Source organism: Akkermansiaceae bacterium (genome assembly GCA_017798145.1).
Taxonomy (GTDB): Bacteria; Verrucomicrobiota; Verrucomicrobiia; order Verrucomicrobiales; family Akkermansiaceae; genus Luteolibacter.
Window position 1 is genome coordinate 3,796,001 of the sequence record CP059069.1, and the last position, 115,343, is coordinate 3,911,343.

At 61.3% G+C, this 115,343-nt stretch carries 88 protein-coding genes, 1 tRNA gene and 1 pseudogene (2 of these 90 running past the window's edge); 41 read left to right on the top strand and 49 right to left on the bottom strand.

The genetic code is table 11. The annotated features are described in order from the left end of the window. The 4 genes in view from HZ994_16345 to HZ994_16360 are tightly spaced (at most 24 nt apart) and all read right to left on the bottom strand, a layout consistent with a single transcriptional unit that may run on beyond the window. Positions 1-506, bottom strand: partial view of an ABC transporter ATP-binding protein gene (locus HZ994_16345; GenBank protein ID QTN33816.1) — the 5' portion only. The gene continues 169 nt to the left of window position 1, outside the view; only the first 506 of its 675 coding nucleotides appear in the window; the start codon lies at positions 504-506; the stop codon falls past the left edge of the window. Next, the gene (locus HZ994_16350) at positions 503-1,615 is read right to left on the bottom strand and encodes an ABC transporter permease (GenBank protein QTN33817.1); all 1,113 of its coding nucleotides are present in this window, start codon (positions 1,613-1,615) and stop codon (positions 503-505) included. Before HZ994_16350 ends, HZ994_16345 begins: the two co-directional genes overlap by 4 nt. 12 nt (positions 1,616-1,627) lie before the next feature. After that, positions 1,628-2,566 carry a polyprenyl synthetase family protein gene (locus HZ994_16355; protein QTN33818.1) on the bottom strand — a complete coding sequence of 313 codons (939 nt, stop codon included), beginning with the start codon at positions 2,564-2,566 and terminating at the stop codon, positions 1,628-1,630. Between the two features lie 24 nt (positions 2,567-2,590). After that, positions 2,591-3,139 (bottom strand): YceI family protein, encoded by a 549-nt coding sequence (locus tag HZ994_16360; GenBank protein QTN33819.1) that lies wholly within the window; start codon positions 3,137-3,139, stop codon positions 2,591-2,593. A 117-nt stretch (positions 3,140-3,256) separates the two neighbouring features. Here HZ994_16360 and HZ994_16365 point away from each other — a divergent pair, with 117 nt between their 5' ends. The 4 genes from HZ994_16365 to HZ994_16380 all read left to right on the top strand — a co-directional run bounded on the left by HZ994_16365 (position 3,257) and on the right by HZ994_16380 (position 7,353). Further along, positions 3,257-5,053 carry a putative Ig domain-containing protein gene (locus HZ994_16365; protein ID QTN33820.1) on the top strand — a complete coding sequence of 599 codons (1,797 nt, stop codon included), beginning with the start codon at positions 3,257-3,259 and terminating at the stop codon, positions 5,051-5,053. 92 nt (positions 5,054-5,145) lie between these two features. Further along, on the top strand, positions 5,146-5,826 hold the full coding sequence (locus HZ994_16370) for a response regulator transcription factor (protein QTN33821.1): 681 nt from the start codon (positions 5,146-5,148) through the stop codon (positions 5,824-5,826). Then, positions 5,823-6,851, top strand: coding sequence for a hypothetical protein (locus tag HZ994_16375; protein QTN33822.1), 1,029 nt, complete (start codon positions 5,823-5,825; stop codon positions 6,849-6,851). Before HZ994_16370 ends, HZ994_16375 begins: the two co-directional genes overlap by 4 nt. A gap of 25 nt (positions 6,852-6,876) precedes the next feature. Continuing rightward, on the top strand, positions 6,877-7,353 hold the full coding sequence (locus tag HZ994_16380; GenBank protein ID QTN33823.1) for a hypothetical protein: 477 nt from the start codon (positions 6,877-6,879) through the stop codon (positions 7,351-7,353). Here the strand turns inward: HZ994_16380 and HZ994_16385 are convergent. The 10 genes from HZ994_16385 to HZ994_16430 form a co-directional block, all read right to left on the bottom strand. Beyond that, positions 7,346-8,311: an MBL fold metallo-hydrolase gene (locus HZ994_16385; GenBank protein QTN33824.1), complete on the bottom strand. Its 966-nt coding sequence runs from the start codon at positions 8,309-8,311 to the stop codon at positions 7,346-7,348. The two genes, HZ994_16380 and HZ994_16385, sit on opposite strands and share 8 nt — an antisense overlap. 60 nt (positions 8,312-8,371) lie before the next feature. Next, a complete protein-coding gene (locus tag HZ994_16390; GenBank protein ID QTN33825.1) occupies positions 8,372-9,928 on the bottom strand; it encodes an arylsulfatase in 1,557 nt (518 codons plus the stop codon). A gap of 36 nt (positions 9,929-9,964) precedes the next feature. Beyond that, the gene (locus HZ994_16395) at positions 9,965-11,026 is read right to left on the bottom strand and encodes a 3-deoxy-7-phosphoheptulonate synthase (protein QTN33826.1); all 1,062 of its coding nucleotides are present in this window, start codon (positions 11,024-11,026) and stop codon (positions 9,965-9,967) included. 242 nt (positions 11,027-11,268) lie between these two features. After that, positions 11,269-11,344, bottom strand: a tRNA-Thr gene (locus tag HZ994_16400). Between the two features lie 70 nt (positions 11,345-11,414). Continuing rightward, positions 11,415-12,866, bottom strand: coding sequence for a terpene cyclase/mutase family protein (locus HZ994_16405; GenBank protein QTN33827.1), 1,452 nt, complete (start codon positions 12,864-12,866; stop codon positions 11,415-11,417). Positions 12,867-13,033: 167 nt separating this feature from the next. Beyond that, the gene (locus HZ994_16410; GenBank protein QTN33828.1) at positions 13,034-14,485 is read right to left on the bottom strand and encodes a terpene cyclase/mutase family protein; all 1,452 of its coding nucleotides are present in this window, start codon (positions 14,483-14,485) and stop codon (positions 13,034-13,036) included. Between the two features lie 111 nt (positions 14,486-14,596). Then, positions 14,597-15,070 carry a low molecular weight phosphotyrosine protein phosphatase gene (locus tag HZ994_16415; GenBank protein ID QTN33829.1) on the bottom strand — a complete coding sequence of 158 codons (474 nt, stop codon included), beginning with the start codon at positions 15,068-15,070 and terminating at the stop codon, positions 14,597-14,599. Between the two features lie 5 nt (positions 15,071-15,075). After that, a complete protein-coding gene (locus tag HZ994_16420; protein ID QTN33830.1) occupies positions 15,076-17,064 on the bottom strand; it encodes a BamA/TamA family outer membrane protein in 1,989 nt (662 codons plus the stop codon). After that, complete coding sequence (locus tag HZ994_16425; protein ID QTN33831.1) at positions 17,061-20,537, bottom strand: translocation/assembly module TamB domain-containing protein; 3,477 nt, start codon at positions 20,535-20,537, stop codon at positions 17,061-17,063. Before HZ994_16425 ends, HZ994_16420 begins: the two co-directional genes overlap by 4 nt. A gap of 57 nt (positions 20,538-20,594) precedes the next feature. Continuing rightward, complete coding sequence (locus HZ994_16430) at positions 20,595-21,677, bottom strand: class I SAM-dependent methyltransferase (GenBank protein QTN33832.1); 1,083 nt, start codon at positions 21,675-21,677, stop codon at positions 20,595-20,597. A gap of 99 nt (positions 21,678-21,776) precedes the next feature. Here HZ994_16430 and HZ994_16435 point away from each other — a divergent pair, with 99 nt between their 5' ends. Next, positions 21,777-23,135 (top strand): sulfatase, encoded by a 1,359-nt coding sequence (locus HZ994_16435; protein ID QTN33833.1) that lies wholly within the window; start codon positions 21,777-21,779, stop codon positions 23,133-23,135. 234 nt (positions 23,136-23,369) lie between these two features. Here HZ994_16435 and HZ994_16440 read toward each other — a convergent pair whose 3' ends face one another. Together HZ994_16440 and HZ994_16445 are read right to left on the bottom strand one after the other, a co-directional pair. Beyond that, positions 23,370-25,907, bottom strand: a complete 2,538-nt coding sequence (locus HZ994_16440; protein ID QTN33834.1) for a tetratricopeptide repeat protein — start codon at positions 25,905-25,907, stop codon at positions 23,370-23,372. A gap of 149 nt (positions 25,908-26,056) precedes the next feature. Continuing rightward, entirely contained in the window at positions 26,057-26,527 is a 471-nt protein-coding gene (locus HZ994_16445) for a PEP-CTERM sorting domain-containing protein (GenBank protein QTN34427.1), read from the bottom strand. 631 nt (positions 26,528-27,158) lie between these two features. Between HZ994_16445 and HZ994_16450 the strand changes: the two genes are divergently transcribed. Beyond that, positions 27,159-28,553 carry a VCBS repeat-containing protein gene (locus tag HZ994_16450; protein QTN33835.1) on the top strand — a complete coding sequence of 465 codons (1,395 nt, stop codon included), beginning with the start codon at positions 27,159-27,161 and terminating at the stop codon, positions 28,551-28,553. Positions 28,554-28,674: 121 nt separating this feature from the next. Here HZ994_16450 and HZ994_16455 read toward each other — a convergent pair. From HZ994_16455 to HZ994_16475, 5 genes and pseudogenes are all read right to left on the bottom strand, one after another. Beyond that, positions 28,675-28,854 (bottom strand): annotated as a pseudogene (locus HZ994_16455) (DUF1501 domain-containing protein). Between the two features lie 87 nt (positions 28,855-28,941). Then, the gene (locus HZ994_16460; protein QTN33836.1) at positions 28,942-31,260 is read right to left on the bottom strand and encodes a hypothetical protein; all 2,319 of its coding nucleotides are present in this window, start codon (positions 31,258-31,260) and stop codon (positions 28,942-28,944) included. Beyond that, complete coding sequence (locus HZ994_16465; GenBank protein QTN33837.1) at positions 31,257-32,666, bottom strand: sel1 repeat family protein; 1,410 nt, start codon at positions 32,664-32,666, stop codon at positions 31,257-31,259. Before HZ994_16465 ends, HZ994_16460 begins: the two co-directional genes overlap by 4 nt. A 95-nt stretch (positions 32,667-32,761) precedes the next feature. Then, entirely contained in the window at positions 32,762-34,186 is a 1,425-nt protein-coding gene (locus HZ994_16470) for a DUF1501 domain-containing protein (protein QTN33838.1), read from the bottom strand. Between the two features lie 94 nt (positions 34,187-34,280). Further along, positions 34,281-37,337, bottom strand: a complete 3,057-nt coding sequence (locus HZ994_16475) for a DUF1553 domain-containing protein (protein ID QTN34428.1) — start codon at positions 37,335-37,337, stop codon at positions 34,281-34,283. A 59-nt stretch (positions 37,338-37,396) separates the two neighbouring features. Between HZ994_16475 and HZ994_16480 the strand changes: the two genes are divergently transcribed. Both HZ994_16480 and HZ994_16485 read left to right on the top strand, forming a co-directional pair. Further along, a complete protein-coding gene (locus tag HZ994_16480; GenBank protein ID QTN33839.1) occupies positions 37,397-38,143 on the top strand; it encodes a helix-turn-helix domain-containing protein in 747 nt (248 codons plus the stop codon). An 85-nt stretch (positions 38,144-38,228) separates the two neighbouring features. Continuing rightward, positions 38,229-39,590 (top strand): cytochrome-c peroxidase, encoded by a 1,362-nt coding sequence (locus tag HZ994_16485; GenBank protein ID QTN33840.1) that lies wholly within the window; start codon positions 38,229-38,231, stop codon positions 39,588-39,590. Here HZ994_16485 and HZ994_16490 read toward each other — a convergent pair. Genes HZ994_16490 through HZ994_16500 form a run of 3 tightly spaced genes read right to left on the bottom strand, consistent with a single transcriptional unit; the run spans position 39,569 to position 41,196 of the window. Further along, complete coding sequence (locus HZ994_16490) at positions 39,569-40,057, bottom strand: 2-C-methyl-D-erythritol 2,4-cyclodiphosphate synthase (protein QTN33841.1); 489 nt, start codon at positions 40,055-40,057, stop codon at positions 39,569-39,571. The genes HZ994_16485 and HZ994_16490 overlap by 22 nt on opposite strands. After that, the gene (locus HZ994_16495; protein QTN33842.1) at positions 40,054-40,806 is read right to left on the bottom strand and encodes an inositol monophosphatase; all 753 of its coding nucleotides are present in this window, start codon (positions 40,804-40,806) and stop codon (positions 40,054-40,056) included. The genes HZ994_16490 and HZ994_16495 overlap by 4 nt, the downstream gene beginning before the upstream one ends. Positions 40,807-40,854: 48 nt before the next feature. Further along, the gene (locus HZ994_16500; protein QTN33843.1) at positions 40,855-41,196 is read right to left on the bottom strand and encodes a cupin domain-containing protein; all 342 of its coding nucleotides are present in this window, start codon (positions 41,194-41,196) and stop codon (positions 40,855-40,857) included. A 170-nt stretch (positions 41,197-41,366) separates the two neighbouring features. Between HZ994_16500 and trkA the strand changes: the two genes are divergently transcribed. From trkA to HZ994_16515, 3 genes are read left to right on the top strand one after another with little or no spacing between them, the layout of a single operon-like run. Further along, on the top strand, positions 41,367-42,716 hold the full coding sequence (gene trkA / locus HZ994_16505; GenBank protein ID QTN33844.1) for a Trk system potassium transporter TrkA: 1,350 nt from the start codon (positions 41,367-41,369) through the stop codon (positions 42,714-42,716). Position 42,717: 1 nt separating this feature from the next. Further along, complete coding sequence (locus HZ994_16510) at positions 42,718-44,208, top strand: TrkH family potassium uptake protein (GenBank protein QTN33845.1); 1,491 nt, start codon at positions 42,718-42,720, stop codon at positions 44,206-44,208. 22 nt (positions 44,209-44,230) lie between these two features. Continuing rightward, entirely contained in the window at positions 44,231-45,349 is a 1,119-nt protein-coding gene (locus HZ994_16515; protein QTN33846.1) for an acyltransferase, read from the top strand. A 4-nt stretch (positions 45,350-45,353) separates the two neighbouring features. Here HZ994_16515 and HZ994_16520 read toward each other — a convergent pair whose 3' ends face one another. The 3 genes from HZ994_16520 to HZ994_16530 all read right to left on the bottom strand — a co-directional run bounded on the left by HZ994_16520 (position 45,354) and on the right by HZ994_16530 (position 50,064). Then, positions 45,354-47,891 carry a topoisomerase C-terminal repeat-containing protein gene (locus tag HZ994_16520; GenBank protein ID QTN33847.1) on the bottom strand — a complete coding sequence of 846 codons (2,538 nt, stop codon included), beginning with the start codon at positions 47,889-47,891 and terminating at the stop codon, positions 45,354-45,356. A 191-nt stretch (positions 47,892-48,082) separates the two neighbouring features. Then, the gene (dprA, locus tag HZ994_16525) at positions 48,083-49,183 is read right to left on the bottom strand and encodes a DNA-protecting protein DprA (GenBank protein QTN33848.1); all 1,101 of its coding nucleotides are present in this window, start codon (positions 49,181-49,183) and stop codon (positions 48,083-48,085) included. 5 nt (positions 49,184-49,188) lie between these two features. Continuing rightward, complete coding sequence (locus HZ994_16530; protein ID QTN33849.1) at positions 49,189-50,064, bottom strand: hypothetical protein; 876 nt, start codon at positions 50,062-50,064, stop codon at positions 49,189-49,191. Between the two features lie 141 nt (positions 50,065-50,205). Between HZ994_16530 and lpxB the strand changes: the two genes are divergently transcribed. Beyond that, the gene (lpxB, locus tag HZ994_16535; protein QTN33850.1) at positions 50,206-51,294 is read left to right on the top strand and encodes a lipid-A-disaccharide synthase; all 1,089 of its coding nucleotides are present in this window, start codon (positions 50,206-50,208) and stop codon (positions 51,292-51,294) included. A gap of 90 nt (positions 51,295-51,384) precedes the next feature. On the opposite strand, the gene hflB is transcribed toward lpxB, so the two are convergent. The 3 genes from hflB to HZ994_16550 all read right to left on the bottom strand — a co-directional run bounded on the left by hflB (position 51,385) and on the right by HZ994_16550 (position 56,038). Then, on the bottom strand, positions 51,385-53,754 hold the full coding sequence (gene hflB, locus HZ994_16540; GenBank protein ID QTN33851.1) for an ATP-dependent zinc metalloprotease FtsH: 2,370 nt from the start codon (positions 53,752-53,754) through the stop codon (positions 51,385-51,387). 65 nt (positions 53,755-53,819) lie between these two features. Then, entirely contained in the window at positions 53,820-54,905 is a 1,086-nt protein-coding gene (locus HZ994_16545) for a calcium/sodium antiporter (protein QTN33852.1), read from the bottom strand. Positions 54,906-54,958: 53 nt separating this feature from the next. Further along, positions 54,959-56,038 carry a calcium/sodium antiporter gene (locus HZ994_16550; GenBank protein QTN33853.1) on the bottom strand — a complete coding sequence of 360 codons (1,080 nt, stop codon included), beginning with the start codon at positions 56,036-56,038 and terminating at the stop codon, positions 54,959-54,961. Positions 56,039-56,193: 155 nt separating this feature from the next. Here HZ994_16550 and HZ994_16555 point away from each other — a divergent pair, with 155 nt between their 5' ends. From HZ994_16555 to HZ994_16570, 4 genes are all read left to right on the top strand, one after another. Next, the gene (locus HZ994_16555; protein QTN33854.1) at positions 56,194-56,907 is read left to right on the top strand and encodes a hypothetical protein; all 714 of its coding nucleotides are present in this window, start codon (positions 56,194-56,196) and stop codon (positions 56,905-56,907) included. A gap of 57 nt (positions 56,908-56,964) precedes the next feature. Further along, on the top strand, positions 56,965-59,157 hold the full coding sequence (gene recQ, locus HZ994_16560) for a DNA helicase RecQ (GenBank protein QTN33855.1): 2,193 nt from the start codon (positions 56,965-56,967) through the stop codon (positions 59,155-59,157). Positions 59,158-59,523: 366 nt separating this feature from the next. Continuing rightward, the gene (locus HZ994_16565; protein QTN33856.1) at positions 59,524-59,997 is read left to right on the top strand and encodes a tryptophan-rich sensory protein; all 474 of its coding nucleotides are present in this window, start codon (positions 59,524-59,526) and stop codon (positions 59,995-59,997) included. Positions 59,998-60,071: 74 nt separating this feature from the next. Beyond that, positions 60,072-60,320, top strand: coding sequence for a hypothetical protein (locus tag HZ994_16570; protein ID QTN33857.1), 249 nt, complete (start codon positions 60,072-60,074; stop codon positions 60,318-60,320). Between the two features lie 80 nt (positions 60,321-60,400). Here the strand turns inward: HZ994_16570 and HZ994_16575 are convergent, their stop codons facing one another. The 3 genes from HZ994_16575 to HZ994_16585 are packed head-to-tail and all read right to left on the bottom strand — an operon-like array spanning position 60,401 to position 65,444. After that, positions 60,401-61,642, bottom strand: a complete 1,242-nt coding sequence (locus tag HZ994_16575) for a 1-acyl-sn-glycerol-3-phosphate acyltransferase (protein QTN33858.1) — start codon at positions 61,640-61,642, stop codon at positions 60,401-60,403. Positions 61,643-61,659: 17 nt separating this feature from the next. After that, positions 61,660-64,509 (bottom strand): hypothetical protein, encoded by a 2,850-nt coding sequence (locus tag HZ994_16580; protein ID QTN33859.1) that lies wholly within the window; start codon positions 64,507-64,509, stop codon positions 61,660-61,662. Between the two features lie 50 nt (positions 64,510-64,559). Then, entirely contained in the window at positions 64,560-65,444 is an 885-nt protein-coding gene (locus tag HZ994_16585; GenBank protein QTN33860.1) for a hypothetical protein, read from the bottom strand. Between the two features lie 186 nt (positions 65,445-65,630). On the opposite strand from HZ994_16585, the gene HZ994_16590 reads away from it, so the two are divergent. The 3 genes from HZ994_16590 to HZ994_16600 all read left to right on the top strand — a co-directional run bounded on the left by HZ994_16590 (position 65,631) and on the right by HZ994_16600 (position 69,109). Further along, positions 65,631-66,449: a PEP-CTERM sorting domain-containing protein gene (locus tag HZ994_16590; protein QTN33861.1), complete on the top strand. Its 819-nt coding sequence runs from the start codon at positions 65,631-65,633 to the stop codon at positions 66,447-66,449. Positions 66,450-66,972: 523 nt separating this feature from the next. Further along, on the top strand, positions 66,973-67,731 hold the full coding sequence (locus HZ994_16595) for a PEP-CTERM sorting domain-containing protein (protein ID QTN33862.1): 759 nt from the start codon (positions 66,973-66,975) through the stop codon (positions 67,729-67,731). A gap of 292 nt (positions 67,732-68,023) precedes the next feature. Continuing rightward, positions 68,024-69,109 carry an alpha/beta hydrolase gene (locus tag HZ994_16600; protein ID QTN33863.1) on the top strand — a complete coding sequence of 362 codons (1,086 nt, stop codon included), beginning with the start codon at positions 68,024-68,026 and terminating at the stop codon, positions 69,107-69,109. A gap of 522 nt (positions 69,110-69,631) precedes the next feature. Here the strand turns inward: HZ994_16600 and HZ994_16605 are convergent. After that, entirely contained in the window at positions 69,632-72,232 is a 2,601-nt protein-coding gene (locus HZ994_16605; GenBank protein ID QTN33864.1) for an autotransporter-associated beta strand repeat-containing protein, read from the bottom strand. A gap of 346 nt (positions 72,233-72,578) precedes the next feature. Here HZ994_16605 and HZ994_16610 point away from each other — a divergent pair, with 346 nt between their 5' ends. Both HZ994_16610 and HZ994_16615 read left to right on the top strand, forming a co-directional pair. Then, positions 72,579-73,946, top strand: coding sequence for a hypothetical protein (locus HZ994_16610; protein QTN33865.1), 1,368 nt, complete (start codon positions 72,579-72,581; stop codon positions 73,944-73,946). Next, positions 73,946-74,626 carry a response regulator transcription factor gene (locus HZ994_16615; protein QTN33866.1) on the top strand — a complete coding sequence of 227 codons (681 nt, stop codon included), beginning with the start codon at positions 73,946-73,948 and terminating at the stop codon, positions 74,624-74,626. Before HZ994_16610 ends, HZ994_16615 begins: the two co-directional genes overlap by 1 nt. A gap of 135 nt (positions 74,627-74,761) precedes the next feature. On the opposite strand, the gene HZ994_16620 is transcribed toward HZ994_16615, so the two are convergent. After that, positions 74,762-76,909 (bottom strand): copper-translocating P-type ATPase, encoded by a 2,148-nt coding sequence (locus HZ994_16620; protein ID QTN34429.1) that lies wholly within the window; start codon positions 76,907-76,909, stop codon positions 74,762-74,764. Between the two features lie 301 nt (positions 76,910-77,210). Here HZ994_16620 and HZ994_16625 point away from each other — a divergent pair, with 301 nt between their 5' ends. The 5 genes from HZ994_16625 to HZ994_16645 all read left to right on the top strand — a co-directional run bounded on the left by HZ994_16625 (position 77,211) and on the right by HZ994_16645 (position 80,648). Beyond that, positions 77,211-77,579: a hypothetical protein gene (locus tag HZ994_16625; protein ID QTN33867.1), complete on the top strand. Its 369-nt coding sequence runs from the start codon at positions 77,211-77,213 to the stop codon at positions 77,577-77,579. A gap of 142 nt (positions 77,580-77,721) precedes the next feature. Beyond that, positions 77,722-79,752, top strand: a complete 2,031-nt coding sequence (locus tag HZ994_16630) for a multicopper oxidase domain-containing protein (protein QTN33868.1) — start codon at positions 77,722-77,724, stop codon at positions 79,750-79,752. Between the two features lie 30 nt (positions 79,753-79,782). Next, on the top strand, positions 79,783-80,049 hold the full coding sequence (locus tag HZ994_16635) for a hypothetical protein (GenBank protein QTN33869.1): 267 nt from the start codon (positions 79,783-79,785) through the stop codon (positions 80,047-80,049). Between the two features lies 1 nt (position 80,050). Next, on the top strand, positions 80,051-80,368 hold the full coding sequence (locus tag HZ994_16640) for a YHS domain-containing protein (protein ID QTN33870.1): 318 nt from the start codon (positions 80,051-80,053) through the stop codon (positions 80,366-80,368). 1 nt (position 80,369) lies between these two features. Then, positions 80,370-80,648, top strand: a complete 279-nt coding sequence (locus HZ994_16645) for a hypothetical protein (protein QTN33871.1) — start codon at positions 80,370-80,372, stop codon at positions 80,646-80,648. Between the two features lie 10 nt (positions 80,649-80,658). Here HZ994_16645 and HZ994_16650 read toward each other — a convergent pair whose 3' ends face one another. The 4 genes from HZ994_16650 to HZ994_16665 are packed head-to-tail and all read right to left on the bottom strand — an operon-like array spanning position 80,659 to position 83,433. Then, positions 80,659-81,396 (bottom strand): 1-acyl-sn-glycerol-3-phosphate acyltransferase, encoded by a 738-nt coding sequence (locus tag HZ994_16650; protein ID QTN33872.1) that lies wholly within the window; start codon positions 81,394-81,396, stop codon positions 80,659-80,661. Further along, positions 81,393-82,409, bottom strand: coding sequence for a phosphatidate cytidylyltransferase (locus tag HZ994_16655; GenBank protein QTN33873.1), 1,017 nt, complete (start codon positions 82,407-82,409; stop codon positions 81,393-81,395). Before HZ994_16655 ends, HZ994_16650 begins: the two co-directional genes overlap by 4 nt. After that, entirely contained in the window at positions 82,409-83,092 is a 684-nt protein-coding gene (locus HZ994_16660) for a CDP-alcohol phosphatidyltransferase family protein (protein ID QTN33874.1), read from the bottom strand. Before HZ994_16660 ends, HZ994_16655 begins: the two co-directional genes overlap by 1 nt. Then, positions 83,080-83,433 carry a hypothetical protein gene (locus tag HZ994_16665; protein QTN33875.1) on the bottom strand — a complete coding sequence of 118 codons (354 nt, stop codon included), beginning with the start codon at positions 83,431-83,433 and terminating at the stop codon, positions 83,080-83,082. The genes HZ994_16660 and HZ994_16665 overlap by 13 nt, the downstream gene beginning before the upstream one ends. 139 nt (positions 83,434-83,572) lie before the next feature. Here HZ994_16665 and HZ994_16670 point away from each other — a divergent pair, with 139 nt between their 5' ends. Next, on the top strand, positions 83,573-83,689 hold the full coding sequence (locus tag HZ994_16670) for a DUF2256 domain-containing protein (GenBank protein ID QTN34430.1): 117 nt from the start codon (positions 83,573-83,575) through the stop codon (positions 83,687-83,689). Between the two features lie 45 nt (positions 83,690-83,734). Here HZ994_16670 and HZ994_16675 read toward each other — a convergent pair whose 3' ends face one another. Continuing rightward, on the bottom strand, positions 83,735-84,805 hold the full coding sequence (locus tag HZ994_16675) for a LacI family DNA-binding transcriptional regulator (GenBank protein QTN33876.1): 1,071 nt from the start codon (positions 84,803-84,805) through the stop codon (positions 83,735-83,737). A 166-nt stretch (positions 84,806-84,971) separates the two neighbouring features. Between HZ994_16675 and HZ994_16680 the strand changes: the two genes are divergently transcribed. Beyond that, a complete protein-coding gene (locus tag HZ994_16680; protein ID QTN33877.1) occupies positions 84,972-85,781 on the top strand; it encodes a hypothetical protein in 810 nt (269 codons plus the stop codon). 74 nt (positions 85,782-85,855) lie between these two features. Continuing rightward, complete coding sequence (locus HZ994_16685; GenBank protein QTN33878.1) at positions 85,856-89,242, top strand: sulfatase-like hydrolase/transferase; 3,387 nt, start codon at positions 85,856-85,858, stop codon at positions 89,240-89,242. A gap of 158 nt (positions 89,243-89,400) precedes the next feature. Here the strand turns inward: HZ994_16685 and HZ994_16690 are convergent, their stop codons facing one another. Continuing rightward, a complete protein-coding gene (locus HZ994_16690) occupies positions 89,401-90,159 on the bottom strand; it encodes an EI24 domain-containing protein (protein ID QTN33879.1) in 759 nt (252 codons plus the stop codon). Between the two features lie 431 nt (positions 90,160-90,590). Further along, positions 90,591-91,421 (bottom strand): hypothetical protein, encoded by an 831-nt coding sequence (locus HZ994_16695; GenBank protein QTN33880.1) that lies wholly within the window; start codon positions 91,419-91,421, stop codon positions 90,591-90,593. Positions 91,422-91,549: 128 nt separating this feature from the next. On the opposite strand from HZ994_16695, the gene HZ994_16700 reads away from it, so the two are divergent. Beyond that, a complete protein-coding gene (locus tag HZ994_16700; protein QTN33881.1) occupies positions 91,550-92,620 on the top strand; it encodes a substrate-binding domain-containing protein in 1,071 nt (356 codons plus the stop codon). Positions 92,621-93,197: 577 nt separating this feature from the next. On the opposite strand, the gene HZ994_16705 is transcribed toward HZ994_16700, so the two are convergent. Continuing rightward, positions 93,198-95,375 (bottom strand): excinuclease ABC subunit UvrB, encoded by a 2,178-nt coding sequence (locus HZ994_16705; GenBank protein ID QTN33882.1) that lies wholly within the window; start codon positions 95,373-95,375, stop codon positions 93,198-93,200. Between the two features lie 209 nt (positions 95,376-95,584). On the opposite strand from HZ994_16705, the gene HZ994_16710 reads away from it, so the two are divergent. Next, on the top strand, positions 95,585-97,159 hold the full coding sequence (locus tag HZ994_16710) for a S8 family serine peptidase (GenBank protein QTN33883.1): 1,575 nt from the start codon (positions 95,585-95,587) through the stop codon (positions 97,157-97,159). After that, positions 97,125-97,895, top strand: a complete 771-nt coding sequence (locus tag HZ994_16715; GenBank protein ID QTN33884.1) for a hypothetical protein — start codon at positions 97,125-97,127, stop codon at positions 97,893-97,895. Before HZ994_16710 ends, HZ994_16715 begins: the two co-directional genes overlap by 35 nt. Positions 97,896-97,992: 97 nt before the next feature. On the opposite strand, the gene HZ994_16720 is transcribed toward HZ994_16715, so the two are convergent. Further along, the gene (locus tag HZ994_16720; protein ID QTN33885.1) at positions 97,993-99,495 is read right to left on the bottom strand and encodes a hypothetical protein; all 1,503 of its coding nucleotides are present in this window, start codon (positions 99,493-99,495) and stop codon (positions 97,993-97,995) included. Continuing rightward, positions 99,492-100,358, bottom strand: a complete 867-nt coding sequence (locus tag HZ994_16725; GenBank protein ID QTN33886.1) for a cytochrome c — start codon at positions 100,356-100,358, stop codon at positions 99,492-99,494. Before HZ994_16725 ends, HZ994_16720 begins: the two co-directional genes overlap by 4 nt. Positions 100,359-100,448: 90 nt before the next feature. On the opposite strand from HZ994_16725, the gene HZ994_16730 reads away from it, so the two are divergent. Both HZ994_16730 and HZ994_16735 read left to right on the top strand, forming a co-directional pair. Then, entirely contained in the window at positions 100,449-101,294 is an 846-nt protein-coding gene (locus HZ994_16730) for a hypothetical protein (protein ID QTN33887.1), read from the top strand. 77 nt (positions 101,295-101,371) lie between these two features. Beyond that, positions 101,372-102,796, top strand: coding sequence for a sialate O-acetylesterase (locus HZ994_16735; protein QTN33888.1), 1,425 nt, complete (start codon positions 101,372-101,374; stop codon positions 102,794-102,796). A gap of 83 nt (positions 102,797-102,879) precedes the next feature. Here HZ994_16735 and HZ994_16740 read toward each other — a convergent pair whose 3' ends face one another. From HZ994_16740 to HZ994_16750, 3 genes are all read right to left on the bottom strand, one after another. Continuing rightward, positions 102,880-103,698 carry a hypothetical protein gene (locus HZ994_16740; GenBank protein QTN33889.1) on the bottom strand — a complete coding sequence of 273 codons (819 nt, stop codon included), beginning with the start codon at positions 103,696-103,698 and terminating at the stop codon, positions 102,880-102,882. Between the two features lie 97 nt (positions 103,699-103,795). Further along, positions 103,796-105,004: a hypothetical protein gene (locus HZ994_16745; protein ID QTN33890.1), complete on the bottom strand. Its 1,209-nt coding sequence runs from the start codon at positions 105,002-105,004 to the stop codon at positions 103,796-103,798. Positions 105,005-105,059: 55 nt separating this feature from the next. Then, positions 105,060-105,530 (bottom strand): bifunctional nuclease family protein, encoded by a 471-nt coding sequence (locus HZ994_16750; protein QTN33891.1) that lies wholly within the window; start codon positions 105,528-105,530, stop codon positions 105,060-105,062. 258 nt (positions 105,531-105,788) lie between these two features. Here HZ994_16750 and HZ994_16755 point away from each other — a divergent pair, with 258 nt between their 5' ends. The 5 genes from HZ994_16755 to HZ994_16775 all read left to right on the top strand — a co-directional run bounded on the left by HZ994_16755 (position 105,789) and on the right by HZ994_16775 (position 112,037). After that, the gene (locus HZ994_16755) at positions 105,789-106,397 is read left to right on the top strand and encodes a LemA family protein (protein QTN33892.1); all 609 of its coding nucleotides are present in this window, start codon (positions 105,789-105,791) and stop codon (positions 106,395-106,397) included. 18 nt (positions 106,398-106,415) lie between these two features. After that, positions 106,416-108,320 carry a M48 family metallopeptidase gene (locus HZ994_16760; GenBank protein ID QTN33893.1) on the top strand — a complete coding sequence of 635 codons (1,905 nt, stop codon included), beginning with the start codon at positions 106,416-106,418 and terminating at the stop codon, positions 108,318-108,320. 54 nt (positions 108,321-108,374) lie between these two features. Beyond that, positions 108,375-109,754 (top strand): UTP--glucose-1-phosphate uridylyltransferase, encoded by a 1,380-nt coding sequence (locus tag HZ994_16765; protein ID QTN33894.1) that lies wholly within the window; start codon positions 108,375-108,377, stop codon positions 109,752-109,754. A 3-nt stretch (positions 109,755-109,757) separates the two neighbouring features. Next, a complete protein-coding gene (argH, locus tag HZ994_16770) occupies positions 109,758-111,110 on the top strand; it encodes an argininosuccinate lyase (protein ID QTN33895.1) in 1,353 nt (450 codons plus the stop codon). Positions 111,111-111,368: 258 nt separating this feature from the next. Beyond that, a complete protein-coding gene (locus HZ994_16775; GenBank protein ID QTN33896.1) occupies positions 111,369-112,037 on the top strand; it encodes a PEP-CTERM sorting domain-containing protein in 669 nt (222 codons plus the stop codon). Between the two features lie 588 nt (positions 112,038-112,625). On the opposite strand, the gene HZ994_16780 is transcribed toward HZ994_16775, so the two are convergent. Continuing rightward, positions 112,626-113,345, bottom strand: a complete 720-nt coding sequence (locus tag HZ994_16780; GenBank protein ID QTN33897.1) for a PEP-CTERM sorting domain-containing protein — start codon at positions 113,343-113,345, stop codon at positions 112,626-112,628. Positions 113,346-113,564: 219 nt separating this feature from the next. Between HZ994_16780 and HZ994_16785 the strand changes: the two genes are divergently transcribed. Both HZ994_16785 and HZ994_16790 read left to right on the top strand, forming a co-directional pair. Next, a complete protein-coding gene (locus HZ994_16785; protein ID QTN33898.1) occupies positions 113,565-113,930 on the top strand; it encodes an alginate lyase family protein in 366 nt (121 codons plus the stop codon). Positions 113,931-114,811: 881 nt separating this feature from the next. After that, a protein-coding gene (locus tag HZ994_16790) for a hypothetical protein (GenBank protein QTN33899.1) crosses the window boundary here: on the top strand, positions 114,812-115,343 show its 5' portion. It continues 107 nt past the right edge of the window; the window shows 532 of its 639 coding nt (coding positions 1-532); its start codon is at positions 114,812-114,814; its stop codon lies off the right edge, out of view.

A 115,343-nucleotide genomic window follows, 5' to 3' on the forward strand; every position in this document is an offset into this window, starting at 1 on the left:
GGTTCGTCGCAAAGAAGGATTTCCGGATCGTTCATCAGCGCGCGGCACAAGGCTCCGCGCTGGCGTTCGCCGCCGGATAGCTCCCGCACCCGTTGGCCGAGGCGATGTGCGACGCCGGTCGTCTCCGCGAGCTCGCGCAGGCGTGCCAAGCCCTCCGCGCGTTTCCCGCCCGCCGCGATCACCGGCACCATGCAGTTTTCCGCAAGGGTGAGATCCGGCATGAGATGATGCATCTGGAACACGTAGCCGATCCGGTGGCGCAGCAACCCGATGCGTGTTGCCTCGTCCACCACATCGCGCCCGGCCACACGGACGAGTCCCTTGTCCACCTCCTCCAGCCCGGAGATCACGTTGAGCAAAGTGGATTTCCCGCAGCCGGAGCTGCCACAAAGCGCGACGATCTCACCTTTCCGCACCCGCAAGGTCACGCCCTTGAGCACCTCGATGCGCCCGGCGTCGTAGCTTTTCCAGACGTCCTCGACGATGATTTCGTTCTGTTCACTCATTCGAAACGCAAGGCCTCCGCCGGTTTGAGGTTCGCGGCATACCATGCCGGGTAAAGCGCGCCCGCCAGCGCGGTGACGACCGCGAGCAGGAGCGCGCCGCCCACTTCCATCCAACCGACACGAGGCTCGATGTAGCCTTGGAGCTGAGGCACCGCGCGCGCGCATACAAAGCCACCGACACTCAATCCCCAACCAAGCGCCGTGCCGATGGCGGAGACAAGCAGCGACTCCCCGAAAATCATCCGCGCCACCTGCCCCCGCGAAAACCCGCAGACCCGCGCGATCGCCAGCTCCTTGATGCGCCCGAAGACGGAAAGGATCATCGTGTTCGTCACGCTCAAACCGCCTAACAGGAACGCGCATCCGCCCACCACCCAGGCCGTGGTTTTCATGATCCTGAACTGCGAATAGCTGCGGCTGAACTCCTCGTTCTCCAACGCGGTGAGCCGACCGTGGTTCTGTTCCATCCAATCTTTCACCTCGGAGGATTCATGTCCCTCTGCCAACGCCACGCTGATCACCGAGGAAACGCCTTCCTTGTGGAACGCCCGCTGGCAGGTGCCCAGCGGCATGAACACGCCGCCGTTTTCAAAACCGTTTTCCAGCCTCACCACGCCCGCCACGCGGTAGTTTCCCTGCCCGAGTTCGATGGTGCCGCCCGCCTTGGCGCTGAGGAAATCCGCCGCCCGTTCGCCGAGCACCACGACATCCTCACCTTCGATGAAATCGTCCGCCGATCCGCTGAGCCACTCGCCCTTGCCGATGCGCGGATCGGAAACCTCGATCCCAAAGCACGTCACCACCGGACGCTCCGGCGCGGCGATGATGCTGAAAAGAACCGGACGCGCCTCCTTCACGAACGGCTGCTTCTCCAACTCTACCGCCACCTCCACCGGCACGTTGCTGAAGAACAGATCCGAGACGTTTTTCTCAAACACCACCATCTCCGCATCGCTCTCAAGGATGCGCTCGAACATTTTCACCGCACCGCCCAGTAGGCCCACCACGCTCAGCATCGTCGCCACCCCGAGGGCGATGCCCGCCGCGCCGATCGCCGTGCGTACGCGGTGGCGTCGCAGGTTGGTGAAAATCATTCTCCAGAGACTCATCGCGATGATCCGTCAGCTTGCGGCGCGCACGGCATCGTGCGGCACCATCCCGGCATTCGTCGGCAATGTCACCCGCAGCGGAGCGAGCATCCCCCAGCGTTCCGGAGCTCCCGGCAAAGCCGCTTGCACTCGGTCGCCCATTTGGCGCACCCGCTTGAAGCGCCGCAGCGCCGACTGGAAACCTTCCGCGAGAATCAGGTTGGGGCGTCCCATTTCCTGATCGCGGCCGCCGGTCTTGCCGCTTTCCTCCGGGCTACAAAGGACATCCTTCAGATCGTCCGCCGCCTGATAGGCAAGCCCACGCAGCAGCCCGATCCGGTCAAGCAACTGGATTTCCCGTTCCGTTCCGTTTCCGATGAGGGCGGGAAGCACCAAGGTGAGGCGCAATAGGTCGCCCGTTTTCCGAGCGGCCACTTCGCTCACCTCGCTGGGCGATTGTTCGCCGCGCCAGCCCTGCAGGTCAAAAGCCTGCCCGCCGATCACCCCGCGCGTGCCGAGGCGGGCATCCACCCAGTCGCCGGCGCGCTCGCGACGCTCGGACGATGTCCGGCGGATCCCTTGCCAGATCATCGCGTAACCCCGGTTGATGAGGGCGAGGGCGGCGAGCATCGCCACCGCTTCGCCATGCGCAACGTGCGGACATGTGGCGCCGCGCCGGGTGCGGGCGTCATCCATCGCCGGGAGATCATCGAAGACCAGCGAAGCCGTGTGCAGATACTCGATTCCACAGGCCACCGCTCGCGACGATTCCTCAGGGGCGCCCATGGCGATCCCCAGCTGATAGGCGGTGACCGCGCGCACCATCGATCCCGGCCTCGCGAGGATGTCGCCGAGCGCCGCCGCGAGGCGTGGCTCCACGCGATCCATCGATCCCATGCCGTGGGCGAAGCTACCCGCCATCAGCGCCCTCGCGCATCCCGTGCGCCGTTTCCACCATGATTCCGGTGTCATAGTTTTTTAATGAGTTATGGAATATCAGTTGACCTTGCCGACCACGTGGAAGCGCACCTTGAGCCTGGGATCCACCGTCATCACCGCCATGGTGCGGATGACGGGCAGTTTGAAATTCTCGTAGTCCAGGGAAACCGTGCCGTCGATGGTGACCCAGTCTCTGTCCTTCTTCACCGAATAGGGGAAGGAAACTTCCTGGGGAACGCCGTGGATCTTCAGCGTTCCCATGCCGTGCGTTTTTCCGTCCTTGTCCGTCCAGGATTTCGTGAAACGGAAGGATCCCTTCGGATCGCCGCCGCCCAGCCACTTGAGCATTTGCTTGTCACGGTCGGCGTCGCCTGTTTCCAGATCCTTGAAGCTCCAGCCGAGTTCGAAGCCTTCGGGTTTCATCGACGCAGTGTCACCGGAGACCCTGGCGGTGTATTTTTTAAGCGTCCCGGTGAAGTCATGTCCGGTGGCATGGGCATCCACGTGGATGCGGCTGCGCGAGGAGTCCACATCCAGCGTGGCGGCGTGTCCCGGCGCCGCGCTGAGAATGATTCCTATGAGTGCGAGGTTGGCTTTTGCTTTCATGATTGATTGTTTCAGTGTCACTCCATGAGCGGCATGGACAAGCTCACCATTCTTTAGAAATTTCTTATCCTAAATCACTTCGCACATTCGGGTCGGAGTGTGAATGTCATAGCTAAAATGAAAACCCCAGCCGCATTACACCAAAGCCTCGGGCTTCCGCTGCTTCATGCGGCGTGCCTGCTTCCGCTCCTCACCGGTTCCGCCCGGGCGAGCATCGCCTACGGCAGCATCAACAACTTCGACACGGTGAACGACACCGGAAGCGAATGCCACGGGTTCGAGATCGAGGACTGCCGCAGCACCGACGTCAGCCACACCTACAACTACAACCACTACGGCACGCCGAAAATCTCCCAGGATGACACCATCGTCGGGCATCCGAAATGCGTCATCCGCTGGGAGAGCAGGAAAAACCCGGACGGTTCGTGGGCATCCTACACAGCCATTCCAAGCGGGCCGATCTCTCCAACGAACGGCCACCAGTTCACCGATCCGAACGTCAACTTCGGCGGCGAGCACTTTGGCGTGGGCTACCGCCTGGCGGTAGGCGCGATCCGCTACAACTGGCTCGTTGATGACGGTTCCGGCAATCTCATACGCGGTGGTGCGGTGCAGGTCTCGACGCCGAGTTTCACCTATTACCCGCCCATACCTCCCGCAATTGGAATCCCGGCCGTGCCGGCGCAGGTGCAAGCGGTGATCGAACCGCCGGAACCGCCCGAAGTCCCGGAGGTTCCCGGTTTGGAATTCGGCCCCGCCGTCTGGGTGAAGGAAATCCGCACCACCACCCACAACAGCGAAAAGGTGGAACTGCGCGACCTCATATCCGACGATCCGAACGATCCCGATGATGTGAACTGGCGCAACGGCGAGCCCGATGAGGTCGAGGTGGAATGGCAGATCCTCCAACGCGAGTTCAGCAAGCCGGACGGAGGCAACAACGGGCGACTGGTGGCCGCACCCGAGAATCTCGACAACGGGGACGAGGTGGTCACGCGCCGCTACGAGTTTTACGAATACCTCGGCCCCATCGATGAGAACGGCGAGGCCAAGGCCAGCAGCGTGGGGCCTGATGATATCCACGGCGAGGGGATCAAGACAATCAACGGCGAGGAAGTGGATCTTTCCACCGTCATCGTGGTCGGCGAATACAAGGGCGCACAGATGGCCGCCGTAGATGTGGAGGGAGGTCTCGGCCTGATCGATCACGTCAGCGAAGGGGAAATCGATGTGCCCTACACCGACAGGCGCCTGGTGGTGGAGGGCTCTCTGCCTTTCATGGCCACCATCGAGGGCGCACTGCCGGTCGGCATGGAATTCGACACGCTCACCGGCATACTCTCGGGAACGCCGGAGGGCAGCGGGGAGTTTCCCTTCGTGGTCACGGCAGGCGACGGTGCGAGCCCGCCGGTGAAGAAAAACTACGTCCTGATGATTGCGGAAGCGGGCGCGGCCTTGCCGCCGTCCTATGTGGTCGACACCATGCCGCAACCCGCCGAAGCGGGCAGCACCTCGGGAAGCGGTTCCTTCGCACCCGCCGGCGAAGTCACAGTGCTGGCGACTCCCGCTCCCGGGTACCGGTTCGTGAACTGGACGGACAACGGTGAAGTCGTCGGCACCCGCGGCAGCCTCACATTCACCATGGGTGACGTGAACCGTTCCCTCACCGCCCATTTCGTGATCGCGGATGTGCCCACGCCTCTCACAATCACACCCGCAACGACTCCCGGGGTGGCATTTTCGATGGAGTGGTCGATGCTTCCCACCGGCTGGGTGCTGGAGGAAAGCCCGGACATGTCTCCCGGATCGTGGATCGACTCGACACGCCCGGATGCGCCGCATGACGGCCTGCATCATGTGGAGATGCCGTCACCGGCACCCGCGCAACGTTTTTTCCGCCTCAAAAAACCGTGAGTATCCCGGCGATGCGATTGGCCGGAACCCGGCCATATGAAAATCCCCAAACCGTGCTTCACGGCGGCACGGCATACCGGCAGGATTGCGCCATGCGAATCCTCCTTGCCGAAGACGATGTGCGGCTGCGCAAGCACCTGGTTGCCGCGCTGCGGCATGCGGGGCATGAGGTGGATGAAACGGGCGACGGCCTGGAGGCTTTGCATCTGATGGAAGGGAGCACTCATGATGCCGCCGTGCTGGACATCACCATGCCGGGGATGGACGGCGTGAGCGTGATCCGCGCGGCCCGCGAGCGCGGCAGCCGGGCAACGTTGGTGCTGTCCACCGCGCGCGGCGAGGTGGGCGACAAGGTGGCGGGACTCGATGCCGGTGCCGACGACTACCTGGTGAAACCCTATTCCACCGAAGAACTTCTTGCACGGCTGCGCGCTGCGGATCGCCGCACCAAGCCGGAAAACTCCAATCTCCTGCGCGTCGCCGATCTGGAGATCGATCTGCTTTCCCGCACGGCGATGCGAGGAGGTGAACGCATCGTTCTCACCAACCGCGAGTTCGCGCTGCTTGAAACGCTGGCACAAGCCTCGCCGCGTCCCGTTTCCAAAGCCATGCTCGTCGATCAGGTTTGGGATCATTATTTCGATCCCGGATCCAACGTGGTGAATGTTTACGTAAACTACCTGCGGAAGAAAATCGATCTGCCGGGCTTGAAACCGCTGATCCACACCCTGCGTGGGGTGGGCTTCGCGCTGAGGGAGGAGGAAACGCCGTGAGCTTCCGTTTCCGCATCGCGGCGTGGGTCGTGGTATCATGCACGCTGCTGATCGCGGTGATGATGTTCACGGGATACCGCCAGCTCGAGGAGGAGCTGCGCGAGGGGCGCACGGATCCCACCCATCCGGGAACGGCGGAATGGACGATCCACAACAGCTATGCCGAGGAGGAAATACGCGAGATCCTCGCCGAGATGACGCGCTCATGGCTCTGGACGGGATTACCGGTCATAGCGCTCTCTCTCTTTGCCGGGCTTCTGCTCGCGCGCCGCTCGCTGCGGCCGGTGCATGACATCAACCGACAGCTCACGGACATGCGGCCGGATTCCCTCCACGGCGGCATCAGGATTCCAGAGGCGGATCCGGTCATCGGGGATCTGGCGAACCACCTCAACGGCCTGTTGGAAAAAGCCGGCACCGCCTACCAGGAAATGGCCGAGTTCTCCGCAAGGGTGGCGCACGAGCTGCGCACCCCGCTGATGCTTTTGCGGCTGCGTATCGAGAACGCGCCGCCGGGCATGCCTCCCGCTTTCCAGGAGGAATTGCAGGATGAGCTGGCGCGGCTTTCGCGCTTCGTCGAGCGGGCGTTGCTCGCCTCGAAGGCCGAGCAGGGAGCCTTGCTCGCCGCGCCGTCATCACTCTGCCTCAGCGATCTTGTCCGGGACGTTTCCGAGCAATACCAGCTCCTCGCCGAAGAGCGGAGGCTCGGCATGACCGTGGAAATCAAGCCGGAAATCCGAATCGAAGCGGACGCCGACCTGCTTCGCCAAGCCCTGCACGGCCTGATGGAAAACGCCGTCCGCTATGCGAAATCATCGATCTGCGTTTCCTGCGCCATCCAGGGTGGGAAGGCGGCTCTGGACATCCGCAACGACGTGGATCCGGTCACCATCGCCACCGGAGGTCTCGGGCTGGGTCTGCGCCTCGTCCGCGGCATCTGCAAGGCTTGCAAATGGCGCTTCGGGTGCCAATCGACGGACAAGGATTTCCAAGCCTGCATCCGCTTCGAGGCGCGCGCCGCCTAACACTCTCCACAAACAAACCAACACCATGATCCATCGCATCATCGCAACCGTCGCCGTCACAACGGCACTCGCCCTCGTCCCCGCAAACGCCGATCCATACGCCGCAGGCTCCAAGGTCGAGGCTTTCAGCGCCAAGACCCAGCACGACAAAGAGTTCACCCTCAAGCCGTCTGAAACGCGCTTCCTTCTGGTCACCCACGACATGGAGACAGGGAAAAAAGCCAACGCCGTTCTCACCACGGTGGGGCCGGAAAACCTCTCCGGGAAGAAGGTCGTCTACCTCGCCAACATCCACGGCATGCCGGGCGTGGGGCGGATGTTCGCCCTGCCGAAAATGCGCAAATACTCCCACACGATCATACTCGGCGACGACTCGGCGCTCATCGCGAAATTTCCCGAGGAAAAAAACAAGGTCACCGTTCTGAAGCTTTCGGGTGGCAAGGTGACCTCCGTGAAATACTGGAATCCCGGCGTGGATCCCTTGGAAGATTTCCTCAAATAGGGATGTTGCGGGGGATTTCGATGATTTTCCCCACCACTCCGGATAAGAAACTCTCGGGCGGGATGCGCTTCGCGAGCAGGGCGCTTTCCAGCAGCAGCGGCGGCTCTCCCATCGGTTCGTCCGTGAGCCGGAATGTCCCCCAGTGCATCCCCACCGCACGGCGGCAGCGGGTATCGAGGAAAACCTCCGCCGCCTCGTCCGGATTGAGATGGACGGGGCGCATGATATGCCGCGGCTGATACGCACCGATCGGGATCATGCCGAAATCCACGTCGCCGTATGTTTCGCCTATCCCGCGGAATCCCGCACAATACCCGCTGTCACCCGCATGCCATAGCGACCCTTCCGGGCTGTCGATACGCCAGCCGCACCAATGCGCTTGATCCCTATCGAAAGGGCTGCGTGCCGTGAAATGCTGGGCGGGGGTGGCGGTCGCCTTCACGCCGGAAGTGAGCGGAAGCGACCCGTGCCAGGCGATCTCGTTCACCTCACGGAATCTTTTTTTTCTCAGCCATTTCCCGTGTCCTTCGGAAACCAACAGAGGTGTGCCGGTGCCGAGAGCGCGCAAGGTCGGCAGATCAAGGTGGTCGTAATGGGAGTGCGTGAGCAGCACCGCATCGATGCGCGGCAAGCCGCCGAGAGCGCAGGGTGGGGGGATCAACCTCCGCAAGGACGGAAATGGAAGGGGGGCGCAGTGATTTGAAAAGACCGGATCGATGAGCAGCGAGAGTCCGCAACCCTGGATGAGAAACGAGGCATGCCCCAGCCAAACCGCCCGCCAGCCTGACGGCGGAACTCCGGCGATGGACTCCGGATCGAGCGGAGCCCAGGGAGCGGGCGTATCCGGAGCATCGGGCAGGCGTGCCTGTTCCCGGATACCCAGCCCAAGCTTCCATCGGATCACGTCCCGCAAGCCATGCTTCGGGTGCGGCCAGGGATTGGAAAAGCGCGGGTTCATACTTTGTGCGGAGATGAGGCCAGCATGCGACCTTGCGCATCGAGGCCACATGCGTAGGCATCACTTCTTCCTCTTCGGCGTCTTCCTGCCGGAGTAGTCTGACCATTCGGCGTTGGTCTTCGGCTTGTCCTCGGAGGCAACTGGCTTGGCATCCATGCCCATGGTCTCCTTAGCGATTTCATGCCAGGCCTTCGCCATGACGGCGACGCGTTCGGGCTGTTTCGACGCGAGGTTGTTGAGCTCCGTGCGGTCTTTGGACATGTCGTAAAGCTCCCAAGGCAGGCTTTTGAAGGAGACGAGTTTCCAGTCGCCATCGCGGAGGCCGCGGTCGGAGCCGAAGAGGAGATGGATGGGCGGGCGGCTTTCCACTCTCCCTCCGGCAAGTATGGGGACAAGGGAGATTCCGGCGAGCGGGGTCGGTTCGCGGCCGGGGTAGGAGGCGGGGATTTCCGCTCCGGCGATTTCCGCGAGGGTGGGCAGCAGATCGACCAGGTGGGCGGGCGTATCCGTGACCGAGCCTTTGGGAGCCTTGATCCCCGCTGGCCAGTGGAAAACGGCAGGGGAGCTGATGCCTCCTTCGAACTGGTTCTGCTTGTAGTAGCGGAACGGGGTGTTGCGCGCCCATGCCCAGCCGGTGCTGTCGCTCCATTTCGTCCCGGGCAGATAGGGTTCCTCATCCTTCCCTACGTTCCGGCGGTCGTAGGGGCATGCACCGTTGTCTGAGAGGAAAACGATGAGCGTGTTTTCGAGTTCGCCCTTGGCCTCAAGATCGGCGATGATGCGACCGGTCTCGCGATCCACGCGGTCGATCATTCCGGCAAGCGCAGCCATTCGCCGGGATTCCCAATCGCGGATCTCCGGGGAGAGCGAATCCCATGCCGGGATGTGGTCGGGGCGCGGTGAGGGTTTGGTGTCGGCGGGCAGCAGCCCCACCTCTTTCTGTTTCGCAAAGCGCGAGGTGTTCATCTCGTCCCAGCCGCCTTCGTAACGGTGGCGGTATTTTTCATAATCCTGCTTCAACGGCTGTAGCGGCGCATGCGGTGCGTTGAAGGCGATGTAGAGGAACCACGGTTTCTTCTCCTTGCGCGCCTCTGCGATGAAACGCAAACCGTAATCGACGTTGGCTGCGGTGGTGTAGAAGCCTTCCTTGGGCACATCCCATTTCTCGCCGTTGAGGCGGAAGGTGTTGTCGCCGGTGTAGTAGTTGGTGGCGCCGGAGAGGTGTCCGAAATATCGCTGGAAACCGAAATCGGTGGGCTCCTTGTCGAGGTGCCATTTCCCGGTCATCGCGGTGGAGTAACCGGCGGGCGCGAGGATTTCGGGAATCGTGACTGCCTTTTTCATCGAGGTGTCCCCCGCCTGGATGCACCAGCGACCGGTGAGCAGGCTGACGCGCGAGGAGTGGCACTTCGCGGTGTTGTAGAACTGCGAGAAACGCAGGCCGTTGGCGGCTAAGCGGTCGAGGTTCGGGGTTTCGATCTCGCTTCCGTAGCAGCCGAGGTCGGAATAGCCGAGGTCGTCGGTGAGGATGACGAGGATGTTGGGCTTCTCCGTGGCGCGGAGTAACGGGGCGAGGCAGATACAAAGTGCGAGGGTTCGGATCATGGCGTTATTCATTTTCGTGAAGAAGCCGACCGCAGGCGCGGCTGTCCGTTAGCCGCGGCGTTTGCGGACGGCTTCGGCGAGGGTGTCGAGCACTTGCACGGTGTCGTCCCAGTTGATGCAGGCGTCGGTGACGGACTGGCCGCGGGTGAGTTTTGTCAGATCGGGGTTCAGCTTCTGGTTTCCCTCGACGAGGTTCGACTCGATCATCACCGAGGTGATCGTGCGCGATCCGGCGGCGATCTGGCGGGCGATGTCACCGGCGACGAGCGGCTGGTTGCGGTAGTCCTTGTTCGAGTTGCCGTGCGAGCAATCGACCATCACGGAGAGCGGCAGGTTCTGCTCGGTGAGCATGGCCTCGACGGCGGCGATGTTCTCCGCCGAGTAGTTCGGGCCGGTTTTTCCGCCGCGCAGGATGAGGTGGCAGGAGGTGTTGCCGGCGGTGGAGACGATGGCGGAGACGCCCTGTTTGGTGACCGAGAGGAAATGGTGGGGGCGGGAGGCGGAGAGGATGGCGTCGAGCGCGAGCTGGATGGAGCCGCCGGTGCCGTTCTTGAAACCGACCGGCATGGAGAGGCCGGAGGCGAGTTCGCGGTGGATCTGGGATTCAGTGGTGCGTGCGCCTATGGCTCCCCATGCGATGAGATCCGCGAAGTATTGCGGGGAGATCGTGTCGAGGAACTCGGTGCCTGCGGCGACGCCCATGTTGGCGAGGTCGAGCAGGAGCTTCCGGGCGACGCGGAGGCCTTGGTTGATATCGAAGGAATCGTTGAGGTGGGGATCGTTGATGAGGCCTTTCCAGCCGACGGTGGTGCGCGGTTTCTCGAAATAGACGCGCATGATGATGCAGAGTTCCTTGGCGTGGCGGTCTGCCTCGGCCTTCAGTTTTGAGGCGTATTCGAGCGCGGCGTCGGGGTCATGGATCGAGCATGGGCCGACGATGGCGAGCAGGCGGTCATCCGTAAGGTTAAGTATGGCATCCGCCTCGGTGCGGGCGGTATGGACCACGGTGGCGGCCTGCTCGTTGATGGGCAGGTAATAGGCGAGAACCGCAGGGGAGATGAGCGGATTGATGCCGGAGATGCGAAGGTCGTCGGTGCGGTGCTTGGTCACGGGGCGAAGGTGATAACGCCAACGGGTGCGGTTTGCCAGATTTATGTTGCGGGCTTTCCATGCTGAGTGCCCACCTGACGGCAAGCAATGCTCGCCGCAGGATACGCATTGGAGATAGGGGAAGGGCCTGCATCCAGCGCCCGGATTCTTCTCATCGAAGAAGGGCGCTTAGATCGACTGTGAGGCATCTCACCGCAGGCACAGCTAAACCACCCCCGTGGATCACATCATGGAATTGGGAATGGAGCCGGCTGACGGACTCGAACCGTCGACCTACTGATTACAAATCAGTTGCTCTACCAACTGAGCTAAGCCGGCCATGCCGTTTTGGGGCGGCGAGGGTTTATCCGTGTTGGATGGGTATGGCAATGGCAAACTCACATCCAGCTCACTTGGAGCCGGTGCCGGGCAAGAAGCGGTAATAGACCTCGAGCATCAGCGCCGCCATGCAGGTTGCCATGTGGGTGTTGATCGGGCCGTGCTTGATTCCTCCCTGGGTCCAGGAGCCGTCCGGACTCTGTGCCTTGATGAGCTCGTCGCGGAACATGTTGTTGTAGTCGTCCCATTCCCTGCCTCCATGGTTCATCATGGCCTGGGCGTGATAGTAATGGTAGTAGAGGTTGGCACTTTCATCGCCCCATTTGAATTTCTCGTTATCCACGATCCACTTGATGCCTTTGCGCGCCGCGTTGGAGCTGCCCTTGTCCCACATCTGGAAGGCGAGCACGCCGCCGCCGGTGAGGCCGGGGCTCCTGCTCGAATCGTTGCGATAGCCGATGGCTCCGTCATTGCCCTGGACCTTCTCGAGCCAGCCGAGCGCGTCGCGGATGGTGGACTTGAACTTGCTCTCAGTCCACAGGCCGGTGTGCTTGCAGGCTTTGAGCGCCTGGATCTGCCAGAAACCGACGGAGTTGTCTCCGCTGTTGGTGGATTCGAACTTGTAGACCCAACCACCGCTTTCGCCTTGGCCTTGCATGATGATGTCGCCTGCTTTCTTGGTGACGGTATCAAGATCGGGGATCTTGACGTTGAGGGTTTTGCAGAAGGTGTAGGACTCGGCGAGGGCGTAGGTGGCGATGCCGTGGTCATAGACCCACTGGATGGAATTGAGATCCTTGTTGGTGAGCCTACCATCGTTCTTAAGGCCGTTGTTGACGAGGTAGGTGATGCCCTTGAGGACGGTTTCGCCGTATTTTTCGGAAAGCGGCGTCTCGCAGTGGCCGAGGTAAACAAGGATGGCGAAGCCTGTCATGGCAACGGGGTGGGTGGTGTCCCAGCTGCCGTCCGCATTCTGCTTGGATTGGAGCCAGTCGAGAGTTTTCACGACAGCCTCCTCGCCTTGTATGGTGCCGCCGGTTTCCTTGAGCCTTGCGAGGCGGTCTTCCTTGGAACAACGGCTGCGCATGGTGGCGGGTATGCCAGCGAAACCTCCGGCGCCGCCGCCGTCGCCGCCATCGCCCCAACCGCCGCCGAAGTCCTCACCGTCGCCGAAATCGGCGTTGGGAGTGACCACGTCGATCTCGGGCACGGGGATCGCAGTGGGGGAGACGGTGTTCGCAGCGATGACCTTGGTCATCGAGCTGCTCGGGGCGGAGGGCTTGCGCTGGATCTGGTTGTTGACCTTTTTCACCTGCTGCTCGTTCTCCTCGCTGAGGGATGCGGCGTAGGTAACGATGGTCGGGGTTTCCTTGAGGATATTTGGCAGCATGAAAATGCCCAGGATGAGGGCGATGAGCACGATGACCAGGATGGAGATCACGATGGATGAGATCGTGGAATTGCGCTTCTGTGCGTTCAGGCGCGCTTGTGCTTCTTCGCTGAGGTGTGCGTGGATACTCATGGGATTGGATGGTTTTTCGGAGGTATTGTCTAGGGCAAGCTACCCTCCGCAGCGCCGTTGGCGAGCGGAAAACGCAGTTCGACACTGCCTGAACGCGTGTCCCGGAATTTTTCTTGGCAAAAAATCGCATTTTTCTCCCGGTTTCCCGCCCCTGAGCCGGTTGCGGCTCATTTCCCGCCGGTTCCGGGCAGGAAACGGTAGTAGACCTCAAGCATCAGAGCCGCCATGCAGGTTGACATGTGGACATTGATGGGCCCGTGCTTGATGCCGCCCTGTGTCCAGGATCCGTCCGGGTTCTGGGCCTTGATGAGCTTGTCGCGGAACATGTTGTTGTAGCCTTCCCACTGCTTGCCGCCGTGGTTGATCATGGCCTGTGCGTGGTAGTAGTGGTAGTAGAGGTTGGCGCTTTCATCGCCCCACCCGAACTTCGCGTTCTCTGCGATCCACTTGATGCCGTCCCTGGCCTCCCTGGAGCGGCCTTCGTCCCACATCTGGAAGGCGAGCACGCCGCCGCCGGTGAGGCCGGGGCTTTGGGCGGGGTTGGCCCGGTAGCCGATGGCTCCGTCCTTGCCCTGGACTTTTCCCAGCCAGGCGAGCGCATTGCGGATGGCCGGCCTGAACTTGCTGTCAGTCCAGAGGCCGGTGTGCTTGCAGGCCTTGAGCGCCTGGATTTGCCAGAAGCCCACGGAGTTGTCCCCGCTTTCGGTGGACTCGAACTTATAGACCCAGCCGCCGCTGTTTCCTTGGCCTTGCATGATGATGTCGCCGGCTTTCTTGGTGACGGTGTCTAGCTCGGGGATCTTCACATTGAGTGCCTTGCAGAAGGTGTAGGACTCGGCGAGGGCGTAGGTGGCGATGCCGTGGTCATAGACCCATTGGATGGAGTCGAGATCCTTTTCGGTGAGCCTGCCGTCTTTCTCCAGTCCTTTGTTCACGAGGTAGGTGATGCCTCTGAGGACGGTCTCGCCGTATTCTTCCGAGAGTGGGGTCTCGCAGTGGCCGAGGTAAACGAGGAGCGCGAAACCGGTCATGGCGACAGGGTGATCGCCTGTCCAACTGCCGTCCGGGTTCTGCGTCGCCTTGAGCCACTGCAGGGATTTCACCACGGCTTCCTCGCCCTCGATGGTGCCGCCTGTTTCCTGCAAGCGGGCGAGACGGTCTTCCTTTGAGCAGCGCTTGCCAAAACGGGGATCGAGCTTGGTAAATTCAGGCCCGCCTCCGGGGCCGTCGCTGTCTCCGTTGAAGTCGCCGAAGTCATCTCCATCGCCGAAATCGACACTCGGGGTGCCAACGATGGTATCAGGTACGGGGATCGCCGTAAGTGAGGCTGTGTTCGCGACCAATACCTTGGTCATCGTATGGCTCGGCGGCGAGGGATTCTGGCGCAATGAGGTTTTCACCTTTGGCCTTTCGATATCCGGCTCCGCTTTTTCGCCCGGCACCCAGGTAACACCCGGTTTGTATGGCTCTAGGATTGGGGGCAGCAGGAAAATCCCCAGCACGAGGAAAATGAGGACGACGGCGAGGGCTGAGATCACGATCGAGGAGACCGTCGAGTTGCGCTTCTGCGCATTGAGTCGGGCTTGCGCCTCTTCGCTGAGGTGTGCATGGATGCTCATGGTGGTTTTTGGTTCGGTTGCCGCAAGGCCTCCGCTCCGCCACCATGGCGCATTGGGATGCCTGCATATGTTTAGCGAACGCCCCGCTAGCGATTTCCCTTGGGTGGGATTTCAGTCCTCTCTTTGCGCGAGCCTCTCCAGCAACACACGGCAACCGTCCTCCAGCAGGTCGATCACCCGCGCGAATCCGCGGTTGCCGCCGTAGTAAGGGTCGGGGATCTGCGAGGCCTCGTGTTCTTCCAGGAAACCCACGAAGGGCTTCACCTTGTGGTGGAAATTTCCTGAGGGATCGAGTGCGAGGGTGTCCGCGAGATTCTCCTCATCCATGGTCAGGAGGATGTCGAAATCGCGCAGGTCATCGGCCGTCAGTTGACGAGACCGGCCTTCCACCACGTAGCCCCTTTTCGCCAGATGGGCGGCCATCCTCGGATCGGGCGGGCTGCCTTTGTGGTATCCTATCGTACCTGCGGAATCGATCTCGAAGCCCGCATCCAAGCCCGCCCCGCCCACCATTTTCCGGAACACGATCTCGGCGGCGGGGGAGCGGCAGATGTTGCCCATGCAGATGAAGAGGACGCGTTTCATATCCGTTAGAAAGTCCCGCCGATGGCGAAGTGCCAGGTGCCGCCCGGCTCAGCGGCGTCCTTGGTTAGGTTGTGCCCGTATTCCAGGCGCACAGGGCCGATGGGCAGGTCGAAGCGTATCCCCAGCCCCGCCGCAATCTCCAGCCCGCCCTCCCGGATTCCGGTGTAATTCCCGGTCACCGCCCCCGCATCCATGAAGGCCACCAGCGTCGCCGGCCCGCCAATGCTGCGGCTCAGCTCGGTATTCACCGCCCAGCTGAAATCCCCGCCATACGGATCGCCCCCGAAGGATGGGCCGAGCTCCCTTTCCGGGAAACTGCGCACGCTGCGGGCGCCGCCGTTGAAAACCCGCAGATCCACCGGCAGGTCCCGGATATCCCCGGATGGGGATACCCAGTTGGCAAAGCCGCCGATACCGAGCTGATAGGTTTTCCCCAGCGGATGGTGCCAGCCGCCCTGCAGGCCGAACCTCGAATAGGGCTCCGCCCCGTCGCCCACCGCCGCCCCGATCTGGATAGGGATGCTGAGATGCCAGCCGTCCTTTGGCAGCACCTTGTTGTCCCGGAAATCCCATTTCTGTGTGAACGCGATCCGCAGGTGGCTGTAGTCCGTTTCTCCCAGCAGGGCAGGGGGCAGGCCCTTCTCGGATACAGTGACGAACGAATACGCGAGCAGCAGATCCATCGCGTAATGCTCTGTCACATCCCATGACCATCCCGCCTCCACGCCGGTCTCGATGGTGGTGTATCCGTCGAAGCCGCGGATCAGGGAAAAGAGCCGTTGGTGGGAGGTTACGTCCGTGCCTCGCCACCATGGGTTCGTTAGCCTGAGCTCGCCAAGCACACCGCGCCCGCTCAGCTCCAGCCCGGCGGAAAGGCCGCGCAGTTCGCCGTGGAAATTCCTATCGGCGTAGCCCGCCCGCAGCAGCGGCCCGTTGAATGATCCGGCGCCCGCCGCGAGGCTGAACTCCTTTGCCCTTGCCTCCTCGAAGTGAAGTGTCGCATCGATGCGTTTCCTCGCCACCTCGTTGGTCTCCAGGCGCACGGAATCGAAGGCGCCGGTGCCTAACAGATCCCGGATCTTCCCGTTCATCGCCGCCTCGTCGTACCACTCGCCCTCGAGGGATTTCATGATCTGCTTGACGCGCCTTCCGCTCGTCCTTTCGAGGCCTTCGGAGTGGATTTCCAGCAGCCTTACGCGTGTCCCAAGGCGGATCTCGAACTCCGGATAGAACCTGTCTCCCTCCAGCCGCCGTTCCATCCTGATATCCGCATCGGGATAGCCCCGGCTGTTGAAAGCCTCTATCATCGCGGCGCGCAGGCCGTTGACATTTTCCGTGCTCGCCCACCGGCCGATGTATGGCTCCCAGGTGGTGGCCGCCCGCTTCACACCTCGCCCGTCCGGGCTGAAAACCGTGGGCCGCCCGATGCGGAACCTAGAGCCGCGATCCACCGCCACGGTGATGTCCACCTCGCCCGTTTCCGAATCGGCATCCTGTTTTAGCAAGACCGCCTGCGCATCCCAGTAGCCCTGTGCCATGAGCTGCTGGGAAACGTAGGAAAGCCCTGTTTCCAGATCCTCCTCGCGGAAGGGCGGCGTGCCCGTGCCGAAGCTCTCATTCCTTTTGGCAGGCACCGAGAATAGCTCCGCGAGGCTCTCAGCATCCTCATCGCCGGTGATCTGCACCTTCCCCAGCGAGAAACGCAGGCCCTCGTCCACCGTCAGAACGATGCGGCCTGATCCCTCGATGCGGGGGGTCACTTTCACGGCCCTGAAGCCGTCGTTGCGGAGTGCTTCCGTCACGAGGAAAGCCGCGTCCGCCGCTCTCCAGCTTGTCGCTGGCTTGGAGCGGACATAGGCGAGTCGGCCGGCCATGAGCCGGAGGACATCGCTCTGACTCTTGCTCTTCATCCCCTGGATATCGATCTCCGTCTCGCCCACTGCGGAAAGCGCAAGCGCGTGGGCGACGGCCATGGCCTGTAGGAAACGTCTCATCGGAACCGCAACCTCCATATCGCCATGAACCTCTGATCCCCCTCTTCGCCCAGCCCGGCGGAAAGGAACCACTTCTCGCTGAGTTTCAATGTCGCGGAAGTGTATGAGTCCGAATCGTATGGATCGGATTCCGCGAGGCTGAAATCGACATTGTCCAACAGCCCTAGCACCGGACGCAGTTGTTTCCCGAAGAGGAACCTGCCCTTCCGCATCTCCTCGATCAGGAGCTGCATTGCGCGCGAGGAGGCCGCCTGGGAATCCTCCAGCCCGGCGGCGGTGGTGCCGGTGGCCAGCAGGGTCATGATCTCGTTTTCCGGAAGCGGAGGCTGGGAGGTGAGCAAGAGCTGCGGATCGGACGCCTTCCCATATGCATAAATCTGCACGCGGTAAGGGCGCGGCTCGGATGTGCCGCGTATCTCCAGCACTGGATCGAAGCCCGTCTGCGGTGTGAAATTGAGGAGACCCTCGCGGATTTGCAGCGTGCTGAATGGCAACCGCGCCACCAGCTCCGCCACGCGCACCTTGCCGTTCGGCTTCGGATCGCCGAGGGTGCCGCCGATGCGCAGCGCGGCCTCCACGCGACCCGCCCCAAGGTTCCCCCGGATGAGGATGGGGTCTATCGTTTTGACCACCACATCCACCGTCCACTCGCTGAAAGGTGCAGGCACCGCCGCCCCGGGATTTTCCGGAGCATCGACTTTCGGAAGCGCTGCGGCGGAGGGGCTGAGGAAAGGTTTCCCGATGGGGATGAGATCCATGTCCTTGAAAAACACGCTGTCGATGATGCCGATCTCGCCGCTGAGCTTTGCATCCGCCATGACGCCCGCCAGCCTGAGATCCGCGTTCGCGCGCATGATGAGGAAATCGTTCCTGACAATTGGCAGCCCCGTGCCTTTCACGGAAAGCTCGAAGCCGCCGAGGCCGTCGCCCGCCTCGTTCTTCAGATCGAGGTTTCCGGAGATTTTCAGGTCACCCCCTGCGATGTCCGCGATTCCGCCATTGATTTCCAAGGTCTCCAGATCGGCGGCCACCTCCAGCGAGATCCCGTCCAGCGGAGGGATCGCGCTTCCCTTCATCCGCAATTTTCCGCCGAAAAGTTTCAGCCTGCCATCCACATCCGGTGCGCCGACCGTCCCGGCGATGGTTAGCCTGCCCTCCGTCACGCCGCCGAGTTCCTCCGCGCCGGGGATGAGGGATTGGAAACGCGACAGCTCGACCCTCGGCAAATCCAGCGTTCCGGTGATCGCCTCGGCTTTCAGGCTCTCCGTGTCCTCCGCCCATTTCCTCGGGAGGAAAGCCATCTCCGCCGTGAGTGTCGCGGGCGCGTAATCCTTCGCGACCGCCTCTGCGGAAACCGCCGCCCGGCCATCGCGCGCCTTCACCTTGAGCGTCACATCCGACAGCGGGATATCGGGTTTCCCGGCCACCCCCACATCGCGGATCTCCACCACCGCATCCACCTCCGGCGCGGTCAGGCTACCCGCGATTTTCAAATCCACTTTCCCAGTCGCCTTGTCGTCAAGCTGCTCCAGCCCCTTCACCCATGGCCGCAGCTTCGCGAGCGGCAGTGTCTCGGTCACGAGTGTGAGAGCCAGAGGCCGCGCATCCGTTTCGAGAAAGGTTTTCCACCCGGAGAGATCCTCCGGCACTGGCAGTCTCCCGCGCCCCTTCGCAAGCACATCCCCGCCCTCGATCCAGGTGAACCCCTTCAGTTCCAGCCCATTCCCGGCCAGCTCCGCATCCAGCTTCAGCGTCTGCCCCTCCGTCTCCACGGCGAAGCCCTCCAGGCTCAACTTCCCCGGCCAATCATAGCTCGCCGCACCGCTCGCCATGATCGGAGCCTTGCCCGCATCCGCCCATTTCCACTCCCCGGAAAAACCCCTGAGCTCGCCTTTGTGGATGTCCGACAAAAGGTTTCCCGAGTTCTCCCACACCAGCGAGAAAACCCCAGCGCCCGGCAGCTCCACACCCGCCCCCTTGAGCCACGGCGCGATGCTCTCCGTACGAAAGCCGTCCATCTCCTCGCGCATCGCATAACCCTGCGTCTCGGTATCGAAAGTCCCGGAAATTTTTCGCCCCTCGGTCTCCAGCGCGTGCAACGTCACGATCTTCCCAGCATAACCTGCATCCAGCCGTATGGTGCTCACCTCCGCATCCGCCGCCTTCGCCAGCAAATCCACATCCATTGCCAGATCCTTGTCCACCGACCATTTCCCGGAGATCCCGCTCTCCGGAAATTCCGCGAAACGCCCGCCCAGATCCAGTTTCTTGTCCAGCGCACGCAAAAGTTCCCCGAGACGGTCCACATCCAGATCTCCGGAGATCCCATCCGTCACAAAACCATCCCCAACCAGCGCGGCTCTCTTGAATTCTCCCCCGCCACCGATTCTGAAATCCGAACCCAGCGCCTTGCCCGCCAGCCTTGCGGAAAATTTCTTATCCTCCAGCGCCAGCCCCGCCGAAAGCTCAGGCACCTCCCAGCCATCGTAGGAAAATCCCTCCACAAAAACCTCCGCCATCCCAACTCCCGCCTGCCATTGTGGATAGACCTTTTCCAGATCCACCGCCAGCGATGTGAGCCGCCCCTTCACCGGAAAGCCCAATCCGAAGCCGCCTAGCAGTTTTCCGAAATCCAGCTCCCCCTCGATGAGATCCAGCCGCACATCCTTCACCCCCGCGCCCACATCCAGCCGCAGCATCGCGCCGCCCAGCCGAATCATCGCCTCCGCCGCAATCGCCCCGTCCTCCGGTAGCATCACCGCAATATTGCGCATCCCCGCCATCGGCAGCAGCTCCAGCTTGTCGAGCGTCAGCCCGGACTCCTCCCATACCAGCTCCGCCTTCTGCTTCTGCGTGAACTTCCCGTCCGGCGCGATCACCCGCCCCAGCTCCAGCCGGATCTCGTCCTCACCCGGCTTGTGGGAGAAATCACTGTCCTCCAGTTCCACCACGCGCTCCCCCTCCTGCCGGAGCATGAAACTCACATCTTCCAGATCCAGAGCTAGCGGCAGAATCTTCTCCCGCACTCCCGCGAGGGTTTTCCCCAGGGCAGCAAAATCCAGCGGTGGCTTCTCCTCGTCCACCGATGGCACCACCCTGATCTCCGCCCGTATCCCTTTTCCGGATATCCCCCGCACCTTCCCCTTGATCACTTCCATGAAGCGGTAATCCGTCACCAGCCGCTCCACCATGATCCGCTCCACCGCCCCCTCTTTCCCGGAAATTTCCAGATCATACACCTCCACCCCGCCCAGCAAAGTTCCCCCCAACCGCAGGCTTCCCTCCATCCCCGCCTTTCCGATGAAATGCTCCGCCACCTTTGGCCCCAGCCACCTCATCCCCGGCCCGTTCAGCCACAGCAGGAAGCCCGCCAGCACGACCAGACCATACAAAGCCAGCCGCCCAAGCCTCCGCAGAAGACCGACGCGCTTCTTCGTTTTATCTATTGGTATCTCAGTCTCTGGCTCTGCCACTTCCACGAGGCTAGACGAACTTCCGGGAAAATGCGAAAGGAACTTGCCGCCGATGCTTCACCCCAGCAAGCCCCGCTCCGCCACATGCCGCAGCCACGGGATGAAATCCAGCTCCGGGGACACCTTTCGCGCGTAGTCCGCCAGTGCCATTACCGAGAGGCTGCCGTCCATCGCCGCCAGCACCTTTAGCTGCGGGAAAGTGAACACGCACGGCTTCAGCCCCTCATCCGGCAGCGGCAGGCACTCCCGCGCGCAGACCAGCCGCCAAGCATCCAGCTTAGGGAAATCCGGCACCCTCTTCTGGAGAGCTGCGGCTTTGGCCGGCATCTTCGGATTTCCCAGCACCGCATCCGCTCGGCAAAAAACCTCCTCCCGGAACGTCCTGCCCTCCGCCCCATCCCCCGCATCGCTTCCTTTTTCCCCGGATACGGCATCCCCCAGCCACCGCAGCCCGCTCGCCTCCGCCAGCTTCATCACCGCCCCCAGCGACCAAGCATCCATCACCGGCGCGAAGTCATCGAAAGCCAGCACCTCAGCCCCCTTCGCCAGCATGTCGGCCACGATTTCCCTCTCATCGCCCTCCGCTACATCCGCCATCACGGAAAGCGCCGTCATCTCATCCACACCGCCTGCCGCTTGGATTATGCGCACCTTTTCCACCACCGCCATCCTCGCCTTCCATCCCGCTGCCACATTGAAGCTCACCACCGCGATCCCGCCCGCCGCCAGCCGTTTCCCAATGAAATCAATCAGCGCCAGCTTCACCTCATCCGGCACCCAAGAGAAAACCCCGTGCGCGATGATGAAGTCGAAATCACCTTCCGGCGCAAATTCCTGCACCGGGCACTCGCAGAATTTCACGTTCCTCATCCCCGCCTGCCGCGCAAGGTTCCGCGCCACGGAAATCGACCTGCCGGAAATATCAACCCCCACACACTCCGCCCCCGGCCAGCGGTTCGCCAGCGAGAGGATATGATGCCCCGTCCCGCAGCCGATCTCCAGGATGCGCGCGCCGCCGGGATCCACCACCTCTAGCCCTGCCGCCCGCGCCACCGCCGCATTCACCGCCGGATCCGCAGACGGGTGGCTCATCGCCGGATAGGCTTCCGCTTGGTAAAGCTCTGCAAAGGTGCGTGGCATGAGCCTGTGTCCATCATGGGGAAGAGCTTTGCAAACCCTTTGGAGCAAGCCGACCATTTCATGTTCGCAACAAACCAGCCACCAGCTACGCTCATGCCAATGAGCAAGACTATCGCAATCCTTCTGACACTTGCCCCCATCGCTTCAAAAGCGCAGGTGAAGAACGTCCTCTTCCTCATCTCCGACGACCTGAAAGCCTCCGCCCTCGCCTGCTACGAGAACAAGATTTGCGCCACTCCCCACATAGACCGACTCGCCGCACGAGGGATGGTTTTTGACCGCGCCTACTGCCAGGGCACCTGGTGCCAGCCTTCCCGCACCTCCCTCATGCACAGCCGCTACACCGGCTCCGAAGGGAAAAACCTCGCAGCCCAAATCCGCTCGCACGGCGTTTTCACCGCCCGCGTCGGCAAGATTTTCCACATGAAAGTCCCCGGCGACATCATCGCCGGCAGCGATGGCGAGGACATCCCCGGAAGCTGGGACGAGAAATTCAACCCCTCCGGAAAGGAAGCCCACACCCCCGGCCTCTACGCCTTGCTCAACAAAAACATCTTCACCCGCGAAATGGATGGCCGCCAGACCACCGCCATGCCCCACCGCATGTTCGTCTCCGTCGAGGCCGGTGGTGACGGCTCCGACCAGCCCGATTGGAAAGCCGCCGACCTCACCAACTCACTCCTGAAACGGCACGCCGGAAAACCCTTCTTCATCGCCACCGGATTCGTCCGCCCCCACTACCCGAACGTCGCGCCCAAGGATCTTTTCGCCAGATACCCTTTTGCGGATATGCCCCTCCCCATCGTCCCGGAAAATGACCTCGCGGACATCCCCAAGCCCGGCCAAGGCCAGACCCTCAGCCAGCAATGCGGCATCGACCAATACCCCGACAACATCCGCCGCATGTGGGCCGCCTACTACGCCACCGTCACCTTCATGGACGCCCAGCTCGGGAAAATCCTCGACGAGCTGGACCGCCTCGGCCTCACCGACTCCACCGCAATCGTCTTTACCAGCGACCACGGCTACCACCTCGGCGAGCATCATTTCTGGCAGAAATCCGACCTCCACGAGGAAGTCACCCGCGTCCCCCTCATCATCGCCATCCCTGGCATGAAACCCGGCCGCACCAACTCCCTTGCCGAACTCACCGACATCTACCCCACCATCTGCGAAACCCTCAAACTCCCCATCCCGGAAACCGTCCAGGGAAAAAGCCTACTCCCCATCCTCAAAGACCCTTCCACCACCATCCGCAAAGCCGCCCTCTCCCTCAACGGAAAGCACCACGCCCTCCGCACCGCCCGCTGGGCCTACATGCGCTACGCCGACGGCTCCGAGGAACTCTACGATATGGAGAAAGACCCCGGCCAGTTCACCAACCTAGCCCGCACGGAAAAGCCGCTCGCAGCGCTCACCGAAATGCGGGAAATGTTGGAGGCACGACTGGCGAAATGAATATGGAGAAGGATGCCTCCGGCTCCTTGGCGGAGAATCGAGAACGGCTCGCTCGGGTTGATATGAGGAGCCAGAGGCATTCTTATCCTTACGCCAGAATTTTACTTGCCACGTTCCCAGGCACATCCGTCAGTCGGAAGTCGCGGGTCTGGGAGCGGAAGGTGAACCGGGTGTGGTCAAAGCCCCTCGGTTGGAAATTGGCAGTTGCCGCCCCGTCTCACAGCCGTGAAGAGGCTACTTGGATTCGGATTCCGGCAAAAGATACGGTTTCCGGTTCCGATACAGGGCGAGACGATCGAGAATCGCGGCGGCAAGCTCCTGGTCTTTCGTAAGCAGAGCGAGACCCCAGGCTTCATCTGCACAGATTTCGGCTTCTTCGTAGTTTCCGGTTGCCGCCAGTGCCGCCGCCAATACGTCTAGCGGTCCGGTTGAGCTTCTTCCTGTGTCCTGCACCACCCGCCTCGCCAATTCCACAGCTTCCTTGCGTTTGCCCTCCGTGGTTTCCGGACGAACGGCCAAGACCCAGGCCAGTCCGAGAGCTGCGTTGAGTTCGTTGGGGGAAATCTCCAATGCCTGGCGGTAGTCCGATTCGGCTTCGTCAAATCGCCCCAAGGCAATCCTAGCTTCCGCACGATGCAACCTGAGATCCACTTCGTCGGGTTCCTGCGCAACGACCATTGAGAGCTGGTTTTCGGCTTCTTCGAAGTGCCCTTGTTTTTTCAGGATCAAACCAAGCTGCTTGCGAGCACCCAGATGAAAAGGGTTCGCCTTCAGCGTATCTCTGAGTTTCCCTACGGCGGCCTTGATATCCCCGTTCTCGAAATGAATCCTGCCCAGATTGAAGAGTATGGTTCCATTGCCGGGTAGTAATGAATCCGCAAGCTCGAACTCCCTGAGGGCCTGCACCCATTCGCCTCGCCGGACAAAGAGTTGTCCCAATTTGCTATGTCGGCTGGCCACACCCGGCTGCGCCTCCAGAGCTTGGCGGAACAGCTTCAGTGCCTGCTCCTTCTCACCCGCGCGCTCGTAGTGCTCGGCAATCAATACCATGTAGTCCAGTGGTACGGTGGTAAGCTCAAGGCACCGATCGAATGCCTTATCAGCTTCGGCTTTGCGCTTCTGGGCGAGCAAGGCCTGACCCAGAAGCGCGTGGAAGTCGGCTCGGCCGGGCAAATCCCGCATCAGCCCGCGGATTGTGGCTTCTGCCTCCGAAGCGTTCTTCTGCTGTAGCTGCAATCTGGCCAAAGCCATGCGTCCGTGGAGATCATCGGGTCGCTTCCTCAGGGCCGCGGTCAGGGCCTGTTGCGCCCTGAGCATGCCTTCGTCCGTCTGGTATTCTCGCAGCGAACGGATTCGTGCGTGAATTTTAGAGCAGCGTTCGTAGTAATCCAGCTGGCCTAGGAACGGTGGCCTAACGACCATGCCCATCATGTCGGTGTCCATCTCAAGCCGGTCCCAGCCGGTCAGGCCTAGCAGCTCGGCACAATGTTTTTGCGTGGGGATGGCGTGGATCGGAGAACCTTCGATCTGCCTGACCGTCTCATGGAACACCATGCCGGCCAGTTCATAGTCTCCTTCGAAAGTCAGATGAACGTGCTCGTAAAACAGCTTGTCACCCGGAAGGCCGTGCTTGACCTGTGGCAGGCTCTTGAACCGCTTTTCAGCATCCAGCAGGATCACGGAGTCGGCGTCACCCGCCTCACGGATGATCCGGTTGATTTCCGAATCGGCCCGGAACCGCAGCGTGTCGAGGTCACAGGCCTTTTGGTAGGATGCTCCAGCCCTACGGTCATCACCCATTGCTAGTGCGCACCGTCCGCGCCTGAAATGAAGCTCGGCAAACTGGCTGTCGATTTTTTCCGCCTCGGCGTAGGTTTCATCCGCCTCGGTCCAGCGGCCCTGCTGTTCCAGTGAGACGCCCTCGCTGTAAAGCCGTTCCCACTCTTTCAGGGCGGAATCATCCAAACCGCGTGAATGGTCGGACGCAAAGGGAGCGCAGTCGGACAGGTTCACCGGCACCGTGCACAAGATCATGGGGACGCCGGCATCTTGCGCCGTTTCGACGATGTCATTCAGATTCGCCGCAAAGTGGCTGTAAACCTTCTCGATCCGTGGGTCAGTGGCGGGCACGCGATGATCGAGAAACATTTCCATCCCGAGCCATTCGGCTTGCTTGAGTGACTTTTCCCCGAATCCTTCGATGGCATTCCTCACAAACTGGCCGGTTCGGGAGGATTTGGCAGCCAGCGACAGGGCGATCATTCCCCGTCCCGGTGTCTGACGGTTGAACGTGGTGCCGGCGCCAAAGGGGCCGACGACCTCGTTGTTGCCCATGTATACCACGAAGAGATCGGGATCATAGTCCGCGCACTCCTTGGCGACCCGCATTACCACGTGGGAGTTGACGGCCACCATGGCGGTGTTGATGACTTCGAAACGCCGGCCTGGATAGGCCTCCTGCAGCATCAACTCAAGGATCCGGCCGAAGCTGAACCGCGGATCAGGCGTTCCCCGGGCGGCGGATCCCCCCATCACAAAGATGCGGTAGGTGCCCTCGGCCTTTTTCCTGCCCATCCGGATCATGTCCGGCTCGCGGACCAGTTGCTTGGGAAAATACGGGTAGGTGTAGCGGGGGTTGCCGGTGACAAGATCGCCCCGCCCTGTCACCGGCAGGAAGAATGTGGTTGGGTCCCCGTATGCGGCGATCCTGAATATTCCCTCAACCACAAGAAGAAACAGGGTGGGTGCGAGAATCGCCGCGACGAGCCTCATCTTCCAGATTCGGGGGATTATCGGTTTCTTCATCGCGAGCGCGCTTTTTATGGCGTTTAGGTTGTTGGCTTAAATGAAACGGGCAATGAAAAACCCACCCCCTTTGGCAGAGAGTGGGTTGTTTGGGGATCCGTCGGTCGATTTCCTGCTTACCTGCGACGGCGCAGCAACAGCGCGATTCCGCCGAGGCCGAGGAGGGCGACGGTCGTGGAGGGTTCGGGTACGGGCGTCACATCCAGGTAAACGTTATCGAAATTGTATCCCCTGGAACCGGAGCCTGCGATGACCAGGGTGAGTCCGGAGCCTTCGGTTCCACCGGTGAATTGGCTGGTGTTGATGCTGTAGCTGAACGTGGCGTTCGCACCGTAGCCCTCTGGTGGCGCATCATGGGCGGTGTCAAGGATGAGTTCCTCTGTGGTGCTCCAGACGGTCGACCCCGTGAGGACGTTGCTACCGTTTCTGACGGTCTCCACGAGGGAAACGGTCATGAATCGGTCATTGGCGCTTCCCCAATTCTGTTCGGTGGCATTAAGGGAGAGCGTGAACTGATCACCAGATGTCCACGTGTGTCCCGTATCATACTCGGCGGTATCCGCAGTGTTGAACCACGCCATTTTCATCACAAAGCCCGTGACAGGAACCCCGTCGCCTTGGTTATTGCGGATCTGGTAAACATTGCCGTTGCCGTTGAAAATCCAACCAGGATAGACGGTGGAGACGGTGTTGCGTGCGTCGATAAAAGCGTTATTAACTGCGCCAACCGGACTCTCCCAATCCTCATCGATTAGTATGGTTGCCGCGCTGGCAGAAGAGCCAAATGCCGCAGCAAGCAAAGCGACCAGGCTGACTGTCTTTCTTTGTGTCATATTTTGCATGGATTTCAGGGGGTTTTTATGCTGCAAACGCATAAGATTCTTTACTAAAAAGGGCGAAATTTGCTTTGGCAAGTGAAAAAAATCAATTTTTTCCCCTGCCCGTAACGCTTGTTCATCACGAAGGTTTTTCATTCCAAGTGTTTCAAGGTTGTTATTTGCCCGAAATCATACGATTTTCCCGGCATCGCCCGTCCTTCATAGAATGAAATTTCTTTGCGAATCGTCCGTATGCCTTGTGGCGATTATGCTATCTTTTGAATCCCGTGCCGATGTTGGCGAGGGGGAGCGGCTCGCCAGTGTTCATTGTGCCACATGCCATCGTTTTCCCGATCCGGGCATTCTTCCCGAACGAAGCTGGAGATACCTGCTTCCGTACATGGGTTTCCGAATGGGGGTGGATGACCTCTCTCCGCTGGAAGGTTCGTCCCCGGAAGTGCTTCAGCTCATCAGGAGTCGGAAAAAACTCGTGCAGCAGATCGGTGCCGCTCCTGGAAAGCCAATGGTTTCCGAGGAACAGTGGGATGCCATCCGGGATTATTATCTGACAGCCGCGCCCAAGTCTCCCCTCCCGCAGCCGGACAAACCGAAGCTCGCTATGGGGCTTGATCTCTTCAGTGTGCGCCCTCACGACTTCAACAGGTCGCTTGCAGTGACATCGCTGATTCATATCGATGAGCGGAATCAGGAAATCCTCGTCGGTGACAGCAGCTACCAATCGCTCACCACCCTGACGAAGGAATTGAGAAGGCAATCCTACACAGACACTAAGGGGTTTCTCTGGTTGCAGGCTCGGCAGGGAGGCGAGGGGATACATCTGCTCTCGATTGGTGATATGGTGGGCGGATTTGCAAACAACCGGCTCGGGAAAATCAATTTCGCCGTCCGCGAAGGGCATTCCTACGTCAACAAGGGGATCGCGCTTACCGGCTTGCATCGCCCGTCGGCGATGGGCTTCGGCGATTTCGACCAGGATGGGGCGGAGGAAGTGGTGGTCACGAACTTCGGCTCCTCCAAGGGAAGTGTCGGAATCTACAAAACCGAGGCCAACGGCTGGCAGTTCGGGCTGGAGCCATCCATCGTCCTTGCGACCGAACCCGGGGCGGTGGACTGCGAGGTCGCGGATTTCGACAAGGACGGCCTGCCGGATGTGGCGGTGCTCTTCGCAGACGCCCGCGAGAACCTGAGCATTTTCCTCAACCGCGGGCGGGGCAAGTTTGAGCGTAAAGTCATTCTTGAAAAGCATTCCGCCTGGGGATTTGTGCGCTTCAAGTGGGTCGATTTCGATTATGACGGTGATCTCGATGTGATCACGGTGAATGGTGACAACGTCGATTCCGATCCCTACAACACCCTGAAGCCCTACCACGGGATACGTCTCTATCTGAACAAGAGCAACCTGACGTTTGAAGAGAGCTTTTCCTACCCGATGTACGGAGCCTACGGAGTCGCCGTGGAAGACTTCGATCAGGATGGTGATTGCGATCTGGCAGCAATTGCCTTCAACCCTGATTTCAGCAGCGAGAAAAGGGAGGATTTCGTGTATCTGGAAAACCTGGGCGGGCAGGGTTTTGCCGCCAAATCGATCAAGACCCCTGTGACAGACCGATGGATGACAATCGCCTCCGGTGACATCGATGGCGACGGCGACAAGGATCTTATCCTCGGCGGCGGCTACCTGCCCATGGGACTCGAGGTGGATTACCGTCGATTGATGGATGAGATGGATGAAAAGGGCCGGGCTCTGCTCGTGCTCGAGAACAACACACGATAGCGCATTTTGGGCTGCCATGTGGGAAACCGGGGACGGAACGAAACCCGCCTTGGGATTAGGATAGCCTCCAGCCTTCATATGAACACCTTCAACCCGGATTCGGTCGGTGCTCAATTTGGTCTCACGCCAAAATCTTCCTCACCACGTTCCCGTGCACATCCGTGAGCCTGAAATCCCTTCCCTGGGCGCGGTAGGTGAGCTTGGTGTGGTCGAAGCCTAGCAGGTGGAGGATGGTGGCGTTGAGGTCGTGGACGTGAACCTTGTCCTCGACGGCGTTGAAGCCGAACTCGTCGGTTTTGCCTAGCTGGACGCGACGCTGGCCGAGGTGCGATGCACGACACTGCGTCCGCAACACGCACCAGCTTGGCAAAACCTTCAACGCATCCCTTCATTTCGCGCCAACGATGCGATCCGTGGAATAGGTCTGCCACTCGCCCTGAATCTTCACCTGTATCTCAAGGTCGAGATCTTTGGCTTTCAACTCGGCGACAGGTCTCACGAAGAGCATGAATCTCCTTTCCTTTCCGGATGCTTCGAGCCGCAGATCCGGTTCGCCGTTGCGGTTGAGATCCTGGCTGATGGAATCGCCTTCCGATGCGAACGAGCCATCGCCCTCCGCATCCACAAACACCATTTGCTCTCCCTGGTCGTACATTTCCACGCGGGTCGGCTGCGAGGCCACAACCCGGAAATCCACAGCCTGCTCGAAATCATCCTGATATTGGATGAGATGATAGACGGGGATCAGGTAGAACGGGTTATCGAGATATTCGGATGCATCGGTGACCGCCATGGAAACACCCGCCTCCGGTTTGTCCGTGCTCCAGACCGCCTTCTGCTCCGCGCCACCGCCGTTCGGCTGCCAGGAAATTTCCACCGTTTGCGCCGCATCGGATTTGGCCGCATCGAGAAGGAAATCCACCAGCACCGTCGATCCCGGGGCGAGTGTGAGCGGCTGCACCAGACGCGGCTGTCCGCCTGTCGTGCCCAGCTGCACGAAGAGCTGCCCGGCATCCGCATCGTGCCGGGCGGAGAGCCCCGGGCCGGTGAGGGTGAGATTGCCGGACTCGTAGGCACCGGAGGGATTCGTGAGTGAGAAGAGCCCACGCGATGGCAATCCGGCCAGCGGCACCATCATCGAGCGGCGCGGCTGGAGGTCGATGCGCGGTTTCGCATCATCCTCTTTTTCCGCTGCGGGGAGAGGCGTGGAAATCGTGGCGCGGATCCTCGCGGCGGATGCAGCGGGAATTTTCGCAGCATCCAATTTCTCGCTGGCTTCCGCGAGCGCCTCCTCGGCGGAAAGTTTCTGCCCCATCAACGCACGGATCTTTGCGAGACCGTACAAAGCCTCGGGGATGCGGGGATACACATTGAACGCGCGCAGCAGGCGCAACAGCTCGTTCTGGATGCGCAGCGCGTCCTCGTATCGGCCGGATGCGATGAGGAAATCCGAGTAGATCCGGTAGAGGTCGATCTCCTCCCGCTTGATCCCGCCGGAGCGCGCCGTCTCCAACAGCGCGAGCAACGCCGGTTCCACTTCCTCCAGCGCGCCGGTGCGGACGCGGTGGCGGCACCATTCGCGATCCGCGCGGAATTTCATGTTCGCGGAAACGGCGGGATCCTTCCGCATGCCGTTGATGATCTGCCAGCCCGGCTCCGCATTCCCGCTGCGCAGATGGATATCCGCGATGAGCAGGGAAACGTTTTTCAAATCATCCGGCAAAACCCGCTTCGTCCCTTTCAGCTCCGCCTGGAGCGCATTGAGATCCGCCACCACGGATGCATCCTTTTTCCCGAGAACAAAGCCGAGATGCGCCGCCTGGCACTCCGCGAAGAGCACGTAATGCTGATCCCAGCCCTTCTTCGCGCGGTATTGCGCGACCTCCGTGTGCGACTTCATCTCCAGTTCCGGCAGTCCCAGGAAATCCCACACCTCCGCCTCGACATCGCAGCCCTTCCTCCAGAGCGCGGTCAGTTGGTCAATCACCACCTCGGAGTCTTGCAGAGTCGGCCGCTCGGCGTGCCAGCGGATGTTTCCCACCGCGTGATCCTGCGCCACGGAGCACTCCTCCAGCGCGCGCGCCCATTTGCCCTCGGCGAGATCCAGCGCGGCGACAGAAGCGAGGAAATCCATGTTCCGCCAGTTGACGATCTCCGTATGAGGCCTCCGGAGCATCACACCGGGGAAATCCTCCATCAGGGGTCTCAGAACCTTGAAACGGGAAATTTCCACCTCAGTCCTGCCGTCCATCGAGAGGCGCGTCATTTCGTAGTTGATCACCTCCCTGGCCGCACCATAGCGCCCGGCGGAAACATGCACCTGATACATCTCCGGGACCATGTTGCGGTACCAGTAGTTTTCCCCTTCGAAACGCCCGTAGCGGTAGATCCAGCCGACCACGCCCGCACTCCACACCGGATCCTCACGTTCCTTGGAGAATAGCGCGAGGCTGTTGAGCATGGAGAAAAAATCGAATCTGGCCAGCGCATCGCTTTTCCTGATGTAGGCGCGCCCGTCGGTGTCGAGAAATCGCAACGCGGCATCCATACCCTCATCCCGGTAAACCGTCCAGGCGCTACGGGCGAGTTCGACAGACTCACTGTTGCTGGGCTTGTCGCCGAACGCGGGTTCCTCCTCCGCAAGGGAAACGTTGGAAAAAGTCACGACGGCGAGTGCCGCCCAGAGATGGGTGAATGAAACTTTCATGGTAGGATCGGTGTCAGGCCGTTGAGAAAGCGCTCGGCGACAAGCGCCTCGGCTTTTGCGACTTCATCGCGGGTGAGCCCGTGGCGGCTTCGCAAGACGAAGAGCGTATCCTCGCTCATGTGCGTGGGGCTGATCCGCCGGGCTTGGAGCAGGCACGCGTATCCGCGGATGAAATGCTCGCGCGTCTTACCCAGCGGAGCCTCGGGATGCAGCAGGATCTGCCCGGCGTAGCGCAACGCGTCGAAACTCATATAAGCGTACCGCTGGGCGAGTTCCATGCACCTCGGAATATCCCTGTCCTGGCCGAGCCCTCCCTCGAAATAGATTTCCATGAGAGTTATGAGCGCGCGGTGCCCCTCATCGTTGAGCGACCACCTCCCGTCCTCCATCTGCCTGCTGCTCATCGCAATGATCTTTTCCCGGCACTCCGCCGAGAGTTTCCAATCGAGATCCCGGAACGCATATCCCGGCGCATGGTAGTTGATGTCCCCGAGTTCCTTGAGCGCGAGCAGATAGCCCTTGTCCGCCTCCTCGACGAGGTAGGCATACCAGTTCTCGCCCTCCAGTCTCAGGCTTTTCTCCCTGCTCAGCACCTTGGAAAGCTTTAGCTTAGCCTCCATGTGGTTGAGCGCCATCGCCTTCCGGTACCACATCACGCCCTTGCGCTTCGCCTCCATCTGCTTCGCCGCAGGCGTGCCCGGCTTCCAGGCGATGGCGATCTCGTCCAGGCCCATCTGATACATCGCCACCTTATCGCCCCCTTCCGCCGCCTTGAGGAAATATTTCCTGGCCAACTCGGGCTTCTTCTCGCCTCTCATCATCTCATTGCCCTTGTAATAGTGACCCATGAAAAACGCCGCCCGAGCGTGGCCCTTGTTGTCGGCGAAGTCCTTGAGCAACGCCAGCGACGCGTCCCTCTGGCTTTCATCGCCCAGTCCCTTGAGGGTGTAATTCGCATACTGCACCTTGCCGTTCGGATGCCCCATGTCAGCCGCCCTTTTCAAAAGCGCCATCCCTTTCGCGGTGTCTTTCACCGGCATTCCATCTCCGTAAATCCAGCAGATCCCCAGCTCGACCATGCCTTGCGGATTCCCCATTTCCACGGCCTTCTGGAAATGCGGAATGGCCTTGCCAATGGAAGGCTTCACATGGATCGCCTCCTTGTGGCAAAGCCCGAGCCCCGTCTCCGCCCGCGCGGAACCCGCTTCCGCCGCCTTCGTGAACGTTTCGAAAATGAACTTGTGGTCGAAGGGAGTGATCTTCCCGCTGTAAACCCGCCACGCCAGCTCGGTCATCGCCTCGGGATCCTTATCGGCTTTCTCGCGCAACTCCTTCTCGCTCATTTCGAACACACCGGCGGCACCCAGGCAGCCGGAAACAAGGAACAGGATAAGGAGGGCTTTCATGGCAACGCGGGGACAACTTTCCATCCAAGGCATGCGTAGCCTAGCAACCGCATTTCCCATGAGGCAAACGAAAAGGGGCGGATCGGATAGTTCCCTTACGCCAGCACCTTCCTCACAACGTTCCCGTGCACATCCGTAAGCCGAAAATCCCGGCCTTGGGCACGGTAGGTGAGCTGGGTGTGATCGAAGCCAAGGAGGTGGAGTATAGTGGCGTTGAGGTCGTGGACGTGGACTTTGTCCTCGATGGCGTTGAAGCCTAGGTCGTCGGTCTTGCCGAGTTCCATGCCGCCTTTCACGCCGCCGCCGGCCATCCACATGGTGAAGGCGTTGGGATGGTGGTCGCGGCCGTCGTTGCCGCCCTGGAGCATGGGGGTGCGACCGAACTCGCCGCCCCAGACGATGAGGGTTTCATCCAGCAGGCCGCGTTGCTTGAGATCCTTGATGAGGGCGGCGCAGGCCTGATCCACGGCGAGGCAGTTCTTTTTCAGGTCGCCGGTGAGGTTGCCGTGCTGATCCCATGATTCGTGGAAAAGCTCGACGAAGCGGACGCCGCGCTCGACGAGGCGGCGGGCGAGCAGGCAGTTGTTGGCAAAGGAGCGTTGGCCGGGTTTTGCGCCGTACATTTCCCGGATATGCTCCGGCTCTAGGGAAATGTCTGTGACCTCAGGAGCGACGTCTTGCATCCGAAAGGCCATTTCGAAGGCAGCGACGCGGGAGTTGATCTCCGGATCGCCGATCGATTCGAAGCGCTTGTGATTGAGGAGGTTCACCGCATCGATGGTCTGGCGCTGTTGGGCGCGGGAAATGCCTTTGGGGTTGGAGAGGTAAAGGACGGGTTCTCCGATGGAGTTGAAAGTGACCCCGTCGTGGACGCTGGGGAGGAAACCGGAAGACCAGTTCGCGTTGCCGCCGGAGGGACCCTTGAAGCCGGAGGACATGACGACGAAGGCGGGCAGGTTGTTGTTTTCCGAGCCGAGGCCGTAGGAGACCCAGGAGCCAAGCGAGGGACGCCCGAATTGCTGGGAGCCGGTGGCCATGAGGATCTGTGCGGGGGCGTGGTTGAACGCATCCGTGTGCATGGAGCGGATCAGGGAAATGTCATCCGCGCAGCCGCCGATGTGGGGGAGGATATCCGCCATTTCCATGCCGCATTTCCCGTATCGCTTGAAGGGGAACTTGGAGCCGAGCAGCTTGTTGTCCGGGCGGATGAAGGCGGAGCGGTAGCCTTTCAAAAGCTCGGCGGGCGGGACGGTGCCGTCCAGCTCGCGGAGGACGGGCTTGTTATCGAAGAGGTCCAGGTGGCTGGGCGCGCCGCCCATGTAGAGGAAGATCACGTTCTTCGCCTTCGCAGGAAAATGCGGTGGGCGTGGAGTGTGCGGATCTGTTAGGACGGAAGCGGCGGAGGTTTTCCCCATCAGCGAGGTGAGCGCAACCGAGCCAAGGCCAAGGCCGCAGTCTTTTAGGAACCAGCGGCGGGAGAAGGAGCGCTGGGTGTCGGTGAGGGTGGAGGATGGGAGCATGATATTAAGTGGCTAGTGCCGAGTGATCAGTGATCAGTGGAAGAGGCGGGAGTCCGGAGCTCTTCCCTGGTTGTTGGAAATTGAAGGTTGGGAGTTAGTTCTTGGTGATCGTTTCGTCGAGGTTAAGCAGGACGCGGGCGACGGCGGTGGCGGCGGAAAGCTCGGGGAGCGGGTGGGCGGAGAGGTCGAGGGTGACGGGTTGGTAGCTTTCGAGGAAAACTTTCACCTGCTCCGGATCGGCGGTGAGGGCGGTTTCATACACAGTGGCGAGGGCGGCGGTTTCCTCGGCGTCGGGTTTGCGGGAGGTGCAACGGACGAAGGCGCGGCTGATCCTTTCCGGCAGCGTGCCGGTGTCGGTGAGGATCAGGTGGGCGAGCCCGAGCGCGGCCTCAAGTGAGACCTGTTCGTTGAGGGTGACGAGCGCCTGTAGGGGCGTGGTGGAGATGTTGCGCCGCACGCAGGAGACGGCTCCGGGCGGGGCGTCGAAGGTGACGAGCATGGGGTAAGGAACCGAGCGGAAGCGGAAGGTGTAGAGGGCGCGGCGGTAGCGGTTCGAGTCCTCCTCGATGAACCACGTCTTGGGCCCGTAGGAGACGGGGCGCTCGAAAAGGTAGCCTGGCGCGGGCGGGAACACGCTGCGCCCGCCGAGCGATTTGTCCAGCAGCCCGGAGCTGGCGAGCTGGATGTCGCGCACCGTTTCCGCAGGGACGCGGAGCCGCGGGCCGTGGGCGAGCAGACGGTTCTTCGGATCGCGGCCGCGCATGGCGGGGCTCATCACGGAGGACTGGCGGTAGGTGGCGCTGGTGACGATGAGGCGGTGGATGTGCTTCATGTCCCAGCCGCTTTCCATGAACTCCACGGCGAGCCAATCCAGAAGGTCCGGATGCGAGGGCGCGGCGGCCTGGTGGCCGAAGTCTTCCGAGGTTTCCAGGATGCCCGTGCCGAAATATGCCTGCCAGATGCGGTTCACCATGACGCGGGCGGCGACAGGGGATTTCGGATCGACAAGCCATTTCGCGAAGGTAAGGCGCGACTCGGGATCGCCGGGCGGGAGCGGGTGGAGAAAGGCGGGGACGTGGGGCCTCACGACATGCATGGGATGCGTCTGCTCGCCGCGTTCGAAAAGGCGGGTCTCGCGTTTCTGCTTGGTCTCCGCAGCGACGAGCGCCCAGGTGGGCGCCGGAACCTTTGCATAAAGCGTCTCGATGCCCGAGGTCTCGGCGGCGTAGGCCGGGTTGTTCTCACGCCAGTGGGCGAAGAGGCGGCGCTCCTGCTCCGTGGTGCGTTCCGCCGGTTCTGTTAGGAGTGCCTGGGAGACGAGAGGTGGCAGTTGGTCAAGGGCGTTTGGCAAGGTGGCGGCCACGGACAAGCGGATGCGGCCGAGGTTGAAGGTCTGGTTGTCGTCGGAGTTGAAGCCGCCGGCACGTTGGACGAGGTTGTATTTGAAATGGGCGGTGCCGCCGGTTTCGAATGGTTTCTCAAGCTCGAAGGTCAGTACCGCCGGGTCGTTGTTGCGGGCGGGGTCGCGCTCGTGCGTCCAGGAGGTTTCCAGGTCGTTGTCCAATGCGAGGGAAGCCGGCCCCGTGGTGCGGTTGTCGGGCTGGCGTTTCGCATCCGTGGGGTGGGCGATGTGATCGACGGGCTTGACCTTCGGGTTCACGCTGGCGACCGCGTTGGTGAACTTGAGTTGCTCGACCTTCTCGGGATCGGTTCCGGCCCGCAGCACGAACTCGGTGAGGGCACCGGTGCCCCGCGTGGAGCGGCCGGGGCCGTTCATCGGCAGGTAGGGATCGTTCATCACCTCCAGGCGGGCGGAGCGGATTTCCGGGATCTCGAGCGAGGAGGTGAACACCTCGGTGCCGCGGGTGTTCGCGTAACCCATGTTGATGACGGATTTGTCAGGCTGCGGTAGGTATTTCTGGCCGGAATCGCCGAGCTGATAGAGCTCCAGTGCGTGCCATTCGGTGCGTGGCAGGGCGAGCATTTCCCGCTGCCATTTCGCGAAGGCGACTTCCACATCGGGTGAGGACTTGAGTATGCCTTCGTCGATGGCGGAGATCTCCGCGAGGATGGCATCGGTCGTGATTTTTTCGGAAGGCGTGACGGCTGGTATGGAGGTTTCCTCGATGCCGTTGAGGAAGGCATACATGCCGAAGTATTCGTCGTGGGTGAGCGGATCGTATTTGTGGGTGTGGCACTGGGCGCACTGCGCGGTGAGGCCGAGCATGGATTTCCCGATCGCGTCGATGCGGTCGAAGATGCCCTCGATGCGGAACTGCTCCGGCTTGGCGCCGCCCTCTTCGTTGGTCATGGAGTTGCGCAGGAAGCCGGTGGCGATGCGGTCGTCCTGGGTGGCATCCGGGAGGAGGTCTCCGGCGATCTGCTTCACCACGAACTCGTCGTAGGGCATGTTGGAGTTCATCGCGGAGACCACCCAATCGCGGTAGAAGTGGTGGTAGCGAGGGAGGTCTTTCTCGTAGCCCGCGGAGTCCGCGTATCGCGCGGCATCCAGCCACTCGCGCGCCCAGCGCTCGCCGAAATGAGGGCTGGCGATGAGGCGCTCCGCATGGTCGTTTGCGGTTGCGGAAAGCTCCCCGAGCGTCGGTGGCAGGCCTGTCAGGTCCAGGGAAAGGCGGCGTAGGAAAGTCGCGGGGTCGGCGGGTGGTGAGGGTTTCACGTCCTCGGCCTCGAGCTTGGAGAGGATGAAATGGTCGATGGGGTTTTTCACCCAGGCGCTATCTTTCACGGTGGGGATGGGTGGTCGCTCCGCAGGTAGGAACGCCCAGTGAACGCCCCACTCCGCGCCCTCGTCGATCCATTGGCGGATCAGCGCGACCTGCTCCGGCTTGAGTCGCTTTTTCTTGTCCGGGGGAGGCATGACCTCATCGGGATCGGAATGGGTGATGCGCTCCAGGATCAGCGAGGCTCCGGCATCGCCCGGCACGATGGCCTTGCCGCTGTCCCCGCCCTTCAAAGCCAGATCACGGACATCCAGCCGCAGCCCGCCCTCCACCGTCGCCTCGTCCGGGCCATGGCAGGCGTAGCAGTTCTGCGAAAAGATCGGCTGAATCTGGGTGGTGAAATCGACCTTTTCCGCCGCCGAGACCGCACTCAGCAGGGCAAGTGAAATGGAAATGGGGAAACGCATCAGGATGGTAAGATACGACAAGGCGGCTAGGATTTTCCATGGATAAAGCGGCAATTTCTGGTATGATCCGCGCATACATGGATAAGAAAGGCCACCCGGAAAACTGCCTTGCTGTCCTTTTCGAGGACTTGCCCATGCTTGTTTTCTACATGAAGGATGTGGATGGCGTTTTCATCCGCTGCAACCGCCGATTCGAGCAATTCCATGGGCTGGAGCCCGGCGGTGCGATGGGGCTGACCGATCGGGATCTCCACGAGGCGGGGATTGCAGACCGTTACCGGGAGGAAGACAGGGAGGTCATGGAAACCGGCTTGCCCTCGCCAAGCCGCACCTGGATGGTTCCCGGTGCGAAAGGAGTCCTGCGCTGGTGGGTCTCGCGCAAGACGCCGGTGCGGGACACGGATGGCAAGGTCATCGGCGTGGCCGGGGTGATGTATGAGATTTCCGGCGCAGCCGGGGTCACGGAACCCTTCGCGAGGATAGAGCCGGCGCTGAAACTCATCCACGGCGATGAGCCCGGCACACTGGCAACGGCCGAGCTCGCCGCCGCCTGCAACTACTCTGAAAGCCAGTTCAATCGCGTATTCCGCGGCATCATGGGCAGATCGCCGCGCCGCTATGTGCTCAGGCACCGTCTGGAGACGGCCAAGGATCTGCTTGCCCGAACCGACCTGCCACTCTCCCACATCGCGGCGCGCGCCGGTTTTTACGATGCCAGCGATTTCGGGAAACGCTTCCGCGAACAGGAAGGCATCACGCCGAGGAGATACCGGATCAGGCTCCGGGAGACCTTGCGCAGCCCGGCATGACGGCAGGCATCCTCACAAAATCCTTACAATTCCGCATGCCATGCAAAACAAGGCGTTAACACGCAGTGGCAATGCTGGTCTCACCGTGAAAACCCTGATCCTGATCCCGATAACCGCCCTGACCGCAAACGCGCAGGAAAAAACAATCGACCTCACCAACCCGCCGAACTACGCGACCCAGCTGGTGCCGGGCTACATCACCAAGGACAACACGCCCGCCGACAACGCGATCACAGACCTTGGCGCAACCCTCGGGCGCGTGCTTTTCTATGACAAACGCCTGTCTCGCAACGATACGATTTCCTGTTCCTCCTGCCACCGCCAGGAAAACGGCTTCGGTGACACCGCGACGGCCAGCCTCGGGGTGGCTGGCAGCACCGGCCGCCACTCCATGCGCCTGGTCAACGCCCGCTTCTCCACCGAGCGGAAATTCTTCTGGGACGAGCGTGCCGCGAGCACCGAGGCGCAGGCCACACAACCCATCCAGGATCATATTGAGATGGGCTTCAGCGGGACAAACGGCGATCCATCCTTTGAAGAGCTGGTCGAGAAGCTCTCCGCCATCGAGGCATACCAGGTGCTCTTCAAAGGCGTGTTCGTCGATCCGACGATCAACGAAGAACGCATCGGCAAGGCCATCGCCCAGTTCGTCCGCAGCCTCCAGTCCTTCGATAGCAAATATGACGCCGGCCGGGCTGTTAGGAATGACGGCCAGCCATTCACGAACTTCACCGCAAACGAGAACGCCGGGAAACAGCTTTTCCTCACCCCACCGAACCAGGGTGGTGCCGGTTGCGCGGGCTGCCACAGGCCGCCGGAATTCGATATCGACCCGAACTCCGGCAACAACGGGGTCGTGACAAGGATAGGCGGCGGCACGGATTTCACCAACACCCGCTCCCCCAGCCTCCGCGATCTGGTCTCCGCGGGCGGGACGCCCCACGGCGGATTCATGCATGATGCATCCCTACCCACCCTGCTCTCCGTCATCAACCACTACAACGCCATCCCCGCCGTCGTGCCCGGCCTCGACAACCGCCTCGCCACTGGGCCGCCGAACAACCGCCAGCCGCAGCGCCTCAACCTGACGAACCAGCAAAAGGCGGATCTCGTCGATTTCCTCGAAACCCTCACCGGCAGCTCCATCTATGAGGACGAGAAATTCTCCAACCCATTCAACGCCGATGGCTCCCTTGGTCTTGTCATCCTTCCGGTGGAAAACGAAAGCATGCTTTTCTCCGAACAGGAAGGCACCAGCCGCGTGACGCTACGTTCCTCGGGCGTTCCGAACGTCGGATATTTTTTTCAGGCTTCCCCAGATCTCGTGAAGTGGACGTCCACCGCACTTACCGCCCCCGCCTCCGGTGTGCTGGAAATGACCGTTCCGCTCACTCCGGGCGCAGAGAACATGTACTACCGGTTCGCCTACGCAGCCCCCCCGGAATAGGATTGCGCGACCATCGCCACCGCCATGGCCGCGATGCCTTCCTTGCGCCCGACGAAGCCCATGGTCTCGTTGGTGGTGGCCTTGATGCCGACACGCTGCGGCGGAATGCCGAGCGCATGGCCTATGTTCCTTTGCATCGCCTCGCGGTGTGGCAGGATTTTCGGTGCCTCGGCGATGAGGGTGGAGTCGATGTTCATCAGGGAAAGCTTTTCCTCTTTGAGAAGCTCCCGGCATTTTTCCAGGATTCTGAGGGAGGAGATGTCCTTGCAGAAATCCTCACCCGGCGGGAAATAGTGGCCGATGTCGGGTTTGCCCATGGCCCCTAACACGGCATCGGCGATGGCGTGGCAGAGGACATCCGCATCCGAGTGGCCGTCGAGGCCATGGCTGTGCGGGATCTCGACACCCCCAAGGATGAGCGGGCGGTTTTGCGCGAAGCGGTGGACGTCGTAGCCGATGCCGATCATAGGATTTCCTCGATGGGGATCTTGCCGTTGGTGGCGACGATGGACCAGGAATCGGCTTTGCCGGGTTTCTGGGTGAGGGTGACGGTGCCGCCTGCCGCCTCGACGAGGAGCTTGCCGGCCGCGATGTCCCAGAGGGAAATGGTGGACTCGACGTAGGCATCCAGCCGACCGCAGCAGATGTAGGCCATGCCGAGAGCGGCGGAGCCCATCATTCGCATCTTGCGGGCGCGCAGCGAGGCCTTGCGGAAACGCTCGATCCCGGTGGTCAGCGCCTCGGTATCCTTGCCGCATCCGACGAAGAGGACGGACTCCTCCAGTTTCTCGCGGGTGCTGACCTTGACCGGCTCGCCGTTGAGCATGGGCACCCCGCCTTTCTCGATGCTCCACGTCTCGCCGACCATGGGATCGTGGATCACGCCGAGGACGACCTCGTCATCGATGCGCAGGGCGATGGAGATGCAGAAATGGGGTATGCCGTAGAAATAGTTCACCGTGCCGTCGATGGGATCGACGATCCACTGGCGGCCGGAATCCTGGTTGCCGGCGATGCCTTCCTCTCCGTAGAGCGCATCGGCCGGGCGTGCGCCGAGGAGAATCCTGGTGATGAGATCCTGGGACTCCTTGTCGAGGGCGAGCTTGATGTCGTGGTGGTGTGCCTCATCGACGACGAGGGATTTCCCGAAATGACTGCGCAGCAGTTTTCCGGCTTCAAGGGCTGCCTCGGTGGCGAGCGAGAGATCGTTTTCCATGAGCCGTGCGTAACCGCAGGGGCGGCGGTGGTCAAGGGTGGGGGATCATCAGTCGAACCACTCGTCGTGGGGATCGAAGGCTGGGACGGGGATGTTGACGATCCTCATTTTCCCGATGGCTCGGTGGCGGACACCCGGGGGGATGAAGATGGTGCTCATCGGCCGGACGGGGATAAGCTCGCCGTCCAGCTCCATGTGGCCCTCGCCTTCCAGGATCAGGTAGATCTCGGTGAGCTTCTTGTGGTAATGGGTTTTTGCATCCACGGAAATGTCCACGAGATGGATCGTGGCGGTGGGGTTTTCCGGGACGGCGAAGGCGCGGCGGGTGGTGCCGCAGGGGCATTCGGTCGGCTCGATCTCATCGAAATGGGTGACGATGGCTTTATGCATGGGGCGGTTATACATCGGCAGGGCGGGTTTTCCGAGGGAGAAAATAGCGGATCGGCCACATAGTTCCAAGAGCGGGCGGGAAAACCTTGGAGGCCGATGGAAACGTTGGGATTGCGGCATGTGGGTGCAGCGGGTAGAAGGGGCGCGGCCACGAGCCGCAATCCACCCCCATGAACATCATCATCGTAGGCGCCGGGGAGATCGGCAGGCACCTGGCCACCTCCCTGGCCAAGGAGGCACACAGGATTTCCCTGATTGAGGCGGACAAGGAGCTCGCCGAGGAACTGGAGGCCGCCCTGGATGCGAAGGTGATCCACGGCGATGGCACCAGCGTCAGCGACCTCGCCGATGCGGATGTGGGCGAGTGCGAGCTGTTTTTGGCGATGTCCTCCTCGAACACGACCAACATGATGTCCGCCTCGATGGCAAAGAGCATGGGGGTGCCGAAGGTTGTCAGCCGCGTGCATCCCAGCCTCCAGCGGGAGGAATGGCTCTTCGATTTCCGCGGGCACTTCGGGGTCGATCATATCTTCAGCTCGGAGCGCCTGACGGCCATCGAGCTTGCGAAGTTTGTCCGCAATCCGGATTCGCTGGTTGTCGAGGAGCTGGCTCGCGGTCGCATCGAGCTTCAGCAGATCCTCGTGGGCAAGTCCTCCCAGGCGCTCCACACCGCACTGCGGGATCTAGGCACTCCGCAAGGCGTACGCATCGCTATGATCACGCGGGGCGGGAAATCCCATGTGCCGCAGGCGGACTCAAGCATCGAGGAGGGGGATCTGGTGACGGTCTTCGGAGAGCCGAGGAAGCTGCGCGGCTTTGCGGAGAGGCTTCAGGGAAAACGCAAGGGTTCCGAGAAGCTCCGCGTCGTGATCTTCGGCGGGAACGAATACGGCTTCTCGTTGGCGCAAATGCTCGAGAGCATCGACTGCACGGTTCGTGTCTTCGAGCGCGACGGGGAGATCTGCGCGGGGCTGGCCGACAGGCTAACCAACGCGACCATCATCCACGGCGATGCCACGGTTTCCGCGGAGCTGGAGGAAGAGCAGATCGGTGAGGTGGATTTCTTCATCAGCACCAGCACGGACGATGAGGACAACGTGATGTCCTGCCTGCAGGCGCACACTCTGGGAGTGAAAAACTGCCTGACCATCATCCACCGCGCGGATTACGCGGCGGCCATTTCCGCCAGCGGCCACCACTTCGGCATCCGCGCCGCGATCAGCCCGCGTGAGGCCACCCGCCGTGAGATCCAGCGTTTCATCACCACGGACTCCCACCACATCCTCAAGAAATTCGACGGGGTGGATCTCGTCGAGCTGCGGGTTGGCAAGGGCTCCATCGCAGCCGGCCACATGGTCAAGGAAATCCAGTGGCCGCCGGGCACGGTGCTCGTCGGCAAGCTGCGCGGCCTGCACGCGGAGGTTCCGGGACCCGATGAGGTGCTGCTGGGCGGGGACCACCTCTATGCCATGGTTTCCAAGGAGGCCAAAAAGGCATTCCTGAAGCTCCTCTCCGCCTGACATGAATTTCTACCTGATCGCGCGCATCCTCGGCCTGCTGCTCACGCTGGAGGCCGTTGCTATGATCGCCTGCGGTTTTTTCGCGAAGTTCGATGTCGTGGCTGGCGATGCGGAGGCGGCATCCATGCTGTTCCTCTCCGCCGCCATCACCGGCGGCATCGGCCTGCTGGCGATCATCCCGGGCATCACGAAAACCCGGCACGACACCATCCCCAAGCGGGAGGCGATCGTGATCGTCGGGCTGGGATGGATCCTGTGCAGCGTTCTCGGTGGGCTGCCTTACCTACTATGCCCGCCGTATCTCAGCCCGGCCGGGGCGTTCTTCGAGTCGGCCTCCGGCTTCACCACCACCGGCTCCTCGGTGATGACCGTCATCGAGGAATGGCCGCGCGGCATCCTTCTGTGGCGAGCCACCACACAGCTGCTCGGTGGGATCGGCATCCTTGTCCTCTTCGTCGCCCTGCTCTCCTACATCGGGGTATCGTCGAAATCACTTTTCCACAACGAGTCCTCCTTCCGCAGCGGCGATCTGGGCCTCGCCCGCATCCAGGACACCGCAACCCTATTGCTCCGCATCTACATGGGCCTTGTGCTTGCCTGCCTCGTCGGGCTGCGCGCGATGGGGCTGTCCTGGTACAACGCCACCTGCCATGCCTTCACCACCATTTCCACCGGCGGCCTCAGCCCCCACACCGCCAGCATAGGCTATTACGCGGAATGGGGGAACTCATGGCTCATCGAGCTGTGGCTGATCGTTTTCATGGCCTTGGGCAGCCTGAATTTCCTGCTCTTCATCGTGGTGCTGCGCAACAACTGGAAGCGTGTCATACGCGAGGAGGATGCCCGCTGGTTTCTGGGGATCTGCATCCTCGTTGCCACGCTCATCGCCGCTGGCCGCTGCTACAACGACGGCATCCACCCTCTCACAAGCATCCGGGAGGCGGCGTTCATCGTGGTCAGCATCGCCTCGACCACGGGCTTCGGCACGGCGGACTACGACCAGTGGCCGACATGGGCGAAAGTGCTCATCGCCTGCCTGATGCTTGTCGGCGGATGCGCCGGCTCCACGGCGGGCGGCTTCAAGGTGGGGCGGCTCATCGTGTTCGCGAAGTCCGCGCGCAACGAGATCATCAAGACCTTCCGTCCCAGCCAGGTGTTCCGCATCGTGGTGAACGGAAACACCATCGACGATTCCGCCCGCGCCCGCATCATGTTTTTCATCACCCTGTACCTGATGATCTGCATCGCCGCGACCGCTGTCGTCGGCTTCCTGGAGGCCGGCACGGGGATCAGCCTGGAAAGCTGCGCGGGAGCCGTGCTGGCCACCATCTCCAGCATAGGCCCCGGCTTCGGTGCGGTGGGGCCGTCCATGAACTTCGCGGATCTGCGCGAGCCGACCAAGGTTTTCCTCGGCTGGGTGATGATCCTGGGGCGCCTTGAGCTGTTCGCGCTCCTCGTCCTTTTCGTCCCCCAGCTGTGGAGGAAATACTGAGCGTTTCCCCGCAAGATCTGAAATGGACTACCGGGATATCAGGCACTTCACCCGCTTCAATGCTTTGCGCTTCCTGGCGGCGTCCCTCGTGCTGGTGCACCATGCGGAGTCGCTGCGGGTGCAGGCCGGGCTCTTCAATCTCAAAGGCCTAGGCCTGTTCCAGAACGGCTCTACGGCCGTGAGCTTTTTCTTCGTCCTCAGCGGCTTCCTGATCACCTACCTGCTGCTCAAGGAGGAGCGCCAGACGGGCACCGTCCACATAGGCCGCTTTTACCTGAAGCGGGTGTACCGCATCTGGCCGCTGTATTTCCTCATGGTCTTCGTCGGGGTGTTCCTCCAGCCGTGGGCGATCGAAATGCTGGGACTTGGGTACCGGCTCCCCTACACGTGGGGGGAAACGTGGCACCACTTCCTGTTTTTCTTTCCGGGCCTGGTGACATTTTTCCATGGTCCGCACCTCCTGCAGCCACTGTGGTCGATCGGGGTGGAGGAGGTTTTCTATCTCATTTGGGCGCCGCTTTTCCTGTGGTTCGGGAAGCGGCTGATGGCCATGTTCCTTACGGTCATCGCCGTGAAGCTAGCGCTCATTTCCGCAGACGGGCTGTTGGGATTCCCGCCTGTCATCGGCTATCTGGTCCGCATCCTGGAGTTCCAGAGCATGGCTGCCGGAGCCATTGCGGCGCATCTGCTTTTCCACCACGGGACGCTGCTGAAAAAGATCCTGGCCCGTCTCACCATCCTGCCATGGCTGCTTGCCGGCCTGGCGATCCTGCTGTTGGTGAACCCCTTCACGGACGCCGCGCCATGGATTGAGTTCCGCACCCGCAACGGATTCTTCTCGATGATCGAAAGCACCCTCTTCGCCGCCCTGTTGCTGTGCCTCGCCCTGACCAACAGGAAATCGCGCTGGCTGGACTCCGGCGCCGCGAATTTCCTGGGGGACATTTCCTACGGGATCTACATGTACCATCTGCTTGTCGTCACCATCGTGATGGAGCTTCTGAAAACGATGAGCATCCACCCGCTGATCGACACGCTGGTTTTCTACGCATTGTCCTTCGGCATCACCATCCTGTTGGCCGGGCTTTCGAAGCGTCACTTCGAGGATTACTTCCTGCGCTTCAAGAAACGGCTGGGGTGAGCGGTCAGTCCTCGTCCGCCTTCTTGGTGGCCGCCTTCTTCGCGGGGCGCGGCGGGAAATCGAAGCCGATCTTGGCGGTGTCCGCATCAAAGGTCAGGAAGGCATCGAACTTGCGCTTGGTGCGGTTCGAGACGAAGCCGTTGAGCAGGTCGGTCTTGCCTGTGGAAATGAGCTTGAGCGCCTGATCGTCCGGAATCTCCCGCTGGAGGATGGTTTTTCCGATACGGATCCCGTGCGGATCCTTCTTGGTCACGATGTCGGGCACGTAGTAGGCCTTGTCGCTGGCGAAGACCTTGTGCTTCTTGCCGTCGGGTGTCTCGGCAGTGCCGATGAGCATCTCTTCGGTGAGATCGGGAGCCTTGTCGTCATCGCCCTCGAAGAGGAAGGCGGTCTTGAATTTCTCGTCGATCTGGAGGGAGGCATCAAACGGCTTGTTGAACTTCGACTTGAAGCCCTGGAGCGGGCCGACCACGCCATTTTTCATGAGGGTGCGCAGCTCGTCCTCGGTGAGCAGGCGGCCGGCGATGTGTTTCTTGATCTTGATCGGCAGTTCCGGATCGCGGGACTCGTAGGTGGCGTCCGTCTGGCGGAGGACGAGGGTGCCGTGGACGGGATGCTCGACCTCGACGTCGGGGAATTTCTTGTTCTTCGCCTCCTCGGCGAGGCCGTGCGCCTTGGCAACGATCTCGTTCGTGTAGGCGATGATCTCGCGCATGAAATCGGGTCGCTTGAGCTGGCCGTGTTCCATCTGGCGGAGTTTGTATTCCCAATCGCCGGTGAGCTTGGGCGAATGGAGACCCTCGATGTCCATTTGCGTGACCAGCTCGATGAGGCGAAGGCCGGATGGGGTGACATGAAGCTCGCGGCCATCGCGCAGCAGATACTTCTGGGCGATGAGGCCTTCGATGGTCGCCGCACGGGTGGCGGGTGTGCCGAGGCCGCGCTCGGCCATCGCCTCGCGCAGTTCCTCGTCGTTGACCAGGAGTTTTCCGGCGCCCTCCATCGCGGAGAGGAGGGTGGACTCGGTGAAGCGGGCGGGCGGGCGTGTCTGCTCGTGGATGAGCTCGACGGGATCCGCCTTGGCTTTTTCACCAGCGCTGATGCCGACCAGGCCGTCCTTTCCGGCGGCGACGCCGGGCTTGCGGCCGTAGACCTCCAGCCAGCCGGGGACGACGAGCACGCGGCCTTCGGTTTTGAAAACATCCTTCGCGCCTTCCGTGGTGATGGTGGAAAGTCGGGTGGTCTGCTCGAACTCCGCCTGCGGGTAGAAGACCGCGATGAAACGCTTGACCACCATGTCATAGACCTTCTGCTCCGTCTCCGAGAGCTTGGCGATGGTGCCGGTGGGGATGATCGCGAAGTGATCGGAAACCTTCGCGGTGTTGAAAATCCGCTTCGACTGGTGGAGGCGTGGTCCCTTGTCGTCTTTTCCGGAAAGGACGGCCTTGGCGTATTTCGCGACGTCGAGGTCGCTGTTGCCGATTTGCTTGAGCGTGTCCTTTACGTTCTGGACGTAGTCCTCGGGAAGGTAGCGGGAGTCCGTCCGGGGATAGGTGAGCACCTTGTGCTTTTCATAGAGCGCCTGGGCGATCTGAAGGGTTCCTTTCGCGGAAAACGGGGCTTCGCGCTGGAGGGTTGTGAGATCGTAGAGCTGCGGCGCGATCTGGGTGCTTGATTTTTTCTCCTCGGAAATCTCGGCGGATTTCCCCTTGCAGCGATCCGTGATGGCCTGAGCGAGCCCCTGATCCCAGATGCGCTCGGCCTTGCCGTGGGGCTTGTCCTCCGATTTCCTGAAGCCCGTATCGATCCATTTCCCGAGGTAATCCCCCGCAGCTACATTCATCGTGGCATGGACCTCGAAATACGGCTCCGGCTTGAATGCCTGGATCTCCCGCTCGCGGGCGGCGAGGATGGCCAGGGTCGGTGTCTGCACGCGGCCTGCGGCGGTGATGTTGAAACCGCCGTGGCGGGAGTTGAAACAGGTCAGGGCGCGGGTGGCGTTGAGGCCGACGAGCCAATCGGATTCGGAGCGGCACTTCGCGGCATCGGCCAGCGGGCGCATCTGCTCGTCGGAGCGGAGGTTTGCCCAGGCATCGACGATGGCCCCGGTGGTCATCGACTGCATCCAGAGGCGCTTCATCGGCTTGTCGATCTTCCCGATCTCCATGATGTAGCGGAAAATCAGCTCGCCTTCCCGGCCGGCGTCGCAGGCATTGACGATGAGATCGACGTCCTTGCGTTTCGCCAGCTTGAGGACTTTTTTCAGCTTCGGCTCGGATTGCTCGATCGGATCGAGGTCGAAGGCATCGGGGATGGCGGGGAGGACATCGAACTTCCATGGCAGTTTCTTGCCGTTGGGCCCCATGGGCATGCGCAGCTCGACGAGATGTCCGACGGCGGAGGTGATGATCGCGTTGTCGTTCTCGTAGTGGATATCGCGACCGGAGCCGACCTTGTCGAATTTCCCAAGAGCCTTGGCCAAGGCCTTGGCGAGGTCGTTCATGACGGACGGTTTTTCAGCGATGATCAGTGTTTTACCCATGGAAGTCGGTTCTTTGGAAAGTCGATTGTCTGGAGGGGACTAGGCAGGGATTTTCCGGGGATGCAAGGAGGAAGTGGAAATTGGGGGGGCTGGAATTTGGAGAAGGACGCCTCCGGCTCCTTTTTATGAAGCCGAGCGAACCGCTCTCGATTCATTGCTAAGGAGCCGGAGGCGTCCTTCTCCATGGGAGGCTATCTCCGGATGAACCGGAACCCCGGCAGCGGGCGGACGAGGCGGCGTAGCTCGAGTTTGAAGAGCGCGGCGGTGACCGCGGATGAGGGCAGGCCGGATGCATGGATCAGGCTGTCCACCGCGTATTCCTCTCCGGGCTGCATGGCGTCGAGGACGGCCGCTTCCCCTGGTGGGAGTTCGGGTTGGGCGGGTTCGGATTCCGGGGCTTCGTTCTTGAAGGAAAACGGAAGCTCACCCATGTCGTCGATGATGTGGGATGCGTCCGCAACCAGCGTCGCGCCGTCGCGGATGAGCTGGTGGCAGCCGGCGGAGGAGGGCTTGTCGATGGGGCCGGGGACGGCGAAGATGGGCTTGCCGTATTCGGAGGCGAGGTTCGCGGTGATGAGGGAGCCGGACCAGGCGGGGCACTCGGTGACGAGCAGCGCCTGGCACCATGCGGCGACGATGCGGTTGCGCATGGGGAAGGTCTGCTTGTCGGGTGCCTTGTGGAGAGGGAACTCGGAAATGACCGCTCCGTTTCCATCGGCGATTTTTTCCGCGAGGGCGAGGTTTTCCGGCGGATAGAGCCGGGCAAGTCCGGAGCCTACCACCGCGATGGTGCGCCCCTTCGCGGCGAGGGCGGATTCGTGGGCGGCGGTGTCGATGCCACGGGCGAGGCCGGAGACGATGGTGAAGCCGGCATGGGCGAGCTGGTAGGTGAGTTTCTTGGTCGCGCCCATTCCGTAGCTGGTGGAGCGGCGGGAGCCGACGATGCTGATCGCGTGTTTGTCGCGCGGCAGGATTTCCCCCCATACATACAACAGGATCGGGGCGTCGTAGGCCTGGAGCAGGTGCTTTGGGTAGGAGTTGTCCTCGCGGGTGATGATGGAAATCCCACGCCTTTCAGCCTCGGCGATCTCCGCCGCCGGATCGGCATGATCCTGCCAGCGGGAAATGATTTTCGCCGTCTCCGGGCCGATCCCATCGACGCGCTGCAATTTCCCTTCCGGGGCGGAAAGGACGCTCTCCGCATCGCCGAAATGCTCAAGCAGGCGGGTGATGCGCACCGGCCCGAAGGAGGGCAGGAGGTTGAGGGCGAGTATGGCTTCGCGGGGAGACATGGAGCTCACTTGATCTCCATGCCGCTCTTGGGCCAGAGCCATTTGACAACCTTGCCGTCCGTGATGAGCGCCTTGGCCTGGATGGTCTTGACTCCGAAAACGGTCTCCGCCTTGTAGGAGGCGATGCCGGTGCGGTACTCGGTGCCGTCGATGGTTTCCGGCTCTTCGGAAGCCTGCCAATCGAGCACTTGGTCGAAGGAGAATTCCTTGATCTCGCCGCCCTTGATGCTGGCCTGCATGACTGCAAGCACATCAACGGTGCCGGTGGGTGCAGTGGGTGCCGGTTCGGGCGTTGGCTCTGGCGTTGGCTCTGGCACGGGCTCCGGGTTTGGCTCCGGGTTTGGCTCCGGGTTTGGCTCCGGGTTTGGCTCCGGGTTTGGCTCCGGGTTTGGCTCCGGGTTTGGCTCCGGGTTTGGCTCAGGAGTGACAGGTTGCGCAGGGATCACAGGCTCGGCAGGGGGAGTATTGGCGGCAAGCTCCGGCATGGTGGGCTCTGGCATGGCCGCGAGTTGCTCCAGGAGATCGGTCTGGGAAATGGGCACGGTGCCTTCGAAGGGGCCGGCCCCCGGGCTGATGACAATGCTCTGGCCGTCCAGGCGCAGCAGGTTCACACGGTTGCCCGCGGTGATCGTCATCTTCAGGTTCGAGGCCGGATCGGCGATCTCCGCATCCGCTTTGAGGAGAACCTTCTCCGGTAGCCTGTCGGCGGGGAATTTGGAGGGATCGATGCCCGGAGGGGTCGGCTCGACGATGGACGGCACGCTCCCGAAGGTCCTGCGTTCGGGGCGCTTGCCGGTGATGGACTCGAAGATGTCCGGTTCGAAGGAATAACCAAGTATGCCAGCGGCTACCAGGCCGAATAGGAAGAGGAAGGTTTTCATCTGTTTGGATACGGGGCTGACCGGGGCATTATTCGCGGAAATTTCGGTGAGCCGCAATCGTGCCGCATTGGAGATTGAAGCGTGGGAGTGGAATTGGGTAGGTTTTTCTGCGTGAAGCGGATTTATGTCGTGGCAGGGGAAATGAGTGGGGATGCGCACGCGGCAGGTTTGCTACGGGAGCTGAAAGGCATTGCGCCGGGGCTAGAGATTCATGGCGTCGGCGGGCCGCAAATGAGCGAGGTTTCCGGGGGGCTTGTGAGGGACTGGGTGGAGGATGCCGCGGTGATGGGGGTGGTGGAGGTCCTGAAGCGGTATGGCTGGTTCAAGGAGCGCTTCGCGGAAATGCTCTGTGAGATCAAGGCGCTCAAGCCGGACACTCTGCTGCTGGTGGATTATCCGGGCTTCAACCTGCGTTTCTCCGCCGCCATCCGGCGCGAGCTTCCGGATACGAAACAGGTCTATTACGTCAGCCCGCAGGTCTGGGCATGGAATAAGAAACGCATCCCGAAGATGGTGGAACTCCTCGATGAAATGCTCTGCCTGTTTCCTTTCGAAAAACCCATCTTCGAAAACGCCGGGCTGAAAACCACACATGTCGGCCACCCGCTGGTGGACGAGCTTGCGGGGGAGCGCATCGCGGGCGGGCGGCAGGGAAATCTCATCGGGCTTTTCCCCGGCAGCCGGGAGCGCGAGATCGCCAAGCTTTTCCCGATGATGATAGCCAGTGCCGCGGCACTGCGCCAGTGGAGGGGTGACCTTGTTTTTTCCGTCCCGGCAGCCACCCCGAAGCTGGCGGAAACGATGCGCGGCATGATCTCGGAGGCCGGGGCAGGGGAGTGGATCACTCTCACCGCCGGGGGCAGCCATGCGCTGATGCAGCGCGCGGCCTGCGGGGTCATTGCCAGCGGCACCGCCACGCTGGAGGCGGCGACCTACCAGCTGCCCTACTGCCTGGTATATAAGATGGCGTGGACGACCTACTGCCTCGGGAAAATGCTGGTTAAGATCAAATACATCGGTCTCGTGAACATCCTTGCGGGCGAGAAGGTGGTGGAGGAATTCATCCAGGCGGATGCCGCTGCGCCGGAAGTCTCCGCATGGGTGCGCGACATGTTGACGGACGATGCGAAACGTGAAGCCCTCATGGCACGGCTCGGCGAGATCAGCGCGAAACTCGGCGAGCCCGGCACCCACCGCCGCGCCGCAGAGCGGGTGGCGGCGTGGCTGTAGGGGGGGAACCGCGATTGGGAGATCGCGGCTGCAACCGCAAAGCGCTTCGCCATGCAGGGCGCGATTTCCCAATCGCGCTTCCCTTCCCGGCTAAGCCGGAGCTCCCACAACCCCCGGCAACGGGCCGTCGTCTTCCGGCCTTTCGTTGCCGGCTTTCTTGGAGGATGGCTTCTTCTCCATTTCGTCGGGGATGGGTGGCGGCTTGGGTGCGCTCGGCGGATTCTTCATTTCGCCGTGCTCGATGATGTCCTTGAGGTGGCTTGCATCGAGCGTCTCGAATTCCAGCAGGGCGAGGGCGATCTTTTCGACCACATCTCGGTTCTCCGTGAGTATGCGGGTAGCCTCGGCGAAGGCATTGTCGATGAATTTCTTGATCTCCGCATCGATGACTTTCGCCGTTTCCTCGGAGTAGTTGCGGCTCTTGTTCATGTCGCGGGCTAGGAAGACGGGGCTATCGCCTTCGCCATATTCGACCATGCCGAGCTCGTCGGACATGCCCCATTCGCAGACCATGTTGCGGGCGAGCGAGGTGGCCTGGCGGATGTCTCCGGAGGCTCCGTTGGAAACGTCGTCGGAGTGGAAACCTTCCGCGATGCGGCCGCCCATGGTGACGATGAGGTTCGCGAGCGCCTCCTTTTTCTGGGTGGAATACTTGTCGCCGTCCGGGAGATACATTGTCGCGCCGAGATATGGCCCGCGGGGGATGATGGTGACCTTGTGCAGCGGGTGGGTGTGCGGCAGGACCATGTTCAGGTAGGCGTGGCCGGCCTCGTGCCAGGCGGTGCCGATCTTTTCCTTGTCGGACATGGCAAGCGAGCGGCGCTCACGGCCCCAGCGCACCTTGTCGCGGGCCTCTTCCATTTCCGCAAGCGTCACAGCGGAAAGGCCTTTGCGAGCGGCGAGGAGTGCGGCCTCGTTGACGAGGTTCGCGAGCTCGGCTCCGGAGAATCCGGGGGTGCCGCGGGCGATGGTCGCCAGTTCCGTGTTGGCGGCCAGCTTGATCTTCTTCACGTGGACGCGGAGGATTTCCTCGCGGCCATTTACGTCCGGAAGCGAAACGGTCACCTGGCGGTCGAAACGGCCGGGGCGGAGGAGAGCTGGGTCTAGCACGTCCGGACGGTTCGTGGCGGCGATGATGATGACTCCCTCCTGGGTGTCGAAGCCGTCCATCTCAACAAGGAGCTGGTTGAGCGTCTGCTCGCGCTCATCGTGCCCGCCGCCCATTCCGTGGCCGCGGTGGCGACCGACCGCATCGATCTCATCGATGAAAATCAGGCACGGGGCGTTCTTCTTGCCCTGCTCGAACATGTCGCGGACGCGGGATGCGCCGACTCCGACGAACATTTCCACGAAGTCCGATCCGGAGATCGAGAAGAAAGGCACATCGGCCTCACCTGCGATGGCGCGGGCGAGGAGGGTCTTGCCGGTTCCGGGGGACCCGACCATCAGCACGCCCTTCGGGATCGAGCCGCCGAGCTTCTGGAATTTCTTGGGATCGCGGAGGAAATCGACGATCTCGAAAAGCTCTTCCTTCGCTTCCTGGATGCCGGCCACGTCCTTGAAGGTGACCTTGTTGCGGTCCATCGTGAGCAGGCGGGCCTTGGATTTCCCGAAGGACATCGCACCGCGCCCGGCGGATTTCATCTGCTGGCGGAAGAGGAAAAACAGCAGGAGGATGATGAGCAGGAACGGCAGGAAGGTGAACAGCGCCTTGCTGAGGTAGTCTGAGTTGCGTTTGTATTTCGCCTTGTCCTTGAGGAGCTTCTCAAGCTCCTTGCCAAGGATCGCGGACGAGACGGTGACCTCGAAGGGAACGGGTGCGATGGCTTCGCCCTTCTCGTTTTTCGGCTCTTTGAGGTTCGTCACGATCTGGCGGGTCCCTGCGATCATCGCATTGGAACTTTCGCCGGTGGTGAGGATGCGCAGGGGGTTGGCCGGATCGGAGTCCGGCTCGATTTCGCCGAGGGCCATTGATTTCCTGAAATCCGCGAGGGAGAGGGTTTCGACGGCTCCCTCGATGGGTGCGTCGCCCTCATCGGTGATCTGCTCCATGCGGATGTTCTCGCCGAGCAGTTCGCGGATTTCCTCGCCCTGGAGTTCAAGGTTCACGGGGACGCGGAAGTCCCGGGGTGTGGTTTGCTTGCTCTCTCCCTTGGGCAGCACGAGCTCCGGCTTCGCCCATCCGATGATCTTCGCGTCATAGGCGGTGTCGCTGGTTATGACGGAGAGAGGTTGCTTGGAATCATCCAGAACCACGCGACCCTGGTCGAGCGCCCTGCGGAATTCCGCATAGCTCATCGGCTCGGCCTTGTTTTCCGAGTAAGGGTTGAGGAACGCAATGCCGAGAATCAGGATTGCTAGGCTGAAAAGGGCGAGCACACGCCAGTTGAAGCCGCCGGGTTCTCCTGCTGGACGGTTCGGGCTGGGCGGTTGCGGGGATTGTTTATCTGGATCGGACATGGTCTGCTGCTTGGGGGGCGGATCTCCCGCCGGGTGGGAAAATCTAGTGCCACGCGGGGAAATGTCTAGGCGGGGTTTTTCGGCTGTCCGATGGCACGGATCAGCATCACCACGAGAGCCAATCCCGTTGCGGGAGCCACGAAAACAAGCATGGCGTGCCTGAATCCCGGGAAGGCCGGATGGCCGGTCGCCCCAAGGATCAGGTAGGCGAGGTACGCCCCATAAAATGCCAGGAAGAAAAACCCGCTCATCCTGCCGATCCGGTAGCCATGGAAAAACACCGGCAGCGCTGCAAGCGCGATCGCGATCATGAAGAGCATGTCGAACTCGATCGCCTGCCTAGCCACGGCAATCCCGGCCGGAGCCACGATCGAGGAAATGCCAAGCACCGTGACGATATTGAAGATATTGCTGCCCACCACGTTGCCAACCGCAATGTCCCGCTCGCCTTTCAGCGCGGCCACCACCGATGTCGCCACCTCCGGCAAAGATGTCCCCACGGAAATGATTGTCAGCCCGATGATCAGCTCGGAGACGCCGAAATGCCTGGCGATGAACACGGCACCGAAAACCAGCCTGTCCGATCCCAAGACCAACCCGGCAATCCCGAGCACCACCAGGGCGGTGTTTTTCGCCCACGCCGGGTCCTCCCCCTTTTTCCCATACTCCTCCTCATACTCGCTGAGCACACCGGCATCCTTTTCTTTCCGTGACTGGCGCAGCAGGAAGCCCACATAGGCCAACGCCATCGCGAAGAGGATGAACCCGTCGATCCGCGAGATCGTCCCGTCGAAGCTCAGCCCGAAGAGCAGCAGCGACAGGAAAATCATCACAGGCACATCAAAGCGGATCAGCTGCGCGTGAACCACCAGCGGGATGATGAGCGCGGAGATGCCAAGGATGACAAGGATGTTGAAGATATTGCTGCCCACCACGTTTCCCACCGCCAGATCCGCCTGCCCCCTGAAGGCGGACATCACGGAGACCGCCAGCTCCGGCGCGCTCGTCCCGAAGGCCACCACCGTCAGCCCCACGACCAGCGGTGAGATCCCCAGCGCGGAGGCGATGTTGGCCGCGCCTTTCACCAGCCAGTCGGCAGCGAAGACAAGGAGCACCAGCCCGACGATGAGGTATGTTATGGCAAGTATCATGCGGCGGGATACTTGGCGGGCAGGGGCAAACCCGCAAGCCCCAACCTCAGCCACTAGGCGAGGTTTTTCCGATTGCGGATGGCGCTGACAAGAAGCCCGCCAAGCAGCAATCCCGTCGCCGGAGCCACATAGAGCAGCATCACATGGCGGTAGCCGCCAAAGGCCGCATGCCCCTGGGCTCCGAGGATCAGGTAAACGATGTAGGCCACGTAGAAAGCGAGGAACAAAAACCCGCTCATCCGCCCGATCTTGTAGCCGTGGAAAAACACCGGAAGCGCCGCCACCGCGATGGCGATCATGAACAGGATATCGAAATTCAGGGCCGCTTCCGCCACCCTCAGCGGGGTGATGATCGAGGAGATCCCGAGCACCGTCAGGATGTTGAAAATGTTGCTGCCGACGACATTGCCCACCGCGATGTCCCTCTCACCCTTCAAGGCCGCCACCACCGAGGTAGCAACCTCCGGCAGCGAGGTGCCTGCGGAAATGATCGTCAGCCCGATGATCAGCTCGGACACCCCGAAATGTTTCGCGATGAAAACCGCCCCGTACACCAGCCGGTCGGAACCCAGCACCAACCCGGCCACGCCCCCGATCACAAACGCCAGGTTCTTGATCCATTTCGGACCGGCCGCTGGCTTGCCGTATTCCTGCTCGTACTCGGAGAGCACCCCCGCGTCCTTTTCCTTCTTGGAGAGGCGGAGGAGGAAAACGACATAGGCCACAAGTAGCGCAAACAGCACGAGGCCATCCACGCGGGAGATCAGGCCGTCCATCGAGAGCAGGTAAAGCAGCACCGAGACGGCGATCATCACCGGGACATCGAAGCGCACCAGCTGCGCATGCACCACCAGCGGGATGATCAGCGCCGAAATCCCCAGGATGAAAAGAACATTGAAAATGTTGCTGCCGACCACATTGCCCACCGCGATGTCATCCTGCCCGTTGAACGCCGCCATCACCGAGACCGCCAGCTCCGGTGCGCTTGTCCCGAAGGCCACCACGGTCAAGCCCACCACCAGCGGCGAAATCCCCACCGCAGCCGCTAGATTGGAAGCGCCTTTCACCAGGAAGTCGGCGGAATAAACAAGGAGAACAAGACCGACGACAAGGAACGCGATGGCAGCAAGCATGCGCGCGGAGTGATAGCGGAATACCGCGTGCACGCAAGCGGAACCGCTTGGTCGAACCACAAAAACCGCCGCGAATTTGAACGGGTGACATATGTGGCCGGGCAAGGTATCTCAAATGCATGACAAGAAGGCAGGCGCTTATCCCAACGGGTCTCTTGATCCTGGGAATCGTCGCATCCATCGGTCTGAAATCCGATCGTTTTTTTGCATCCTCCGAAAATGGCGACGTATCCGGACAGGCAGAATCCAATCCCCTCCTGCAGGAAAACGATCCCCGTCTGCCACCCCCCACCAAACGCGAACGAAACGGCGGAGCCGATGCACAGGCTCTCCGTGAATTGGAAATCGAGTTCGACCGCATCCTCCCCGCCCAATACCCGGAGCAGCCCAGCTCCCTTAGCGATGCCATACTGCAACCCGGCGAAGCACTTGTCCTCGGCGGTTTCAGGAGAACCGATGGCAACTACGGATTCACCATACTGCAAGTTGAAGCCCTCAAAGCGGACGGCACCCCTTTCATACCCGGCGAAACGGACGCTGCCCCGTTGCAATATCGGGTCATTTCGAAAGCACTGGCCATGAGTCAGGAAGCATCCTCGGAGGCAGGACTCGGTGCTCTCATTTCACCGGCGAAGACAAGAATCCAAAAGAACCTGAGTTTCCCTTCTGCCGAGGTAACGCAGATACTCGGAGGAAACACGGCTGGCGCAGCCACAATGCCGACTGTCGTTGCAAGGGCGGGTTCCAGCGCGTCCATAAATATCGGAACAGAAAAACAAGGCTACGTGATCTCTGTGATGATCACCCCTGATGAGGGAAGCGATTCGGTTCGCCTGAGGACGAGGGTGGAAAATCCCGATGGTCAATAACTGTTCATTGAAACACTTTTCTCTTGCCTGCCGGAGAAGTTTTCCTACCCTGCGGAAATGCATGACCCTCTTGCCGCCCTCCTAAAACAATTCTTCGGCTACGACTCCTTTCGCCCGCTCCAGCAGGAAATCATTGCCGCCACCATGGCCGGAAAGGACGTCGTCGCCATCCTCCCCACCGGTGCCGGGAAATCCCTCACCTTCCAGCTCCTCGCCCTTGCGGAAGACGGAGTCACCCTCGTCATCTCCCCTCTCATCGCCCTGATGAAGGACCAGGTCGATTCCCTCACTGCCTCCGGCATCCCCGCCACGTTCCTCAACTCCTCCCTCGACCCCGCCGAAGCCCGCGACCGCTCCGAATCCCTCTCACGCGGCGATTACAAGCTCCTCTACGCCGCCCCCGAACGCGTCATGACCCCAGGCTTCATCGCCGATCTGAAACGCTGGAACATCAGACGCATCGCCGTCGATGAAGCCCACTGCATCTCCGAGTGGGGCCATGACTTCCGCCCGGAATACCGCCAGCTCGCCCAACTCCGCAAACACCTTCCCGGCATCCCTTTCCTGGCCCTAACAGCCACCGCCACCCCAAAAGTCCGCCAGGACATCGCCCGCCAGCTCCAGATGGAGTCTCCGGAAAATTTCCTCGCGTCCTTCAACCGCCCCAACCTCTCTTATTCGATCATCCCGAAATCCAAGCCCGCCCGCCAGGTCTTCGAGTTCGTCCACAGCCGCCGCGAGGAATCCGGCATCATCTACCTCCAGTCCCGCAAATCCACCGAGGCCATGGCCGCCACACTCAAGGCCGAGGGCATCCCCGCCATCGCCTACCATGCCGGGCTCGACCCCGCCACCCGCGCGAAAAACCAAGAAGCCTTCATCCGCGACGAAGCCCGCATCGTCTGCGCAACCGTCGCCTTCGGCATGGGCATCAACAAACCCGACGTCCGGTACGTCATCCACGCAGACCTCCCGAAAAACATCGAGGGCTACTACCAGGAAACCGGCCGCGCAGGCCGTGACGGCCTCCCCTCCGCGTGCCTGCTGCTCTACTCCCGCGGCGACCTCATGAAAAACCTCCGCTTCCTCGAAAACGCCACCGACCCGGAAGCCGCGAAAATCGCCGAGATCCAGATGCGCCAGATGGCCGATTTCGCCGAAACCTCCACCTGCCGCCGCACAGCCCTCCTGAAATACTTCGGCGAAACATGGCCGGATGAAAACTGCGGCGGCTGCGATGCCTGCCTCAATCCCCCCGAGCAATACGACGCCACCCGAAACGTCCAAAAGCTCCTCTCCTGCATCATCCGGGCCAAACAGGCCGCCGGTTTCTCCACCGGAGCCAACCACATCGCCCAAGTCCTTGCCGGAGCCAACACCGCCAAAGTCCGCGAATACGGCCACGACAAGATCACCACCTACGGCATCGGCGCCGACACCCCCCGCGAGGAATGGGCCGCCCTCGCCCGCCAACTGGTCTCCCTCGGCCTCATCGACGCCTCCCCGGACAACTTCCATACGCTCAACGTCTCCCCCAAAGGCTCCGAACTCCTCAGATCCCGCGAAACCATCCTCCTCTCCCGCATCCCGTTTTCCGAAACCACAGGGGACTCCGCGAAACTCTCCCGCACCGGAAACATCCCCTGCGACGAAGCCCTCTTCCAATCCCTCCGCACCCTGCGGAAAACCATCGCTGACGCGAGATCCGTCCCGCCCTACGTCATTTTCGGAGACACCCCCCTCCGCCACATGGCTCGTCGCTACCCGCAGACCAAGGCGGATTTCCTCAATATCCCCGGCGTTGGCACCCAGAAACTCGAAGACTACGGCCAAGCCTTCATGCAGGAAATCAGATCCCACCTCAGCTCCAACGAAAGGCAAACCTTCGAACCGCTCTCCACCCCGCCGACGCCGAAAATGAGAAGCGGGGACGGCCTCAGCGTCACCCAGCTCGAAACCCTGAACCAATACAGGTCCGGCAAGTCCATCTGCCAAATCGCGAAGACCCGCGACATGGTCACCAGCACCATCGCCGGCCACCTCGCCGCCGCCATCGCCAACGGGAAAATCACCCCCGATCCCCGCGATTTTTACTCCCAAGCCGATGAAAAACGCATCGATGCCGCCCTCGCCGCCACAGAGGACGGCCTTTCCAAGCTCGGCGCCATCCACAACACCCTCAACGGCGAGATCCCCTATGAAACCCTGAAACTATACGCCGCCTTCAAATCCATGGAGACCCCCGCATAGCTGCGGCATCACGCCGCAGGCCTTCATCGCCCCGTCCCGGGGTGAATGAATGCTAGGGATTTCACTTTTGTGGTTTTGGCCTTTCAGAGAGCCGGAGGCGGGGAAATGGGATGTGATGCGCGGAACTAGCCTGATCCGCCGCCGTGTCCAAGGAAGCCAGCACCAACCCCATCGCGTCCATGAGCTGCGGTGCGGCATCCCGTTGAACCCGCCCACCCACAGTGCGCAAGGGCACGTATTCCCTATGTTGTGGATCAACCGCAGCTCCGGGCCCTTCGGATCCGGCACGGGCGTCGAAAGGGAAAGGCAAAGCTCCCCGGCAAGCGGACTTGCCCGCCCGCCCTGCCCGGGCCATGTTGTGGAGACATGGGAAACAATCTCTCGAAAGGGAAACAGGCGCTCGCGCTCGCGGGCTTCGTCATCGTCACGTTCATCGCCCCGCTCGCCGCCGTGTGGGCTCCGCCCGGGGCCTGGCATGCGGCCTTGGCCAAGCCGGACTGGAATCCGCCTGGATGGATCTTCGGTCCGGTGTGGACCGCGCTCTACCTGCTGATGGCCGTCGCGGCGTGGCTCGTCTGGCGGCGCGAAGGCTGGCGGCTGGCGCTTTCCCTCTATGCCGTGCAGCTCGCCCTCAACGCCGCTTGGTCTCCCGTCTTCTTCGGGGCGAAGGAGATCGGCTGGGCTCTTGCGGTCATCCTGCTGCTCTGGTGCGCCGTCCTCGCGACCGCCCTCGCCTTCGCGCGCGTGAACCGCGCGTCCGCATGGATGTTCGCCCCGTATCTCGCATGGGTGTCCTTCGCCGCTTTCCTGAACTTCACACTCTGGCGGATGAACGGTTGAAAAGCCTCCGGCACCCGCCCGAGTCGCTCCATCCCGTTGTCCGTCACCTTGGACCTGAACACCTTGTATTTCCCGTGGCGCTTGATCTCCGCCGCAGGCAATCTCTGACCCGGGTGCGCAGGATCCGCCTCCTCGCCGCGGAAGTGGATGAACTTCCCGCCCTCCGCGAAGACATCGCATCTCACGAATTCCCGCTCGCCGCGCTTTTCTTCGCAGTGTGTGACCGTGGTGTATTCCTTCTTCCGGGAGCAAGCGAGGGCGAGAAACGTGAATGGCGCCAGCAAGGCGAGGCGCATCGTTTTCATCGGTTTGTTGCCAAGTAATTTCAGTGATCCGCAGGGCGGAAGGAAAAATCAACCGCCCGCCAGAGGCTTTGGATTGCTGCCCGTCCTCATCGAGATCATCACCCCTCCACGAGCCTCCCGCCCGGCGCGTCGTTGGAAGCGTTCAGCGCATCGATCCCCGCCTGCACGCGGCGCTCCATTTCCTTGGTGAGCGCGGCGATGGCATCGCGCGATTTCGCGCCGAGCTGCTCGCGGACATCCATGGGCGCGCCGATCATTGCCATCGCCCGGCGGGGGCCGGTGCGCGGCATGGTGCGGGAGTGGAAATCCTCGGCGATGCGCTCCACGGTCTCGGCGTAGCGGTCGATGGTGGGGTGTTCCGTCAGGTAAGGGGTGAGGTAGCCGTGGATGCGGAGGGCGAGTATCGCGCGATCGGCGAGGCCGGCGATCTCGGGATGCGGTTGCGCGGCGGGATCGGAGCGGAGCTGGTGGATTTTAGCGCGGGCCTTGGCGATGCGGGCAGTGAGCGGCGCGCCCTCCACCACGGCGATCCCCAAGCCGTTCTCTGTCTCCGCGACGAGGTTGGCGGCGAAGTTTTCCAGCAGGTCATAGAGCGACGGGTCATCTGCGGGTAGTTTTCCGTGGAGACCGTGTTTCTTCAGATAGCCGCCGAGTATGTGCCGCCCGAGACCCAGCACCGCGCCCAGCGGATCCGAAGTGGAGCCGGACGGAAAGCGGTGGCCGCTCTCCGCGCCGAGGCGGAGCATGCGTTCGGTGATCGCTTCGCGCGGCTTGGTGAGGTGGGTGAACTTGAGGCTTAGCGGGACGATTTTCACCGCCGATTCGGTGGCCGCCTGAGCCTTGAGCGCGATGAACGCCGCTCCGTCGAGGAAAGGCGTGAGGCGGTCGTTGGTCAGATACACGTTGCCCTCCGGGAAAATGTTCAGAGCCCGCTCCCCGTCGGTGAGCACCTTGATCGCGGCGGCCATCGCCTTGCGGTCGGCGCCTTCGCGGTCGATGGAGAAGTTCCCCATCTTCTGCATGCTCCATGCGCAGAATTTGTTCCGGAGGAATACGTCATAGGCCGCCATGAAACAGGAATCCACACCGAGCCGCCGGTGGACTTCGGTGAGCACCTGCGGATCGCTGTGGCTGGGGTGGTTGATCACGAACAGCAGCCGGTCGCCGTTCCTCCTCGATTCCTCCAACTCATCCATCTCACCCGAGACGGAGATCTCGCGGATCCGGTGGTTCGCACCGGGTAGGATCAGCCCCCGGTTCAGCCGCCTTCCAAGCCAGATTAGTGGAGCGGATGGCTTCGCCTCGAAGAAGCGGTAGGGGGCATCCGAGAACTCAAGCATACACGAAGGTCACTGCCTCACTGGCTGGCTACGCCGCGCCAGAACATCTTCGGTGCGTCGCTCTGCGAGGGCATCAGGTAGTACGATTTGATCACAAAATCGCCGTCGTCGGCAGGCGTTCCGTATTCGTTCGCGGTCGCGGAACCGTCGAAGGCGGGGAGGTTCACAGTGGCCGAGATGCCGACGGTGTAGCCCTGCGTGTTTTTCGGCACCCGCATGCTGAGGAGTTGGTATTTTTTCACGGGATCAAGACCCGCACCCGGCGCAAGGAGGTTGATCGACGCCCCGTCCGCAACCGGCGTTGTGGGGAAAACCCGGCCCGGTGCGGGACTGGAGCCGAGAAGCGGGTTTCCGCCGTAAAGGAACTCGATCAGGTTCGGCAGGCCATCGCCATCCGCATCATCGTTCGGGCCATCCTTGCCCACGGGAAAGGAAAAGCCCGAAGCCCAGGATGCGAAAGGGTCGGAAGTGGCTGCGGTGGCGAAAACACGGATGAAGTTTTTCCCGATCACATCGCCTATGGTTGCGCTGTCCTGGAAGGCTCCGGAGGTGGCGTTGTTGGATCCGTTGGCCATGTATATGTAGCCGCGTGGATCATAGGCGATCCCGCCCGAACCTGCGGTACTGAAGCCGGTGGCGCAGTAGAAGGAGCTGTCAAAGACTCCGGTGGCGCTGATCCGCATATATCCGGCGCAAGAATTGGAGCCGTATGAAGAGAAATTCCCACCCAACACGATCTTTCCATCCGCCTGCTCGGTGCATGCCGTGAACGTGCTGCTGAGCGTCAGTCCGGCGGTGTTGAAGGTGCTGTCGAACGAGCCGTCGGCATTGAAGAGCTTGAACCGGCGGGCACCGCTGGTGCCCAGGGTGACGAGCAGTTTGCCCGATTTGAGCACAGCGGCCGAAGAGACAAAGTCCGACGAAGGGCCGGGGGCGTAATTGGTGAATCCGGCAACCTGCATGCCTGCGGAATCGACCTTCCTCAAAACGGCATTGGCCAGCACCCAGACGGCTCCATCCGATGAAACGTAGGGGGTCGCGGAGACCCCCAACCCGATGAGCGCGGCCAGGTTCGTGTTGAAGGTGGAGTTGAGATTTCCGTTGTAATCGACAAGCACAAGCCTCGGCACGGTGACCTGCGTTCCTCCCGCAGGCCCCATGGTGCTGAAATCCCCTGAAACCAGATACCCATGCCCCGGTAGCTCGGTCACCCCCCTGAGTGTGGCGTTCGTGGAGAGGAGAGGAAATGAGTTGTCATCGGGAAATCCGGCACTGCCAAGGAGGCGCCGCACCCGCCAAGTGGAGGCGTTCGTCCCGCCCACGAGAACGATGCGGCCTGAAGAATCGACAACTCCGCCTGTGAATGAGTTTGCAAGGTTCCGTATGTCGACCCTGCCGCCATCAGGGCCGAGCTTGTAAACGCCTCCGAAGTAGGGCACAACGAGGCTGCCATCGCTTTGCAGGAATGGGATGCCGCTTTCACCGCCGCCCATGTTCGTGCGGTCGAATGTGGGATCATAGCGACCCTCGACCTTATCGACCACCGTGCCGCGCGCGGGATTACTGGTCACGGAATTGCCGCCAGCCGTGACAACGCAGGTGTAGTTGCCTGTGGCGGAAGCTTGGGCGTTGGGGATGGAAAGCGTGTCCGTAATCTGCCCGGGGACATCGATGTTGTCCTTTTTCCACTGATAGCTGAGCGTTCCCGGGCCGCCCGCATAGACCTTCATCGTCAGCGTGCCGCCGGTGATTTTCTTGTCGATCTTGGGATGGACCGCGATCTTGAGCGTGGGGGTGAGGGTGACGGTGTTGAGGTCGAGGCGGTAGAGCTTGTTGTCGCCGGAGATCGTGAAGAGGTAGTTGCCGTGCCTACAAAGCCGGGCGGGCTGGGTGCCGATCCCATTGGGGATGCCGGTCGCTGGTATATCGTCCCATGTGGCTCCGCCGTTGAGGGAGAACGCGACGGTGGGGATCCGCGTGATGGTGAATGTGGGACTGATAAGCAGATACACTCCGCCCGAAAACATGGTGGTCGCGTCCGAGCAGGTTTCCGTGAGGAGTTTCACCCCACCGGCGGTGTCCACCTGGTTGAGGTTCCAGGTCAGGCCGAAATCTTGGGAGAAATAGATACCTGTCGTGAGGGTGGTGCTACCCGAACCGATCACGCAGACATTGTCGCCGATCGCGGCCAGTGAGCCAATGGAAGGCAAGGGCACCCCGTTGTTGCTCCATGTGATGCCCCCATCGGTGGAGGTGAAGGCACCCATGCCGTTGCCTGCGATGGCGGCGATCACCTTGCCGTTGCGGGCGACGATGGAGGCGCAACTGGTGCCGGGAAGATTCCCATTTGCGGCGGCCCAGGTGCTGCCGCCATCGGTGGACTTGAAAATGCCGCCGAGACGCCCGGCCGCCCAGTGGGTGTTGGTGGAGCTGTCATAGGCGACTGCATCAATGACCGGCGGCGGCGATGCCCCGGCGAAGGACGGCGTCCACGCCGCAGGCGCGATGGTGCGGTAGAGCGGCAAGACACCCTCGGTGAGTGCGCCGCTGCCGGGCTCGACACCCGCCCAAAGCGTATTACCGATCGCATCAATGCTGCGGGAGCCATACTGTGAGAGATTGTAGGAGACACCAGTTACGGTATGGAATGCGCTCCAGGTGTTGCCATTGTCGGTGGAGCGCAGCACGCCATTGGGAGAGGCGAGGATATAGAGCGCAGTGCCGTCCGAAGCGATTGATTGCCCGCTTCCCACCTTGGGCGCGACCGGCAGGTTTGCGGTAATCTCCGTCCATGTCTGGGCGGTGCCGGTGGACATGAGTCCACTTGCGACAATCACGGATAGAACGAGCGAGGCGTATGTTCTCATGGCAAGGGCTCTTTGTCTGTCGTGGCTTTTGCCAGAACCTCTGGTTTTCATCAAGCGGGAAAGCCGTGCCAGCCGGAAACTTGCTTTTGCAGTAACCCCTTTCCGGGATCACTCCCGTCTTTCCCGATCCCGGAATGCACCTGCGCGAAGCTCATGTATCCTGCAATGCCTGAGGCTGAAGGGCGGGGCCTGGTAGCACCGAAACTGAGGGAAGGGATGGGGGCTCCTTGGACTGCGGCAGCCTGCTGCCGCTTTCCGTTAGGCAGCCATGCTGCCAACGGGACAAACTCGGGAGATATCAAGCCCCGCCGTGCGAAAGCAGCCCGCTGCAAGCCGCGCTGCCCGGATTGTGATGTGGCTCTCAAGGAGGTTCGCAAAGGCAGCATTGCGGTCTTCGATCTGCCCATCGCCGACAAGACCTCCGTGTGGGTGACGCTGCCCGCTGTCCGGAGTGCCGCAGGCTGAGCACTCCCGGGCCGCCCGAAGTCCATCCCACGCGCAACGCCATCTGGCGGCTGATGCGCGCGGTGGCCACCTGGGCATCGGTCTGCCCTGCCACCGATGTTCAAGATCAGCGAGGCCATCCTCCTCGACCTCATCACGGAACAGCGCGAAGCCTTAGCCTCGATGACCTCCTCGGAAAGCAGCACCCCGCCCCGCTTCACCGCACGCATCGCCTCCATCACCTTGTATCTGGCGATCGCACACGCCCACTTCGGGAAACTCGTCCCGGGCTCGAACGCCCCGGCCTTGCGGGTGATCGTCAGGAACGTCTCCTGCAGCACATCATCCGCCTGCGTCCGGTCCGCCAGAAGGCTCCGGATGAACCCCCGGATCAGATCGCTGTGCTCAATGAACAGCTCCTGAACCAAAGGCACCCCGGCCTCACCCTTCTGTTTGTTCCTGCGGGACTCCATCACCCTTGATGATCTCAAAAGGTCAAAACCTTAGCAAGGCGGAGAAAAAACCGGTGTTTGGGAAAAAATTGGAATTTTCCGCTAAGAATCCGTCACCCGGGGTCACTGTGGGCTAATGGCTCGGTGCAGCAGTCCGTGCCTCCGCGAAGCAACTTAGGAATTCCCAACTTGACACGAATAGATAACCTCACCTCAATCGAAACGATGAAAATTAAAAAAACAGCCACAACTCTCACTGCCGTTCTCGGGCTCGCCCTGTGCACTTCCGCCCATGCGGCCACGCTCTTCGCCGATACCTTTGACCGCGCTAATGGCGATGATCTCAACGCCTCTACCACCGGCAAATCCGGCAGCCTCGGTGCCTTGGACTGGCTTGAAACCAGTGGCCCTACCAGCGGCACCCTTGGTGCTGGAGGTAGCATTGTAAGTAATCAACTCCAACTCGGTGAAGAGGGTGCCGGCGGCGGGTGGGCGTTGGCATATCTGGACCACAACTTTATCGATACCTCGATCACTACCAATCGCAATTTCAGCGTTTCGGTTGATATCGTGAACTCTGACACCGGCGGGGCCACCCGGTATGCAGGTATTGTTGTCGGCGGACCGGCGAGCAGATATTCGGGTTGGTCGAGTAACAACCCCGCTACTGAAAATGTGGATTTCTACATCGGTTACGATGGCTCTGGCACTGAGCAGTTCAGAATCTGGGAGAATGGCGTGCTGACAACCACTACCAACCTCTCATTTGTCGAGCCCGATACACTGCGCGTCGATTTTACAAACGTGACAAACTTCACCCTAGGCACCACGATCAATTATGAGGTTTTCAACAACGGATCTTCCGTTGCAACAGGAGATTTCACCTGGTCTGGCACGAACCAGAATTACCTCGGTCTTTTCACGAACTGGACCGCTGGCGGGGCTGAATTGGATAACTTCTCGGTGACCACCGTTCCTGAGCCGGGCACCACCGCCCTGGTAGGACTCTGCGGACTCGCCCTGATCCTCCGCCGTCGCAAGTAACGCTCCGTAACTCTAACGTTTCCCAATGCCGCTCCGTTCCATATTGGAAGGAGCGGCGTTTTTTTGGGGGACGTGATGCGGGAAACAATTTGAACAGGCGGATCCGGCCCCCTGCTTCCGGAAAACCTTTGCTTGCCGCCTTCCGTGGCAGGCAATGAAAAGATTTTAGCAAAGCGCGCCACGGACAACTAAGGCGGCTAAGCCATCCCTGGCAGCACCCTTCCAACCAAGCCGCCTCGATCCGCCAGCAGGCTGCTCATGAATGCGGATCAGATCGCTGTGCCCAATGAAAGGCCCCTGAAACCAAAGGCACCTCTACCCCTCCCGTCTTTCCCTTTCTGCGAGACTCCGCCGCAGGTGATGATCTAAAAAGGTCAAAACCTCAGCAAGGCGGAGAAAAAACCGCTGCTTGGAAAAAAATTGGAATCTTTCGCTAAGAATCCGTCTCCCGGGGTCATTGTGGGCTGATGGATGACCGCAAAGGTGATCCGTGCCTCCTGAAATTGCCTCCCAAGAAATACACATGAAAACGAAAAAATCATACAGAACTCTTCTCCTCCTGGGCACCGCAGCGGTTTCCATCTTCGGCACCATGCAGGGCTTTTCCGCATCCTACGTATTGGTGTCGGGCGGATCCTTAAGTACAGGTGCTGGCTGGCAGAACACTGCGACCCTTACGACGGGAACAGTTCCAACCAGTGGAGATACTGGCTCAATTGCCGTGGACGGAGTTTTCACCCCAGCTACTTGGAATACCGGTGGCGCTTCTATTATCCAGACTGCCGGAAACATCGTTGGTTCTGGAAATGCCAATTTCAATTTCGTCACTGGAACTTACACCATGAACGGCGGTTCCTTCTCCGCGCGCGGCATCCTTGCCAACAACTCCATCATCAATCTATTCGGCGGAGTTTTCACTATCGGAAATGGCACCTCCGGCAGCGGTTGGGGCGCAGCGAACAATGGAACGCTTAACATTGGCGGAAGCGCGGTCATCAACAACAGCAGATCCACTCTCGCCGGTTACAATTCAACCTCTGGAACGATCAACTTCGCAGCAGACTGGACGGGAAGCTTTCAGAACACGACGGCAAACGCCGCGGCTTGGAAAACAGAACTAACCACAGGCAACTATGAATTGGCTGGCACCCCAATCACCAGCGCCTTGTTTGACGCGAACTTCCAAGTCACCGGAGACACGCTTTCCCTCGTTCCCGAGCCTACGTCCGCAGCCCTGCTCGGCCTTGGTGGATTTGCCTTGATCCTCCGCCGCCGGAAGTGACGATTCACAACTCCAACGTTTCCCAATGCCGCTCCGTTCCCTATTTGGAAGGAGCGGCGTTCTTTGGGGGACGGCATGGAAAAGCGGCACAAGCCACTGCGTGTCCCGTAGTGTGGAAAGGGGGTTGGGTTCCCCAAGGAAAGCCTTTTGGAAGGAATCAGGCCTTGCCTTATGTGTTAGACCATTGATAGAGCCGGTGGCGGGGAAAGGGGGTGCGTCCCGAAGAGGTAAATGGGGGACTCAGAAGGGTACGAATGCGCCATTCATCGCAATCGCCTTCAATGTCGCCGCCATGGGATTCGAGCCAATTTCCCCCTGCCGCAACCTTTCCTTTCTCCCGGTGTTCCATGCTGGGATGAAAAAGGCCTTCCTACCTGTCGTTCTGCTCGCCGGGCTTTGCGTTTCCCTTGGTGCGCAGCAGACTTCGGAAAACAACGCGCGCTTGCAGCAGGCCTTGGTGAAATTCCCCGATGCCGATGCCAACAAGGACGGCGTGCTAACCCTTGAGGAGGCGAAGACGTTCAAGGCGAGGATGGGATCCGGGAAGGAAGCTCCGGGAGCTGAGGAAGGGAAGGCCGACGCAGGCGGCAGGGTTGTCCCCTACAAGACCGTGGGAAAAAAGAAGCTCTCCCTGCACATCTACGAACCCGAGGGGCACAAGTCCTCCGACAAGCTTCCTGCCGTCGTCTTCTTCCACGGCGGCGGCTGGAGGAAAGGGAGTCCCTCCGCGTTCTCGAAGCAGTGCACACACCTCGCGAGGCGCGGCATGGTCGCCATCAGCGTCGAATACCGGCTGACCACGCAGCCCGGCGTGACGATCGAGGACTGCGTGGAGGATGCGAAATCCGCCATGCGCTGGGTGCGCGGCCATGCGGAGGAGCTTGGCATCGATCCTGACCGCATCGCCTCCGGAGGAGGCTCGGCGGGCGGCCACCTCGGCGCCTGCGTGCAGCTCGTGAACACCGTCGATGCGGATACGGACGACAAGTCCGTGAGCGCCAAGCCTGATGCCATGATTCTCTTCAACCCCGCCATGGCGCTTGCCCCGGACCCGCGCATGGAAAAGGACGGCGATGCCTCCAAGGAACGCGGATCCCGGCTTGCGGAAAGCCTCCGGGGTGAGCCGTCCGCGATATCGCCGCTCACCTTCGCGAAGACCAGGCAACCGCCCTGCATCATGTTCTTCGGCACCGCCGATTTCCTGCTCAAGCCTGCCGAATGGTTCCGCGATGATTCCGTCGGGGCGGGGAACAGCTGCAGGATCGTCACCTACAAGGATCAGGGGCACAGCTTCTTCAACCGCGAGCCATACACATCGAAGACCCTTGCGGAGGTGGACAAGTTCCTCACGGATCTCGGCTGGCTGAAGGCGCAGTGAGGAGCAGGCGCGTCCCCGCGCCTTGGGTTCAGGGCGGCGTCTCCGCCGCCTGTGGGGGAACAAGAGGAAGAAACCTATTGGATGACGCAGCCGCGGCGGATTGCGGCGGTGAGTGTGGCGAATTTCTCGCTATGAAGGGCGACGAGCCTTTTGCGAAAGCAGTTCATCGGAAATGCCTTCCTCCGGTTCCGGAGGGAGATCCCCTAGGAGGTGGAGGTGGTCCGACATTACGCAGTAGGAAAGCACCTGGTGCCTCCTGATGTTCTCATGCATCCACATGAATATCCCGCCCGCCGAGACGTTTCTTGCTCATGCCCGCATCTTACGTTGCGGAAAGCCCGTGGTGAGCGGGTTGCCTATCCTTTATCTGGGAATGTGTAGGGCAGGCTCCATTTTCCGGGAACCACTTCCGTGTCACTTTACCAAGAGGCCGGGTGAACTAGTGAAACACCCGGCCTGAGAAGAGAGAACCGCTACGTCATGCGCCCCTTTCTAACGGGACACAAAGCACGTGCGAACCCGTTAGGATCTGCGGCGGCGCAGCAGGAGCAGTGCACCGAGACCGCCGAGGAGGGCGGCGGATGGCTCGGGGATGACTACCGCCATCAGCGCGATGTCATTGCCACCGGTGAAGGAACTCCCGACGGAGTCCGCCACATAGCTGATCTGCCAGTTGAAGCCGCCGTAGGTGCTGGCCACATCCCCTTGCGCCAATCCGGTGTAGGTGCCGGTGATGGCATCCGTGTCGTCGTTGAGCAGGAGGAAGATCAGGTCGTTGGCCGCGTAGGTGCCGCTGAACAGGGTCGCAAGGCTGCCGTTGCTGATGTCCACGGTGCCGGTTACGATGATTTGATCATGCCCGAGGGGGCCGGCAGTAAGTCCGGTGATCTCCGCATTATAGGTACCCGCCTGGGTGTAGTTTCCAGAGTTCAGGATGCCCGGGCTGTTGCCGGGAGCGATGAAGCCGCCGCTCTGGACTGAGAGTGCGCCGACTGTTCCGGAGCCTGCAATCGTTGCGCCGGAGGCCACTGTGGTAACACTGGTGGAGATGTTGCCGTCTACGATCAGGGTGCCTTGAGCGACGTTGGTGTTGCCCGTATAACTGTTGGAGGCGTTGGAAATGGTCCAGGTTCCGGCACCGGTCTTGTTGACCGCCAAGGACACATTGCCGGTGGCGTTGTTCAGGATCGCTCCGCTGACCTCTCCATCCCCGCTTCCCCCAATGGAGAAGCTGCGTATGCTGGCGATCGTATGGGTGATCGTGCCGGACAGCGTGAGCAGCCCGCCGTCGGATACAACGTTCAGGCCGTTCCCGCCGGTGTTGGCGATGGTCAGGTCGCTGGAGATCGTGTTGGTTCCCGATGTGTTCACGATCTGCGCGTTTCCTCCGCCCGCCAATGTAGTGGCCGAGTTGAACCCGCTGAAGGTGTTGCTGATGGTGTTCGTGCCGGTGAGCGCGAGTTCCAGGGTGCCGGTGTTTGTACCGTTCGTCTGGATCGTGACATTGCCCGCTCCGAGGGCGGCGGCATCGGTGATTTTCACGGTTCCGCCGTTGTTGGCGATTGTTGTTCCACCCAGGGTGTGGGCTTGGTTGAGGGTCAGGGTGTTGGCACCGGTCTTCACCAAACTGAGGCCGCCAAAATCAAAGGCCGTCTCGATGACATCGCCATTGGCGGTGTTGATGCCCAAGGTTCCGGAAGTCTTGGTTGCATTGGAGAGCAGGGTGGCCACCTGGGCATCCGACCAACCGGTCGTGGTTCCGTCGCCCGAGGCGATGTTCAGCCTGCCGCCGTTGAAGATCACCTTCCCGGAAGTGGTGTATCCCGGAAGGCTGGCAGCCAGCTCAGGTGCGAGTATGCCGCCGGTGATCGTGGTGCTGCCAGTGTAGGTATGGGCATCGGTAAGGGTGAAGGTGCCAGCACCCGTTTTGACCAACGAGAGATTTCCAACAATCTGGGCTCTTGTAGTGGTCGTCCCAGAGAAGGTTCCACCATAGGTGGAGTTGCCATTGCCGTCCAATGTCAGAACCGCAGCGGTGGCCGAAGTGTTGGTCACCCTCTGGTTGCGCAGGGTAACTGCCGTGTTGTTTGTCAAACCGGCGAGCGTCTGGTCAAATCCGTTCAGGTCATACTGGATCGTCCGACCGGTGCCGCCGCCGTTGCCGCCGTCCAAGGTCAGCACCGTGGTGGACGGCAAGGCGTTGACAACCCCATTTCTGACGAACACTGGGTTGTTGCCCCCGTTTCCAGTCGTGATGAGGGTGTTGCCGGTGTAGTTGCTGGCTGCATTCAGAACGAAGACCGAGGATCTGTTGCTAAAAGAGCCGGTTCCGGTGCTAAATACCAGATTCCCTGTCGTGCCTCCGATGGCACCGTCTAGTGTGAATGTGGTCGTGGTGCTGCCTGCACCGGTTCCAACTGACAAGGTTGTATCCCCAGCCCCGCTCAGGGTGATTGGGGCGGCGATGATGTTGTTGGATCCTGTGGCGCTGCCAGACTGTAGGTTTGTCCCTGCAGCCATCGTGATTCCGATGCTGCCGTTCGTGCCTGGGATCGTTCCCAATGTATTCGTGTTCCCCAAGGTTAGGGTTCCGGCGTTGATGAAGGTCCGGCCGATGTAGGTGTTGACACCGGAAAGGATCAACCTGCCGTCGCCGGCCTTGGTGAGGCTGGTGGCCGCTCCTGTGATCTCGGAAGAAATGGTGTGGGCTTGGGACGCGTTGACCGTGGTGATGGTCGCCGCGGCTTTCATGGTGATGGTGCCGCCGGAGAGCAGCATGTTGCCCGAGAGCGTATTGAAACTGATTGTGCCCGCACTCACGGTGCCAACGGGAACCGTTCCGGCTCCAAGCGACGCAGTGGGGCCGCCGAAGTTGAGGTCGTCGGCAGTTGTCGTGGTGTAGTTCGCCAACCGGGTGGTGTTCCCTGTATTGCTGGCCGTCCAGATGAGATTGGTAGATGTTGCCCAGGTGTCGGTGCCAGTGACGCTTCCGAAGGTGCCACCGCTACTGGGATCCCAATAGCGAACCGCCGCCATTCCCGACGGCGCGGCGAACAGCGCAACGAGCGCGGAGGCGAATGGCAGGGAGAGGCGGGCGGCGGAGAAAATGCGACGAGGTTTCATATCGATGGGTTGTTCCTGGGTATATGGGATATTGGATTGCACTCAAATTCAGGCCAAGAAGGGTCGGATTGTCCAATGCACAAGAGGGTGAATCGGCATCCCCCGTTCGGGTGAGAGACCTGCCGCCCGGCGGGGTTCCGGATAGGCTTGCGCATGGCGGGGAAACGTTGTTCCGTTGCATGATCCAATGAGGGTTCCGAACGGTCATTTTCCCAACAGGGGCCGCAGTGTGGGGATCGCGCAACCCATGATGGTATTCGTCTGCGTTCTGCCGCTGTTCATGTGTTGCGGAGGCATTGCGAGGGCGCAGACGGCGGGCGGGGAAGCGGAGATTCCCCCGCGAGGGATGTCGGCCGAGCGGCTGAAGAAGGACTGGGGGGTCGGCGGCTGGATCTGGGGGCCGCAGACCTATGACAAGCAGACCTGCCGTCTTTGGCGTTCGTTTGAGATCCCGGCCGGGGCGGAGGTGGAGTTCGCGCGGGTGAGGATCTCGGTGGACAATGGCTACCGGCTGATGATCGACGGCCGCGAGGTGGGCACCGGGAGCGACTGGCGCAGCATCACGGAATATGACCTTGGGCATATGCTAAAGGCGGGGAGGCATGTGATTGCGGTGGAGGGTTTCAATGACAACCGGGAGGCGGGGATGCAGTTCGGCCTGAACATCAGGCTGAAGGACGGCCCGGTGATGAATGTTTTTTCCGACGAGAGCTGGCGCATCGTCCCGGCGGGTGAAAGCGGCTGGGAGAGCCAACGCGATGCGCCGCCGCATTGGGGCAGGGCGGTGAAATCCGAATCCCGGCTGGTGCGCGGGCAGGTGTGGGTCGGTCGCATCCCCACGATGCTGGTGAAGGTGGAGGTGCCGCCTCCTGCAAAGATCGGGTTCTGGCAGAGTGGCTGGGTGCAGGCCGTACTCTGGGTGGGCATCGCCTTCGCGGTGCTGTTCTCGCTCCGTTTGATGGCTAGGCTGGCGGTGCAGTCAAAATCCCAGGAGCTGTTGAACCGGGAGCGGGCGAGGATTGCGCGGGACATCCACGATGAACTCGGGGCGAGGCTGACGGAACTGGCGCTGGAGGGCGAGGTGATCCAGACCGAGGTTCCTTCCGGGTCGCCGGTCGCCCACAAGCTGGAGGCGCTGTGCGAAAAGGCGCGGGCGGTTTCCGGCGTGATGGATGAGGTGGTGTGGATGGTGAACTCGAAGCGGGACACGCTGCTCGATTTCTCCACCTATGTCTGCAAGAACACGCAGCGTTTCCTGGCCGCGACCCCGATCCGCTGCCGCCTGGATGTGGATGCGGATCTTCCGCAGATCCCCTTCGAGCTGCCCGTGCGCCGCAGCCTGTTGCTGGCGGTGAGGGAGGCGATCAACAACGCCGCGAAATACTCCGCCGCCACGGAACTTTTCCTGCGCATCCACCGGCGCGGCAATGAATTGGTGGTGACCGTGGAGGACAACGGCGCGGGCTTCGACCCCGCCTTGGCCGATTCCGACCGGAACGGCCTGACCAACCTGAAAACCCGGATGGATGAGATGGGCGGGCGCTGCTTGATCAGCGCAAGCCCCGGCGAGGGATGCCGGGTGGATTTCCATGTGCCCTTGTCAAGGCAGGCAAGGCTGAAGGCGCTTTCCGGGGCGGAAGCAAGGAATCCTCTCGCTACGGAGCAACGTTTGGTTACGTTGCCCATCTCCGATCCCGCGAAAGAGGCAACGTGATGAAAACAAATCCGATGAAAAAACAACCGGTAGCAGCACCATCCATAACGTTCCGTGTTGCCCTGGTGGAGGATCAGCCAGACACACGCGAAAGCTGGAGCCGGCTGATTTCCTCGTTGCCTGACTTCACCTGCGTATCCGCCTGCATCTCGGCGGAGGAGGCGCTGCGAGTCATCCCGGAGGTGAAGCCCGACCTCATCCTGATGGACGTGTTTCTCCCGCGCATGTCGGGCATCGAATGCACCGCCAAGCTCAAGGCGATGAATCCCGACATCCCCATCGTCATGCTAACCGCATCCGATGAGGATGAAATCCTCTTCCTCGCGCTGGAGTCCGGCGCGGACGGCTATCTCCTGAAACGCACCAAGCCCGCGGATCTGCGCGCGGCGATGCTGGATGTCCTCAGCGGCGGCGCGCCGATGAGCAGCGAGATCGCGCGGCACGTCGTGGCCTCGTTCCGCAAGCGCGGCGGCGGTGTGGATCCGTCCGTCTCGCTTTCTTCGCGGGAGGAGGAAACACTCGTGCTGCTTACGAAAGGATACTCGAACAAGGAGATCGCGGATCAGCTAGGGCTCGGGGTGGAGACGGTGAGAAGCCACCTCAAGAGCATCTACACGAAAATGCACGTCCGCTCCCGGGCGGAAGCCGTGGCGCATTACATGTCCAGGCGGCCGGGCTGATCCGGGTTTCAGAAAATCCCGAGTTCGATTTTCTCGGAGTCTGAATGAATGCCAGGAATTTGCTTTTGGGGCTAAGGTCTTTGAGACAGCCGGAGCCGGATCGGAGGCGGGGGAAAGAGGGCTGCCCAAACGATGTCACAGCGGAGTTTTTCTGAGCCTCAGGGCGTTCAATATCACTGAGACGGAGGAAAAGCTCATCGCCGCACCCGCGATCATGGGGCTGAGGAGGATTCCAAGGAATGGATAGAGGGCGCCGGCGGCGATGGGGACGCCGACGGCGTTGTAGACGAAGGCAAAGAAGAGGTTCTGGCGGATGTTGCCCATGACGGCGCGGCTGAGGTGGATGGCTTTGGAGATGGCCATGAGATCGCCTTTCACGAGGGTGATGCCCGCGCTCTCGATGGCGACATCGGTTCCGGTGCCCATGGCGATGCCCACGTCCGCCTCGGCGAGGGCGGGCGCGTCGTTGATGCCATCGCCTGCCATGGCGACGACGGCCCCGCCCTTCCTGAGCTCTTTCACAAGGTCGATCTTGTCCTGAGGGACGACCTCCGCGTAAAACTCATCGATGCCCAACTCGCGGGCGACGGCTTCGGCGGTGAGGCGGTTGTCGCCTGTGCACATGATGACTTTTAGGCCCAGGGCATGGAGGGCGCGGATCGCCTCGGCACTGCTTTCCTTGATCGGATCCGCGATGGCGAGTATGCCTGCGACCTCGCTGCCGAAAGCGACCCAGACGACGGTCTTGGCGTTTCCCTGGAGGGTGGCGGCTTCCTTTTCCAGATCCTCGGGGATGGTGATTCCGATGTCGGAAAGGAAGCTGGATTTCCCGATCCGGACGGTCTGTCCATCGACGGTGCCGGTGACGCCGCCTGCGGTGGTGGATTGGAAATCGGTGACGGGAAGCAAGTCGTGCCCCGCTTCCTTCGCTTCATCGACGATGGCGCGGGCGAGGGGATGCTCGCTGCTGGCCTCGATGGACGCGGCGAGCTGGATGAGTTTTTTCGGATCGGTGCCGGGTGCTGGTTTCGTATCGGTGACGCGGGGCTTCCCGGCGGTGAGGGTGCCGGTCTTGTCGGTGACGAGGTGGGTGACTTTTTCCGTGATCTCGATCGCCCCGGCGTTTTTCACGAGGATCCCCATCTGCGCGGCGCGGCCGACTCCGACCATGATCGACATCGGCGTGGCAAGCCCGAGCGCGCACGGGCAGGCGATGATGAGGACGGAAACCGCGTTGACCAGGGCGAAGGCCATCGCGGGAGCGGGTCCGAAGACCGCCCAGAGGATGAATGTGACGATGGACGAGCCGATGACGATGGGCACGAACCAACCCGCCACTGTATCCGCGAGTTTCTGGATCGGAGCACGGCTGCGCTGCGCCTCGGCGACCATGTGGACGATTTGTGAGAGCAGGGTGTCGCCGCCGACCTTTTCCGCACGCATTACGAAAGTGCCGGTCTGGTTAACGGTCGCGCCGATGACGTCGTCGCCTTCTTTTTTCCCGACCGGCATGGGCTCGCCGGTGATCATGGATTCGTCGATGTTGCTGCCGCCCTCGGTGATGGTGCCATCGATGGGAACCTTTTCGCCGGGGCGGATGCGGAGCAGGTCGCCTTTTTCGATCTCATCGACGGGGACGTCCTCTTCCTTTCCGTCGCGGAGACGGTGGGCGGTCTTCGCGGCCAGACCCATGAGCGCCTCGATGGCTTGGCCGGTGCGGCTGCGTGCCCGCGCCTCTAGCAACTGCCCTAACAGCACCAGCACGGTGATCACCGCCGCAGCCTCGAAATAGAGCCCGACCTCGCCGTGTTCCTTGAACGAGTCGGGAAAAATGCCGGGAGCGAGCACCGCCACGGAGCTGTAGATGAACGCCGCGCCGACTCCGGTGGCGATAAGGGTGAACATGTTGAGGTTCCACGTTTTCACTGAGGTCCATGCCTTGGTGAAAAACATCCCGCCCGCCCAGAAAACCACGGGGATCGTCAGGATGAATTCGATCCATTTCGAAATGCTCTTCGGAACAAGTCCGCTCAAGCCCGGGATCATGTGCCCCATCGCGAGCAGGAAGACCGGCAGGGCGAGGGCGGCGGAGATCCAGAACTTCCGGGTCAGGTCCCGGATCGCGGGATCGTCCTCATCCTCTGCGGAAACGCCTTTCGGCTCCAGCGGCATCCCGCAGATCGGGCAATCGCCGGGATGATCCTGCTCGATCTCCGGGTGCATCGGGCAGGTGTAGATCGTTTTCGTCTCCGGCTTCCACATCGGGTTCCGCTCCAGCGCCATGCCGCATTTCGGGCAGTCGCCCGGCTTGTCCGACTCGGCGCCGGGGCACATGGGGCAGAAGTATTTCGCGTCCTGCGCTGGCTTAGCCTCCTCGGCACGGGAATGGCAGCCGCAGCAGGATTTTTTTTCGTGGGAATGTTGCATTAGTTCACGGACACTCTGATCCGCTGCCGGGTGAATAGCAAACGAGCGTGCTGATTGGAACTTTCGTGGAATTTTTCCACCCGGAAATTCTCAAACAGATAGGCACCGGTTTTCCGCTTTGACGGAAAGGGTAGCCGGAATGGGGGGATGCTGAGTTATGGGATTCTTTCGCAAGATCATTGCAGTTTTGCTGGCTCTCGCCATCGCGAGCCCGCTCTGCTGTTGCGCGATGATGACCGCGAAGACGGCAAATACGCCTTCCTGTTGCAGCAAGATGAAGCCTGATGGGGAGGGAACCCCGGACAGGAACCATACGGCCTGCCATTGCCTAGCGAAGCAACCCAAGGACACCACAAAGGAGATCATCACTCCGACCGATCTGGCTGTCACCGTTCTCCCGCCTGTTTTTGAAATCCGCGTTCCGGCCATTTTGCAGGAGGTGAAGACCGCGCCCCGCACAACTCCGGAGCGGTGCTGCGTCCCGCCGGGGCATTTCCTGGCGATGTATTCCCGTTGGCTCATCTGAAGCCCGGAATGCCCTGAATTTTTGGCGACCCGTTTGGGTTCCGCCCCTTCTTGCGCCTTGCCCGGATATCGGCGCAACGCTTCATCCGCCCAACGCATTCCGTGCTGCTGCACACCCGTCCAATTTTTAAATCCAACTTCCCGTGAAAACCATTTTCCATCTTCTCCTAACTGCGGCCGCGCTCCACGCCGGGGTCGTTGAATACGAACTCGAAGTCGCCGAGAAACCTTGGGCGCCCGAGGGTCTCAAGCCCGTCAAAGCCCTCACCATCAACGGCGGGATCCCGGGGCCGACCCTCCGTTTCCGCGTCGGCGACACGGCGCGGATCACTGTGAAAAACAGGCTCCAAAATGAAGAGACGTCCACTCACTGGCACGGCCTCCTGGTGCCGAATGCGCAGGACGGGGTGCCTTACCTCACCACGCCTCCGATCAAGGCCGGCACCGATCACGTCTTCGAATTTCCCCTGAAACACCCCGGCACCTACTGGTATCACAGCCACACCGGGCTTCAGGAGCAGCGCGGTGTCTACGGCTCGATTGTCGTTGAACCACGGGGCGGAGAGGCCATCCATGCCGACGCCGAGCACGTGCTCGTGATCTCCGATTGGACGCGCGAAAACCCGAACGAGGTCATGCGCACCCTGATGAGGGGAAGCGACTGGTATTCCATCCGCAAAGGCAACGCCCAGTCGATCTCGGGCGCGATGAAAGCCGGGGCGCTCGCCGACTACTTCCAGCGTGAGCGCAGCCGCATGGCGCCCATGGATGTCTCCGATGTCGCCTATGACGCCTTCCTCATCAACGGCCGGAGACAGGTCGAACTCGGAGGAAAGCCCGGCCAGAAAATCCGCTTGCGGGTGATCAATGCAGGTGCCTCCAGCTACTTTTACCTCAGCTCCTCGACCGGCCCGCTGACCATTGTTGCGGCGGACGGCCCGGCGGTCGAGCCGGTGAAATCGGATCGTCTGCTGATCGGCATTGCGGAAACATACGACCTGATCGTCACCATTCCGAAAAGCGGGAAATGGGAGTTCCGCGCCACCTCGCAGGACGGGTCGGGACATGCCTCGGCCTTCCTGGGAAACGGTGAACTCCACCCGGCGCAGGATCCGCCGAAGCCCGATCTCTACCGGATGGATGACATGCTCACCGGTGCGCTCAGCGCGATGGATATGGACAGCATGTCGGACGCGATGGACGAACCCCGTCCGCCCGCACCGTATGCGAAACTCCGCTCACCCGCCGCCACGACCATTTCACCATCCGCACCCCGCCGCACCCTTGAGCTCCGGCTCACCGGGAACATGGAGCGCTATGTCTGGTCCATCAACGGCAAGACCGCCCGCGAGGACGGCGTGATCAAGGTCTCGCGCGGCGAAGTCCTGCGCCTCGAGTTTGTCAACGACACGATGATGCACCACCCCATGCACCTCCACGGCCATTTCTTCCGGGTCATCGATGGCAAGGACGACAGCCACGCCCCGCTGAAACACACCATAGATGTCCCGCCCATGGGCCGCCGCACCATCGAGTTCCTCGCGGATGAGCACGGCGACTGGCTGTTCCACTGCCACCTGCTCTACCACATGCACACCGGGATGTCCCGGGTGTTCAGCTACGACGACCAGGGCGAGGATCACACCCCCGATCTCGGCGAGATGGCGGAGGATCCGATCTATTTCATGGCCGACGGGAACATCCAGAGCCACATGAGCATGGGGATGCTCACGCTGATGAACGCTCGCAACGATTTCACCGCAAGCTGGGACGTCGGCATCCATCACGATCATATGGGAGGGCATGATTACGACTACGAGGCGGACTTCGCATGGAAACGATACATCGATCCGAACTTCCGCACCCTGCTCGGCTACCGACTGACCAATGATCCCGATGCGGAAGACCGGTTCATCGGCGGCATCGAATACAGGCTGCCCTACATGGTGTGGACGGGACTGACCATCGACAGCGAAGGCGATGCACGGATCACCGCCATGAAGGATTTCCAACTCACCCCGCGCCTCTCGCTGATGACCAACCTCGAATACGACACGGGCTCGCAATTCCGATGGAGCACGGGGCTCAGCTACACGCTCACCAAAAGGCTCTCGCTCATCACGGAATACGATTCCGACCACGGCTTCGGCGGAGGCATTGGCTTCCGCTTCTAAGGAAAAACAAAAACAAACCAGAACAAAAAAATGAAAACGAAACTGAACACCATCGCCGCACTTGCCGGCCTCACCATGGCCGTCGCGTCATGCGCAAGCGGAACTTCCGGCACCGCCGGATCCGGCAACGTCGTCCCATACACCAGCCAGACCTGTGCCGTCAGCGGCAACAAGCTTGGCAGCATGGGGGATCCCGTGACCAAGGTCTACGGCAACAAGGAAGTGAAATTCTGCTGCAAGCCCTGCGTAGCGAAATACGAGAAGAACCCGGAGAAATACGCATCAAACATCCACTGACATGAAAGCCGAACTTAGCGCCATCTGCATGGCATTCATCGTCGTATCCTGTGCCGGGGACACCACCCCGGCGCAGGGCGTGACCGCAGCCCAAGCCAAAGTTGCGGAAGCGAAGAAACCCAAGGCCGCGCCAAAGCCGAAACCCTATCCCCTGAAGACCTGCCTTGTATCCGGCGAGGGCTTGGATGAAATGGACGAGCGGGTCAGCACGGTTTACGAAGGGCAGACCTTCGAATTCTGCTGCAAGCCGTGCCTCGTGAAGTTCAAAAAGGATCCCGAAAAATACGCGGGGAAACTCGCAGAAACAAAAACCAGATAACATGAAACCATACCTGATCATACCCGCCGCCGCCCTGTTGCTCTCCTCCTGCCTGCAGAAAAAGGAAACGGTCACCGTCGAAGCCGAGGAAACCGTGGCGGATACCGGCGCAAAGCCCTACCCGCTGAAAACCTGCATCGTATCCGGCGAGGAACTTGGCTCGATGGGCGACGCGGTGAGCATCGTCCATGAGGGGCAGACCATCAAATTCTGCTGCGACGCCTGCATCCCCAAGTTCAAGCAAGACCCAGCGAAATACCTCTCCAAGCTGGTGAAATGACCCCGCCTGTCTATGATTCGAATTCGCTTTTTCCTCGGCGGAATAGTTCCCCGACCTCTTTGTGCAGGCGCTCGGCAACGGTATTCCAGCCGGCACGGTCGTCCGTACAGTCCTCGAACGTGAGAGGCTTTCCGATCCTGATGCTCAGGCAGGCCGGCTTGACGAAATGCCCTCCGGGCGGCCAGGCGCGGAAACAGCCTTCGAGCCGGCAGGGCACCACGGGGATTTTGCTTTGCGCGACAAGGCGGCCTATGCCGCTTTTGAATGTTTGCAGCTCCCCGGTGCGGCTGCGGGTGCCCTCCGGAAAAATGATGAACACCGCATTCTCCTTCTCCAGCCGCTCCCGCATCTGGTCCAGGTCGTGGGCGCCTGTTCCACGGCGGCGTATGGCGAGGGCGTTGAGGAACCAAGCGGCGAATGCGGCGGTCGGCCGCTTCTCGAAAAACGTGTCGCTTGCGGCGATAGGCGAGACCTGGTCGCGCCATTTTGCCGGCAGCAGCGATGCGAGGAGAGGGGCGTCGAGGTGGCTGGTGTGGTTGGCGATGAGGACAAAGGGGGGGCTGGCGGGCAGATTCTCGCGCCCGGTCACTCGGAGGCGGTTCCAGACCCGGAAAATGACCCGGAGTGTTGCCCACCAGAACAGCCGGGTGACGCTGGCAGCCAGCCCATGCTCACGCTGGAGGCTGCGGTGGCGTTCGATGCCATGCAGATCGCGGTCGCGGGCCGGTTGGAATTCCCATCCGTTCATGGCCATCCTCCGGTGATGATACGCTCGGGCTGGTGCTGGGCTAGGGTGCCGAGAATCAGAGACAGGAAATGATAATACATCGGCGTGATGATGATAAGGCTGTCGAAGCGGTCGAGCAGCCCCCCATGCCCCGGTAGAACCTTTCCTAGATCTTTGACGCCGAGATCACGCTTGATCGCCGAGAGGAGAAGATCCCCGAACTGTCCGAATCCGCTGATGCCCACCCCCATGATCATGAGGTTGAGCCAACTGTCCATCGGGGTGCCGGGAAATATGACCCAGTGGCCGAGGACAAGTGTCAGGGCAGTGGTCAGCACCAGGGCGCCAACCGCGCCCGATATCGTTTTCCCGGGGCTGGTGTTGGGAACCATCTTCCTTCCCCCGAACAGCTTTCCGGAGCAGTAGGCGAAAATGTCGTTCAGCTCCACCGTCACCAGAAGCAGCAACAGCAGGGGACGGTAAAGCGGATCTGCGGTGAAAAGCGCGAGGTAGCCCAGCGAAAAGCCGAAGAAAAGATAGCCCATGATCCCAAGCCCGACACGCTGGATGAAGCCGTTCGGCCTGTCCTGAGGGATCGTGATGATCGCGATCAGGCCTATCCCAAGGATCGGCGTGGCGAAGAACAGCCTGGGGTAGTTGTCGATCACCGCGAAGGAGACCATGCAGAGCCCAAGGACAGCGGCCAGTCCTATCAGTTTTTCCCGGAAAATCCCGGTTGCGCGGGCGAACTCGCGGAAGCAGCAGAGGCTGAGGATGAACACGCCGGCGATCACCCAGGCGGAGCCGAGCAGAATGGGGATGATCAGCCCGAGGCAGATCCAGATCCACGAGCGCCAGCGCGACCAAAGCTCCTGATAAGTGTTGTCGGAAACGCCGACCGTCGCGCGGAATGCCCTGAAGATGAAAGGGGCGGCCACAAGCGCAGCTGCAATGGCGATCACCACGCCGCGTGTGAACGGATGAGCGAAGGCGTGCTCATAGCCGAAAAAACGCTCCATGGTCGCTTCGCTCATCATGTTTTTTGGTTCAGTATCCGTGCGCAATTCCGCAGGCGGCGCACAGAGGTTACGGCACAACCGGCGATGATGAGCACAAGCGCCAAGCCGAAAAACCCGGCATCAGGAATGCCCGCAATGGGAAGCCTCCATGAAGTGGGGGAGAATGCGGTGCAAAGGGCGGCGGCGGCAACCAGGATCATCCGGTGAACCTTGGACATGGGGCCGCCGAAATCCGCAGGGGCTCCCAGCGAGCAGCCCTGAACCCTCACATAGGCGGTGAAGACCGCGGCGATCGCGGCGATGTAACCAAGCTGGGGCATGCCCCCAGCCGCGTATCCCGCGCCGATCAGGATCACGGCGTCCGAAAGGCGGTCCGGCACCTCGTTGAACAGCTCGCCACTGCGCGAGGCGATGCCGGTGGAGACCGCCACCATCCCGTCGAGCATGTTGCAGGCGCCACGCAGCAGGAGCAGCAGGCAGGCACCCAGGAGAAGAAGGATGGGATGGTCGCTGCCGTTGCTTGCCCAGAGGGCGGCACCGGAGCCGAGGCTCACGAAAAAACTGGCGACGGAAATCGAGTTCGGCGAGACGCCCATTGCAGCAAGCCAGCGGGTGGCCGCCGCCGAGATCCCGAGGTTTCTCGCCGCAAGCGGGCGGCGCTCAGGGGTGTAGTCTTTTTCGCTCATCAGTTTTTCCATCCCATCAGGAACATCCCGATCACGAGAAGTCCCATTCCGGCGTAGTTCATCGGCCGTATCTGCTCCCCGTACAACCAGGCGGCTCCGATCGCCGAGAAAATGAAGCTGGTCGCATAGATCGGGTATAGGACGGAGAGCTGCCCCCCGCGCTTGAAAGCGGCGATGAAAAGCACCATCACCCCGATGTAACAAGCCACGCCGCCGAGCAGGCGGGGGTTGAGGAGATAGCTCAAGGGGCCGCCAATCGCCCGGGCGGCCCCGGATTTGTAGAGGAACTGCCCTGCGGCACCAAGCAGGGACGCCAGCAGGAAGCAGAGCATTGATTCCACCGGCGTTTTCATGCGTTTTCACCCATTAGCAAAAATGATTGGGAGAGTTGGCCCCAATGTCAAGCATGCCGGCTGGTGCAAGATCCCCGGATTTGCCCTTGGAGCGATCCGGGGATGTTGCAGCGATGGGTAAACACGTGAAAAGGCTGATCTGCCTTGCAGGGATTGTGCGGGTTGCGTCAGGCCGTTCACCTGGCGCAGTAAATGGGAGAAGGTTTGGGATCAGTTCAGATATTGCTCGGAGAGATGCAGCAAGGAGCGCCGCTGAAAAATGCGGAAACGGACGCCACCCGCCCCGGAAAGACCGTGAGCCTCAGCGATCGGGCGGCGGGGCGATCGTGCCGCCTTCGACGAATTCCGCTTTCGTGAGAACTTGGAGCAGGTCTTCCTTGCCGTTGCCGATGGCTGCCGCCCAGCGGACGACGCGGCGGATGATCGCCCCACTGTCCCAGCTGATGTGGGAAACGGACGGTATGCACCAGCTGAAGGTGCGGTCGGCGTCGGTGCAGATCAGGGAGACGTCCTCAGGCACGCGGAGACCATGCCGGGTGATGAAATGATGCGCCGCATGGAAAAGGAACGACTCCTGGATGATCAGCGCCGTGGGCGGCGTGACCTGGAACAGGCGTGTGAGCAGTTCCTCAAAACCCTCCCTATTGTCCTCCCAGTCCGGCAGGTTGTAGGTACCGGTCGGGATCCCGTGCGACTCGAGCGCATCCAGGAAAGCCCGCTCGCTCCCCCCCGGTTCCGGAAGTCGCCTCATGCTCCGCGCAAGAAGCGCGATGCGCCGGTGCCCCAGCCCGACCAACTTCTCCACGGCAGCCCTGTATGCCGGGAGCTTGTTCGGCCTGGTGCCGGCGATCGGCAGCCCATCGTAGCGCCCGAATATCGCAAAGGTCGGGGTTCCCTGCTCCACGAACCACTCCAGCACCCCGCGCGAGCCCCCGCACAGCACCCACGCATCCGCCCCGCCCCGCTCCACCATTTTCCCAATCTTCTCTGTATCCATATCGAGTTCCAGCAGGCATTTCTCGGAAAAATGGGCGTCGTGCCCCGCCACGATCAGGGCGTGCTGTAGTTCCGCAAGGTAGTCCGCGCCCCTGTCGGCCGGCTCGCCGAGTCCGATCGCCACCCGCAGCGGCCTCACGGATTCCCCCGAGGGCGGCAGCTCGATGCGCCGCCGCTTTCCCGCCCCCTGCGGCACCAGCAGGCCGCGCCCCTCCAGCAGCCGCAGCGCTGCATCGGCTGTCTTCGGGTCGATCCCCAGCTCCCTCGCCAGCAAGGGCGCGCCCGGCATCGTTTCCCTCCACCTCCCTTGCACCAGCCCATCCCTCAGGTGATCTGCCACCTGCTCGGCGGGACTCAGGACGGTGAAGATGGGCATTCGGGAAACCTACCCAACCCGGGGTAGGTGTCTAGGATGAAAATCATTTGCGGCTTTGGCGCTCCGGAATTAGAAACCCTCATCGCAATTCGTTTCGCGCTGCCACCCTCAAGAACGGGCGACGGGGTGAGAACTTCAAAAACCCAGAACCAGAAATCCAAGAATCATGAAAAAAATCCATTATTTCGCCATGCTCGCAGCCTGCGCGATGCCCGCATCCGCAGCCACCACTTTCAGTTTCCAGCAGGGTGACCTGAGGCAGGACGGTGTGCTTTTTGGAGTTGGTTCAGGTTACGCAGGAGCAAGTGACGGTTCGATCATCGACCAGAACCCAACCAAAACCGCGAACAGTGGCACTGCTAACCGAATCGGCACGCAATTCAACAGCACCTCAGCCAATACTGGAAATGATGGCCGTGGAATTAATGGGTTGTTCACATTCGATCTTACAGCGCTGGCCGACTATCTGGCAGCCAATCCGACCTTCACCGTGTCGGATGTTTCCCTCAGCGTAACGAGAGTCGGCGGTGGCGGATCCTTCGGCAGGGCGATTTCCCTCTATGCGACCGAGGCTTACACCGACTCGGCAAATTGGACTACCTCGGACGGAACCAATCCATGGTCGAGCCCAACAACCCCGAACGGGACAACGACTCCCGGTCTGGCGGGAGGTGGAACGGTGGGGGCATTGGTTGGTGGCACCACATTCGGTACCACCAAAACTACGGCTCCGTGGGTTTGGGGCACCAGTGCCAACTTTACGGCGGCGGTGAACAGCGCCCTCGCAGGTGATAAGAAGCTCTACCTTCTCGCCCAGACCGGTTATGGGAATGGCGATTCATTTTTCGATTTCGCAAAGTTCGATGACGCGACAGTGGAGAACCGCCCTGACCTCCAGATCACGGTTATCCCCGAGCCTTCCGCCGCCCTGCTCGGCGCGCTCGGAGCACTCTTCCTCCTTCGCCGCCGGCGCTAGTCGGCTCTGAAATGGACTTGTTTATCGAGGCCGTGGGATGATTCCCACGGCCTCTTTTTCTACCCGCCTCCGCCATGCTCCGTATCATTTGCTGGATTCCCATCGTGCTCTCCGCGCTGGCTGCAAGCGGCCGGGCGGCGGACATTGTCGCCGGCAATGTCACGACGGCCCTTGGCCCGGATTTTTTCCTGGATGATGCGGCGACCGGCGGGGGGGACAACAACGCCACCACGTTCACCCGCGATCTGGACGGACTGTGGACGAAGGAGGCCAACGTCACCTTGAAAGGGCTGGGCTGGGCATCGGGTTCCACCGGGACTTCGAACACCACGGTCACCGTCACCTTCACGGATTATGGCGCGGATGGTGTGATCGGGACGGGGGACGATGTGATCGTGGGCACGGTCACCGACAACCTGTCGTTCTCCGGCGCTTCCGAATACGTCTGGGATTTCGACAGCGATGTGGCTTTCCAGGCAGCCAGCTCCAAGCTCAGGGTGAGGATCGTTTCCGCTGCCAGCATCCGCCGCAAGACCGTTTCCAATACCGCAACCACCCAGGCCGACGTGAAGCTCTCCCTGGCGGGCCGCGCAGTCGGCGGCGTGCCCCCTGCGGTGACCAACACCGCCAACGGCTCCGGCAACTGGGATGCGATCCAGTGGAACACCGGGTCGGGCAACGTCACGGGCGATCTCCAGGACGGGGACAGCGCCGTGATCGGCCGCTACCGCACCGTCACCTACCGCGGCATCCCGGCCACCGAGACCATCGCCGCCATGAGCCTCGGCGAAAGCGCCGCGAACGGAGGGCAGGGGACACTCAACGTCAATTCCGGCAGCTTGAATGTCACGGGAGCCCTCAACGTCGGCATCAACGACAGCGCCAACGACTCCTTCGTTTTCGCCAACGGCGGCACCCTCCACATCGGCGGAAACGCCAGCTTCGGACGCTCCGCCGAAACCTGCGACGGTTCCCTCATCCTCGCCGGCGGCACCGTCACCATAGTCGGCGATCTCGCCATGGGCGCCTTCGAACAGGGCGGCTCCATGCTGCGCTTCCACAACCCCGGCTCTGCCCCTCCCATCGCCGTCGGCGGCACGCTTATCCTCGGGCGCTGCTCGCTCGATCTCACCTTCGGCTCCGAATACAGCCACGTCCCCGGCACTGTCACCACGCTAGTTACCTACTCCGCCCGCGACGGCCAGTTCGCGAACTTCCGAAACGGCGAGGAATTCAACTGCGGGAAAAACCGTTTCCGCATCAACTACGATGTTTCCAGTAACTCAATCACCCTGACCGCCCTGGAAAATTTCCCCGCCTCCGCCGCCCGCCCGAACATCATCGTTCTCTTTGCGGATGACCAGGGCTACTCGGATCTCCAGCTCAACGGCAACGCCGCCGAGGCCGCGAAATACCCGATGCCGCGCCTCCAGAATCTCGCCGATGCCGGCGCCCGCTTCACCGATGCCTACGTCACCGCCGGCGTCTGCCACCCCTCCCGCTGCGGCCTCCTCACCGGCCGCTACCAGCAGCGCTACGGCACCGATGGCAACCTCTCCGGCCCGGGTTATAACGGCATGGCCGTTTCCCAGCGCACCGTCCCCCGCCGTCTCCAGAGCCTCGGCTACAAAACCTTCGGAATCGGGAAATGGCACATGGGCGATACCGTCGAATACCACCCGAACTGCCGTGGCTTCGACCGCTGGTATGGCATCTGGTCCGGCGGCCGCTCCTACTGGGAAAATAGTACCGAAACCGGCGTCTTCCAGGACAACATGACCCCGAGGTTCAACGACGAATTGGCCAAAAAATACGTCACCGACCGCATCGGTGACGCCTGTGTCGGTTTCATCGACGAGCACCTCGCCTCGCCCAGCGCCACCGATCCGTTTTTCATCTACGTTTCCTTCACCGCCGTCCACGCGCCGGTGGATATCGACTCCCCGCCCGCCGGCAGCCCCAGCAGCCCCGCCGACCCCCGCTTCGCCCGCCTCGCCAGCGAGTTCGGCCTGACAGCCGCCAACTATCTCAATTCCTCACCCATCATCGGCGGCCAGAGCCAGGCCACCATCGACAAGAACCGCTACGACCTCGCCGCCATGACGCTCGCCCTCGATGAGAACATCGGCAAGGTGCTCGACAAGCTCGCCGCCGAAGGGCTCACCAACAACACCATCGTCCTCTACACGAACGACAACGGTGGAGCAGGCTACTCTCAGGGCTTCGGCGGAAACTACTCCTACAACAAGCCACTCCGCGGCTACAAGGGGGGCAACATGACCGACGGCGCAATCCGCGTCCCCGCTGCCATCCAATGGCCGGGCACGATCCCCCCAGGGCAGGTCGTTTCCGACCCTGTCATCTCACTCGACTGGGGCTCCTCCTTCGTCAATGCCGCCGGTGATGCCCCGGCCCAGGCACGCAACGGCCTCGACGGCCTCGACCTCATGCCCCGGCTGAAAAACGCCACCCCTCTCCCCGCCGACCGTGTCCTCACCTGGCGCGCCAGCGGGCTCGACGGGGGCGGCAGCGCGATCCGCATGGGCGATTGGAAAATGCTCATCACCGACAACACCCAGGCCACCACGCTTTACAACATCCGCAGCAACCCGGCGGAAAACTCGGACCAATCCGGTGCCCAGCCCGAAATCCTTGCCGAGCTCAAGCGCCGCTTCGCCGCATGGGAATCCAGCACGATCGCGCCATTCTACGGCTCCGCCTCCACCGTCCTCGATCCCGGCCTCGAGCGCCAGGGAATCTCCGGCGGCTACCGCCTCAAGCGTTCCGCAAGTTCCCTCGCCTGGCTCTCCTCCATCTTCCGCAACCCGGTGCCTTTGACCGGTGATTTCCACTACCGCTTCCTCGCCCGCTCCACCGAAAGCAACCTCTCCGGCTCCGCCGAGCTCGCCTGCGCGCTCGGAGATTCCGATACCCGCGCCAATCTCATCCAGGCCATCATCGACTACGGCCAGGGCCAGCTCCGCATTGTGGACGGGAAATCAGGCGCTTCCGCCTCCGTCGCCCTTCCCGCGCCGACCACCGGCTTCCATGAGGCCTCGCTCGATTTCGCCGCTGCGACGAAGACCCTCTCGTTTTCCTGCAACGGAGCCACCGTCTCCCTTGCCCTGACCGGAACATACTCCCCTCTCACACATTTCGCGGTCGGCGCTGCCGCCATGGAAGGGGAGATCACCACCCTCGTCCCCACAGACGGCAGCAGCCTCAGCGAATCCGCCACCACAACCGACTCTCTCGAAGCGGAGACCTACAAGATCAATCTCGCCTTTGCCGGCATGCCGCCCCTGGATCCGGTCGCCCAGCGCTCGCCCGACCTCAGCGGATTCCTTCCGGATCCATCGGTCTTCGTCGAAAACCTCGGCGGCGGCCTCTACCGCGCCGCCATCCCCACCACGCCCGGCGTTTCCGCAGAGTTCTTCCGTTTCCGCCTCGACCAGCAGTAGCGTTAGGTGACTTTTCAGTTAGATGCGTTGTGGAATCCGGGTAAGATGCCGGACAGGATCCTGAATATCCCCCGTGAACCCCTGGGAGCACCCCGTCCGCAAGACCGTGGGCAACTGCACCTTCTTCCCTGTGTCCTCCGGAATGTTCGGGGGATATGTTAGGCCGCCGTGATTGCCTTCGCTTCCTCATCGTTGATCAATCTGAGCGCAGAGACCGATGCGGCCGTCACCGAGATGGGCAGGACGAGGATGATGCCGATGACAGGAATGAACAGGAGCAGGGTGAAGATGATGCCGTTGCCGATGGCGGCGCCCCGGTTGGCTTTGACGAAACTCACGCTTTCGCGGAATCCGAAATGGCGCTCGAGCGTGCAATCCATGCTGCCGAAGCCGGCGTAGTAGGCCTGGATCAGGAAGATCATCGCCGCGGAGAAAAAACCGACCACCGGAACAATCCCGACAAGCAGGATGGGGATGGTCAGCCCGAATTCCCAGCACAGGTTGCGGAGATTGATTTTGACGCCGCGCACGAGCTGGGAAGCGTTGGAGGTGTTGCGGTATTGGTGGGCACCCGGATAGAGATGGGCTTCGACCTTTTCCGAAACGGAACTCACGAAGGGGGAGGCCAGCGCTAGCACGATGTGTTTGTAAACCAACAGTCCCAAGGCAAACACGATCAGGCCGCCGATGATTTGTGCGAGGGACCGCATGGTTGCTGCGCCCCATTCCCATACCCACGCCTCCGCAATCAGACCGCCGACCTTTCCCGAAAGGCCCCAGGCCAGCGACACGATCGCCACGGCCGTCAACAGCGCGATCAAGATCGGGATGGCGAAGTATTTCCAGAGCCGCAGCTTGAACAACAGGATCAGCGCCAGACGTGCATCCCGGAAACTTCGGCTCACTTGCGATATCATGGTTGGAATCATGTGCGCGGAGAATGGGGGATGGACAACCTCTTTTCCTCGTCCTGAAAATGCCAGGTATTTGCTTTTTCACCTAGGCCGGAGAATACGCTGGAGAGCGGGTCTCTGAAGAGGAAAAGGGGGTTGACCGAATCGAGCCAATTCTCGCCCCCGGCATCCCCTGCAATCTCGGTGGACCACTTCTTCGGCTCCTCAAAGTGCCCGCGCTTTTTGTGAACCTTGTTTGCCATCGTTTCCCGACCCGCACAGCATCCCCCGATACCCTCCCAGCGTAAGATTGTTTTATTAGGTGGGAAATTCAGGAAGCACGAAGGAAATGGGCGTTAGGGTCGCTATGCCAAAGCGACCCTGCCATCCCGAAAAGCAAAACGCCCCGGTGCGGTGGCACGGGGGCGATTTACGGAAAGCTCTATCCGGCGGTCTTACCCGCGGCGGCGGCGGAGCAGAAGAAGTGCGCCGAGACCGCCGAGGAAGGCGGCGGAGGGCTCGGGCACCAGTGTTCCGGTCACACTGATGTTGTCGAAGGTAGTACTAGTGCCCCAGAGATCGGCAACGCCTACAAAAGCTTCGGGGTTATCGAATGTGTGAGCGGTGATACCGAAGGTCGAATGGGCAACCCATGTGGAACCATTCCATCGCGTCGCCGTATAGGAGAGATCACCTGTCGTCCCGCTGGTTGGAGTCCAAGTGAATGAGGATCTATACCACGTATTGTCCGCGAAGCCAGCATTGCCTGTTGGTGCATAGGTCGCAACGTTGGCACCATCCACTATGCGGGATTCGGCGGTTGCCTGGCCAAAACCACCATTGGCGTGCTGAATGGAAAGGAATTGGCCGGCGTTGCTGCCGCTGATCGTTCCACCCTTGATATCCCCGAAAAGGAAACCAGCAGTGTCGTATTGGGCACCGTTTGTGATGAGGAAGTCGTAAGTGCCGGTGATGGATTGTCGGACATCGAAACCATTGGTCGATCCGCTGTTCACCAGGAAGGAATAGGGGAGGTTGGTGCCATGGGTAGGATTGTTGCCTACCAGAACCCCACCCAAACCTGAACCGGTGCTGCCGCCGCTGGCAGCGGTGGTCGTGTAAGTCCCGTTGGTAGCGGGGGCACCAACCCCCGAGTGGACATACGACCAGCCGGTGGGCACGACTGAACTGCCGGGGGTCTGGCTCTCAAAGTCCAGTGTGATGGTGGCAGCACGGGCATGGAATCCTGAAAGCACTATGGCGAGAAAGATTGTTGGCGGTTTCATCATTTTTGAATTTGGAGGTTGCGAGACCGGGAGGAACGTTCACAACCCGACCAGGATCTTGGTTTCACGCGCTTTGTCGAAGATATCCACCCTTGCCCACTGGCTCCAAATTTGTACAGATTCTCCCCATGTCCCTGCGGATCTTGTCAGGCAGCGATCAGGTGGAGGGGTACCTGCGTCAGGGTTTGCAGGCGGGTCGTTGGAGGGGCGATATGCCGGGGCGGAACAAGCTGGCGGCGGAGATCGGGGTGAGCGGGAGGCTGGTGGAGGCGGCGCTGGCGAAGCTGGAAAGGGAGGGTTTGCTGGCGGGGCAGGGACCGCGGCGGCGGCGGAGGGTGGTGAAGGGGCTTGTGCACAATGCACGGAAGGCCGGGATGCGCATCGCGTTTCTGGCCAACGAAAGGGTGGATCTGAGGATCGATTACCTGACCGATCTGCAGCACCGCCTGGAGGAGGCCGGGCACGTCCCGGTCATCGCCGGGAAATCGATGGTGGAGCTGGGGATGGATCTGGCCAGGATCGTCCCGGAGGTCGGCAAGGCGGGTGCGGATGCGTTCCTGGTCATCGGAGGTTCGCTGGAGGTTCTGGAATGGTTCGCCGGGGGAAAGAAACCGGTATTCGCGATGTTCGGCAGGAGGCGCGGGCTTGCCATCGCCGGGGCGGGGCCGGACAAGTCCCCCGCGTATGCGCAAGCCGTCGGCGAGCTCGCCGGGCTCGGTCACCGGCGCATCGTGCTGCTGACAAGGACCCCGCGCCGCATCCCGGAACCGGGTTTGGTCGAGCGGGCGTTCCTCGCGGCGCTGGCGGCCCATGGGATTCCCTCCGGAGCCTACAACCTGCCGGACTGGGAGGAGAACGCCGTATCCTTCCACGCGCGGCTTGATGCGCTGTTCCGGGTGACCCCGCCGACAGCGCTGATCCTCGACGAGGTGCCCTTTTTCATGGCGGCGCTGCATTTCTGCGCATCCCGGGGGATCCGGGTGCCGGACGATGTCTCGTTGGTCTGCACCGATCCCGATCCGGCCTTCGACTGGTTCGTCCCGTCGGTGGCGCACATCCGCTGGGAGGCGACGCCGCTCGTCCGGCGCGCGCTCCGGTGGGCGGACAACATCAGCCGGGGAAAGGACGACCGCCGCCAGACGGAGACCAAGGCGGAGTTCATTGCGGGGGGGACGGTGGGCAGGGCGATAGCCATGTGATGGGGAGTCAGTTCCGTGAAGCCATGGATGACAAGGTGGAGCTTGCCTGCTGCAAGAGGTCTCTCATTTCATCGGAAATATGCAAATCCCCACCCACGGCTTCCCAGGACGAGAGTAAGATCGGCAACATCTCACGCCTAGACTCCACAGTGGCGGGAAACTGAGGAAGCGGGCGGAAGCTATGGGCATAGGGTGTGTAGAGTATCGTAGGCGGGGGTGAGAGTGCTGGGAATTTGTTTTTTCACCTAGGCCGGAGAATGCATTGAAGAGCCGGTCTGGGAAGGGGAAGAGGCGGCTGACGCGGGCCGGAGATGAAATTCCCTCAGATCCGGTGCAAGGGTGGGCAGGAGGCCGGGTGAGAATTGGGTTGCGTTCCTCATTTGCAGCGGCGGCGCAGGAACTGCCCGATACCCAGCAAACCCAGCATTGCTGGCGGAGGGTTCCGGCTCCGCTGTGACAACGACGTTGTCAATCCGCCAATCGTCATTTCGAGCGCCCGAGGCGATCGGTAGCGCATGGTTCGGTTGAACGACCCTCCAAGCCCTCCGCAGAGGAACCGGAGACATCCTCCTCCATTTCACGCCTTCTTCGTCCGGGTTTTCCCATATTTCACTTTCTTCTGCGGCGGCATGACGGGGGTCGCGTTCTTGAGCGTGGCGATCTGGTCGCGGAGGTGGGCGGCGCGCTCGAACTCGAGCTTGGATGAGGCGTCGCGCATTTCCTGCTCCAGTTCGGCGATGACGCGGAGCTTGTCGTAGGAGCCCTCGTCCTCGGCCACCAGTGAAGCGTTGAGCTTCTCTGCGCTGGCCTTGCCTTTCTCGTAGGAATGCAGGCTCTGCTGGACGGAGCGGATCACGGATTGTGGGGTGATGCCGTGTTCCTCGTTGTGGGCGATCTGGCGGGCGCGGCGGTATTCCGTGACGTTGATGAGGGTCTGGATCGAATCGGTGACGACATCGGCGAAGAGCACGCATTCGCCGTTCACGTGGCGCGCGGCGCGGCCGGCGGTCTGGATCAGGGAGGTCTCGTTGCGGAGGAAACCTTCCTTGTCGGCGTCGAGAATGCAGACGAGTGATACCTCCGGGAGGTCGAGGCCTTCGCGGAGGAGGTTGATGCCGATGAGGATGTCGAAGGTGGCGGCGCGGAGTTGGCGGAGGATTTCCACCCGCTCGATGGCGTCGATATCGGAGTGCAGGTAGCGGCACTTGAGGCCGGTGGAAGAAAGGTATTCGGCAAGATCCTCGGCGGTCTTTTTGGTGAGCGTGGTGACGAGCACCCGCTCGCCTTTCTCCACCCGCTGGCGGCAGAGCTCGATCGTCTCGTCGATCTGGCCCTTGAGAGGGCGGAGGGTGAGGATGGGATCGAGGAGTCCTGTGGGACGGATGATCTGCTCGACGACAAGAGGCGTGCCGCGTTTCTCCGGATCGAAGTCGGCGATGGATTCCGCATTTCCGGAGGGTTTGACCTTGATCTTCTTGAAATCGAACGTCGTCAGCCCTTCCTCGCCGGGCTTGGGTTTTACGGAGATGAACTTTTTGTTTTCCGGGCGCGAGTTGACGATGTCGAAGGGTCCCGGGGTGGCGGAGACATAGACCCGTTGGTGGGTCATTTCCATGAACTCGTCAAAGCGCAGGGGGCGGTTGTCCATCGCGGAAGGCAGGCGGAAGCCGTGCTCGACGAGGGTGGTCTTGCGGGACTTGTCGCCCTCGAACATGCCGCCGATCTGCGGGATGGTGGCGTGGGATTCATCGACGAGAAGCAGGAAATCCCGCGGGAAGAAATCCAGCAAGGTGTGCGGGCGCGAGCCGGGCGGGCGACCGGTCAAGTGGCGGGAGTAGTTCTCGATGCCCTGGCAGAAACCCATTTCCGCCATCATTTCCAGATCGTATTCCGTCCGCATCCGCAGGCGCTGCGCCTCGATGAGCTTGCCTTCCTTTTCCAACTCCGGGATGCGTTGGTCCAGCTCCTCGCGGATCTTGGTGCGGGCCACCTTCATCTTGTCGCCTGCGGTGACGAACTGCTTGGCGGGATAGAGGGTGTGATTTTCCAATACCTCGATGACGTTCCCGCTGACCGTATGGATGGAGGAGATCCGCTCCACCTCATCGCCGAAGAACTCGATGCGGATCGCGGTCTCGTCGAGGTAGGCGGGATGCACCTCCACCACATCGCCGCGCACCCGGTATTTCCCGCGGCCGAAGGCGATGTCGTTCCTTTCGAAAAGGAGGCCGACGAGTGCTGTCAGAAGCTCCTCGCGTGTGATCTGCTGGCCTGTCCAGACGGGGAACATCATGTCCTTGTAGTCCTCCGGCGAGCCGAGGCCGTAGATGCAGGAGACCGAGGCGATCACGATCGTGTCGTCTCGGGTGAGCAGCGATCCCATCGTCGAAAGGCGCAGGCGCTCGATCTCCTCGTTCACCGAGGAGTCCTTCTCGATGTAGGTGTCGGAGCGGGGGATGTAGGCCTCCGGCTGGTAGTAATCGAAGTAAGAGACGAAGTACTCGACCGCGTTGTGCGGGAAGAAGTTCTTGAACTCGGAGTAGAGCTGCGCGGCGAGGGTCTTGTTGTGGCTCATCACCAGGGCGGGCTTGCCGAGGCGGGCGATGAGGTTCGCCATGGTGAAGGTTTTCCCGGATCCGGTGACCCCGAGCAGCGTCTGGTGCCTGTTCCCGGCTTCGAGCGATTTCACCAGTTTCTCGATGGCCTGGTGTTGGTCGCCCTGGGGGGAGTAGTCGCTGGAAAGGCGGAATGGCATGTGCGGGGAAGATGGGGCTTGCGGGAGGAAATTCCAGAGGGGATTGGCCACAAAAGGCACAGAATCCCAAAAAGCCCTGTCTCTGCCACGTTTGTGGGTCTTGTGCCTTTTGTGGCCGCATTCTTACCTGAAATCCCAAGCGACAAACAGGGATTTCCGGTGTTTAGTGTGCACACATGGGCGGACGTTCCGGAAAACTTTCTGAGAGGATGAACTACATCTGGTTGTTCCTCTGCCTCGCCTGCGTGTTCATGATGGCTTACCTGGCCACCAGATACGCGCTTTCCGGGGAACCGGCAACGGATGTGCGGACGACCAGCGGAAAAGCCGCACCCAAGCCCTACCCGCATCAGGATCATCTCCCGAAAACGAAAGGCTCGGAGCGCAAGAATGGCGGCGGATTCGACGGCGCGGCCTTCGCGGAAGGCGCGATCCCCAACCAGCGCATCATCGTGTTCAAGGACAGGGGGGCGATGGAGGGCTTCCTCGCAAACATGGGCGCGGGGCTGAACGTCCTCGGCCGCATGGACAAGCTCAACGCGCTGCTCATCGGCTTCGGCAGCGAGGCTGATCTCCTTGCCAACCTCGATGGCACGGAGGAAACCTCCTACAATTTCCCGGCGAGCATCCCGGAATTCGGAGGAGCGGGCGTGCAGGGGGATGCCGTTGCGTTGCGCCAGGGGCTCCTGCAATGGCTCGGCGTCACCGGCGACAACTCGGCTTGGGGCACCGGCGTGAAGATCGCCATCCTCGATACCGGCATCGCCGACCACATCGCTTTCAGGAATGCCATCGAACGCATCAATCTCGTCGCCCTGCCCTCGGATCCGTCCACGCTCAACGGCCATGGCACATCGGTGGCCTCCCTCATTTTCAGCAACAACCCGCTGACCCCCGGGATCGCGCCGGGAGCCACCCCGCTCTCCGTCCGCATCGCGGATGATGCCGGTGCCTCTAGCAGTTTCCTGATCGCCCAGGGCATCATCGCGGCGGTCGATGCCGGAGCGCAGCTGATCAACATTTCCCTTGGCGGCTCCGGACAAAGCGCCCTTGTTGAAAACGCCCTCGCCTACGCAAGGCAATCCGGCGTGGTGGTGGTGGCCGCTGCGGGAAACAACGGCACGGCGGGCGTGATGCAGCCCGCCGCCAGCCCGAACGTCATCGCTGTCGGCGCGGTTGATGCGCGCAACCAGCATCTCGATTTCTCCAACACCGGAAAGGAAATCGCCGTCTCCGCACCGGGCTATGCGGTGAACGCCGCCTACCCCGGAGATCAGGCGGCGGTGGTCACCGGCACATCCTTTTCATCCCCCATCATCGCAGGCACCATCGCCGCAACCATGAGCAACGGCAGCAGGCAGTTACTTTCCCCCACCCAGGCGGTTGCTGCCATGAATTCCAATCTCAACGACATCGGCGCACAGGGCAGCGATCCCGCGACAGGCGCCGGTGTCCCCGACATGTGGCGCATCCTCAACGGCAACACCCCCGGCATCTACGATGCGGCCATCACCTCCATCACCAACACCGGCAGCCAGATCCAGGTGCTCGTACAGAACCTCGGCACCGAAACCATGGTGAACGCCGGTGTCTCCGTGAACGTCAACGGCTCGATCACCAACGCGAACATCACCACCCTGTTGCCCGGCGACACCCGTGTCATCGCCGTTCCTGCCGGCGGCAGCGAAAGCTTGAACATCAGAAGCTCCGTGCAACTCTCGGGCGGCCAGACCGACCAACGCCCCGCCAATGACTCGATCTACCAGACTGTTCCCGCTCCTTAGCCTCGCCCTCGCGGCTTGCACGCCCGTCCCGGATTTCCACCTCGCGCAGAACCTTTCCGCGAAACCCTTCAACCAGCTCGACCTTGCCGGAAACGCCTGCGGCCCCGCCGCACTCCTGAATTCCCAGCGCTTCGGGAAACCCGCGTGGCGGAAACTTTCCGAACAGCCCCCCGGCCTCTCCGACCGCGAGCGCATCCGCGCCATCGCCCGCGGCCCGGCCATGCGCGAATCCGCCTCCCTCCCGGGCCGCGCCCGCTGGAGCAGGAGCGGGATCAACATATCCGACCTGCGGGACGTCGCCAACGAGATGGCGCGCCCGGCGTTGCTGCCTGCGCTCACCAATTCCACGCTGGTCATAAGCCCCATCGAGGGCAAGGACTCGCACCTGCGCCGCGTCCACGCAAACATCGCCCGCTCGCTCTCCGAAGGCATACCGCCCATCCTCAGCATCCGGCTCTACGCGAAGCGAAACGGAGCATGGACATCCATCCAAGGCCATTTCGTAACCGTCACCTCCGTGCCGGGCAGCATCGAGCCCGGTGCCGCCTCTTTCCCTGTTAGGGTGATCGACCCCCTTGGCGGTAAATTCAGGGAAGGCAACATAGCGATCAGCCGAGAACCCGGCATGGAATTCTTCGCCGAGGCGAAATTCCCCGGGATCACGATCGGGAAAAGCTCACTGCGGCCGGGGGAAAAATCCTACCTCGCGGTGGCGTCCGCGCTCGGCAGGTTCTGATATGGAGAAGGAACAGCGTGCACAATAGAATCCCATCAGGGAGGATTTTGGAAGAGCCATGGTTGCGAAAGGGGATTCAATCGCTTATCTCTTTGCCTCAATTCGGCGCCTTGACGACCTGGTACCAAGCCTTATCGCCGAAGAGCTGGCTGCCGGAGGCGGATTTCAGGGCGCTCATGTCCACGAGATGCAGGTAGCCTTCGCGGAGCGCGCCGAGATCCAGGGTGAGCACCTTCCCGTCGGAAGAGAGTTTCGCCGCCTTCACCTCCATCTCCCGCTCATCCACCTTGGGCGAGCCGTAGGCGGCGTGATACTTGTAGGTGTGGCTTTTCACCACGATCGCGCCCAGCGATGCGGAATCCACCGGCTCGGAAAATTTCAGGGCGAAGCCGCCTTTGAGCGCCTTCATCGCATCCAGGGAGAAAAACGGTTTCCCGTCCCACTTGACCCGTGCGATGCCATTGTCCCCGGCCCATGAGAGGGCGGTTTTGCCGACATACATCGCGCCGTCCTTGCCGAACACGATGCGGTTATTGCCCTTGCCGAGCGGGGAGTTCATGAACATCGGCACCAGCGCGGTCTGGAAAACCCCGTCCACCACGTCATCGAGCACGCGGACAAGCGTCGGCTGGTTCATCTCGCCGATCAGGGTCTGCCCGGCCATCGCATCGGGCAGCGCGCCTTGCGGGACGATCACCGGCCAGGTCGGCGAGTTGGCGAGTTCACCCTGCGCGAAAAATCCTGCGGCTGGTTCCTGCATTTTATCGAGCTCATCGACGGGCACCTTGAGCGGCTGCCTTCCGTCCCAATCCTTCTTCCAGACAAGCGAGGCAGGATGTCCGTAGAAGCCGTCTTTCTTCACATCATAGAGAGGGCTTGTCGGCCTCCAATCTCCCTGGTTGTCGGTGATTAGCAGGCGTCCCTTGGCATCAAATCCGATCCCGTTCGGCGAGCGGAAGCCGCTAGCATATGGCTCCATCTTCTTGCCGTCCGGAGAAAGCTTGAGCACCCAGCCGCGCCACTCCACCCGCGCATACATCCGCCCGGCCTTGCCCTTGTTTTTTCCCCATTCCGTGCGCGAGGACATCGCCTCCCTGCCCACCTCGCCGATTTCCGAAAACGTCCCGCGTATCTCCTCCGCCATCGGTGCGCCGTTAGAAGCGATCCCCAGCACAATGAAAAGATTCCCCTCCGCATCCTTCGCTGGCCCATAGGCGAATTCATGATAATTCCCGGACATCCCGAAATCGTCGAAGACCGTCTGGTATTCATCCGCCGTGCCATCGCCGTCGGTGTCCTTGAGGCGGGTCAGCTCCGCGCGCTGCATGACCAGCAGGCTGCCGTCCTTTTCCGCAAGCATCCCCAGCGGCTCCTGGAGTCCGCTCGCGAAGAGCGACCAGGAACTACTGGATGGATCGTAGAACATCACCTCGCCGCGGTGGAAGGCGACGGCGATCCTGCCGTCCGCCATCACATCCATCGCCCCGACCTGCGGATCGACGCCCGCAGGATTCGGGATTTTCTCAAACGAGAAATGCTTCTCCCATGGCGAGGCGTGGGCGGCGGCGCAGAGTGCGGATAGGAGGATGAGGGATTTCATTTCAGGGAAAAGGTGAGGGTGAAGGCGGAGGCATCGGCGGCGGGGATGGTGAGCTTGGAGCCTTCCATGCGGCCTTTGTCGGAGGTGATTTGCGCTTTCCCGTCATCCGGGAATTCCAGCACCAGCGGAGCCGTCGGCGCGGGTGTGAGCGTGAAAGATCTGACGAAACCTTTCCCGCTGGAGACCGGCGAGTATCCCTCCGTCACCGTAGTGGAGCCGATGCTGTATCTGAAGATAGGCAAGCCTTCCTTCACCGAGTAGCCGAGAAATTTCGCCTCACCGGGGAGCGGCGGTTTTTCCTCCACATACCCGACGGTCCCGACAAGCTGCGCCACGCTGCTGCCGTTCCCCCGCCAGTAGGGGAAGCCGTCGACGAACCCGCCCGTCCATGCATAGCGGAGGCGGCAGGAGCCAGCGTCCCAGCAGAGCGAGGTGCCGTAATCCAGGGCCACCGCGATCGCGGCGGGGCCAGCGTTCGGCATGAAGATGCGCTGCACGCAGGGGCGGGCCGTATGGATCGGGGAGGCCGCGTAGGGGTCTCCCTTTTTCTGCGCCTGCTCTTTCACGCCTTCGGAAACTTTCATCACATGCGCGTAGATCGCACGCAGCCCCTCATCGCCCACATGCACCATGGATGGCATCTCGATCGCGTTCGGGCGCTTCTTGCCGGGAGCCACGCACCATTTCACGAACTCATCGGGCTTGCCGTTGTAGAGCGTGCGCATCTCGGCAAGCGACGGGCCGACGACCATCTGGTCGAGCATGTGGCAGGCGGAACAGTTCGTGGTGAAAAGCTGCGCTCCGTCCGGGGCGGCGGCGAGGGGTGGCAAGAGGGCTGCCGTGATGATTGTGATGAGCTTCATTGAAATGGTCGCTGGCGCACTGGGGCGCAGGCATGTAAACGTGGCGCGCGGGCAAGGACTGTCAAGTTTCCGGCCACGCTCCCGATCCATATGCCCGGCAACAGCGGAAACAAGCCCCCCGCCTGGTTGTGGCCGAATCTCCTTGGCCTCGACGCACCCGCCGTTGCGGTCTCGTGGCAGGTTCTTTTCTCCTGCTCCTTCGATGCCGATTTCCCCGCCGTCCTGCATCTCATCCTCGGCCTCAGCGTCTGGTGCATCTACCTCGCTGACAGGCTTTGCGATTCCGTGCGTGCGGGCGAAACGGCGGGTGTCACCGACCGGCTGATGTTCACACGGAGGAATTTCAAAGCCCTCGCCATTGCCCTGGCGTTCGCGGCCGGCGCGAACCTCCTCCTCATCGCCCGGCATGTCCCGGGAAAGCTCATCGTTCCCGGCCTGCTCACCGCAACGCTCCTCGCAGCCTATTATCTCCTTCGCTTCATGAACGGCGCACGTTTCACAGCGGTCATCCCCCGGGAAATCCTCTGCGGGATGCTCTACGCGCTCGGCTGCGTCATCGCAACCAACGCCTGCGCCCCCTCCGGTTCCACCGGCGCACCATTCTGGTTCGCCGCCTTCCTGCTCGGCCTCGTATGCTCCGCGAACTGCATGCTCATCTCCCTCTGGGAGCACCGCGAGGATCTCGCCGCGTGCGACCGCTCCATCGCCACCACCCATCCCCGCATCCTGGGCACCATCGCGGCGGCGGTTTCCTCCCTCACCGTCATTTCCCTCGCCGCAACTCCCTTCCTCCCATGGCGGATCTGCATCTCCGTCGCACTCAGCGCCCTCGCACTCCGCGTGATCCTGAACCGCGAAACCCGCCTCCCGACACCCATGCTCCGCGTCCTCGCCGATGCCGCACTGCTGACTCCGCTCGCTTTCCTGTGGGGCTGAGGCATCCCCTTGTGAATGATCCCCTAGGGAAAGCTGTGCAAGGCAATGAAACAAATTTTGAAGGGGCGGCGTAAGTGATGGCTGATATGAACCAAAAAAACCTCCGTCCCGGAATCCCCGCCAGTCTGCTGGCCGCCGTCACCCTTTCGTCCGCCCTGCTCCATGCGGAAGTGAAACCCAACCCGCTTTTCACGGATGGAGCCGTGTTGCAGCGCGGGCAGGCTGTGCCGATCTGGGGCACGGCAAAGGATGGGGAGAAGGTCAGCGTCGAGTTTGCCGGACAGAAGGCGGAGACGACGGCAAAGGGCGGCAAGTGGTCGGTGAGCCTCAAGCCCCTGGAGGCGGGCGGCCCGTTCACGATGAAAATTTCCGGGGAGAACACCGTGACGGTGGGCAACCTTCTTGTCGGCGAGGTCTGGGTCTGCTCCGGACAGTCGAACATGGAATGGAAATTCAAGGCCACAGCAGCGGCGGACCAGGACAGGGCGGATGCGAATTACCCCAAGCTTAGGATGTTCACGGTCGCGAGGACGACCTCGCCGCTGCCGCTGGCCAAGGCGAAGGGCAGCTGGGTGGAATGCTCGCCGCAGACCGTGGATGGCTTTTCCGCGGTCGGTTACTATTTCGCACGGGATCTGCATGAGAAGCTCGGTGTGCCGGTGGGCATGATTTCGACTTCGTGGGGCGGCACTCCCGCCCAAGCATGGACGAGCGCGGAGGGTTTCGGCGGTCATGCGGAACTCGATGGCTACGCAAAGGTGGCGAAGGAAAACCTTGCGAAATACGCCACAGCGGCTCCTGAAAAACCGCTCGGCCCGGGCATACCTGCGAGCCTTTACAACGGGATGATCGAGCCGCTGCTTCCCTACGCGATCAAGGGAGCGATCTGGTATCAGGGGGAATCGAACGCCGGGAAATCCAAGGAATACCAGACCCTTTTCCCTGCGATGATCGCGGACTGGCGCGCGAAGTGGAAGCAGGGCGATTTCCCCTTCTACTTCGTGCAGATCGCACCCTTCAAGGGCCAGCCTGCAGAAATCCGCGAGGCGCAGTTCCTGACTCTTTCGAAATCGAAAAACACGGCCATGGTGGTCACCACGGATGTGGGCGATGCGAATGACATCCACCCGAGGCGGAAACGCCCCGTGGGGGAGCGGCTCGCGTTGGCCGCCCGCGCACTGGTCTATGGCGAGAAAACCGAGTATTCCGGCCCCCTGTATGAGTCGATGGAGGCGAAAGGGGACAAGGTTGCCCTGAGTTTCGGCCATGTCGGCGGCGGGCTTGTTGCGGAGGGCGGGGATCTGAAAGGCTTCACCATCGCGGGTGCGGACGGTCAATTCGTTCCGGCCAAAGCCGAGATCAAGGGCGATCAGGTGTTGGTGTCCGCGGAGGGTGTCAGCGAGCCGAAAGCCGTCCGCTACGGCTGGGCGAACGTGCCGGATGTCAACCTGTTCAACAAGGAAGGCCTGCCCGCATCGCCGTTCAGGACGGACGTGGAGTGAGGCGCCCGCCGGTTTTCAGCCGGTGACGCAAGTTGGCCTTGGCCGGGGTTCTGCAGGGATGGCAGAGCCCCCTGCATGTCATGTCAGCAGAGGCGGATCATGTCCTTGACGAACTGGCCCCAGAGGAAGAGCAGGCCGCGCTTGGAGTATTGGAAATGGCCGTCCTCGGTGAGGCGGATGATGCCGCTGCGGAGGTTGTGCTCCACCTGCTTGCGCATTTCCGTCTCGATGCTTTCCTCAAGTTCCTCGGGATCCGGGACGAGCAGATCCGCGTGGGAGAGCTTCTGCTTCCCCAGGAATGTGCGATGATCCGCGAGGATCTGGTGGAAGCATGATTTCTCGCAGGGCACGTGGTTCCACCGGAGATCCGGAGCGCAGCGGAGGGTGGGCGCGAAGGGGAAGTTCGTGGTGCGCCAGGTCTTGCCGGACGAATCCCGGGAGGTGATGGAGATGAATGCGAAGGCGACCTCTTCCTGCTCGCAGAGGCATACGGAGGCCACGGCGCGCTCTTCCGGGTTCCAGAAGAGCCTGAAGTGCTGTTGCATCCCGGACCATTGCCAGCCGCAGTCGGAGACGTGCTCGAAGCCGGCCTCCTCCATGCCGCTGGCCGCCTCGATGGCGTTGGGGAAGAAGGAGGGGTTGGGAAGCTCGCGGTGGCGGAGGCGGTTGTTGAGCGGCATGCGCAGGCGGCGCACATGCGTCAGCAGCTCGATCCATGGCAGGAAAAACCAGATGCAGGCACCGGCGATGCCGGCGAAAACGTTTCCGCTGATGTAGTAGAAGAAGAAAAACGTTGCCGCCAGGAAGACCAGCGCCCCGAGCTTGCGTGCCAGGTTTTTCCTCGCGGACCGGAGGGCCATGGCCATCACGAAAAGGCCTATCACGATGAGGGTTTCACGCATGCTGGGTAAACATTAAACTCTGGATCCTGAATCTCAATGGAGAGGATGATGGTGCTGTTCTTGCATGATTGAGATTTGAAATGCAGGGATGAAAGTTTCAGCCGGCGAGTGCTTCCATGACGTAGCGTGACGGACGGAAGTTCTCGATGAGGATTTCCTGTTTCCCGCCGCGGTTCATGCGCACCTGGCTGAGGTTGAAATTCGGGGTCTTGTGGGGGGCGAAAAGGATATCATCGTGGGTGGCGTTCTCGTGCTTCTTGAACATGTCCGGGAGGATGTCGCCTCCGAGATGGTCGTCGCGGCCGGTGGCGAGGTGGCAGGTGCCGAGGACTTTCTCGTCCTGGATATCCGCGTAGGATACCGGCAAGACCTGGGTGCCGAAGCCAAGCTCGCCGAGCGTGCCTGTCATCGGATCGTCGGCGAGGCGGGCGTTGTGGGCGGCGATGGTTTCCGGGTTGCCCTCGATGAGCGTGGAGCGCCAGATGCAGCGGTCTTTCACGTCGAGCACGCCGAGGGTGCCGTCCTCGTATTTCATGGGGAACTGGCCGTTGGCATCGGTGGGGACGAAATAGACCTCACCGGCGGGGAGGTTGGCGATGTCCGGTTTTTCCCCGAGGCAGAGACCATGGGATTTCTGCGCCTCCTGCCCGCCGAGGCCTATGGTCGCGGTCAGGACGCGGCCGTCCTCGAGGGCGAAGTCGATCTCGATGGAGTCCGCCTTGGTCAGGGCGAGGCGGATCTTCTCAGCATCGCGGGAGACCTCGCGATAATCGACGGCGAGGCCGGAGCCGAGGATGACCTCGTTGAGGCCGTGGAGTGTGGCTCCGCGGAAGCCGAATTCCTTGGCCTTCGCTGTCAGCGGTGCGGTTGCGGACCAGGTGGATATGCAGAGGATGAGATCGTATTCCGGGTAGATATCCTTATCGAGGGAAAGGAGTTTGCCATCGGTGTCCCAGACTTCGTCCGCGAGATCGAGGTTCGAGCCTTTCGTGTAGCGGTATGCGAACATTTCGCCGCCTGTCATTCCGAGTTCGGCCATGGCGTGGTCTTTCAGCGCCGTGTAGAAATGCCTATGGGCGTTTTTCTGGATCGGGAAGCCCTCTTCGGAGAGGAACCTGAAATCCCGGATGAGGTCGGCGGGCTCGTCGAAGTCTATGAGGATACATACGCGGCAGCCTTTGGTCGGCTCGAAGACCGTATGGAGGAGGCGGACGACATCGAAATCCGGGAACTCGCGGTTTTCCGGGTTGAGGAGGATTTCGGGCGAAAGGTAATCCGGTAGGGCGGGGAGGGCTGTGCTGGCCATGATGGGTTACCTTAAAACCACTTCTTATGTCCGCAAGTGAGCTTTTTCGCGAATATCACTCACCGAAATCGTAGCCGGCATCGGGTTTTTCGTCGGAGCGCATCTTGTCGAGCAGCGGCTGGCGGTCTTCCAGGGAGTCCCACACTGATTTTTTCACGTAGATGGGTGCCTCGGCTCGGGCGGATATGGCAAGGCAATCGGATGGCCGGGCGTCGAGCTCAATGATCTTGCGCTCCATGATCTCGTTCTCCGCCTCGACGATCAGCCTCGCGTAGAACACGTCGCCTTGGACATCGTTGATGACCATTCGCGAGACCTTCGCGCCGAAAGCGGTGAGGGTGAGCATGTAGAGGTCGTGGGTGAGGGGGCGCGGCATTTTCTGGCCGCTCATGACCGTATTGATCGATAGCCCGACGGCGGGGTCGATGTAGAACAGGATCGCTTTTTTTCCGTCGCCCAGAAACACGGCGCAGCCCGCCTGCGTCGGCATCAGCGCGATGATCTCCACCCGGACAAGTTCCTCCATGACCGGATCATGGGCTTCCGATGGCTTGGGTGCAACTGAAAGGCACCGGGGATCCTTGCTTTGGGCGGAGTCCAACTTGCCGCCAAGGCGGGCACCCGTTATCGTCCCATCCGGAAAAGGGAAAAGCTGCCGGCGCTTTGCAGGGACGAAACCCGCAATCTACCACTGCGCCACCAGGGCGGTGATCGCACCGGAGCCTGTGCTGGCTGATTTTTAGGTGGCAAAGGCCGGGCTTAGCCGGTAGGAATTTTTTCAACTATGAGTGCAGGACTTTCAGGGATTGGCGTTTTGGTGGTGATCATCGGACTTGTGGGCGTGGTCGGGCTTTTCGTGATGGGCGTTTACAACGGCCTGGTGAAGCTGCGGAACATGTACAAGAACTCGTTCTCGCAGATCGACGTGCAGCTCAAGCGCAGGCATGACCTGATCCCGAACCTTGTCGAGACAGCGAAGGCCTACATGGCGCATGAGAGCGGGACGCTGGAGGCGGTTATCGCGGCGCGCAACGGCGCGGAGAGCGCTAGGCAGTCGGCGGCTGCGAACCCGGGCGATCCGGTCGCCCTCGCGCAGCTCGGCAAGGCGGAAGCTGGGCTTGGCGGGGTGCTCGGCAGGCTGTTTGCGGTGGCCGAGGCCTATCCGGATCTCAAGGCGAACCAGAACATGATGCAGCTCAGCGAGGAACTGACCACAACGGAGAACAAGGTGGCTTTCGCACGGCAGGCTTACAATGACACGGTGCTTGCGTACAACAACAAGCGCGAGGTCTTCCCCAACAACATGGTCGCGGGCATTTTCGGATTTGGCGAGGCGGCCCTCTTCGAGATCGAGGTGGAGGCTGAGCGAGAGGCTCCCAAAGTGCAGTTCTGATCCGGGCAAAGCCCACCGATGAATTTCTTCGAGGCACAGGAGCGCGCCAGGAAATCGAGCCGCGCGCTCGTCTGGTGGTTCGCGCTTTCCGTGCTCGGCGTGATTGCGGTGATGTATGTGGTGGCGACTTTTGCCATGCAGTTCAGCCAGTCGAATCCCGAGGGCGTTTACCACGCCACCGAGTGGGGGCAGCTCCGCTGGTGGGATGCTGGGCGGGCCTTGTCCGTTTCCGGGATCGTCGGTGGGGTCATCATGATCGGCAGCTGGTCAAAGCTCGCGCAGCTTTCCGCAGGAGGAAAAGTGGTTGCGCAAGGGCTTGGTGGCAGGCCGGTCGAGCCGACGACGACTGACCTATCCGAGCGCCGCCTGCTCAATGTGGTGGAGGAAATGGCGATTGCCTCCGGCCTGCCGGTGCCGGGCGTTTGGATCATGGATGAGGAGCAGGGGATCAATGCCTTCGCTGCCGGGACCGATCCCACCAATGCCGTAGTCGGCGTAACGCGCGGCACCTTGGATCGGCTCACGCGCTCAGAGCTTCAGGGCGTGGTGGCGCACGAGTTCAGCCATATCCTCAACGGTGACATGAAGCTGAACATGCGCCTGATGGGCTGGATCTTCGGGTTGGTCATGCTCTCCATGCTTGGCCGTTTGATGATCGAATCCTTCCGCTTTGTTCGCGGTTCCTCACGGGATTCGAAAGGCGGTGGGATCGTCCTGGCGCTGATCGTTGCGGGGCTGGCGGTATGGCTGATCGGCTCGATCGGAGTGCTTTTCGCAAGGATGTTGCAGGCGGCGATCTCCCGGCAGCGCGAGTATCTGGCGGATGCCTCTGCGGTGCAGTTCACCCGCGATCCGGACGGGATTGCCGGGGCGCTGAAAAAGATCGGCGGCTTTTCCACCCACGGGCACATCAACTCACCGAAGGCGATGGAATCACGGCACATGTTCTTCGCAAGCAGTGGTTTCTCATCGCTGATGGCGACGCATCCATCATTGGAAAAGAGGATCAAGGCGATCGATCCCCGCTGGGATGGCGGGATGCTGGAGGGAAAGGCGGATCCGGTTTCCCCTTCGGAGTTCAACGGTCCCATGGGTTTTTCCGGCTCGCTGGAGCAGGTGAAATCCGCGGACAGGCTCCACTCCCTCGGGGAAAGCGGCAGGCTGGATGCCAACGTCGGCGCGATGATCCGCGAGGAGCTGCGATCCGGAAAGGTGACTTCGTTTTCCAAACAGGATGCGAAAACCCTCCTGCTCGGCCTGCTTGTCGCGGCCGATCCGGACGGGAGGAAAATGGCGGAGGGTATCTTGGCCTCGCACGGGGCGGACGGAGCGACCATCGGAAGTGTCATTGCCTGGAGTATTGATCTGGAAGGCTATTCTTCCTCCAAGAAACTGGCCTTGGTGGATCTTTCCCTTTCCTGGCTGAGGAAAATGAGCCGGGCGGAGGCACAGGAATTCGTGGATGCCAGCAAGGCGCTCATCGAGGCGGACGGGGAGGTGAATCTCTTCGAGTTCATGCTGCAGAAAGTCATCGGGCGCCATGTCTGCATCGGACTGGGGCTGCAGCCTGTGCCCGCCATGCGATACCGTAGGATCATGGATCTGGAAACGGAGGTCGCGCAATTGTTAGGAATGTTTGCGCAGTTGGCAGGTGGGGAAAACTCCCTCCATGCCGCCGCCGCCGAATACCGCGCACACACCGGAAGGGAGCTTCCCAGGACTCGCAGCGGCCTCGGAGAAGTTGCCTCTGCCCTTCGCGAGATGGATGCGGCCACACCGCTGGTGAAGCAGCAGATCCTCCGCCTGTGCGCCCTCGTCGCCACAGACGATGCCCAGGTCGGCGACAACGAGCTTGAGTTGCTGCGGGCGACAGCGGAAGCGATCGGTGCGCCGGTGCCGCCGCTTGTTAGGAAGGTTGCGTAAACGACGTGGCATTTCGGCATTTACCTGCGCCATGGAGCTGTTGAGGATAAGGACATGAGTCACTTCGATGCGTTTGAGATAAAGATGCGGGCCGCAGGCATGGGCGATGCGCCTGTGGCGGTTTTCAAACGCAACTACGAGGCGCTGCTGAGGGACGAGACAGGGATGATCCCCGAGGACAGCATCGCGCCCGCCGGGGATTTGCCAAAAGCGGAGGCGCTGGATTCCGGGGACGGAGCCGATCTCCTAAGCCAGGTGGTGGTCATCAAGTTGAATGGCGGCCTCGGCACCGGGATGGGCTTGCAGGGGCCCAAGAGCCTCCTTTCCGTCCGCGACGGCGTGAATTTCCTCGACCTCATGGTGCGGCAGACTCTTTCCCTGCGGGAGCAAAGCGGCACGAAGGTGCGGCTGTTGCTGATGGACAGTTTCAGCACCAGCGAGGATACGCTCGCCCACCTGCAGCGATACGGGGAGCAAGGTCTGGCATCCGCCGACGAGGTGGAAATGATGCAGAACATGATCCCGAAGATCGACGCGCAGACACTCAAACCCGCCGAGTGGCCCGCTGATCCGGAGCAGGAATGGTGTCCGCCGGGGCATGGCGATCTGTATCCGGCTCTGGTCGGCAGCGGCTGGCTGGACCGCTTGCTCGGCGAGGGTGTGAAATACGCGTTCGTTTCGAACTCCGACAATCTCGGGGCGATCATGGACACCTCGCTGCTGTCGTTTTTCGCGGAGAGCGGCGCGCCGTTCATGATGGAGGTCACGCGGCGGACGGCGGCGGACAAGAAGGGCGGCCATCTGGCAAAACGGAAAAGCGACGGGCGGCTGCTGCTGCGTGAGGTCGCGCAATGCCCGGACGGCGATCTCGATGAGTTCCAGAACATCGACAAGCACCGCTATTTCAACACCAACAGCCTTTGGCTGAACCTTGAGAAACTGAAAGCCCAGCTCAAGGCCGACTCCGGCGTGCTGCCGCTGCCGATGATCAAGAACCGCAAGACCGTCGATCCCCGCGATCCGGATTCCCCGGCGGTGTTCCAGCTGGAGATCGCGATGGGCTCAGCGATCGAGTGCTTCGAAGGTGCGCTCGCCGTGGATGTGCCGCGCAGCCGATTCGCGCCTGTGAAGACGACTGCCGACCTTCTCGCCCTACGTTCCGACGCCTACGAGGTGCTGGAGGACGGACAAGTCCGGCTCCGCGAGGAAAGGAAAGGGGTGCCGCCCGACATTTCCCTTTCCGGCGAATACAAGCTCGTCGATGCCCTGGAGCCGCTCGGCGTGCCCAGCCTCATCAAGTGCGATTCACTGAAAATCAGCGGGCTGGTCTCGTTCGAGGACGGGGTTGTGATCGAGGGCGATGTCGCTTTTGAAAACCATCAGGCGGAACGCAAGTCCATCCCGGCAGGCGTTTATTCCAACGGAAGCTTTTGAATTATGTGGAAAGGAAGATTTGCCCAAGATACCTCGTCGCTGGTCCAACAGTTCGGCGAGTCCATCTCTTATGACTGGCGTTTGTTCCCGCACGATGTCGCCGGATCCATCGCCCACGCACGGGCGCAGCTCAAGGCCGGCTTGCTGAACGATGAGGAGTTTTCCTCCATCGAGAAAGGCCTGCGGGAAATCGAAGCCGACATCCGCGAGGGGAAATTCGAGTTCAAGACCTCGCTCGAGGACATCCACATGAACATCGAGGCGGAGCTCACCAAGCGCATCGGCGCGGCGGGCGGCAAGCTCCACACCGCACGCTCCCGCAACGACCAGGTCGCCACCGATACCCGCCTGTATTGCCGCGCGCAGATCGATGAAATTAACGCGGCAATCCTCACCCTTCAGAAAGTCCTCGTCGATCAGGCGGGCAGGTATGCGGCGACTGTGATGCCGGGCTACACCCACCTCCAGCGCGGCCAGCCGGTGACGGTGGGTCACCATCTACTCGCTTACGTGGAAATGCTCCAACGCGACAAGGGCAGGCTCAACGACTGCCGCAGGCGGCTGAATGTTTCCCCGCTTGGCTCGGGCGCGCTCGCAGGCTCCACGATCAACCTCGACCGCGAGGCCATCGCCGAGGAACTCGGCTTCGACGGCGTGACCCGCAACTCCATGGACGCCATCGCCGACCGCGACTACATCGCGGAGCTGCTGTTCGTCATCTCCATGTGCGGCGTCCACCTCTCCCGCCTCAGCGAAGACCTAATTTTGTGGTGCAGCAGCGAGTTCGGATTCGTTTCGCTTTCCGATGCTCACACCACCGGCTCCTCGCTGATGCCGCAGAAGAAAAACCCCGATGTCTGCGAGATCACCCGGGGCAAGACCGGCCGCCTCGTCGGCAACCTGATGAATCTCCTCGTCGCGATGAAAGGCCTGCCCATCACCTACAACCGCGATCTCCAGGAAGACAAACCGCCGCTCTTCGACTCCGTGGACACCATCCTGATGGTGCTCGCGGTGAACGCGGAAATGATCGCCGCCATGGAAATGCGCGAGGACAGATGCCTCGCCGCCGCCAGCGATCCCATGCTCCTCGCCACCGATCTAGCCGATGCTCTGGTGAAAAGCGGCGTCCCTTTTCGCAGCGCACATGAGTTGGTCGGGAAAGCGGTTGCGGAATCGGTGAAGTCCGGCGTGCCGCTCGACGCGCTCGATTTGAAGGACATCGATCCCGCCTACACGGACGCGATGAAATCCGTCTTCTCCCTGGAAACCGCCCTCGCCGCGCGCACCAACCCCGGCGCACCCTCCGTGGCGAATGTGAAACGCGAAATCGAAAGGTGGCGGGCGTGCCTGTGAATATTTTTTGCCCGTCGTGCCAGCTGCGGGGACGTTCTCACCTCCTCTGCGCCAGTGCCACTCCGCCTCAACAGCAGATAGTGTGACGCGCTCGTCCTCCCGTAGCTTTCGCGATGGAAGGAGCGGGGGCGCTTATGTTTTACCTGCTTTCCGATCGGATGAATGCGGGAAAATCCCTGGAAACATCAATCCGAAAGGCCTGATTCCATACAGTTTTTTCTTGGCAGCCCGCTGCTCACCTATCACTCTCCACCCGGTATGAAAAAAATCCTATTCGTTCCTATCCTCGTCCTTTCATCCGCATATTCACATGCCGCCCTTATTATCGGCTTTTCCTTTAACGGACCCTCCAGCGGGAACGTTGTAGAGACGATTTACCAGGACTCATCGAGCCCTACCAATGGAACTTTCACCCTCGGAACCGGCATATCAGACGCCCAGCTTGAAATCACAGGAACCGCGATAAGTGGCTCGGACACTTGGAGCAGCGGAGCCTGGACCAATTGCTGCGGAGCATGGTTCGATAATGCAAACCTAGGTGCGTGGCGCCTAGAATTTCAGAACCTGTCTTATGCTGCGGGATATTCCGCTGCCGATTTCACCGTGGAGCGAGTAGAACTCGATGTCACCGTAACACAAGGCTCCGGCACCCTGAATCTCGGGCATAGCACGGTTCCATCTGGAAGCGCTTCCGTTGGCACCGTCGCCCTGACTACGGGCACCATCAACCTGGACGTGACCGATTACACGTTGTCCGATGCGCGGGCGAACGATTTAACGGTTGCATTCCAGATCTACGACGGTGGATCAAATCTCGTAACGCAAATCACGGGTCTGCGGGTCTATGGAACCGTTGTCCCCGAGCCAAGCTCCGCCGCCCTAATTGGCCTTGCTGGGATGGGCTTGCTGCTCCGCCGCAGAAAGTAGGATCCGCGCTTCCGGCAAGTTGGAGCACGTCGAATTTCTGGCTCTCCCTCAGGTTTGCTTGATGGATTGTATTGGGGGTCAGTCCTTTCGGATTGATATTTTGATTGGTCAGTGGTTTGGGTAGGGGTTTTCTGGGGATGGCGAGGCCGTAACGATCGGACGAATGCCGGACGATCCTTGGAAATATCAATCGGAAAGGACTGACTCCAGACGAAGGCGGGCAACAGGCAGATGCGCAAACTGCTGTTCTTCCCGGCCATGACCGCGATCCGCTACCAACCCGCCGGTATGCGAAGCCTTCGCAGCTCGCCTCGTGGCGCAGGGCATGGCTCCCATCGTCATCGTGGGAGCCGTCATGACCAAGCTCCTCAACATCATCTACGGCGTGCTGAAGCACGGCCAACCATTCAACCCCATCCACCACAAAAAAGCGGAAAACACACCTTGATTTCAACGCCGCATCTGATCCGAATGGCAGGATCGAACACAGCGCGCTGGACAATGCGATCCTGACCCCGGTCTACGACTGGCCGGAGGCAACAGCAGACAAGCTCCGCCCCATCATCGGCAGGTTCCAGTGATGCCACCTCAGCGGCGGCGGCGGAATGCAATGAGGGCAACTCCAGCGGCCAAAAGCCCCAGCATACTGGGCTCCGGGATCGCTGTCACAGTATTCCCTCGGATGGTGGAAATCTTGAATCTGTCGAAGTCAGCGTCACCGGTAACCCTGGCGCCAACAAGGAGGGCGTTGGCTCCTCCGGTAGGCCCGCCGGTTAGGCTGAAGGTTCTTGCGAGGGTGCTGGGTACAGTATCGTTGTCTTTGCGCAGGCCGAAACCCAGTGATGAAAGCTCGCTCAGATCCTTCCCTGTGAGGGAGATGTTCGAATTCACATTTCCGAACCAATAGGAGGCATCCGTATCAAAGTTGTTTCCGCTGGGGTTGATGCTGAGCGAGGTAAGATCGACATTCCTATCAAACACGAAGAGGATGAAATCGTAGTGATCCTTGTTGTCCACATAATAGGGAACGAAAGGCACAGTCGTGATCACCTCGCTGGAGTTCTTGGAGCCAATGCCAGGCTCCCACTGCACCACTTCGCTCTGCGCGAGTTTCGGCAGAGTGCCGGTTTGGCTTATACTCCACGATCTAGCCGTGGCGGAAACACCGCCTCCGGAGAAGATCATGCTGTTCCTGATAGTCTCCACATTGGCCGGTCCGCCGAGGTTGAGGGTGAACGAGGTCTGGGCGAACGCCTGCCCGAGGCAGACGACGAATAGTGATGCGCAGATGCGCAATGTTGTTTTCATGGGGGATGGGGGGTTAGGGGGACGAGCGGGTGCCCGGTCGCCGCGCTGAGCGGCTGAACAAGCAAAGGAAACCATGAATAATCGGATGAATCAATAATAATAGAACCCAAAATACTTACGTAATCGCGTAATGGCGGCTACTCCCCTTTTTCCCTCGACCGTGACCCTTGGACGCTCTGCGATACGATTCCACAGGAAGTCACCCGCAATCATGGTGGAGTGAGCAGTGGAATCACCTACACCGCCTATGCGCTCACCACGATGGTGCAGGCCATGCAAATCGCCCATCACTGCGGCTACGACTGGTGGCAACGAAAAGCCGAGAACGGGGCATCCATGAAAGGCCTCATCGAATGTTATTATCGATGGAACGAATTGGGTGAGGCCTTCCCATGGCACCCATCGCCCACACGGCGCGGGTCTCAGGAATTCCCGAAAACCCCGTATGAGTTCGCTAACAATTATTATCCGGGGGAAATCGAGGGGCTTGCCGACTTTCTCAAAAAGAATCGTCCGGTCGATGGTCGGCAAGGAGACCCTTATATCACCTTGAATCAAGGAGACATTCCCGAAAAGTCACCGTGATAAGGCGGATGGCCTATCGCTAAGGGACAGACCCTATGCGTTTCCTGCATTGAGGTTTGCTCGGGAGCCTGCTGGCAGGTGATTGGGTTGGAGAGGGCAGGGTGGGAGAAGTGCCGAGAATCGAGTGGAACGAGATGGACAGGAGCTATTCGCGACGTGCCCGAAGGGAACCGCCGGGGGGCGGGATCAAATCAGTGATCAGTGGGAAGAGGGCATTTGATGTGGTGGAAGGGGATGTGTGTGATTTCTTGGCGAAGTAGTTCAAGGGCGTGGATCTGCTGGCCGGCGGCGTTCCCGGACGGAGAGCTGTGTCAGGGAAGCCAGCCGCCCGGAAACATGAAACCCATGGTTGCGGAAAAGAGGCAAGGGCAGGCGGTCATTTCAATTCGACATTCCCTTATTGGGGTCAGTCCTGAATTATTGGGGTCAGTCCTTTCGAATTATTGGGGTCAGTCCTTTCGGATTGATATTCTGATTGATCGGTTGTTCGGGCAGGGCTTTTCTTGGGTATGGCGAGGCCGTTGAGATTCGAATATCCGGGAGGGACGTATCACATCATGGCGCGAGGGGATGGCGGCAAGGTGATTTTCGAGACGGAAGCTGACAGGAAGGCTTTCCTTTTTCGCTTGGGGCAGGTCTGCGGAAGCCATGGCTGGCGTGTCCATGCCTGGGTGCTGATGGGAAACCATCCGGCCTTCGCGTAAAGCTACGGCGGACAGGTTTCCATCTGTTGCTGGAAACTCCGGAGCCGAGTCTTGTCGTGGGAATGCGGGTTTTGCTGGGGACTTTCGCGCCGGATGCGGCGGGGGCATGTTTTCCAAGGACGGTATAAATCGGTTCCCATCAAGGCGGACAGCGGAGATCCGTATTATTTCCGGATTGTGGCGGATTACATCCATCTCAATCCCGCCCGGGCGGGGTTGGCGGGCGGTTTGCACGGCAAGCTGTGCGCATACAAATGGAGCAGCATCAAGGCTTACGGAAGCGGCAAAGGCCCGGATTGGCTGGTAATCGAGCGGGTGATGCAGGCGTTCGAGCTCGCGGAGGACGGGCGGGGGCGAAGGGCTTACATCGGATGGCTGGAAGCGAGGGCTTCGAACCATGGCGGTGAGGTGGATGGAAAGGCGATGGAGTCTCTTCGCAAAGGTTGGTATCTGGGAGAAAAATCATTCAAGGACAAGCTTCTGGCGATGTTGGAGCGGACAGAGAAAGCTGTAAGGGGTAAAGCCGGTTCCGTGCTCCAGGGACATGGAGAGCAGGAGGCCACGCGGCTCCTCGAAGCCGGATCCCGGGATCTGGGCTTGCCAGCCGGACTTGCGGCTTTGAAAAAAAGCGATGACCGGAAGGTGCTGTTGGCGATGGCGATCAGGGAGCGGACTGGAGTTGAGAACGGCTGGATTTCACAACGCCTCG

Bases quoted from the DNA above. Each gene is read 5' to 3' on its own strand.
- HZ994_16350 (QTN33817.1), bottom strand. From the start codon at position 1,615: ATGAGTCTCTGGAGAATGATTTTCACCAACCTGCGACGCCACCGCGTA.
- HZ994_16355 (QTN33818.1), bottom strand. From the start codon at position 2,566: ATGACACCGGAATCATGGTGGAAACGGCGCACGGGATGCGCGAGGGCG.
- HZ994_16360 (QTN33819.1), bottom strand. From the start codon at position 3,139: ATGAAAGCAAAAGCCAACCTCGCACTCATAGGAATCATTCTCAGCGCG.
- HZ994_16365 (QTN33820.1), top strand. From the start codon at position 3,257: ATGAAAACCCCAGCCGCATTACACCAAAGCCTCGGGCTTCCGCTGCTT.
- HZ994_16370 (QTN33821.1), top strand. From the start codon at position 5,146: ATGCGAATCCTCCTTGCCGAAGACGATGTGCGGCTGCGCAAGCACCTG.
- HZ994_16380 (QTN33823.1), top strand. From the start codon at position 6,877: ATGATCCATCGCATCATCGCAACCGTCGCCGTCACAACGGCACTCGCC.
- HZ994_16385 (QTN33824.1), bottom strand. From the start codon at position 8,311: ATGAACCCGCGCTTTTCCAATCCCTGGCCGCACCCGAAGCATGGCTTG.
- HZ994_16390 (QTN33825.1), bottom strand. From the start codon at position 9,928: ATGAATAACGCCATGATCCGAACCCTCGCACTTTGTATCTGCCTCGCC.
- HZ994_16405 (QTN33827.1), bottom strand. From the start codon at position 12,866: ATGAGTATCCACGCACACCTCAGCGAAGAAGCACAAGCGCGCCTGAAC.
- HZ994_16410 (QTN33828.1), bottom strand. From the start codon at position 14,485: ATGAGCATCCATGCACACCTCAGCGAAGAGGCGCAAGCCCGACTCAAT.
- HZ994_16415 (QTN33829.1), bottom strand. From the start codon at position 15,070: ATGAAACGCGTCCTCTTCATCTGCATGGGCAACATCTGCCGCTCCCCC.
- HZ994_16420 (QTN33830.1), bottom strand. From the start codon at position 17,064: ATGAGACGTTTCCTACAGGCCATGGCCGTCGCCCACGCGCTTGCGCTT.
- HZ994_16430 (QTN33832.1), bottom strand. From the start codon at position 21,677: ATGCCACGCACCTTTGCAGAGCTTTACCAAGCGGAAGCCTATCCGGCG.
- HZ994_16435 (QTN33833.1), top strand. From the start codon at position 21,777: ATGAGCAAGACTATCGCAATCCTTCTGACACTTGCCCCCATCGCTTCA.
- HZ994_16440 (QTN33834.1), bottom strand. From the start codon at position 25,907: ATGAGGCTCGTCGCGGCGATTCTCGCACCCACCCTGTTTCTTCTTGTG.
- HZ994_16445 (QTN34427.1), bottom strand. From the start codon at position 26,527: ATGAAAATGGCGTGGTTCAACACTGCGGATACCGCCGAGTATGATACG.
- HZ994_16450 (QTN33835.1), top strand. From the start codon at position 27,159: ATGGGTTTCCGAATGGGGGTGGATGACCTCTCTCCGCTGGAAGGTTCG.
- HZ994_16460 (QTN33836.1), bottom strand. From the start codon at position 31,260: ATGAAAGTTTCATTCACCCATCTCTGGGCGGCACTCGCCGTCGTGACT.
- HZ994_16465 (QTN33837.1), bottom strand. From the start codon at position 32,666: ATGAAAGCCCTCCTTATCCTGTTCCTTGTTTCCGGCTGCCTGGGTGCC.
- HZ994_16470 (QTN33838.1), bottom strand. From the start codon at position 34,186: ATGCTCCCATCCTCCACCCTCACCGACACCCAGCGCTCCTTCTCCCGC.
- HZ994_16480 (QTN33839.1), top strand. From the start codon at position 37,397: ATGATCCGCGCATACATGGATAAGAAAGGCCACCCGGAAAACTGCCTT.
- HZ994_16490 (QTN33841.1), bottom strand. From the start codon at position 40,057: ATGATCGGCATCGGCTACGACGTCCACCGCTTCGCGCAAAACCGCCCG.
- HZ994_16495 (QTN33842.1), bottom strand. From the start codon at position 40,806: ATGGAAAACGATCTCTCGCTCGCCACCGAGGCAGCCCTTGAAGCCGGA.
- HZ994_16500 (QTN33843.1), bottom strand. From the start codon at position 41,196: ATGCATAAAGCCATCGTCACCCATTTCGATGAGATCGAGCCGACCGAA.
- trkA (QTN33844.1), top strand. From the start codon at position 41,367: ATGAACATCATCATCGTAGGCGCCGGGGAGATCGGCAGGCACCTGGCC.
- HZ994_16510 (QTN33845.1), top strand. From the start codon at position 42,718: ATGAATTTCTACCTGATCGCGCGCATCCTCGGCCTGCTGCTCACGCTG.
- HZ994_16515 (QTN33846.1), top strand. From the start codon at position 44,231: ATGGACTACCGGGATATCAGGCACTTCACCCGCTTCAATGCTTTGCGC.
- HZ994_16520 (QTN33847.1), bottom strand. From the start codon at position 47,891: ATGGGTAAAACACTGATCATCGCTGAAAAACCGTCCGTCATGAACGAC.
- dprA (QTN33848.1), bottom strand. From the start codon at position 49,183: ATGTCTCCCCGCGAAGCCATACTCGCCCTCAACCTCCTGCCCTCCTTC.
- HZ994_16530 (QTN33849.1), bottom strand. From the start codon at position 50,064: ATGAAAACCTTCCTCTTCCTATTCGGCCTGGTAGCCGCTGGCATACTT.
- lpxB (QTN33850.1), top strand. From the start codon at position 50,206: ATGAGTGGGGATGCGCACGCGGCAGGTTTGCTACGGGAGCTGAAAGGC.
- hflB (QTN33851.1), bottom strand. From the start codon at position 53,754: ATGTCCGATCCAGATAAACAATCCCCGCAACCGCCCAGCCCGAACCGT.
- HZ994_16545 (QTN33852.1), bottom strand. From the start codon at position 54,905: ATGATACTTGCCATAACATACCTCATCGTCGGGCTGGTGCTCCTTGTC.
- HZ994_16550 (QTN33853.1), bottom strand. From the start codon at position 56,038: ATGCTTGCTGCCATCGCGTTCCTTGTCGTCGGTCTTGTTCTCCTTGTT.
- recQ (QTN33855.1), top strand. From the start codon at position 56,965: ATGCATGACCCTCTTGCCGCCCTCCTAAAACAATTCTTCGGCTACGAC.
- HZ994_16565 (QTN33856.1), top strand. From the start codon at position 59,524: ATGGGAAACAATCTCTCGAAAGGGAAACAGGCGCTCGCGCTCGCGGGC.
- HZ994_16575 (QTN33858.1), bottom strand. From the start codon at position 61,642: ATGCTTGAGTTCTCGGATGCCCCCTACCGCTTCTTCGAGGCGAAGCCA.
- HZ994_16580 (QTN33859.1), bottom strand. From the start codon at position 64,509: ATGAGAACATACGCCTCGCTCGTTCTATCCGTGATTGTCGCAAGTGGA.
- HZ994_16590 (QTN33861.1), top strand. From the start codon at position 65,631: ATGAAAATTAAAAAAACAGCCACAACTCTCACTGCCGTTCTCGGGCTC.
- HZ994_16595 (QTN33862.1), top strand. From the start codon at position 66,973: ATGAAAACGAAAAAATCATACAGAACTCTTCTCCTCCTGGGCACCGCA.
- HZ994_16600 (QTN33863.1), top strand. From the start codon at position 68,024: ATGGGATTCGAGCCAATTTCCCCCTGCCGCAACCTTTCCTTTCTCCCG.
- HZ994_16605 (QTN33864.1), bottom strand. From the start codon at position 72,232: ATGAAACCTCGTCGCATTTTCTCCGCCGCCCGCCTCTCCCTGCCATTC.
- HZ994_16610 (QTN33865.1), top strand. From the start codon at position 72,579: ATGTCGGCCGAGCGGCTGAAGAAGGACTGGGGGGTCGGCGGCTGGATC.
- HZ994_16615 (QTN33866.1), top strand. From the start codon at position 73,946: ATGAAAACAAATCCGATGAAAAAACAACCGGTAGCAGCACCATCCATA.
- HZ994_16620 (QTN34429.1), bottom strand. From the start codon at position 76,909: ATGGCGCTGGAGCGGAACCCGATGTGGAAGCCGGAGACGAAAACGATC.
- HZ994_16625 (QTN33867.1), top strand. From the start codon at position 77,211: ATGGGATTCTTTCGCAAGATCATTGCAGTTTTGCTGGCTCTCGCCATC.
- HZ994_16635 (QTN33869.1), top strand. From the start codon at position 79,783: ATGAAAACGAAACTGAACACCATCGCCGCACTTGCCGGCCTCACCATG.
- HZ994_16640 (QTN33870.1), top strand. From the start codon at position 80,051: ATGAAAGCCGAACTTAGCGCCATCTGCATGGCATTCATCGTCGTATCC.
- HZ994_16645 (QTN33871.1), top strand. From the start codon at position 80,370: ATGAAACCATACCTGATCATACCCGCCGCCGCCCTGTTGCTCTCCTCC.
- HZ994_16650 (QTN33872.1), bottom strand. From the start codon at position 81,396: ATGAACGGATGGGAATTCCAACCGGCCCGCGACCGCGATCTGCATGGC.
- HZ994_16655 (QTN33873.1), bottom strand. From the start codon at position 82,409: ATGAGCGAAGCGACCATGGAGCGTTTTTTCGGCTATGAGCACGCCTTC.
- HZ994_16660 (QTN33874.1), bottom strand. From the start codon at position 83,092: ATGGAAAAACTGATGAGCGAAAAAGACTACACCCCTGAGCGCCGCCCG.
- HZ994_16665 (QTN33875.1), bottom strand. From the start codon at position 83,433: ATGAAAACGCCGGTGGAATCAATGCTCTGCTTCCTGCTGGCGTCCCTG.
- HZ994_16675 (QTN33876.1), bottom strand. From the start codon at position 84,805: ATGCCCATCTTCACCGTCCTGAGTCCCGCCGAGCAGGTGGCAGATCAC.
- HZ994_16680 (QTN33877.1), top strand. From the start codon at position 84,972: ATGAAAAAAATCCATTATTTCGCCATGCTCGCAGCCTGCGCGATGCCC.
- HZ994_16685 (QTN33878.1), top strand. From the start codon at position 85,856: ATGCTCCGTATCATTTGCTGGATTCCCATCGTGCTCTCCGCGCTGGCT.
- HZ994_16690 (QTN33879.1), bottom strand. From the start codon at position 90,159: ATGATATCGCAAGTGAGCCGAAGTTTCCGGGATGCACGTCTGGCGCTG.
- HZ994_16695 (QTN33880.1), bottom strand. From the start codon at position 91,421: ATGAAACCGCCAACAATCTTTCTCGCCATAGTGCTTTCAGGATTCCAT.
- HZ994_16700 (QTN33881.1), top strand. From the start codon at position 91,550: ATGTCCCTGCGGATCTTGTCAGGCAGCGATCAGGTGGAGGGGTACCTG.
- HZ994_16705 (QTN33882.1), bottom strand. From the start codon at position 95,375: ATGCCATTCCGCCTTTCCAGCGACTACTCCCCCCAGGGCGACCAACAC.
- HZ994_16710 (QTN33883.1), top strand. From the start codon at position 95,585: ATGAACTACATCTGGTTGTTCCTCTGCCTCGCCTGCGTGTTCATGATG.
- HZ994_16715 (QTN33884.1), top strand. From the start codon at position 97,125: ATGACTCGATCTACCAGACTGTTCCCGCTCCTTAGCCTCGCCCTCGCG.
- HZ994_16720 (QTN33885.1), bottom strand. From the start codon at position 99,495: ATGAAATCCCTCATCCTCCTATCCGCACTCTGCGCCGCCGCCCACGCC.
- HZ994_16725 (QTN33886.1), bottom strand. From the start codon at position 100,358: ATGAAGCTCATCACAATCATCACGGCAGCCCTCTTGCCACCCCTCGCC.
- HZ994_16730 (QTN33887.1), top strand. From the start codon at position 100,449: ATGCCCGGCAACAGCGGAAACAAGCCCCCCGCCTGGTTGTGGCCGAAT.
- HZ994_16735 (QTN33888.1), top strand. From the start codon at position 101,372: ATGGCTGATATGAACCAAAAAAACCTCCGTCCCGGAATCCCCGCCAGT.
- HZ994_16740 (QTN33889.1), bottom strand. From the start codon at position 103,698: ATGCGTGAAACCCTCATCGTGATAGGCCTTTTCGTGATGGCCATGGCC.
- HZ994_16745 (QTN33890.1), bottom strand. From the start codon at position 105,004: ATGGCCAGCACAGCCCTCCCCGCCCTACCGGATTACCTTTCGCCCGAA.
- HZ994_16750 (QTN33891.1), bottom strand. From the start codon at position 105,530: ATGGAGGAACTTGTCCGGGTGGAGATCATCGCGCTGATGCCGACGCAG.
- HZ994_16755 (QTN33892.1), top strand. From the start codon at position 105,789: ATGAGTGCAGGACTTTCAGGGATTGGCGTTTTGGTGGTGATCATCGGA.
- HZ994_16760 (QTN33893.1), top strand. From the start codon at position 106,416: ATGAATTTCTTCGAGGCACAGGAGCGCGCCAGGAAATCGAGCCGCGCG.
- HZ994_16765 (QTN33894.1), top strand. From the start codon at position 108,375: ATGAGTCACTTCGATGCGTTTGAGATAAAGATGCGGGCCGCAGGCATG.
- argH (QTN33895.1), top strand. From the start codon at position 109,758: ATGTGGAAAGGAAGATTTGCCCAAGATACCTCGTCGCTGGTCCAACAG.
- HZ994_16775 (QTN33896.1), top strand. From the start codon at position 111,369: ATGAAAAAAATCCTATTCGTTCCTATCCTCGTCCTTTCATCCGCATAT.
- HZ994_16780 (QTN33897.1), bottom strand. From the start codon at position 113,345: ATGAAAACAACATTGCGCATCTGCGCATCACTATTCGTCGTCTGCCTC.